The 88242-nt window shown below is 60.7% G+C and carries 78 protein-coding genes and 3 tRNA genes (1 of these 81 running past the window's edge); 48 read left to right on the top strand and 33 right to left on the bottom strand.

Annotated elements, in window-relative coordinates; all coding sequences use genetic code 11:
- From FHK92_RS22955 to FHK92_RS22995, 9 genes are all read left to right on the top strand, one after another.
- Positions 1 to 268: the final stretch of a methyl-accepting chemotaxis protein gene (locus tag FHK92_RS22955; RefSeq protein ID WP_181290125.1), read on the top strand. The gene continues 1367 nt to the left of window position 1, outside the view; the window shows 268 of its 1635 coding nt (coding positions 1368-1635); the start codon falls outside the window, past its left edge; the stop codon is at positions 266 to 268.
- Positions 269 to 512: 244 nt separating this feature from the next.
- A complete protein-coding gene (gene pnuC / locus FHK92_RS22960) occupies positions 513 to 1076 on the top strand; it encodes a nicotinamide riboside transporter PnuC (protein WP_181290126.1) in 564 nt (187 codons plus the stop codon).
- A complete protein-coding gene (locus FHK92_RS22965; RefSeq protein WP_181290197.1) occupies positions 1073 to 1597 on the top strand; it encodes an AAA family ATPase in 525 nt (174 codons plus the stop codon). The genes pnuC and FHK92_RS22965 overlap by 4 nt, the downstream gene beginning before the upstream one ends.
- Before the next feature lie 310 nt (positions 1598 to 1907).
- Complete coding sequence (locus FHK92_RS22970) at positions 1908 to 2354, top strand: hypothetical protein (RefSeq protein WP_181290127.1); 447 nt, start codon at positions 1908 to 1910, stop codon at positions 2352 to 2354.
- Between the two features lies 1 nt (position 2355).
- A complete protein-coding gene (locus FHK92_RS22975; protein ID WP_181290128.1) occupies positions 2356 to 2934 on the top strand; it encodes an adhesin in 579 nt (192 codons plus the stop codon).
- A 60-nt stretch (positions 2935 to 2994) separates the two neighbouring features.
- Complete coding sequence (locus FHK92_RS22980) at positions 2995 to 3954, top strand: heme utilization protein (protein WP_181290129.1); 960 nt, start codon at positions 2995 to 2997, stop codon at positions 3952 to 3954.
- A 236-nt stretch (positions 3955 to 4190) separates the two neighbouring features.
- Positions 4191 to 4871 (top strand): C39 family peptidase, encoded by a 681-nt coding sequence (locus FHK92_RS22985; protein ID WP_181290130.1) that lies wholly within the window; start codon positions 4191 to 4193, stop codon positions 4869 to 4871.
- A 57-nt stretch (positions 4872 to 4928) separates the two neighbouring features.
- Complete coding sequence (locus FHK92_RS22990) at positions 4929 to 5675, top strand: hypothetical protein (RefSeq protein ID WP_181290131.1); 747 nt, start codon at positions 4929 to 4931, stop codon at positions 5673 to 5675.
- A gap of 46 nt (positions 5676 to 5721) precedes the next feature.
- On the top strand, positions 5722 to 7005 hold the full coding sequence (locus FHK92_RS22995) for a hypothetical protein (protein ID WP_181290132.1): 1284 nt from the start codon (positions 5722 to 5724) through the stop codon (positions 7003 to 7005).
- A 120-nt stretch (positions 7006 to 7125) separates the two neighbouring features.
- Here the strand turns inward: FHK92_RS22995 and FHK92_RS23000 are convergent, their stop codons facing one another.
- Positions 7126 to 8451: a sigma-54 dependent transcriptional regulator gene (locus FHK92_RS23000; RefSeq protein ID WP_181290133.1), complete on the bottom strand. Its 1326-nt coding sequence runs from the start codon at positions 8449 to 8451 to the stop codon at positions 7126 to 7128.
- Positions 8452 to 8793: 342 nt separating this feature from the next.
- On the opposite strand from FHK92_RS23000, the gene FHK92_RS23005 reads away from it, so the two are divergent.
- From FHK92_RS23005 to nhaB, 3 genes are all read left to right on the top strand, one after another.
- Complete coding sequence (locus FHK92_RS23005; RefSeq protein ID WP_030142711.1) at positions 8794 to 9060, top strand: hypothetical protein; 267 nt, start codon at positions 8794 to 8796, stop codon at positions 9058 to 9060.
- 187 nt (positions 9061 to 9247) lie between these two features.
- A complete protein-coding gene (locus FHK92_RS23010) occupies positions 9248 to 10537 on the top strand; it encodes a hypothetical protein (protein ID WP_181290134.1) in 1290 nt (429 codons plus the stop codon).
- A gap of 95 nt (positions 10538 to 10632) precedes the next feature.
- Positions 10633 to 12135, top strand: coding sequence for a sodium/proton antiporter NhaB (gene nhaB / locus FHK92_RS23015; protein ID WP_181290135.1), 1503 nt, complete (start codon positions 10633 to 10635; stop codon positions 12133 to 12135).
- A gap of 177 nt (positions 12136 to 12312) precedes the next feature.
- On the opposite strand, the gene FHK92_RS23020 is transcribed toward nhaB, so the two are convergent.
- From FHK92_RS23020 to gnd, 3 genes are read right to left on the bottom strand one after another with little or no spacing between them, the layout of a single operon-like run.
- The gene (locus tag FHK92_RS23020) at positions 12313 to 13134 is read right to left on the bottom strand and encodes an HAD family hydrolase (RefSeq protein ID WP_181290136.1); all 822 of its coding nucleotides are present in this window, start codon (positions 13132 to 13134) and stop codon (positions 12313 to 12315) included.
- The gene (zwf, locus tag FHK92_RS23025) at positions 13131 to 14651 is read right to left on the bottom strand and encodes a glucose-6-phosphate dehydrogenase (RefSeq protein ID WP_181290137.1); all 1521 of its coding nucleotides are present in this window, start codon (positions 14649 to 14651) and stop codon (positions 13131 to 13133) included. The genes FHK92_RS23020 and zwf overlap by 4 nt, the downstream gene beginning before the upstream one ends.
- On the bottom strand, positions 14648 to 15652 hold the full coding sequence (gene gnd / locus FHK92_RS23030; protein WP_309109618.1) for a phosphogluconate dehydrogenase (NAD(+)-dependent, decarboxylating): 1005 nt from the start codon (positions 15650 to 15652) through the stop codon (positions 14648 to 14650). Before gnd ends, zwf begins: the two co-directional genes overlap by 4 nt.
- Before the next feature lie 251 nt (positions 15653 to 15903).
- Here gnd and FHK92_RS23035 point away from each other — a divergent pair, with 251 nt between their 5' ends.
- Together FHK92_RS23035 and FHK92_RS23040 are read left to right on the top strand one after the other, a co-directional pair.
- Positions 15904 to 16077, top strand: coding sequence for a DUF6026 family protein (locus FHK92_RS23035; protein ID WP_181290139.1), 174 nt, complete (start codon positions 15904 to 15906; stop codon positions 16075 to 16077).
- Positions 16078 to 16287: 210 nt separating this feature from the next.
- Complete coding sequence (locus FHK92_RS23040) at positions 16288 to 18027, top strand: phosphoethanolamine transferase CptA (protein ID WP_181290140.1); 1740 nt, start codon at positions 16288 to 16290, stop codon at positions 18025 to 18027.
- Positions 18028 to 18050: 23 nt separating this feature from the next.
- On the opposite strand, the gene FHK92_RS23045 is transcribed toward FHK92_RS23040, so the two are convergent.
- From FHK92_RS23045 to FHK92_RS23060, 4 genes are all read right to left on the bottom strand, one after another.
- Positions 18051 to 18545, bottom strand: a complete 495-nt coding sequence (locus FHK92_RS23045) for a GNAT family N-acetyltransferase (protein WP_181290141.1) — start codon at positions 18543 to 18545, stop codon at positions 18051 to 18053.
- 56 nt (positions 18546 to 18601) lie between these two features.
- The gene (zapE, locus tag FHK92_RS23050; protein ID WP_181290142.1) at positions 18602 to 19723 is read right to left on the bottom strand and encodes a cell division protein ZapE; all 1122 of its coding nucleotides are present in this window, start codon (positions 19721 to 19723) and stop codon (positions 18602 to 18604) included.
- Between the two features lie 270 nt (positions 19724 to 19993).
- The gene (locus FHK92_RS23055; RefSeq protein ID WP_181290143.1) at positions 19994 to 20335 is read right to left on the bottom strand and encodes a nuclear transport factor 2 family protein; all 342 of its coding nucleotides are present in this window, start codon (positions 20333 to 20335) and stop codon (positions 19994 to 19996) included.
- Positions 20336 to 20386: 51 nt separating this feature from the next.
- Positions 20387 to 21103 carry a helix-turn-helix transcriptional regulator gene (locus FHK92_RS23060; protein WP_181290144.1) on the bottom strand — a complete coding sequence of 239 codons (717 nt, stop codon included), beginning with the start codon at positions 21101 to 21103 and terminating at the stop codon, positions 20387 to 20389.
- A 142-nt stretch (positions 21104 to 21245) separates the two neighbouring features.
- On the opposite strand from FHK92_RS23060, the gene FHK92_RS23065 reads away from it, so the two are divergent.
- Positions 21246 to 21716, top strand: coding sequence for an LEA type 2 family protein (locus FHK92_RS23065; RefSeq protein ID WP_181290145.1), 471 nt, complete (start codon positions 21246 to 21248; stop codon positions 21714 to 21716).
- On the opposite strand, the gene FHK92_RS23070 is transcribed toward FHK92_RS23065, so the two are convergent.
- Positions 21717 to 22640 carry a carbon-nitrogen hydrolase family protein gene (locus FHK92_RS23070; protein WP_181290146.1) on the bottom strand — a complete coding sequence of 308 codons (924 nt, stop codon included), beginning with the start codon at positions 22638 to 22640 and terminating at the stop codon, positions 21717 to 21719.
- Positions 22641 to 22724: 84 nt separating this feature from the next.
- Between FHK92_RS23070 and FHK92_RS23075 the strand changes: the two genes are divergently transcribed.
- Entirely contained in the window at positions 22725 to 23633 is a 909-nt protein-coding gene (locus tag FHK92_RS23075; RefSeq protein WP_181290147.1) for a LysR substrate-binding domain-containing protein, read from the top strand.
- Between the two features lie 4 nt (positions 23634 to 23637).
- Here FHK92_RS23075 and FHK92_RS23080 read toward each other — a convergent pair whose 3' ends face one another.
- Positions 23638 to 23892, bottom strand: coding sequence for a hypothetical protein (locus FHK92_RS23080; protein ID WP_039591001.1), 255 nt, complete (start codon positions 23890 to 23892; stop codon positions 23638 to 23640).
- Between the two features lie 161 nt (positions 23893 to 24053).
- Here FHK92_RS23080 and FHK92_RS23085 point away from each other — a divergent pair, with 161 nt between their 5' ends.
- On the top strand, positions 24054 to 24371 hold the full coding sequence (locus FHK92_RS23085; protein ID WP_030142726.1) for a DUF883 family protein: 318 nt from the start codon (positions 24054 to 24056) through the stop codon (positions 24369 to 24371).
- A gap of 54 nt (positions 24372 to 24425) precedes the next feature.
- Here FHK92_RS23085 and FHK92_RS23090 read toward each other — a convergent pair whose 3' ends face one another.
- Positions 24426 to 25457, bottom strand: a complete 1032-nt coding sequence (locus FHK92_RS23090; RefSeq protein WP_181290148.1) for an Ldh family oxidoreductase — start codon at positions 25455 to 25457, stop codon at positions 24426 to 24428.
- Positions 25458 to 25689: 232 nt separating this feature from the next.
- On the opposite strand from FHK92_RS23090, the gene FHK92_RS23095 reads away from it, so the two are divergent.
- Together FHK92_RS23095 and FHK92_RS23100 are read left to right on the top strand one after the other, a co-directional pair.
- Entirely contained in the window at positions 25690 to 30501 is a 4812-nt protein-coding gene (locus FHK92_RS23095) for a dermonecrotic toxin domain-containing protein (protein WP_181290149.1), read from the top strand.
- 159 nt (positions 30502 to 30660) lie between these two features.
- Positions 30661 to 31662, top strand: a complete 1002-nt coding sequence (locus FHK92_RS23100; RefSeq protein ID WP_181290150.1) for a FecR family protein — start codon at positions 30661 to 30663, stop codon at positions 31660 to 31662.
- Between the two features lie 44 nt (positions 31663 to 31706).
- Here the strand turns inward: FHK92_RS23100 and pvdQ are convergent, their stop codons facing one another.
- Complete coding sequence (pvdQ, locus tag FHK92_RS23105) at positions 31707 to 34055, bottom strand: bifunctional acylase PvdQ (RefSeq protein ID WP_181290151.1); 2349 nt, start codon at positions 34053 to 34055, stop codon at positions 31707 to 31709.
- Positions 34056 to 34338: 283 nt separating this feature from the next.
- Here pvdQ and FHK92_RS23110 point away from each other — a divergent pair, with 283 nt between their 5' ends.
- Positions 34339 to 34716, top strand: coding sequence for a fe2+ zn2+ uptake regulation protein (locus FHK92_RS23110; RefSeq protein ID WP_181290152.1), 378 nt, complete (start codon positions 34339 to 34341; stop codon positions 34714 to 34716).
- A gap of 7 nt (positions 34717 to 34723) precedes the next feature.
- Here the strand turns inward: FHK92_RS23110 and FHK92_RS23115 are convergent, their stop codons facing one another.
- Positions 34724 to 34912 carry a hypothetical protein gene (locus FHK92_RS23115; RefSeq protein WP_181290153.1) on the bottom strand — a complete coding sequence of 63 codons (189 nt, stop codon included), beginning with the start codon at positions 34910 to 34912 and terminating at the stop codon, positions 34724 to 34726.
- A 33-nt stretch (positions 34913 to 34945) separates the two neighbouring features.
- Positions 34946 to 35191: a hypothetical protein gene (locus FHK92_RS23120; protein WP_181290154.1), complete on the bottom strand. Its 246-nt coding sequence runs from the start codon at positions 35189 to 35191 to the stop codon at positions 34946 to 34948.
- A gap of 148 nt (positions 35192 to 35339) precedes the next feature.
- Between FHK92_RS23120 and FHK92_RS28260 the strand changes: the two genes are divergently transcribed.
- The 15 genes from FHK92_RS28260 (at position 35340) to FHK92_RS23195 (ending at position 57116) form a co-directional block, all read left to right on the top strand.
- Positions 35340 to 37331: a methyl-accepting chemotaxis protein gene (locus FHK92_RS28260; protein WP_181290155.1), complete on the top strand. Its 1992-nt coding sequence runs from the start codon at positions 35340 to 35342 to the stop codon at positions 37329 to 37331.
- Between the two features lie 265 nt (positions 37332 to 37596).
- Positions 37597 to 38043 (top strand): DUF411 domain-containing protein, encoded by a 447-nt coding sequence (locus FHK92_RS23130; protein ID WP_181290156.1) that lies wholly within the window; start codon positions 37597 to 37599, stop codon positions 38041 to 38043.
- On the top strand, positions 38043 to 38477 hold the full coding sequence (locus FHK92_RS23135) for a YqaA family protein (protein ID WP_181290157.1): 435 nt from the start codon (positions 38043 to 38045) through the stop codon (positions 38475 to 38477). The genes FHK92_RS23130 and FHK92_RS23135 overlap by 1 nt, the downstream gene beginning before the upstream one ends.
- Positions 38478 to 38562: 85 nt before the next feature.
- Positions 38563 to 39594, top strand: coding sequence for an alpha/beta fold hydrolase (locus tag FHK92_RS23140; protein WP_181290158.1), 1032 nt, complete (start codon positions 38563 to 38565; stop codon positions 39592 to 39594).
- A gap of 11 nt (positions 39595 to 39605) precedes the next feature.
- A complete protein-coding gene (locus FHK92_RS23145; protein ID WP_181290159.1) occupies positions 39606 to 40568 on the top strand; it encodes a D-2-hydroxyacid dehydrogenase family protein in 963 nt (320 codons plus the stop codon).
- Positions 40569 to 41182: 614 nt separating this feature from the next.
- Positions 41183 to 42754, top strand: a complete 1572-nt coding sequence (glgA, locus tag FHK92_RS23150; RefSeq protein WP_181290160.1) for a glycogen synthase GlgA — start codon at positions 41183 to 41185, stop codon at positions 42752 to 42754.
- An 8-nt stretch (positions 42755 to 42762) separates the two neighbouring features.
- Positions 42763 to 44565, top strand: a complete 1803-nt coding sequence (gene treZ, locus FHK92_RS23155) for a malto-oligosyltrehalose trehalohydrolase (RefSeq protein WP_181290161.1) — start codon at positions 42763 to 42765, stop codon at positions 44563 to 44565.
- Positions 44562 to 46640, top strand: a complete 2079-nt coding sequence (malQ, locus tag FHK92_RS23160; RefSeq protein ID WP_181290162.1) for a 4-alpha-glucanotransferase — start codon at positions 44562 to 44564, stop codon at positions 46638 to 46640. The genes treZ and malQ overlap by 4 nt, the downstream gene beginning before the upstream one ends.
- Positions 46637 to 49423: a malto-oligosyltrehalose synthase gene (locus tag FHK92_RS23165; RefSeq protein WP_181290163.1), complete on the top strand. Its 2787-nt coding sequence runs from the start codon at positions 46637 to 46639 to the stop codon at positions 49421 to 49423. The genes malQ and FHK92_RS23165 overlap by 4 nt, the downstream gene beginning before the upstream one ends.
- A gap of 20 nt (positions 49424 to 49443) precedes the next feature.
- On the top strand, positions 49444 to 49797 hold the full coding sequence (locus FHK92_RS23170) for a DUF2934 domain-containing protein (protein WP_181290164.1): 354 nt from the start codon (positions 49444 to 49446) through the stop codon (positions 49795 to 49797).
- Positions 49798 to 49946: 149 nt separating this feature from the next.
- Complete coding sequence (glgX, locus tag FHK92_RS23175) at positions 49947 to 52106, top strand: glycogen debranching protein GlgX (protein ID WP_181290165.1); 2160 nt, start codon at positions 49947 to 49949, stop codon at positions 52104 to 52106.
- A 260-nt stretch (positions 52107 to 52366) separates the two neighbouring features.
- Positions 52367 to 53131: a PIG-L deacetylase family protein gene (locus FHK92_RS23180; protein WP_181290166.1), complete on the top strand. Its 765-nt coding sequence runs from the start codon at positions 52367 to 52369 to the stop codon at positions 53129 to 53131.
- Between the two features lie 212 nt (positions 53132 to 53343).
- On the top strand, positions 53344 to 54144 hold the full coding sequence (locus FHK92_RS23185) for an endonuclease/exonuclease/phosphatase family protein (RefSeq protein WP_181290167.1): 801 nt from the start codon (positions 53344 to 53346) through the stop codon (positions 54142 to 54144).
- 300 nt (positions 54145 to 54444) lie between these two features.
- Complete coding sequence (locus tag FHK92_RS23190) at positions 54445 to 55347, top strand: autotransporter domain-containing protein (RefSeq protein WP_181290168.1); 903 nt, start codon at positions 54445 to 54447, stop codon at positions 55345 to 55347.
- A gap of 143 nt (positions 55348 to 55490) precedes the next feature.
- Entirely contained in the window at positions 55491 to 57116 is a 1626-nt protein-coding gene (locus FHK92_RS23195; RefSeq protein WP_181290169.1) for an NADP-dependent glyceraldehyde-3-phosphate dehydrogenase, read from the top strand.
- A gap of 14 nt (positions 57117 to 57130) precedes the next feature.
- On the opposite strand, the gene FHK92_RS23200 is transcribed toward FHK92_RS23195, so the two are convergent.
- Positions 57131 to 58024, bottom strand: a complete 894-nt coding sequence (locus tag FHK92_RS23200; protein ID WP_181290170.1) for a DMT family transporter — start codon at positions 58022 to 58024, stop codon at positions 57131 to 57133.
- A 133-nt stretch (positions 58025 to 58157) separates the two neighbouring features.
- Here FHK92_RS23200 and FHK92_RS23205 point away from each other — a divergent pair, with 133 nt between their 5' ends.
- Positions 58158 to 58595 (top strand): Lrp/AsnC family transcriptional regulator, encoded by a 438-nt coding sequence (locus FHK92_RS23205; RefSeq protein ID WP_181290171.1) that lies wholly within the window; start codon positions 58158 to 58160, stop codon positions 58593 to 58595.
- Between the two features lie 625 nt (positions 58596 to 59220).
- Here the strand turns inward: FHK92_RS23205 and FHK92_RS23210 are convergent.
- Complete coding sequence (locus FHK92_RS23210) at positions 59221 to 59892, bottom strand: Bax inhibitor-1/YccA family protein (RefSeq protein WP_181290172.1); 672 nt, start codon at positions 59890 to 59892, stop codon at positions 59221 to 59223.
- A gap of 124 nt (positions 59893 to 60016) precedes the next feature.
- Here FHK92_RS23210 and FHK92_RS23215 point away from each other — a divergent pair.
- From FHK92_RS23215 to FHK92_RS23225, 3 genes are all read left to right on the top strand, one after another.
- Positions 60017 to 60104: transfer RNA gene (locus FHK92_RS23215), tRNA-Ser, on the top strand.
- A gap of 122 nt (positions 60105 to 60226) precedes the next feature.
- Positions 60227 to 61081: a prohibitin family protein gene (locus FHK92_RS23220; protein WP_181290198.1), complete on the top strand. Its 855-nt coding sequence runs from the start codon at positions 60227 to 60229 to the stop codon at positions 61079 to 61081.
- Between the two features lie 269 nt (positions 61082 to 61350).
- Complete coding sequence (locus FHK92_RS23225; protein WP_181290173.1) at positions 61351 to 63144, top strand: DAHL domain-containing protein; 1794 nt, start codon at positions 61351 to 61353, stop codon at positions 63142 to 63144.
- A 54-nt stretch (positions 63145 to 63198) separates the two neighbouring features.
- On the opposite strand, the gene FHK92_RS23230 is transcribed toward FHK92_RS23225, so the two are convergent.
- Both FHK92_RS23230 and FHK92_RS23235 read right to left on the bottom strand, forming a co-directional pair.
- On the bottom strand, positions 63199 to 63390 hold the full coding sequence (locus tag FHK92_RS23230) for a DUF2188 domain-containing protein (RefSeq protein WP_181290174.1): 192 nt from the start codon (positions 63388 to 63390) through the stop codon (positions 63199 to 63201).
- 113 nt (positions 63391 to 63503) lie between these two features.
- Positions 63504 to 64403, bottom strand: coding sequence for a polysaccharide deacetylase family protein (locus FHK92_RS23235; RefSeq protein WP_181290175.1), 900 nt, complete (start codon positions 64401 to 64403; stop codon positions 63504 to 63506).
- A 227-nt stretch (positions 64404 to 64630) separates the two neighbouring features.
- Between FHK92_RS23235 and FHK92_RS23240 the strand changes: the two genes are divergently transcribed.
- From FHK92_RS23240 to FHK92_RS23250, 3 genes are all read left to right on the top strand, one after another.
- Positions 64631 to 64885 (top strand): DUF6555 family protein, encoded by a 255-nt coding sequence (locus FHK92_RS23240; RefSeq protein ID WP_039588765.1) that lies wholly within the window; start codon positions 64631 to 64633, stop codon positions 64883 to 64885.
- A gap of 153 nt (positions 64886 to 65038) precedes the next feature.
- Positions 65039 to 65269 (top strand): hypothetical protein, encoded by a 231-nt coding sequence (locus tag FHK92_RS23245; RefSeq protein ID WP_181290176.1) that lies wholly within the window; start codon positions 65039 to 65041, stop codon positions 65267 to 65269.
- A 118-nt stretch (positions 65270 to 65387) separates the two neighbouring features.
- Positions 65388 to 65813: a hypothetical protein gene (locus FHK92_RS23250; protein ID WP_181290177.1), complete on the top strand. Its 426-nt coding sequence runs from the start codon at positions 65388 to 65390 to the stop codon at positions 65811 to 65813.
- A gap of 23 nt (positions 65814 to 65836) precedes the next feature.
- On the opposite strand, the gene FHK92_RS23255 is transcribed toward FHK92_RS23250, so the two are convergent.
- Complete coding sequence (locus tag FHK92_RS23255; protein ID WP_181290178.1) at positions 65837 to 66064, bottom strand: PLD nuclease N-terminal domain-containing protein; 228 nt, start codon at positions 66062 to 66064, stop codon at positions 65837 to 65839.
- Between the two features lie 34 nt (positions 66065 to 66098).
- Here FHK92_RS23255 and FHK92_RS28055 point away from each other — a divergent pair, with 34 nt between their 5' ends.
- Both FHK92_RS28055 and FHK92_RS23265 read left to right on the top strand, forming a co-directional pair.
- Positions 66099 to 66392: a hypothetical protein gene (locus FHK92_RS28055; protein WP_181290179.1), complete on the top strand. Its 294-nt coding sequence runs from the start codon at positions 66099 to 66101 to the stop codon at positions 66390 to 66392.
- Positions 66393 to 66613: 221 nt separating this feature from the next.
- The gene (locus tag FHK92_RS23265) at positions 66614 to 66976 is read left to right on the top strand and encodes an NUDIX hydrolase (protein ID WP_181290180.1); all 363 of its coding nucleotides are present in this window, start codon (positions 66614 to 66616) and stop codon (positions 66974 to 66976) included.
- A 102-nt stretch (positions 66977 to 67078) separates the two neighbouring features.
- On the opposite strand, the gene FHK92_RS23270 is transcribed toward FHK92_RS23265, so the two are convergent.
- Positions 67079 to 67165: transfer RNA gene (locus FHK92_RS23270), tRNA-Leu, on the bottom strand.
- 194 nt (positions 67166 to 67359) lie between these two features.
- A tRNA-Cys gene (locus tag FHK92_RS23275) sits at positions 67360 to 67433 on the bottom strand.
- Positions 67434 to 67771: 338 nt separating this feature from the next.
- Between FHK92_RS23275 and FHK92_RS23280 the strand changes: the two genes are divergently transcribed.
- The 3 genes from FHK92_RS23280 (at position 67772) to FHK92_RS23290 (ending at position 70695) form a co-directional block, all read left to right on the top strand.
- A complete protein-coding gene (locus tag FHK92_RS23280) occupies positions 67772 to 68611 on the top strand; it encodes an SRPBCC family protein (RefSeq protein ID WP_181290181.1) in 840 nt (279 codons plus the stop codon).
- The gene (locus FHK92_RS23285) at positions 68611 to 69783 is read left to right on the top strand and encodes a zinc-dependent alcohol dehydrogenase (protein ID WP_181290182.1); all 1173 of its coding nucleotides are present in this window, start codon (positions 68611 to 68613) and stop codon (positions 69781 to 69783) included. Before FHK92_RS23280 ends, FHK92_RS23285 begins: the two co-directional genes overlap by 1 nt.
- Before the next feature lie 132 nt (positions 69784 to 69915).
- Positions 69916 to 70695: a TSUP family transporter gene (locus FHK92_RS23290; RefSeq protein WP_181290183.1), complete on the top strand. Its 780-nt coding sequence runs from the start codon at positions 69916 to 69918 to the stop codon at positions 70693 to 70695.
- Here FHK92_RS23290 and nudC read toward each other — a convergent pair.
- The 12 genes from nudC to FHK92_RS23350 all read right to left on the bottom strand — a co-directional run bounded on the left by nudC (position 70663) and on the right by FHK92_RS23350 (position 87125).
- On the bottom strand, positions 70663 to 71493 hold the full coding sequence (gene nudC / locus FHK92_RS23295) for an NAD(+) diphosphatase (protein WP_181290184.1): 831 nt from the start codon (positions 71491 to 71493) through the stop codon (positions 70663 to 70665). The genes FHK92_RS23290 and nudC overlap by 33 nt on opposite strands.
- Before the next feature lie 6 nt (positions 71494 to 71499).
- Positions 71500 to 72312, bottom strand: coding sequence for a crotonase/enoyl-CoA hydratase family protein (locus tag FHK92_RS23300; protein WP_181290185.1), 813 nt, complete (start codon positions 72310 to 72312; stop codon positions 71500 to 71502).
- A 262-nt stretch (positions 72313 to 72574) separates the two neighbouring features.
- Positions 72575 to 74056 (bottom strand): efflux transporter outer membrane subunit, encoded by a 1482-nt coding sequence (locus FHK92_RS23305; protein ID WP_181290186.1) that lies wholly within the window; start codon positions 74054 to 74056, stop codon positions 72575 to 72577.
- Positions 74053 to 77157 (bottom strand): efflux RND transporter permease subunit, encoded by a 3105-nt coding sequence (locus FHK92_RS23310; RefSeq protein WP_181290187.1) that lies wholly within the window; start codon positions 77155 to 77157, stop codon positions 74053 to 74055. The genes FHK92_RS23305 and FHK92_RS23310 overlap by 4 nt, the downstream gene beginning before the upstream one ends.
- A 172-nt stretch (positions 77158 to 77329) precedes the next feature.
- Entirely contained in the window at positions 77330 to 80425 is a 3096-nt protein-coding gene (locus FHK92_RS23315) for an MdtB/MuxB family multidrug efflux RND transporter permease subunit (RefSeq protein WP_181290188.1), read from the bottom strand.
- A complete protein-coding gene (locus FHK92_RS23320) occupies positions 80422 to 81738 on the bottom strand; it encodes an MdtA/MuxA family multidrug efflux RND transporter periplasmic adaptor subunit (protein WP_181290189.1) in 1317 nt (438 codons plus the stop codon). The genes FHK92_RS23315 and FHK92_RS23320 overlap by 4 nt, the downstream gene beginning before the upstream one ends.
- A 190-nt stretch (positions 81739 to 81928) precedes the next feature.
- Positions 81929 to 82429, bottom strand: a complete 501-nt coding sequence (tpx, locus tag FHK92_RS23325; RefSeq protein WP_181290190.1) for a thiol peroxidase — start codon at positions 82427 to 82429, stop codon at positions 81929 to 81931.
- A 107-nt stretch (positions 82430 to 82536) separates the two neighbouring features.
- Positions 82537 to 83208 (bottom strand): DUF3313 domain-containing protein, encoded by a 672-nt coding sequence (locus tag FHK92_RS23330; protein WP_181290191.1) that lies wholly within the window; start codon positions 83206 to 83208, stop codon positions 82537 to 82539.
- Between the two features lie 73 nt (positions 83209 to 83281).
- Positions 83282 to 83779: a GNAT family N-acetyltransferase gene (locus tag FHK92_RS23335; RefSeq protein WP_181290192.1), complete on the bottom strand. Its 498-nt coding sequence runs from the start codon at positions 83777 to 83779 to the stop codon at positions 83282 to 83284.
- A gap of 188 nt (positions 83780 to 83967) precedes the next feature.
- Positions 83968 to 84765, bottom strand: coding sequence for a transglutaminase family protein (locus FHK92_RS23340; protein ID WP_181290193.1), 798 nt, complete (start codon positions 84763 to 84765; stop codon positions 83968 to 83970).
- Positions 84762 to 85712: an alpha-E domain-containing protein gene (locus FHK92_RS23345; protein ID WP_030142556.1), complete on the bottom strand. Its 951-nt coding sequence runs from the start codon at positions 85710 to 85712 to the stop codon at positions 84762 to 84764. The genes FHK92_RS23340 and FHK92_RS23345 overlap by 4 nt, the downstream gene beginning before the upstream one ends.
- A 3-nt stretch (positions 85713 to 85715) precedes the next feature.
- Positions 85716 to 87125: a circularly permuted type 2 ATP-grasp protein gene (locus tag FHK92_RS23350; RefSeq protein ID WP_181290194.1), complete on the bottom strand. Its 1410-nt coding sequence runs from the start codon at positions 87123 to 87125 to the stop codon at positions 85716 to 85718.
- A 611-nt stretch (positions 87126 to 87736) separates the two neighbouring features.
- Here FHK92_RS23350 and FHK92_RS23355 point away from each other — a divergent pair.
- Positions 87737 to 88242: amino acid synthesis family protein (locus FHK92_RS23355; protein ID WP_181290195.1), on the top strand; the 506-nt coding region annotated here is incomplete at its 3' end.

Here is an 88242-nt window from a genome sequence, read left to right on the forward strand (position 1 = left end):
ACTAACGATCGAGCAGGCCGGCCTTGCCGGCGCCAGCCTCAACGCCATCGGCCAGGCCCTGCGCAATCTCAACAGCCTGAACGCCTCCATCGCCAGCGCCACCCTGCAACAGGCCCACGTGGTGGAAGACATCAACCAGAACGTCACCCAGGCCGCCGGCCTCTCCCACAGCACCGCCGTGGCTGCCGAGCAATCGAGCCTGGCGAGCGCGCGCCTGAAGGACCTGAGCGAACAGCTGAACGGGTTGCTCAAGCAATTCCGGGTCTGAGAAACACCCTGTGGGAGCGAGCCTGCTCGCGAAGACGGTGGAATATTCAGCATGGATTCAAGCTGAGGTTCCGCTTTCGCGAGCAGGCTCGCTCCCACATTGATTCGGTGCTGACCTCAGGTTCGTTGTCCACTTTCATCTCCCTTTCTCGCAATAGCACCAGTGCGTTCAGCGCAGAGATTGGAGCTCTACGCCCCATAGCGTTTACAATCCCCGCCCTTCTCGACTTCCCCAAGGAACCGCCATGTCCGGGCTTGAACTGTTTGCCGCAGCCCTCGGCGTGATCGCGGTCTGGCTGACCGTCAAGCAGAACCCCTGGTGCTGGCCGATCGGCCTGGTCATGGTGTTGCTGTACACCTGGATATTCTTCGACGTGAAGTTGTATTCCGACATGTTGCTTCAGGTCATCTACGCCGTCCTGCAACTGTACGGCTGGTGGCAGTGGACCCGTGCCGGGCGCAACCACGACGGACGACAGGTGACGCGTCTTGAAGGCCCGTCAGTGGCCCTCGGCCTGGCCATCGGTGCGACAGGCAGCCTGGCGTTGGGGGCGGCGATGGCCCATTGGACCGACGCCGCGCAACCCTGGCTCGACGCCGCGCTCACCGGGTTCAGCCTGGTAGCCCAGTGGTGGATGGCACAGAAACGCGTGCAATGCTGGCCGCTGTGGATCGTCCTGGATGTGATTTTCGTGGGCCTGTTCATTTACAAAGGCCTGTACCTGACCGCCGCGCTCTATGCCCTGTTCACGCTACTGGCGGTGCAAGGCTGGCGGGAATGGCGCGCCGACCCGGCGCTGCGCGCATGAAGGTGGTGGTGCTGACCGGCCCGGAATCCAGTGGCAAGAGCTGGCTGGCGGCGCAATTGCAGGCCCATTTTGGCGGCTTGCGAGTGGATGAGTACGTGCGCGATTTCATGGAACAGACCCAGCGTGACACCTGCCTGGGCGATATCACCGACATCGCCTCCGGGCAATTGGCCCGGGAAGACGCGGCTCGCACCCAGCAGCCGCCACTACTGATTCTCGACACGCACCTGCTGAGCAATATCCTCTGGAGCCAGACCCTGTTCGGCGACTGCCCGAGCTGGCTCGAACCGGCCTTGCTGGCGCGTCATTACGACTTGCACCTACTGCTTAGTCCGGAGCAGGTCGAATGGGTCGGTGACGGCTTGCGTTGTCAGCCAGCGCTAGTCGAACGCGTGGCTTTTTTCGAAGCCATCGAAGGCTGGCTGATTCGCCACCGGCAAACTTTCGTCAAGATCGATGGTGATTGGGCTCAACGTCGCGAGCGCGTATTTGAGGCCGTTTCTCGGCTACTCCAGGCTTGAGTTGTTACATGGCTGAAACAGCGAGCGCCTGCCAAAGGCGGATCCAAAGCCGCTTCACGTCATTGCCGGCCTGACTGTCAAGTCACTGAAACACCCTCCTCCCAAGCCTGGATCCAGAGCCATACGACGGCGGGCGACCCGTCGTGACTCGCAAGGGTCGTCTCAGGATTGAAACAGGTTGCGCGCCAGATATTTGCCATATCTTTCAAGTCATTGAATCAAAAGACTTTTCAAAACACGGCACAACACCTGCTTTTCCCCTTCGCAACGCTGACTAGGGCCAGCGTCCAGTGAAGAAGGAATCGATGTCATGGGGACATTCAACGGAAGGTTGATCTGTCTGTTGTTGATTGGCTGCGCCGCCAGCGCGACGTTCAGTGTGGCTGCGCAGGCCGAGGGCAACGGCGTCATCGTACTCAACCGTGACGTGCAACCCGTTCATATCGGTCGAAATGGCGGCAAAGACCCCTACCCGACCACCGTCAATGCCAATCCGTCCGATCGGATCAACCAAGCAATCGCCAGCACCGAGCTGAGCGACGGCGAATTCGCCAGCGTGGCCAGCGGCTCGACGATCCGTAACACGGTCAACCCGACCACTGGCGTACAAGGCCTCAACGTCGTGACCAACCCCAACGGCATGCCCGGCATGGGTGCCGGCCACGGCGGCGGTAGCGGCGGCGCAATCTCCGGCACCATCAACCGCTCGCTGAGTTCCGGCCTGGCCCCATTGGGTCGGCTGGCGGGAGGCCAGTGAGATGAACTCGACCTGGCTCATGATCGCCTTGCTCGGCTCATCCGCCGCGCTCGCCGATCCAGGCGTGGCAGTGAACAGCCATGCCGATCTGCAGAACTCCGGCAGTCGCTACTCCGGCAACTTCAACCTCAACCAGGCGGCTGGCGACCAGACCCAGCAGACCAACACCCGCGCGATCGCCATCGGCACCAACGCCCAGGTGACCACCGTCGTGCGCCAACGCCTCGACACGTCTGCCAGCCCGGCGGTGAACGCCAGCGCGCGCATCGGCGGCAGCTCATTCATCAACGGCAACGGTGTGCTGGGCGTCAACCAGTCCGCCGGCGCCAATAACCAGATGGCCAATGTCATGCGCGTAGGCATCAGTGCCCGCCCGCAGAGCATGGATGACAGCGCCCTTTCCCAACAGAACGTGGCGCTGGTACCGAACTCCGGAGCAACTGACACCCCAACCGGCAGTCGCCAGGTCGCTACCAGCGACCAGGCCTTCACCGGCAGCCGAGGGGTGATCCAGGTGAACCAGAGTGCCGGGGTGGGGAACCGCATGGCTAACACCCTGAGCATCCGGGTCGCTGACTGACTCGGCGCAGCACATAAGAAAGAACCAACACTTAACCAACGACACGCAAGGAGAAACACCATGAAACCTACAATGGCGCTCAAACCATTGGTTTTCGCTCTCGCCGCTGTCATGGCAATGGCTGCACAGGCTGGAGGAAACGACAACAACGGTCATGGCAACGGCCATGGCAACCATGGTCATCAAGGGCCGACGCTGGATCAATTGCTCTCTATCAGTGCCGGCGCTGGGGCCACGGTGCTGGATGAGCAGAACAGCGACGGCAACGTAGTGACCAACCAGGCGACCCGCAACACCGCCGAGGCCACTGACTCGCTCAATGGCAGCAACGGCAACATGGGCGCCAACATCGCGGCCGGCGATGGCAACCAGCAGGACAACGCCGCCGCACTGGCCACCGCCGACGAGAGCTTCATCTTCGGTTCGGCTGTCGCCGCTTCCAGCGCCACGCAAGTCAATAACAACAACTATGTGAAAAACAACTCCACGCAAAACAACGCCTCGCTGACCAATGCGGGCAACAACGGCTCCGGCAACATCGGCATCAACGTAACCGCCGGCAACTTCAACCAACAGAAAAACAACCTGGCCATCGCCGTGTCGGGTGGCCGTGTCGCCCAGGCCTCGGCCTCGGCCGACCAGTCCTCCACCGGTCTCGTCGTGGATAACAAAGGCGTCAAGAACTACAAGACCGACACCCTTACCAACACCTATGAAGCGTCCGGTAGCTTCAAGGCCAAAGGCACGATCAAGGATGAGGGAGGCTGGGACAACAAGGGCGGTTACGGCGGTCATGACGGCGATAAGATCTCCGTCGCAGGCACGTTCGAACTGGCCGGTAGCAACACCCAGCAAGTGTTGACTCGCGACGGTTGGAAAAACCCTGTCTACAACAACGCCACCATGACCAACTCCATGAACGGCTTCTCCGGCAACGGCGGCGCCAACGTGTCGGCGGGCGTGGGCAACCAGCAAAGCAACTCGCTGTCGATTGCGGCTGGCTGCAAGGCTTGCATGTAAACGCGCATGAAACGAAGCCCCCGGCAACAGTAATGCTGTTCCCCTAGGGTTTGGATGAATCTTGTGGCGAGGAAGCTAGCTCCCGCTCGGTTGCGCAGCAACCGCAAAAACTTGGAGCCGCTCCGCAGCCCAGCGGGAGCAAGCTCCCCCGCCACGGACTCATTTCAATGCTTTAGATGAAGGGCGCTGCTGGGAAAAGGGGCTTTTTTCCCGGATGTCCATCAGGCGTATTGATCATGCGTGCGACTGCCCTTTGCCTGTTCATTTGCTTTGCCTGTGCGACCGAAGCTGCGCAGATGCCCGTCGCCGCCCTGCCTGGCGGCATGCTGGTCTACAAACCCGTGCAAAGCGTGCGCGAGCGCAAGTTCAGCGACATCGTCGAACAGAAAACCGATTTCAGTTGCGGCGCCGCCGCGCTGGCCACTGTGTTGCGCCAGGCCTATTGGCTTGATGTCGATGAAGAACACGTCATCAAGGGCATGTTGGTCAATGCCGACGAGGACCTGGTTCGTACCCAGGGGTTTTCCATGCTGGACATGAAGCGCTACGTGGAAACCATCGGCATGCGCGCCCGTGGCTATCGGATACCGCCGGAAAAGCTCGAAGCGGTGACGATCCCGGTTGTGGTCCTGATGGAAATCCGCGGCTACAAGCACTTTGTGGTGTTGCAGCGGGCCGACAAGCAATGGGTCTACATCGCCGACCCGGTGCTGGGGCACAAGCGCTACGCCCATGATGAGTTCGCCAAAGGCTGGAACGGCATCGTCTTCGCCATCGTCGGTCCCGGTTACGACAAGACCAACGCCTTGCGCAGCCCGCCGCAACCGCTGACGGCGCGTAACAAACTGGACGGATTCAACCCGGTCAAGGATGCGGAATTGATGGATTTCGGCTTCATCCAGAGCGACTTTTTCTAAGCGCCGTACAACTGCCAATAAAAATACAAAAGGAGCAGGATGCTCCGGGAGCAACACATGAAACGCTCATACTGGCTCATGCTGGCCTGCCTGGCCGCAACGACGTCGGGTCTTGCCCACGCCGGTTTCAAACCCATCGAAGTCAAGGACCAGGAGCTCGCCGAGCTGCGCGGTCGCTACGTCATGCCCGGAAGGGTCATCAGCTTTGGCATCGTCATGAGCAGCACCTGGCGCAACGCCAGTGGCGACGTGATCGGCGCGTCCAGCTCCATGCAGATCCAAGCCTCAACGGTCAAACCGCAATTCTACGTCTCGACCATCAAGCAAACCGGTAACGGCAGCACCCCGGAACAGGGCAGCGGCACGATTACCGGTGGCGCCGGCCTTGGCTCAGGCCAGGGCGTGACCCAGAGCGTGCGTGCCGCGGGCGATGGCAACAGCGCCTACAACAACGTCAGCATCAACGTGAAGGAAAGCAACCAGGCACCTGCGCTGGCGCCATCCCAAGGCCAACTGCTGACCAAGGGCCAGACCATCAGCGGCAGCAACGCCGCCGGCAGCGTCGCGGTCACCGCGACCGGCAGCGGCGTGCAAATGGCGATCCAGGCCAACCACAACCAGGGCAGCACCCTGCAACAGGTGGCCCAGGGTGGTTTGTTGCAGAACACCCGCCTGCTGGGCAACAGCAACCTGGTCAACAACATGACCCAGCTCAACGTGGTGCTGAACAATAACGGCCCCAGCGCCGGGGCCTTGGACTGCAATTTGACGCAGCTTCGTGGTCTCCGAAATCTCGGATATTGATCTACGCTGATTTCCGATCATTGGCACACTAGGGACGGCATATTTCATGTATCGATCCGTATCGTTGCGCGCTGTGATGTGTTTAAGCACGTTGTTCCCGGCCACTTTGCTGCAAGCAGCCCCCGATGCCGACATCGAGGCACTGAAACAAGAACTTCTCGAACTCAAGCAACGCTACGAGGTCCAGCAAAAAGCCCTGGCGGTACTCGAACAACGAGTCCGCCAGGTAGAGGATCAACCCGCCGCCCCACAGCCCAAGCGCCTGGCCAAATCGCCAGCCGACATGAAAGGCAACCAGGGTGTCGCCGGCAGTGGTTCGGCAACGGCGGGAGGCAGCGGCTACGGGCAATCCCTGGCTGACGATTCACAACCGGCACAAAGCGTTTCCAACCTGTATGACGAGGCCAGCGGCTTTTTCGGCGGCGGCAAATTCAGCTTCGAAACCGGCGTGACCTATTCGCGCTACGACACGCGGCAACTGATCCTCAACGGTTTCCTGGCCCTGGATTCGATTTTCCTCGGCAACATCAACCTGGACCGGATCAAGGCCGACACCTGGACCTTGGATCTCACCGGTCGCTACAACTTCGACAATCGCTGGCAGTTCGACCTCAACGTGCCGGTGGTCTATCGCGAATCCACCTATCAGTCCGGCGGCGCCAACCAAGGCGCGGCCGGGGTCACCAGCGAAGAAACCGTGACCCGCGACCCGACCATCGGCGACGTCAATTTCGGCATCGCCTATAAGTTCATGGACGAATCGGTCAACAGCCCGGACGCGGTCGTGACCCTGCGCGTCAAGGCGCCCACCGGCAAGGACCCGTTCGGCATCAAGCTGCGCCAATCCCAGGCCAACACCAACCTGTTCGTGCCGGAAGACCTGCCGACCGGCAACGGCGTCTGGTCGATCACGCCCGGTATTTCGCTGGTCAAGACCTACGATCCGGCGGTGCTGTTCGGCAGCCTGTCCTACACCCACAACTTCGAAGAGTCGTTTGACGACATCAGTTCCACGGTCAATCAGGAAGTACCGGGCAAAGTGCGGATCGGCGACAGCTTCCAGATTGGCGGAGGTATCGCCTTTGCCTTGAATGAAAAGATGAGCATGGCGTTCTCGGTGTCCGATCTGGTCCAGAAGAAAAGCAAGCTCAAGCAGGACGGCGGGGACTGGGAATCGGTAGTCTCGAGCGACGCCAATGCCGGCTACTTCAATATCGGCATGACGCTGGCGGCCAGCGACAACCTGACCATCGTTCCCAACCTGTCCATCGGGCTGACGGACGATGCGCCGGACTTCACGTTTAGCCTGAAATTCCCGTATTACTTCTGATGCCCCTCCCTTGTGGGAGCGAGCTTGCTCGCGATGAGGTCCTCTCAGCCAACATTGATGTTGACTGGCAGGCCGCCATCGCGAGCAAGCTCGCTCCCACAGGTTTTGCGCAGCTTTGAATCAGCGAATCTGATGCTTGTGCAACAACCGATAGAACGTCGGCCGCGATACGCCCAACACCCGGGCCGCGACACTCAGGTTGTCGCTGTGGCGGTTGAGTACATCGCTCAGCGCCTGCCGCTCGGCGCGGGTCTTGTAGTCTTCCAGGGTGCCCATCGGTGCGGTGACGCCTTGATGGCTCGCCAGGCCGAGGTCCCGGGCTTCGATCTGCCGCCCCTCCGCCAGCACCAGGCCGCGACGAACACGGTTGGCCAGTTCGCGGACATTACCGGGCCAGTCGTGCATCCCCATCGCCACCAAGGCGTCTTCACTGAAGCTGCGTGGTCGCCGGCCGGTTTCGTGGCTATAGAAATGCGCGAAGTGACTGGCCAGCATCGACAAGTCCCCGTGACGCTCTCGCAACGGTGCCATCACTACCTGCAAAACGTTCAAGCGGTAGTAAAGGTCTTCGCGAAAACGCTTGTGTTCGATCGCCGCTTCCAGGTCCACATGGGTGGCCGCGAGCACCCGCACATCAACCGCAATCGGCTGGCTGCCCCCCACGCGCTCGATGTGTTTTTCCTGGAGAAACCGCAGCAGGTTGGCCTGCAGCTCCAGCGGCAGGTCGCCGATTTCGTCGAGGAACAACGTGCCGCCGTGGGCCGCTTCGATCCGTCCGATCTTGCGTTGATGGGCGCCGGTAAAGGCTCCCTTCTCATGGCCGAACAGCTCGGACTGGATCAGATGTTCGGGGATTGCGCCGCAATTGATGGCGATAAACGGTTTATTGCGCCGGTGCGATTGGTAATGCAGGGTGCGCGCCACCAATTCCTTGCCGGTACCGCTTTCGCCACGGATCAGCACCGGTGACTCGGCGGGCGCCAGTTTGCTCAATAATTTGCGCAGCTCGCGAATCGGTTTGCTGTCACCCAGCAATTCATGTTCCGGCTGGTCGATATGAACCGAGCCCTGGCCCCTCAGCCGCGCCATGCCAAAGGCACGGCCTAGCGTCACCTGGACCCGGGAAACATCGAAGGGCAACGTGTGGAAGTCAAAAAACCATTCGCAGACAAAATCACCGACATTTTTCAGGCGCAGCACTTCCTGGTTGAGCACAGCGATCCATTCCGCGCCGCTGCGGCTGATCAATTCTTTAACCGCTTCGGGGCGCTCCAGATGAAAAGGCTGCAACCGCAAGAGGCCAACGTCGCAGCTTCGGTCGCTTGCGTGCTCCAGGGAACAACTGTCGACATTCCAGCCGATGGCACGCAGCCCCGGCATCAGGCGATGACAATCATCGCAAGGATCGACCACGAGCAGACGACGCAACGCACTGGCTTCGATCATGACTGATCCTTGGCGCCAAAAATAAGGAAATATGATTAGAAACAGGCGTTTGGCGAACCTGCATGTAACAGTAGCAAGAAGTTGACACTTGCTTGTATCGATTAGTTATCAGGGCGACCAAGAAGCGGTTATAAGCGAGCGTTTCGTTAGTTCGTGGCACTTGGAATCTTTCACCACCCTTTCAAACAAAAGGCCAAAAGCCGGGTCTGAAAGAAAATCGAAATTTATTCATCAATTGTGTGACCTGCTCCCGGGTTCGGGACATCAGTACAAGTAACCCGCCGCACGGTAAGCCCAACCGACGGCATATCATTTGATTGGGCACCCTTGAGAGATAACGCCATGAACGCCCCGCTCCGTATCAACGAAGCTCTTTTGATTGCCGACCGCGCATTCCGTCCTTTCCAATGCGTGGCCTGGGCCCCACAAGACGGTAACGGCGAACTGAGCCTGACCGTCATCGACCGCACCAATACGCATATTGGCCGGACTCAGATTCCAAGCAGCGCTTATACCGATCCCGCCCAACTCGCCGACCTGTTGAAACAGGCCCGTGCCGAATTGAGCCAGGAAGGCTACAAACTGCAATCCTGGTCCATGCCTGAATAATGCCCTGACAAGCCGGTTGTTTATTGGCCGGCTTGGCATTGGATTGCAAAGCCATTGTTTAGGCACGAATAGTCTTCGTGCTTTTAGGTACTCACAGTTGTGCACTGTCTGTTTCAAGGATTGAATATCGCTCTCATGCAAACACCGCCTCTTTACCAGGCCGGTCAATGCGCAAGGAGAGCCACGCATGCCCGTTCAATCCGCATTTGCACTCCCGATACGCCGGGCTCAGGCCGGGTACCTCGATACAGGCTTTGCCGACGGCGGTAAGGCCTGGGTCGGCTTTCCAGGGAACACCTCGACGCTCACCACCGGATTGGCCGTTGATCATGCCGGCCGAATTCTATTGGCGGCGCGGGTCATGACAGCCCAAGGCAGTCGCTTCGGTCTGGCCCGGCTTACCCCGAACGGCATGATCGACAGGGACTTTGGCATCAACGGCTACGTGGTCGATGCGTTTGCACCGGGTTGCGAAGCCACCGCGGGCAAGATCACCGAGCTGCCCGACGGCAATATCCTGTTATCCGGCCTGCATTACGAAAGCGCCGACAATACCCTCCCTGCCCTGGCGCTGTTCGATCCCCACGGTCATGCCGTGCATGGCTTTGGCGATGCCGGGCGACAAGTCGTGCGACTTTGCGGCAACCTTTCCCAGGGCATGCGCGATCCTTGGCTACCGCCCGGCGTGCCTGGGGTCGAAGCCTGCGACATGCGCGTACAGGCCGATGGCAGGATATTCATCCTGGCCAACCATCATTTCCAGACGTCCGATCACGTTGGCGTGTTGATTCGATTATTGCCGGACGGCTCACTGGATGACTCCTTCAACCATCGTGGTTTCGTGATGGTTCGTCGGCTGCTGAAAAACAGCTGGCTGAGCTGCCTGGCCCTGCAGGCCGACGGCAACATCGTCGTAGGCGGCGCCATCGATTGGCCCCAGCGCGGTTTGATGGCTCGCTATGACGCCTGCGGCCAACTCGACGAACGCTTCGGCGACGGCGGTTTCCTGTCCTTCACGGCACAGGGACGCAGCGTGATGGTCAGCCAGATCGTGGAAAGCACCCACGGCGATCTGCATGCTTTTGGCGGCAGTCGCGACCCTATGCATTGTCTGTCGGCGTGCATTCCCAGGGACGGGCAGCCGACGCCGGACAACCACGAAGGCCAATGCCGCCTCCTGGCAATCGGCAACCATGCCAGCCAGTGGACGGCCGCGCAGATGCAAGCAGATGGGAAAGTCGTGACGGCCGGCGCAACCATCGGCGGCATAGAGGCCGATTTCATCCTGGCTCGACATCTGCCGGACGGCAATCTTGATCCGGCGTTCGGCCAGGGCCAGGGTTTGCTGCGCACTCGACTGGGCTACAGCCTCGATACCGCGACAGCCGTGGCCGTGCAGGCCGACGGAAAAATACTGGTGGGTGGGCATTCGTTACAGGGCACCTCCAGAGCCGTATTGACGCGGTACAACGCCTGACTTCCGATCCTTTCGGCTAGCGGTAACAAGTCCTACGCTTGATATTCCTCATGGCTTACGGCAAGTTGCGCGCTTCTAATTAAAAGGAGCAGCCAATGTCCGGTCAAATGGCTCAAGCTTTTGCGCACAACTTCCTGGGGCATTCTCCACGCTGGTACAAAGCGTGCGTCATCGTTTTCCTGATTCTCAATGCGTTGGCGTTCTTTACGCTGGGTCCGGTCGTCGCCGGCTGGATGCTGGTCCTGGAGTTCATTTTCACGCTGGCCATGGCCTTGAAATGCTACCCGCTGATGCCTGGCGGTCTGTTGGTCCTGCAAGCCGTGGCGCTGGGCATGACCACGCCAAAGGCGCTGTACGACGAACTGGTCCACAACTTCCCGGTCATCCTGTTGTTGATGTTCATGGTGGCCGGTATCTACTTCATGAAGGACCTGCTGCTGTTCCTGTTCTCGCGCCTGCTGTTGGGCGTGCGTTCCAAGGCAGTATTGGCCTTGATGTTCTGCTTCCTCTCGGCGTTCCTGTCGGCATTCCTCGATGCGCTGACCGTGACAGCGGTGATAATCAGTGCCGCGGTGGGTTTCTATGCGGTGTACCACCGCGTGGCCTCGGGCAATGACCCGCGCCAGGACAGCAGCGTCGATGAAGACCATGACCTGCCGTCATTGCACCATCAGGACCTGGAACAGTTCCGGGCCTTCCTGCGCAGCCTGCTGATGCATGGCGCCGTGGGCACCGCGTTGGGCGGCGTATGCACCTTGGTGGGCGAGCCGCAGAACCTGCTGATCGGCCATGAAATGGGCTGGCATTTCGTCGACTTCTTCATCAAGGTCGCGCCAGTGTCGCTACCCGTGCTCGTGGCCGGGCTGGTGACTTGCGTGGCGCTGGAGAAGCTGCGCTGGTTCGGCTACGGCACGCTGCTGCCGGATAACGTCCGGGCGGTATTGGCCGATTATGCCGAGGAGGACAATCGTGAGCGCACCGCACGCCAGCGTGCTGCCCTCATCGTCCAGGGTATCGCCGCGCTGATCCTGATCGTGGCCCTGGCCCTGCACCTGGCCGAAGTCGGGCTGATCGGTCTGACAGTCATCGTGCTGATCACGGCATTCACCGGTATCACCGACGAGCACAGGCTCGGTAGCGCGTTCAAGGACGCCATGCCCTTTACCGCGCTGCTGGTGGTGTTCTTCGCCGTGGTCGCGGTCATTCATGACCAACACCTGTTCTCGCCATTGATCCAATGGGTGTTGGCGCTGCCGGCCGACCAGCAGCCTGGCATGCTGTTCATCGCCAACGGCCTGTTGTCGGCCATCAGCGATAACGTCTTCGTCGCGACGATCTATATCACCGAAGTGAAGCAAGCCTTTGTCGCTGGCAACATGAGCCAGGAACACTTCGAGACCCTGGCGGTCGCCATCAACACCGGCACCAACTTGCCCAGCGTCGCCACGCCCAACGGCCAGGCGGCTTTCCTGTTCCTGCTGACGTCGGCCATTGCCCCGCTGGTTCGCCTGTCCTATGGCCGCATGGTCTGGATGGCGCTGCCTTATACGGTGGTGATGGGTGGCCTGGGCTGGTATGCGGTGACTTACTGGCTGTAACGCCATTACTGAAGAGGCATGACTCTCTGTGGCGAGGGGATTTATCCCCGTTGGGCTGCGTAGCAGCCCCTAAAACAGTGAACTCAATCTTTTGGATATACCGAGTTGGCTGGTTTGGGGGCCGCTACGCAGCCCAGCGGGGATAAATCCCCTCGCCACAAGTATGTAGGGGATTATCTAGCGCGGCAGGATGTACCGTTCGATCGCCAATGCCGCACCGTCTTCGGTGTTGGCTGCGGTAACGACATCCGCCTGGCGCTTGATCGCCTCTTCCGCCTGGCCCATTGCAATCGACAGCCCCGCGCGATGGAACATCGCCGGATCGTTGCCACCGTCGCCCATGGCGGCGGTTTGCTCCAGTGGTACACCCAGGAACTCCGCCAGGGTCGACAGCGCCTCACCCTTGTTCGCCTTCATCGCCGTTACGTCCAGATAGATCGGTTGTGAACGCGACACCTGGGCCTGGCCTTTGAGCAGCGGATGCAAGCGCGCCTCCAGCTCTACCAGCAGGTCCGTGTTGGCGCTGGTCGCGACGATCTTGTCGATGCGTTCCAGATACGGTTCGAAACTCTCCACTTCCACCGGTGGATAGCCCAGGCCACGGGTTTCAACCGGCACCATCGGACCGTTGGCGTCGCGCACCAGCCAGTCGCCATCGGCAAACACCCAGACCTCGATGCCGGGCTGATCGGCGTACAGCGCCAACGTGGTCAGCGCCGCCTCGGGCGGCAAGTAGTGAACAGCCAGGAAGCTGCCGTCCGGATGCACCAGCGTCCCGCCGTTGAACGCCGCCGTGGGCAAGTCGACGCCCAAGGCTTCGATCTGCTGCAACATGGCCCGCGGAGGACGCCCGGTGGCAAGACTGAACAGCACGCCGGCCTCGCGCAATGAACGAACGGCTTGAATCGTGCGCTGGTTGAGACTGTGATCGGGCAGCAACAACGTGCCGTCCATGTCGCTGAGCAAGAAGCGGATGGGGCCTTTCACCTGATCACTCATCCGAGACCATGCCAGACGCGACCATCGCGAGTCAGCAATTCATCGGCGGCTGCAGGGCCATCTTCACCGGCCTGATACGTCTGGACCGTTGCATCTTCCCGCCAGGCATCGAGGAATGGCTGCACCGCGCGCCAACCGTTTTCGATGTTGTCGGCACGCTGGAATAATGTCTGGTCGCCCGTCAGGCAATCGTAGATCAGGGTTTCGTAACCCGTTGACGGCTGCATTTCGAAGAAATCCTTATAGGCAAAACCCAATTCGATATTCGCCATGTCGAGGGCTGGCCCGGGCCGCTTGGCCAATAGGTCGAACCACATGCCTTCGTTGGGCTGGATCTGGATTCTCAGGTACGTAGGTTGCAATTCATCGACTTCGGTGTCGCGAAACTGCGCGTAAGGCGCCGGCTTGAAACAGATGACGATTTCCGTGTCGCGCACGCTCATGCGCTTGCCGGTGCGCAGGTAGAACGGCACGCCGACCCAACGCCAGTTGTCGATCATCACCTTGAGGGCGACGTAGGTTTCGGTGCTGCTGTCGGCCGCGACATTGGCTTCCTCGCGGTAGCCTTTGACCGCGTTGCCGCCGACTTCCCCGGCGGTGTATTGGCCACGTACCGAATTGGCGCGGGCCTGCTCCACCGACCAGGGCCGGATCGCCCCGACCACCTTGGCCTTCTCGCCACGCACCGCGTCAGCGCCGAACGCCGCGGGTGGCTCCATCGCAACCATCGCCAGCAACTGGAACAAGTGGTTGGGCACCATGTCCCGCAGAGCCCCAGTGTGCTCATAAAAACTGCCGCGGGTTTCCACGCCGACGGTTTCGGCGGCGGTAATCTGCACGTGATCGATGTAATGATTGTTCCAGAACGCCTCGAAGAGGCTGTTGGAGAAACGGCTGACCAGAATGTTCTGCACCGTTTCCTTGCCCAGGTAATGGTCGATCCGATAGATCTGTTTCTCGCCCATGACCTTGAGCAGGCAAGCGTTGAGCGCCTCGGCGGTTTGCAGGTCGGAGCCGAACGGCTTCTCGATCACCACGCGCCGGAAGGCGCCATCCTGTTCCTCAAGCAGCCCGGCCGCGCCAAGGCGGCGAACCACTTCACTGAAAAAGCGTGGCGCGGTCGCCAGGTAGAAGACCGCGTTGCCGGTACCGCTGGCGGCGATTTTCGCCGCCAGCGCCTGGTAGGTACTGTCATCGAGGAAATCACCCTGGACGTAACCGATGCCCTGGGCCAACTTGGCCCACAGCGCCGGATCGAGCGCCCGATCAGGATCGACGCCCTTGCCCTGCGCCTCGTTACGGATGAAATCCTCGAGTTTTTTCGCAAAATCCACATCGCTGATGGCGTTGTGGTCGACACCGATGATTTGCAGGCCATCGCCGAGCAGCCCGTCACGGCTGAGGTGGTAAAGCGCCGGCATGAGCAAGCGCTTGACCAGATCCCCATGGGCACCGAACAGGAACAGCGTGGTCGGTGGCGCGGGTTCTGCCTTGGATTTCCTGCCGATCGAAGTCATTTTTTCGGCGTCTCCACGTGGCCACCGAAGCCGAAGCGCATCGCCGACAACATTTTGTCGCCATATGTGGCCTGCTGACGGGAGCGGAAACGCGCGAACAGCGAACTGGACAGCACTGGCACCGGCACCGCTTGTTCGATGGCCGCCTCAATGGTCCAGCGCCCTTCCCCGCTGTCGGCGACTTCGCCGGAGAAACCATCCAGTTTCGGATCGCTGGCCAGCGCATCTGCGGTCAGGTCCAGCAGCCAGGACGAAACCACGCTGCCACGTCGCCAGACTTCGGCGATATCGGCGACGTTCAGGTCGAACCGCTGCTCGGGCGGCAGGCTTTCGCTGGACTTGGTCTTGAGGATGTCGAAGCCTTCGGCGAAGGCCTGCATCATTCCGTATTCGATGCCGTTATGGATCATCTTCACAAAATGCCCGGCACCGGCCGGACCGGCATGGATGTAGCCGCGCTCGGCACGATCGTCGTCGGACTTGCGGTCTCGGGTGCGTGGGATATCGCCCATGCCCGGCGCCAGGCTGGCAAACAACGGGTCCAGGCGCCGGACGACATCGGCATCCCCGCCGATCATCATGCAGTAGCCGCGCTCAAGCCCCCAGACGCCGCCGGAGGTGCCGACGTCGATGTAGCTCAGGCCTTTTTCCGACAGGGCCTGGGCACGACGGATGTCGTCCTTGTAATACGTGTTTCCGCCATCGATGATCACGTCGCCCGGCTCGAGCAGCGCGCTCAACGCGTTGATGGTGTCTTCCGTAGGCGCGCCGGCCGGCAGCATGACCCAGACGGCCCGTGGCTTCTCCAGCCCGGCGACCAACGCCGGCAGGTCCGCGACGCCCGTTGCGCCTTCCTGGCTCAGGTTTTCGACGAAAGCGGCATTGCGGTCATACACGACGGTGGTGTGCCCTTTGAGCATCAGGCGCCGTGCAATATTGCCGCCCATGCGGCCCAGTCCAATGATCCCGAGTTGCATGTGCTGATGCTCCCTACTACAAATAAAGGTGTGTCAAAGGTTTAGCTCAAATGACTTGTGGAGGTTAGTCCAGAGCATTGCGGCATAGTTTCCGGGTAAATCGCCCGATCACAAAGGATAACGTTCAAAAACCGGCCGAAGACACGGCGACCATGAAAAATAAAAAAGTTCCATTCACGAGCAAAAGTATTCAGAATCGGCGCCGATAAAGAGGTGTCGACCAAAAAAACTGGCGACATCTCTCTAGTTGATGTACGCCATTTGCGAGGTGAGCAATGGGCCCAGTCGTTACCGCACGTCCTCCCCAAACCCTTTACGTGACCATTCGTCGCGACGAATTACGCCTGCTGAAAGAAGAGCGTGATCTGCTGCTTGATGAAGTGACGCAGTTGCGCTTGCAGTTGAAACACGCACAGCTTCCTTGCCAGGGCCAGGCTTTGGCTCGCTGAACCCACCTGTCCCAGAGGCAAGGCAGTTGAAGTGACACCGGGCAAGCCGGTGTCGCTTCAAAAAGCTCCTGCCACAAGCAATTCGTAACCAAAAAACTCACGAAGTTTTCACATCCTTCCCTTAATACTCCCGCGCACTGAATTTTTCGTCGAATGCCATGAGCACCAATCCGGTGCCAACAGCTTCGTCGATGGGGGCTGGAGCGCTTGATGAGTGTGTTCAAACGCAGCAAAACGACTGCGAAAGGTTTTGACTGGGCCGGGCTCGGCTGGCTGTTTCTATTCTTCTGGTACTTTTCCGGCATCACCCAATTACTCATCCTGCTGAGCGACACCTCCGGCTTCACCGGCTTTCGCCAGGCCTTCGTGATGAGCGCCCTGTGGCTGGCGCCGATGCTGCTCTTTCCTGCCCGCACTCGCCTACTCGCCGCATTGATCGGCGTGGTGCTGTGGGCGTGTTCCATGGCAAGCCTGGGCTATTTCTTCATCTACCAGCAGGAATTTTCCCAAAGCGTCATCTTCATCATGTTCGAATCGAACGTGGCCGAAGCGGGCGAATACATGACCCAGTATTTTGCCTGGTGGATGGTCCCAGCGTTCCTCGCCCACACGTTGGTGGGCTATTTCCTCTGGACCCGGCTGCGCCCGGTTTATCTTCCGCGAGGCCAGGCAGTGGTTGCCGCCGCCGTGATCATGGTCGCCGTGGTGGGTTATCCCTTGATCAAGCAGACCCAGCGCACCGGCACCCTCGCCGGCGGCCTGGAGAAATTCGAGGATCGCATCGAGCCGGCCGTGCCGTGGCAGATGGTGGTGGCGTACCGTCGCTACACCGAACAGCTGGAGAACATGCAAGGCATGCTTCACAGCGCCAGCACCATCGCGCCCTTGAGCAACCTCAAGGACACCATGGCCAACCAGCCCGCAACGCTGGTCCTGGTCATCGGCGAATCGACCAACCGCCAGCGCATGAGCCTCTACGGCTACCCCAGGGAAACCACGCCGGAACTGGACAAGCTCAAGGACCAGCTCGCGGTGTTCGACAATGTCATCACCCCGCGCCCCTACACCATCGAAGCGCTGCAACAGGTGTTGACGTTCGCCGACGAGGAAAACCCGGACCTCTACCTGAGCACGCCGTCGTTGGTGAGCATGATGAAACAGGCCGGCTACAAGACCTTCTGGATCACCAACCAGCAGACCATGACCAAGCGCAACACCATGCTCACGACCTTCTCCCAGCAGGCCGACGAGCAGGTGTACCTGAACAACAACCGCAACCAGAATGCCGCCCAGTACGATGGCGACGTGATCGAACCGTTCAACAAGGCATTGGCCGATACCGCGCCGCGCAAGCTGATCGTGGTGCACCTGCTCGGCACGCACATGAGCTATCAGTACCGTTATCCGCCAACCTTCGACAAGTTCACTGACCGCCAAGGCGTACCGGCGGGCGTACGTGACGACCAGGTCCCGACCTACAACAGCTACGATAACGCGGTGCTGTACAACGACTTCGTGGTGTCCAGCCTGATCAAGGACTACGCCAAGACCGACCCCAACGGTTTCCTGCTGTACCTGTCGGATCACGGTGAAGACGTATTCGATTCGCCGGGGCATGAGACCCTGGGGCGCAACGAGGGCAAACCGACCGCGCCGATGTATACCATTCCATTCATGGCCTGGGCCTCGCCGAAATGGCGCGAAACCCATGATTGGAACCTCGCCGGCGACCTGGAACGCCCTTACAGCAGTTCGCACCTGATCCATACCTGGGCGGACATGGCCGGCTTGAGCTTCGACGAACTGGACCGCAGCAAAAGCCTGGTCAGCGATGCGTTCACGGCCAGGCCACTGTTGATCGGCAATCCGTACGAGAGCCAGCACAAGGCATTGATCGACTTCAGCCTCATGAAACCCAGGGGGCCAGCGGGACAGGTCGTACAGAAATAGTCGGAACCGGTTGAAGCCCGCTGTTACAGGGGCTTGATCCAGAACTGCATGAGGCCGTGGGCCGGATCGAACATGCCGGGGGCAAAACCGAACTTGGCGTAACTGGCCTGAGCCGCGGCATTGCCTTCCAGCACCTCCAGAGTGATCTTGCAGCACCCCCGTTGGCGAGCGATGTCTTCGACTTTGCGCAGCATCTTCTGACTCAGGCCCATCCCGCGAAACTCCGGCATCACGGCAACGTCATGGACGTTCGCCAAAGGCCGGCAGGCAAACGTGGAAAAGCCCTCGAAGCAGTTGACCAATCCCGCCGGTTCGCCATTGACGAACGCCAGTACGCTGAAGGCATGGGCGCGCTTGGCCAGTTCTTCAGGCAAATGCGCAAGCACCTCGGCCGGCAACGAATGGCCTCCTCCCATCGGGTCCTCGGCATAGCCGTTGAGCACATGACAGATCGCTTGCGCGTGGACCGGATTGGTGTAGCTGGCTTGGAGTACAAGGATGTCCTTGGCTTCTTCCATGATTGTTCCATCTCGTTTCGATAAGGCCGGCGGCGTGGTCGCCGGCAGGGTTCAGGTCAGGCGAACTGACCGAAACGTTGCAATTGCATTTCCTGGAGGCGACTGAGGGTACGGCGAAACGGGAATTGCAGATAGCCCTCGGTGTACAACTGGTCCATCGGCACCTCGGCCGACAGGTACAACGGCACCTTGCGGTCATAACATTCGTCGACCAGGGCGATGAATCGCCGCACGCCATCGTCGTGAACCGACAACTGCGGCAGTTCACGATCACCGGCCTCGACCCGCTCGATCCCATCTTCAGTGCCACGGGCAATGCGCCCTTCGCGCTGCTCGGCGCTCAAATTAGGCACGTCGCTGAGCAGGATCGCCTTGAAGCGGTCGCACAGCGCCATGAAATCCACCGCCGAAAACGGTTGCTCGCACAGGTCCGGGTAACGACTCCAAAGCACCGTGTCGCTGGCCTGCACCGGAACGACCAGGCGATGGCCCACCTCAACCGGCGCGCTGCTCGACGCCTGCCCCGCGCTCAACCGGGCAAACACATCCGCCAATGGATCGACCAGGCCGGGATCGCGCAGCCAATAGCGCTGTTGCAGCATGCCCGGATGCTGGCGATGGTCCTGCCAGCCATTCACGGGAACGACCTGCATGTGCTGCTTGATCGCGGTAATGGTCGGCAGGAACCGCTCGCGGTTGTGGCCATTGGCGTAGAGCTCGTCGGGCGGCAGGTTGGAGGTGCTGACCACCACCATGCCCAGCTCGAACATCACCTGGAAGAGGCGACCAAGGATGATGGCGTCGCCGATGTCCGTGACGAACAACTCGTCGAAACACAACACTCGCACCTCGCGACTCAACTCTCGGGCCAAGGCCTGCAACGGGTCAGGCGTGCCGGTGAGCTGGAATGAGCGTTGGTGCACCCAGGCCATGAAATGGTGGAAGTGTTGGCGACGGGCCGGCACCTCGAGGCTTTCGTAGAAGCGATCCATGAGCCAAGTCTTGCCGCGCCCAACCGGGCCCCAGAGATACACACCCTTGATCGAATTGCGGCCTTCGTGCAACGCCTTATGGCATTGTTCCAAGGCCATGATGGCCAGCTCCTGGGCTTCATCCTGGACGAAACCGTGATGTTCGATGGCATGCTGCCAAGCGCTCAAGGGGGATTTGAAAATCATGCGACCCGGGTCCGGAAGGCGAAGGTGGCGAGTATGCCATGCAGCGCAACCCGGAGAGTGTTTCGCTGCCTATGGTTCACCCCAAACCTGCTCCCGCTGGGCTGCGCTGTAGGAGCTGCCGAGCGAAGCGAGGCTGCGATCTTTCCAAAGCCAGTTGAGTCTAAAGCGAAAGATCTAGATCAAAAGATCGCAGCCTTCGGCAGCTCCTACAGCAGCCCAGCGGGAGCAAGCGCCCTCGCCACAGCTTCGCTCCTACCTCTCACGCAAAAACTACACGGAAATATCCAACCGACTGATCTTCCCCTGCTCATCGAGCCGGAACGTATAGCGCAACTCCAGCGGGCTGCCGGGGAAGGTTCCCGAAATCAGGTTGTGGACCAGTACCTTTCCGGTACGTTGCTGTACGTTGAGCACTTCGACCCGTGGCTCATAACGTCGCGCGGTGTCTTCCATCCATTGGGCGATGGCCTGGGTACCGACCCGGTGATGACCCTCATCGAAGACGTTGGCATTCTCGGCAAAGAAACGCGTCGCCGCCGAGCTGTCGCGGGCGTTGGCCGCGGCGATGTAACCGGCAATCGCCGGAGCAAGGGAAGAGACGGGGTTGGACATGTCAGGGCTCCTTGTTGTATCGATCCGCAGCCATGCTAAAACAGCGTCATGTCAGTTTTTGTCAGGAGTGAAACGCCCGGCTTCATCCAGGTTCATCAGTGCAAACCAGGCCCGCAACAAATCGCTGCGCCGGCCCGGATAACGCTCACCCTGGGCAGTCGCGGCGGCGATCCGATCGGTGCGAAAGGTTCGATAGGCGCCGCGCAATTCACACCAGGCCACCACCACCCGGGCCTCGTTGAAAAAACCCAGGGCCAGGGGCCAGATCAAGCGCTGGCTCGGGTTCTTGTTCACGTCGGCGTAATCGATGTGCAGCTTGGCCTGAGTGCGAATGGCCTGGCGATAGACGTTCAGGTCAACGATGTTCTGTGGGTAGCCATAACCCGGGGGGCCCGGCAGTACCGTCGGATTATGCAAGGCGTCCCGTAAACCCGGTGCCAGCACGGCATCGACCTTCGCCAAGGCGTCGGCCGCAGCTTTGCCCAGCACCTCATCGCCGCGCTGGTCGACGTAGCGCAAGCCCAGCACGATGGCTTCGATCTCATCGGCGGTGAACATCAAGGGGGGCAGGAACAGCCCGCTGCGCAACACATAGCCGATGCCCGCCTCGCCCTGGATCGGCGCGCCCATCGCCGTAAGTTCGGCGATATCGCGATACAGCGTGCGCTCGGACACCTTCAACTCGCTCGCCAATGTCGCGGCGGTGGCCGGGCATCGCTTGCCCCGCAAGACTTGCAGCAACGTGAGCAGCCGAGTGGTTCGCGACACGATAGAAAAGATCCGAAGGAAATTCGCAGCAGATTAGCAGAGGCTGGTGTCAGAAACTGTCAGGAGGACCATACCTTCGCCACGGATACTGGCTTCATCCAGTGTTATCGTTGTGCCCACCCGTCTCGATGAGAAGATTTCCATGCGCAAAATCCTCGGCTTGTCGCTCGTCCTGGCGGTACTCAGCCTGAACGCCTGCACCCTCTTCCAGCACCGAGACCCGCTGAACATCAATGTGGTCGGCATCGAACCTTTGCCCAGCCAGGGCCTGGAGATGCGCTTTGCGGTGAAACTGCGTTTGCAGAACCCCAACGAAACCACCATCGACTACAACGGCGTAGCGCTGGACCTGGAGGTCAACGGCCATACACTGGCGACCGGGGTCAGCGACCAGACCGGCTCGATCCCTCGTTTTTCCGAAGGCATCCTGAGCATACCGGTGAGCATTTCGGCTTTCTCGGTATTGCGCCAGACTCTGGGCCTGAGCCAGACCCAAAGCCTCGACAACCTGCCTTATGTGCTCAAGGGCAAACTCGCTGGCGGATTGTTCGGCACGATGCGCTTCGTCGACCGCGGCACCCTCGACTTGCCGGGATCCACGGCCACTTGGTGATTAGTTGGTAAAACGCACGCCCGGCTTGGCGCGCTCATCCACCACCAATTCGAACACATCCGGCCGGGCATAGTGACCCACCACGTCATAGTCATAGCGCGCCCGCACCAGCTCGTCTGTGTCGATTTCAGCGGTCAATAACCCGGCAGTGCCTTTCAACGGTCCGGCCAGCACATCCCCCATCGGCCCGACAATCACGCTGCCGCCCGCGATCAAGGGCCGCTCCGCCGGCCAGTTCGCCACGTCGATGCCCAGCGCCTGCGGTGACGCCTGGACTTGACAGGCACTCACTACGAAACACCGTCCTTCGTGGGCGATATGACGCATGCTCACCTGCCACATTTCCCGCTCGTCCACGGTTGGCGCACACCAGACGTCCACGCCTTTGGCGTACATGGCCGTGCGCAGCAGCGGCATCATGTTCTCCCAACACACCGCTGCGCCCACGCGCCCCACCTGGCTGTCGATCACCGGCAACGTCGAGCCATCGCCCTTGCCCCAGATCAGTCGCTCCGTGCCGGTGGGCATCAGCTTGCGGTGCTTGGCGACCAAGCCTGCGTCCGGCTCGAAATACAACGCGGTGCAGTACAAGGTATTGCCAACACGCTCGATGACACCCAGCACCAGGCTGGCTCCAGTACGCGCCGATAAACCGGCCAACGCCTCCGTCTCGACGCCCGGCACGTCGATTGCGTTGGCGAAGTAACGCGCAAAGGCCTCGCGCCCTTCCGGCAACCGATAACCCAACTGGGTTCCGAAACCCTCGCCCTTGGGATAGCCGCCTAGCAACGCCTCGGGCATCACCACCAAACGAGCGCCAGCTTCACGAATGGCCTCTTCGTAGGAAAGAATCTGCGCCAGGGTTTCGGCTTTGCCCCCCGGCAACGAACCGATCTGCAAGGCAGCGACAATGGACTTGGGCATGGTCTTGAACTCCGTGATTTCAGGTATTGCCGATTCTCCGGTGCCGATGGATCATGAATAAAGCCCAGCACGCTGCTAAAAGATATGAACCAAATGAATATCGCCGACGTAGACCTGAACCTGCTGAAAACCTTCGAAGCCTTGCACGATGAATCCAGCGCCAGCCGCGCGGCCCTGCGCCTGGGCGTGACTCAGTCGGCTATCAGCGCCGCGTTGCGCAGGCTTCGAGGGCTGTATGACGATCAACTGTTCGTGCGCACCGGGCGCGGCCTCGCTCCGACGCTGCGGGCCAATCAGTTGAAGCCGGTGATCAGCGATGCGCTGGACAAATGCCGGCAAAGCCTGGCGATGGTCGATCCGGGCGCGAGCCACTATGAGGGCCGCTCGGTCATCGTCGGATTATCCGATGATTTCGAGATCGGCCATGGGCGGCGACTGATCGAGGAGGTGGCACGGCGAGCGCCGGGCCTGCGCTTGATTTTCCGCCAGACCCACAGCCAGATCGTCGGCCGCGCCTTGATGGAACGCAGTCTCGACTTGGCGATCACTGCGGGAGGGTTTACCGAACGGCTGCTCAGTCGCCAGGTCTTGGGTGAAGGTGACTACGCCTGCCTGGTGGATCGGGCCAGCCTTGAGGAAGGTGAGCAGAGCCTGAGCCTGGAAGCCTTCGTGGCCCGTGAGCACCTGCTGGTGTCGTCGGGCGGTTTCATCGGCATCACCGACGAAGGGCTGGCCGGGCTCGGCTTGCGCCGGCGAGTGTGTGCCTCGACCACTCACTTCGCGGCGCTGCCGTTCCTGCTCAAGGGCAGCCAGGCTGTGGCGACTATCCCGGGCCATGCCGCCAAGGCCATTGCGGCACTCAGCGGCCTGGCATTGCTGCCCTGCCCGCTCGCCTTGCCCCGCTATCCCATCGAACTCGGATGGCGAACCCACACGCCAATGGATCCGGCGGCCAGCAAAGTGCGCGAAGCGATCGTCGCCACCTTCGCTTGAATGTTTATTTATTGGCGGCCATCAGGCGGTTGACCTCGCTGCGCACCATGTTGGCGTACTCCGGAGGCGACATGCCGTCCAATTCCGCACGCACCCATTCAGCCCATTTGCCCTTGCGCTTGGAGCGCTCGCCGAACAATCGGGCGGCGTCGCCCTTGGCCTTGCCCAGGTTGTTTTGCCACAGCTCGAAGAGCCGGGATTTTTCATCTTCCAGCGCGGCGCGCTCGGCCAGGGGCCTGTCAGCCAGATTGAAACTCATGGGGAATTTCCTGTTGCGTAAATAGGCGCCATCTTACACCTTGAGCGGAAACGTCTTAACCACGATTTTTACTGCGCCAGCGTGACGCACGCCGGTGCTGCAACTTTCAAGCAAGCGCAACACTCCACTGTTCACTGCCATCATCCTCAAGGAGTACCTCAATGGCTCGTAGAAGCGTCGCGCAACCGAACGGAGAGCAAATCAAGGATCAGGCCTTCAGCGAACTGAAAGCGTTGATCGAGGAGTCGGAGAAGTTGCTCAAGAGCAGCGCCGCCCTGGTGGGTGAAGATGCCGAGGACCTGCGCGGCCAGATCGCCCAGAAGCTGCAACAGGCCCTGGACGCAGTCGCCAGCGCGCGGGAGCGTACACGCCCGATGGTGGACGCTACGGAAGTCTATATCGGCGGCCATCCATGGCAGACCGTCGCGATTTCCGCAGGCTTCGGCCTGGTGGTGGGGTTGTTGCTCGGGCGTCGCTAAGAAGGTGATGGCGAGGGAGCTTGCTCTCTCGCCACAAAACCCATTGTTTGCGGTTTACAGCCCCGCCAGTTCGCGCAACTGCGCCAACGTCTGCTCGTCCAGTGTGATCCCCTGCTCATTGGACTTGCTGCGCTCACGGTGCCGACGATCACCCGGCAACCGGCGCAATCCCACCCCATGCATCTGCCTGACCAGTTCCTGGCTACGCTCGGCGAAACCTTGCCCGGCGGCCTTGCTTGGATCGATCACGATCAGCAATTGCCCGGTCCACGGCGTCTTGGCGCCCGGGTGATTGTGCCAATCGAATTCGAAAGAGAAATTCCCGCCGGTCAACGCCGCCGCCAGTAACTCGACCATCATCGACAGCGCCGAACCCTTGTGCCCGCCAAACGGCAAAAGCGCGCCACCTTCCAGGATCGCCTTCGGGTCACAGGTCGGCTGGCCAAGGCTGTCGACGCCCATGCCGGGTGGCAACCGCTCGCCTTTGCGCGCGGCGATCTGTACATCACCGTGGGCAATGGCGCTGGTGGCCAGGTCGAAGACGATCGGCTCGCCCCCGGCGCGTGGCGCGGCGAAGGCGATGGGGTTGGTGCCGAACAGCGGGCGGTCCGCGCCATGGGGCACCACGCAGGTCATGCTGTTGACCACGCTCAGCGCCACCAGTCCCTCATAGGCAAACGGCTCGACATCCGGCCAAAGCGCCGCGAAATGGTGGGAGTTGCGTATCGCCAGCACCGCAATCCCGGCGCTGCGGGCTTTTTCCACCAGCAGTGGCCGGGCAGCTTCCAGGGCGGGCTGGGCAAAACCGTTGCAGGCGTCCACCCGGACGAACCCGGAGGCGACGTCTTCGACCACCGGCACCGCTTGACCATCGACCCAGCCGCTGTTCAGCGTCGAGACATAGCCGGGTATGCGGAACACGCCATGGCTGTGGGCACCGTCACGCTCGGCGGCGGCACAGTTCAGGGCCAGCGTGCGGGCGACATCGGCCGAGGTGTCATGGCGGAGGAAAATCTGCTCGAGCAGGTTCACCAAGGCGTCGAAAGACAGGGTGCAGGAAGCGGCATGATCGGATGGCGCGGACATCTGAAGCTCCAGGATGATTGTTGGAGGTAGCAACAGCGTGAGGGACCCACGGGGTGATTAAACACCGCTTCGCACGCGCCCTGTCAATCATTGCCCGGCACCTGTCACAAGCCTGACAGCTCAGGCAACTGCACGTGCGGTAACTATGTACCGCCATTGCCTGTCCGCCACTGCCTAACCTGCCGTTTCTCACCTTCGCACCGTCAAGCGGTGCCTTCAACGAGATACGACAATGACGACTAGACCCGCCCCCCTGCTGTTCCCGGAAATATTAGCTGCCGAGCGCCTGGATCAACTCACCACGCCCAACGAGTTGACACAGGAAGACCTCGACTGGCTGCGCCATGTCTCGCTACCCAGCCACACGCAGCGCGCCGCGAAGACGCCGCCGATGTTTGCCGAAAGGATCCTGCTGCAAGCCGAGAAAAAAACGCCCATCGCGCTGGCCGGCTGCTTTGCCCTCAGCACCTCGTCCGGCGGCAACAGCGCCGATACCGGGCCAGCGTTTCTCTATACGCCGATGGAAGGCATCAGGAAATTCCACAGCCCTGTATCGCTCGGAACAGCAATTGATCAGATGCGCCTAGACGCCGCACGGCGCAACGACCTTTACAGCCTCCTGTCCGTTTCCCAGCGCAGTGAATTGCTCGGCACCTCCGAGATTACCCAGACCAGACACGTTATCGAGGGAGACATTTTCAAGGATCAACTCGCATCCATTGAAAGTGCCCAGCACCTGAATGCTTCCTCAATGGTAAGTGAACTGGTCAAGTTGCCTTCGCTAACGTCGATGCTTGATCAGATCCTCAACGAGATGCTGCCGAAGCTCGACTACCGACAGGCCCGCCTTGCCCTCGGCAAAGGCGTTCGCCCGGGAGGTGCCGAGGATATCGGGGTGACAGAAAGCATGCCGCTTACAGACGCGGTCCTGATCTATTTCCATCATCAGGGTTGGCCGCCGGGGCATTACGGCTATATCACCTTTCCCGGCACAGCCAGTTCGCCCTATACCGCGGCGCAATGGCTGGACCTGATCACGCGCGCCGCCACCCAACTGATTCCAGCGCTCGCACGTTGCATCGAAGGCTTTTGGAAAAAGATGAGCAGTTCTTTTTACCTGTCACGCCGAAAGCTTCTGGAGCAGGTCATTCACGACGGGCTATGGGCAAGCATCCTGGCCGAACGGGAAAAAGGACAACTCACGCAAGCACAAAGCCATGAACTCATTCGCATGTTCAGACCTTCTTCCCAGGACAAGACACCCCTGTTTATCGAAACGATTCGACTGGGCGAACGTGCGTCCGACTACGTGGAGCTCGCGGGTTCCCTGATGATCAGCGGCAAAGACCATTACCTTTACACGCCCATCCAGGGGATTCGAAAGGTCGACAACTATTCCGCTTTCAGAGATGCCTTGTTGACTGAACCCAACGCGGCGATGGCAAAGGAAGCCATCTATAGCCTCCTGGACCTGGAAGGATGCAATCGTTTCCTGCGCTTTGATGAACCGCAGATTTCGGGAAAACCGGCGGACTTGCCGATTGCCGAATACCTGGCCGATTCAATGCTTGAAAAACAGCAGAAAAACCTTCATTACGCGCTGGAAATGTCTCGCCAGGACGATGTTGATGCCCAAGCACTCGTCGACAAGGCATTGGATATACGCGCGTTCGTTAACAAAAACCTGTTGAGTCAGCCCACCGCCGGGCATTGGGGCACTCATCCCGCCTTTTACGGCAACCTGCGCTCCTCCAATCTGCGGGCCGATCAGCTGGAAAGAAACATCAAGAGTTACACCGATATCGCGCAGACCTTCGACGAGCTGTTCACCCGGTTACCGAACTCAGGCGGCGCTTCGCTCTATACCCGGCCAAGAGACCTGCTGTCACAACTAACTAATGTTTTTTCCCTCGGCATACGCGCGGAGGCCGAGCTGAGAGCGCGTAATGAAACGCTTCCGTCGATTGCCCATGAGTTGATCAACACGGTTTTCACCTTTGACGCGGATTACCCGGACCGCTCACTGCGCACCGGTGTCAGAGGTTTTCGACCTGACGTCTACTCATTGACGCTCAAACGCAGCGATAAAGACCAAACGGTTCAGCTCCCCCTCGCCAACTGTTTTTTATTGACTGAACGCGGCGGACTGGACACACCGTATTCCGGCATGGGCATTCTTTGGACACCCTCCGAAGGTTTGCAGGCCTTTTCATCCGTAGAGGCTGTTACCCGGCGACTGAATCACTGCCTGCTCGATTCTCGAAAGCGCTTTGCTTATCTCGCGAACCTGCCTTCCGCGCAACGCAGGCCTCATGCCCAGTATCAACTCGAGTCCTACGAGCTTATCCAAGAGAACGTGCTGCTGAACCGGATGAAATCGTTCATCACGTATTTCGAGGCGGAGCATGCTTACCTCAGTACCTTGAAAGCCGGTGATTGGCATCTGACGGGGGCGACGCTTCAGAGAAGCCTCCAGGCACTGCTCGGCAAAGGCGCGCCCAACAACCTCGAACGTGCCACGCGCATCGCCCGGGCCGACAAACTGCGACACACACTTCCCGCCTGGCTCGGCACGGCCGCTCTTGATGAGCAGCGTTTTCATGTCGAACTCCTGGAGCAATATAAAAACAGCGCGAGTGAGGGCAAGGATTATCTGCACGGAATCGAGCCGGTGCGCACCTATGTGCAAAGAAAACTGCAAATGATTCTAGCGGCGCGCTTTCCGCATAAAAAACTGAACCCCGAGACGGTTCAGATCACGCCAACCCTTGCGGTAGTGGGTGCAGCCAGCTCATTGACCGATTTTGCCTTGTGTCATGTCGATGTAACCGAGAAAAGCTTCCAGGTCTCGTCAACCTCCACCCAACCTTTACCAGACGGTTTGAACGAGACGGCTGTCAGGCAGATATTATCGTCCCTGGATGTGCAAACCACCTTCAAGCAAGCCTTGACTCAAGGACTGTCTGGCGTCGCCGCGGACGTCCTTCCAAGAAGACAACGTTTTTGCCGACAACTGCCCTGGCAGCTGTTGCAATACGCCCATGCACTTCATCTGCAACAGCATCTTAGCGCCACAGCATTCGACCTGATCCACCAGATAATGGACATGCCGGACGCGATCGCCCGGGAAGCCGTGCAGAACGCTCACGCGATCTTTCGTCCACTGGAACTGATCAAAACCGGCGGCGCTGCTGCGGTCAAAGCCGCGGGGCTTTACGTCATCAGTTCGAGCGCCGATACCGCAAGCCCGCACATCCTGTACGCGCCCTACCACGACGGCCATCAACTCACCGAGTTCAAGGATGAAGCGAGCATCATCGCCGCCTTCAATGCACCCGGCGCGCTTCAGGACTTGCTGATTCGCCGGCTTCCCGAGGACCAGCAAGCCACGTTCAAGCATCTGCTGGCTTCCACCCTCGGAAAAGTGTCGGAAATCACTCTGGCGGCCAACCCCATCAGCGCAAACCTGCTCGACACGCTGTACGACGATAACGCGAAAATGCTGACAGACATGGCGAGCACCCGAACCCGGAAAGGACGTGAGATTGATTGGTCAACCGTGCTCCACGTACTCAGTGCCGGGGCTCGGTTCGTTGGCAGGCATCTGCCGGGCAAACTGTCGATCATCGGGACCCTCTGGGACAGCTACGATGACTTCAAGACCTCGTCGCAAGCCTTTCAACAGGGTGACTGGAAAGCTGGGTTGCACAACTTCATCGGCGGCGCTGCGGAGATGGTCTCATTGGGCTTTTTGAATCGCGACGATACCTTCGGACTTCTCGAGCCCATCGAGCCTGCATCGTCCAGCACCCTGTCCAGGTCCGACTGGACAAACATCACCAGCACCGCGGCACCTCGTACCGACCTGCAGCCCTTCGAAGCCGTGGGCATCAGCCTCTCGAGACTGAAAGAGCTGGTCGACGGAACGTACGAGGCAGTGGAAAACGGCAGGCTTTATATCCCCCTCGCCGGGAAAGTCTTTCAAGTCGCAAGATACAACCAGGCCTGGCGCATCATCCACGATGACGGCGAGGGGCCTTTAGTGACGCGCTCGCCTGGGGACACCTGGGAGATCGATCCTCAGCGACAGACGATTCGCTTTGGCCAGGCGGGGTCGACGATAGCCCTGGGCTGTAGCGATTACTTCGCCAAAGAAACATTGAATATCGAGGCGCGGGGCATGATGGAGATACGCAGGAAATATCCCCACCGCGCCGCTGCAATCGTCCAGGCCTTGGAAACGGCGAGGTTCTATTCCCGCAACGCCCTGCACAATTTCGCTCAACTTAAACGAAACGTGGTGCAGGGCTCTCGGCTGGATACCTTCCTCAAGTCGTTCTTTGGCGTCGTACGCGTTGACAGCCAACTGATTGACAAGATCGAGGCGGCCATTTCACCGATGTGCACGGCATTGGCCGATCCCTACTGGGAACAGCTCAACTCAAACCGTATCGTTGTTGGCCATCTTCGATTCCTCGACGACAGCGCCTCCGCTTTCGTGATGGAACCTTCGCCCGCTGGGAGAATTTATCTCACCCAACGCTTCTTCGAACCGGAACTGGATTGGTACAAATCTGCCGTGCCGGATTTTTTCGATGTCGAGGCCCATGCTCAAGCATCGATCTTGATCCATGAAACGTCCCACCAGTTCTTCGATACTTTCGACTTCACTTACCTTGATGCAGCATGTCCTTTTCTGGACCTGATACCGACCACGACGCATTACGGCCGCGAACGGTACGAAACGCAGAAAGACCTGCAACTCAACGGATTTTCACTCACCACGCCCAAATCGAAACTGTTCACCCGATGGGACAGTGCCGATAACACGCAGAAAGGTTTCGAGCTGCTGCCCAAAATGAAAAGTGCTGCCAAGGAAATATTGAAAATCAGCAGAGCCCGGAACCTGGACGAAGCACGTGATGCCTTTCTCAATCCGATTGTGCCGGACCAGCGCATCGATCTGATCCTTCGCAACGCCGACTCTTTGACCTTGCTCATCTGTGAAATGGGGCGCCAGCTCGATCCGCCCCCTTCTCGTTGATCTTTTTTTCACGACGCGTATGAGACAGTCCGGTCCAGGAGCGAATGCGCATACCTTTCAAACATGAGAAAAAACCGGGCAGTTACTGCGCAAACGCCATCATCGCTGTTCTCGACGGTGGCTCCCGAGGGTTAGAATGCGGCAAACCAGGAAGAGTCAATGACCGAACGTACACTCTCGGAAGCCGAATACGACGCCATCACCGATGCGGCCGCGCATTGGTGCATGCGTTTGCATGCTGACGACTGCACGGATGCCGAACGGCTGGCGTTCAAGCATTGGCATGACGCCGATCCGCTGCACGCTTTCGAGTACGAAGCCATGCTGGACATCTGGGGCACGGCTGAACACCTGCCGCGCGTCGAGCCCGTGCCTGCTGCTTCGAACCGTCGCCCCAGGGCGCGTTGGAGCCAACTGGCCGTCGCCGCCACGGTGCTCGCGCTGGGCGTGCCCTTGGCGGCTTTCACCGGTTGGAACCTGGGCTGGGTGCCGAACGCCTATCAACGATTCGAGGCGGGCGCGACCGGACGGCAAGTTACGCTGGACGATGGCAGCCAGGTGGAACTCAACCTGGGCAGTGAACTGGTGTTTGCCAACTACAAGCATGAACGTCGCGTGACGCTGAAAAAGGGCGAAGCTTTTTTTGACGTGAGCCACGACAAACAGCATCCGTTTATCGTTCGGGCAGGCCAAGGCCAAGTACGCGTGACCGGCACCCGTTTCAACGTATGGTTGTATCAGGATCAGGTCAAGGTCACGCTGCTGGAAGGTTCGGTGTGGGTGAGCAGCAACAAGGCCTCCAATGCCAACGGGGCGCAACTGTCGCCTGGCATGCAGGCAAGTTACAAGGTTGGCGACTACCAGCCGCAGGTCCGAGAGGTTCCCGCCGACGATAACTCGCTGGCGTGGCGCAATGGCAAACTGGTCCTCGACAACCTGGCCTTGTCCGACGCGTTGCCGCTGATCAACCGCTACCTCGATCACCCGGTCATGCTGGCCGACAACACCACCGGCACCCTGCGCATCGGCGGGATCTACAACCTCAACGAGGTGAAGAACCTCGTGCCATCGCTGCCCAAGGTGTTGCCGGTCTATCTGACCCAGAACAAGGACGGCAACCTGGTGCTGAACGCTATCGGCCCCCGCCCGAGCAAAAACTGAAAAGCCGCGGCCCTTCGGGTCGCGGCTTTTGTTCATGGCCGCAATTAGTGCGTCACGACCCTGCTCACTAGCTCATCCTCTCGAATGGTCATTGCCTGATAATGCGGATCTGCCTTGATCTGCTGCTCGGTAAACGGCAACGCACTCAACTGTCGCTTTGAAAATGCCTGGGTCTGATCCACCGAATAAGGCGATGAAGGATCGCTGGAAAGCGAGAATGCCAGCAATCCCTGGGCCTTGGGACCGTTGCCATCAAACGTCACCACTTGCAGATAACTGGTGCCGCTGACCACCTCCCGCTTACCGTTCGCACCCGGCACGCTCTGGATCGCATTGTAGATGCCCAACTCGCCAGGTCCGCCATGAATGGGTATGCGCCGGTCAGCACGGCTGGCGACCTGAACATCCTGCCATCGGCTGTCAGCCGGAAGTCCGGCTTTTTTCACCGATTCCAGCGATGCGCGCATGGCCTGACGCAACGCCTCGGCAACGGAGGGCCGCTCGACTGCCAGGCCACGCGGGGTATGTTGTGGATCCTTCGGGTCGAACGCCACGCGCCAAAGGCCAGGCACCGGCTGCAACGCCTGCATGATCTGTTGGAAATGAACGAAACCCACGCCGGTGTCCAGGCTCGCGGTGCGATCCCAGCGTTTCAGGCGAGTGCACACCTCGGTCAAAGGCTGCGCGTCGGGCCCCAGGTCGGCGGCGCAAAAAGCCAGCAGGTCTGGCATGACCTGATCGGCCAGGTATACCTGATCGTCCATGACCAGACGCTGCAGGTCACTCGCTGTGACCGGTCCCGCCTTGGCCAATTGCGCCAGGCTGTCCAGGGCGAAACGCGCCCGCAGCCCCAGCGGCAGGTCTTGCTGGCTGACGACTGGCGAATAGCCGGACAAGGGCTGCGCGGGGTTGACCAGCCACGCCGAATCGTTGGAATTTTGCACATAGTCGCGACGCAGCAATTGCGGAAGTTTATCCGCTGCGAAGATGCCCTTCTGGGCAGCGCCGGCGTCCACGTCCCAGGCACATTCGCTGCGCGAGCCATCCAATACGATCAGTTTCTGCCCGGCCCTGGGGTCGCTGCAGCGGGCGAGTTTATTGGCGTCGACGTTCGGCACCACGGACACGTTCATGTACAGACTTTGTCCCTGATCGTCCACCGCCAGGGTGTTGACCCAGGGGATGCCCTGGATCCGCTGGACCGAATCCTGCAGGTCCTTGAGCGTGACGGCGCGGTTCATCGCGTACCACTGCGCCAGCACCCGGTCGTTTTCCAGGTTGGCATCGCGCAGGCTGTAGGCGAACCGGTTGTCCCAATCCAACTTCCCGGGCCATTGCACGATCGGCCCGAACTGCGAACCGTAGACCACCCGGGAAACCGGCTTGACCTGTCCATCGGCTTGCCTGGCGTCCACCGTGACCGTCTGTTGGCTCATCGGCACGGACTTGCCGTCCAGCAGATAGTGGGTTGGATCCTTGGGATCCAGTTGCAGGCGGTACAGCGTGAAATGCTTGGACGTGTCGACGGTATGGGTCCAGGCCAGGTGCTGGCTGAACCCGATGTTGATCATCGGCAGGCCCGGCAACGCTGCACCCATGACGTCCAGCTTGCCCGGTATCGTCAGGTGCATCTGATAGAACCGCATGCCTCCCACCCAAGGGAAGTGCGGGTTCGCCAACAACATGCCACGCCCGTTGAATGACCGTTCGCTGCCGATCGCCAGAGCGTTACTGCCGCGCTCCAGGGCAAAGCGCTGTTGGTGGGCCGCCGCAACCGCGAAGCCGGACGTCGAAACGGCCGCCTGCGCGGTGGCCTTGGGCGGCTGCGCGCCGGCCAAGGCCTCGGCGAACTGGCCGACGCCGCCCTCCACCAGCAGGCGCCGGGTCAGCTTGACGAGATCCAGCGCGGTGATCGGCCGAACCCACTCGCTTGCACACTGTTCCGGCAGGCCTTTCGCCTTGCGTTCGGCCAGCGCACGGTTGTAGCCGGCGGCATAGCCTTCTACCAGTTGCTGGACCTCGGGTGTCTGGGCCTGCCAGAAACCGGATACCGCTTGCGGCGTATTGAGCCACGAAAAGAACACATCGCTGGCACGGTTTTCCCGCTGCTCGACAGTCACCTGCTCCGGGCCGAAATAGCGCGAGCGCTGCCCATTGACCGTCACGATCTCGTTGGCCAGCAGGCACAGGTTGTCCTGCGCATACGCATACCCGATGCCATACCCCAACCCCCGCTCATCCTGGGCACGAATGTGCGGCACGCCAAAACTGGTGCGACGAATTTCGGCAGTGACCTGCCCGGCCTCGCCTCGCGCGCTGACGACGGTACTCAAGCCCAGGGTCATCCCCAGCAAGGCACCGGCGAGACAAAACCTCGATAACTGCCCGGACATTCCCACATTCACTCCTGATCAAAAGCGCTCAAGGACCAGGGCCGTAGAAACCGGCGACCTGGTCTGAAATACAACGGCGACGTGCTTGAACGCAAAAAGCGCCTTCCTTGAGGACGAACCGGATGAAAAAAAATTAATGGCCCAGCGACCCGCTTTTACGGGGAGTTGAACGTGTCCAGGCAAATTTTTCACATCACTCCCCTCATGATTGGCCGCTCTGGTTCGTCCTATTACAGGAGAGCACTTGTGATCTTTTCTGTCTGGCTGGTAAGGAGTTTTCTACATGCATAACGCGCAACTACCCATGGAGGGTAAGCCAGGTTCGTCCCGTGGCACGCTGACCGCGCCCAACAGTGTCTTCGGTTCGCCGGAGCGAACCAGCAACGAGCAGATCAAACGCCTGCTCAAGAGCTATGGGCTCAGGACAAGCCTGATTCGCCTGAAGGTGATCGACGCCTTGCTGAAGGCCGCCGAGGAAAATCGCCAATTGGGCGTGAGAGGCGTTCATAACCAGTTGCTGGGGCTGGACATTCCGTTGTCCTTCCTGAGCGTGCGCGAAGTCCTGAAGCGCTTGTGCAGCGAAGGCGTGGTCACGCTCAATCCCGATAAAAGCTACAGCTTGCATCACCAGGCCGTGGCCCGGCTCAGTGCGGCGGAATAAGCGGCGCTCAGGGCTTGACCTTGCGCCGCATCACACCGTTGATCACCACGACGATGACCGCCACGGCAATGGCGATGTATTGAAACAGCTGCTCGCTGATCATGCCCTTGCCTTGCATCCAGGACAGTCCGAGCATGATCGCCAGGACCACGACAACCACCAGAATCGAGTATTTCAAACGTTGCGAATGAGTCATTTGCCAGCTTCCTGAAGTGATTCGTTCTGCCTGTCATCCGTTTTCCAGACACCGTCTTGCCAGTGCCACGGCGCGATGCAGGCAGCGGCCTATGGTACAGCCGCCCGTACATTGTGCGCGACTGAGTTGCGGGTAACCGCCGAGGTCTTCTTCACCGGGATAATGCCCACCGACACAGCGCGAGGTTGGCAGGCGCTGTTCCACCGCGTTGCAGAGCCACGCCAGCTCGATCTGCAATCCGCCTCCATGCAACGCCTCCACGATGAATGGCAGGCTCACGCCCAAGCCTGGAAAACCACGCAGGCCAGCTCGGCCGCCCGACATAACGCCCCCCGCTACATTCAAGCTATCGGCGGGGAAGCCGATACAAGCTGGTACGTCCATACCAATTGCTTCTGAAAGACGCCTTCGTGCAAGGAACACCCACATGCCCTCATTGCGCACCATTCAGGCCCGCTACACGCTGTTCCTGATTCTGTTCATCCTGGTGTTATCCATCCTCACCGTCGTCGGCATCAGTTACCTGGTCGCGCCCAAGCTGCGCCATACCGAGGAGCAAGTGGTGTTGAACCGTATTGCCGAGGTCGCCGAACAGATCAAGGGCGAACTCAACAAGGTACAAGCCCAGCAACGTAGCATCACCCAGACCATTCCATTGCTCGACAGCGACGCCATCGACAAGGTGTTGCCGGGCCTGGTGGATCAGTACGGCGAGCTGAAAGTCTTCGGTGGCGGGATCTGGCCATTGCCCAACCAACGGGCGGAAGGCCGTAGCAAATTCAGCACCTTCTGGCATCGCGATGCCTCGGGCAAGCTGATCGTCAACACGTTCTGGAACAGCGACGCCGCGCCAAACTATTACGAGCAACCCTGGCACAAGGGCGGCATGGCCACGCCCCCTGGCAAATGCGCCTGGGCCGCCGCCTATAAGGACGACGCCAGTGCCGAACCACGCACCAACTGTGCGATGGCGATCCAGAAGAACGGCGCGCCTTATGGCGTCTCCACCATTGACGTGACCTTGGGTTTCTTCAACGACCTGATTGCACGCAAGGAAGCCGAACTCAGCGCCGAGATGCTGATCGTTGAAGGCGACGGCAAGATCATCAGCAACAGCTCGCGGATCAGCGGCCCGATTGTGCTCAAGAACATCAGCGATCTGGCGTCGACATCACCGTTTGCGGCCCAGGTCAAGGCGGGCCTGGCCAACCGTGACCAACTGCAGCGCGTCGAATTCGATAACAAGGGCGAAGCCAGCACGTTCTTCATGCGGCCCATCGAAGGCTCGCCCTGGTTCCTCGCCACCGCGTTGCCGACCCGCCTGATCACCGCCCAACGTGATGACGTTTTGAACACGCTGAGCCTGTTGCAGGTTCCCATGGTGATCCTGTTGGTGCTGATGCAACTGTATGCGATCCGCCAACTGACCCACCGCATGAAGATTCTCAAGGGCAACATCGATGCGCTGTCCACCGGCGACGCCGACCTGACCCGACGCATTACCATTCGCGCTGAAGACGAACTGGGCGCCATCGGTCACTCGGTCAACAAGTTCATCGCCTACCTGCAAGACATGATCGGCGAAGTCACCCAAGCCACCGGCGCAATGGCTTCGAGCCTGGACAAACTGCAGCAGACATCGGCCCACACCAGCGAAATCCTCATGCGTCACGCCTCGGAAACCGATCAGACGGTGACGGCCATCACCGAGATGAGCTCCACGGCTGAGAGCGTCGCGCAAAACGCGGCGGAGACGGCCGCGTTCACCCAGCGGGCCAACGAGCATGCCGATCGTTCTCGCGTAGTCGTCGGTGAAGCCTCCAACAGCGTCGTAGCGTTGATCGATGAAGTCGCCAGCGCCACGCGCAAAGTGGAAGACATGCAGCAGGACGCGCAACGCATCACCGAGATCCTTGGCGTCATCGGCGCCATCGCCGGGCAGACCAACCTGCTGGCCCTCAACGCCGCCATCGAAGCCGCCCGGGCCGGCGAACAGGGCCGTGGCTTCGCGGTCGTCGCCGACGAAGTCCGCGCCCTCGCCGCCCGCACCCAGGCCAGCACCTCGGAAATCAACGAAATGCTGACCCGCCTGACCCAAGGCGTGAGCTCGTCGGTGGCGGCCATGGAAAACACCCAGGCCAGTTGCCAGTCCGCTGCCGACGCCACCTCACGGGTGAACTCGGGCCTGGACGAAATGGCCGGTTCGGTCAGCCAGATCAACAGCCTGAGCACGCAGATCGCCACCGCCGCCGAGCAACAGAGCGCGGTGACCGAGGAGATCAACCGGAGCATGGTGCAGATTCGTCACATGGTCGAAGAACTGGTGGAAAGTGGCTTGGCCAGCGCAACCAACACCAAGCAACTGCTGGAAGCCAACACGCGGGTGAATGCGATCATGGGCCGGTTCAAGGTTCGCTAGAGCGTCCCCACACTCCAGGGGTTGAACAGACATCCCGCGTTCACCCCGACCTTTCTGTGGGAGCGAGCTTGCTCGCGATAGCATTGGATCCGCCGACATCAATGTTGGATGTTCGATCGCTATCGCGAGCAAGCTCGCTCCCACAGGGTTCTGTTCCGTCCCCAATCTGACAATTCTGTAATCCGCCCCTCAGCCTCCCGTCAGGCCCCCGCCGCTACTCTGGTATCCTCCCTCTCAAACTCCGTTCGCCAAGAGACCGATTCCGATGGCCAATCCCCTGCACCTGCTCGCCCTGAGCGCCCTGTTCATGTCCACCCTGGCCCAGGCCGCCGAACCCGTCAGCATCGACGTGCACCGCGACGCCAATTGCGGTTGCTGCAAGAAATGGATCTCCCATCTGCAGGCCAACGGTTTCAAGGTCAATGACCATGTCGAAGCCGACATGAGTTCGGTCAAGCAGCGCCTGGGCGTGGCGCCGAACCTGCGCTCCTGCCACACCGCCGAGATCAACGGCAAATTCGTCGAGGGCCACGTGCTAGCTGATCAAGTGCTGGCGTTGAGCAAGCGCGATGACTTGCTCGGCGTCGCCGCACCGGGCATGCCGATGGGCTCGCCGGGTATGGAAATGGATGGCATGAGCGATGCCTATCAAGTGATCGGCCAGAAAAAGGACGGCACGCAAACCGTCGTGGCGGATTATCCAGCTCACTGATGGCGGGTGCTTATGTCGGGCTTTTCCTGACGGCGTTTGGCGCAGCGACTCTGCTGCCGCTGCAATCGGAAGCGCTGTTGGTCGCCCTGTTGCTCAGCGAGCGTCAAGCAGCCTGGCTGCTGATGGGCGTCGCGACCTTGGGCAATGTCTTGGGTTCGCTGGTGAACTGGTGGCTGGGCACCCGCCTCGAACAGTTCAAGGATCGCCGCTGGTTTCCTGTCAGCCCGTCCCATCTGGACAAGGCTCGCCGGCATTATCAACGCTACGGGTATTGGTCTCTGTTGCTCAGTTGGCTGCCGATCATTGGCGACCCCCTGACGCTGGTGGCCGGCGTGATGGGTGAGCCGTGGCGACGCTTCCTGTTGATCGTCACCCTCGCCAAGGGCCTGCGTTATGGCGTGCTCGTGCTGGCGACCCTGGGCTGGATGGGTTGAACATTCCAACGGTTCGGTTGCCTGTGATTAATGTCGCCATAATCGGACCGTTCCAGGATCGGCCGGTTGCTCAAGGAGATTGATCATGCCGTGTTTGACCACCCGCTGGCTGCCCAGCCTGTTCTTGCTCGCTGCCCTGCCGATGTTCGCCCGGGCCGAGACGCCGCCCGAAGGCCCCGCCTATGGACCGCAGCTCGAAGGTTTCGAGTACCCCTATACGCTCAAGCACTTTTCCCTCCAGTCCCACGGCAAACCGTTGCAGATGGGCTATATGGACGTGCCCGCCCAAGGCAAGGCCAACGGGCGCAGCGTCGTGCTGATGCATGGCAAGAACTTCTGCGGCGCCACCTGGGGCGACTCGATCAAGGCCCTCAGCGACGCCGGGTATCGGGTCATCGCGCCAGACCAGATCGGCTTCTGCAGCTCCAGCAAACCGGACCATTATCAGTACAGCTTCCAGCAGTTGGCGACCAACACCAACGCCCTACTCAAGGCGCTTGGCGTGCAGAAAGCCATCGTCGTAGGCCACTCCACCGGCGGCATGCTCGCCACCCGTTACGCCTTGCAGTTCCCCGACCAGGTCGAGCGCCTGGCGATGGTCAATCCGATCGGCCTCGAAGACTGGAAAGCCTTGGGCGTGCCCTACCGCACCGTGGACCAATGGTACGAACGCGAGTTGAAACTCAACGCCGAGGGCATTCGCAACTATGAGCGCAACACCTATTACGGCGGACGCTGGAAGCCGGAGTTCGACCGCTGGGTGGACATGCTCGCCGGTTTGAACAAAGGGCCGGGCCATACGCAAGTCGCCTGGAACTCGGCGCTGATCTACGACATGATCTTCACCCAGCCGGTCTATTACGAGTTCAAAAATCTCAAGGCGCCAACGCTGTTGCTGATCGGTACGTCCGATACCACGGCCATCGGCAGCGACATTGCTCCGCCCGCCGTGAAAGCCAAGCTGGGTAAATATGACGTGCTGGGTAAGCAGGTCGCGCAATTGATCCCGCGGTCAACGCTGGTGGAGTTCCCCAACTTGGGGCACGCGCCCCAGATGGAAGAGCCGGATCGGTTCCACAAGGCCCTGTTGGGCTGGCTGGACAAACCCATTCCCTGACGAGGTGTTCCATGGCGGTGCAAATAGCGGTGATCGATGATTGGCAGGGCGTGGCGCAAGACGTAGTGGATTGGTCGTCGCTGGACAGCATCGGCCAGGTGTCCTTTCTCCACGATTACCCCGCCGATCACGACACCCTCGTCTCGCGCCTGCAAGGTTTCGATGTCATCTGCGTGATGCGCGAACGGACCCGTTTCGATGAAGCACTGCTGCGTCGCCTGCCCAACCTCAAGCTGTTGCTGACCGGCGGCATGCGCAACGCTGCGCTCGATCTCAAGGCCGCCGCCGCGCTGGGTATCCAGGTCTGCGGCACCGACAGCTACAAGCACGCCGCGCCTGAACTGACCTGGGCGCTGATCATGGCCCTGACGCGCAACCTGGTCCCGGAAGCCAACGCATTGCGTGCCGGGCTGTGGCAGCAGGGCCTGGGCGGGGACTTGCATGGCAAGACCCTGGCGATCCTCGGCCTTGGCAGCATCGGCACGCGCGTGGCGCAATTCGGCCAGGTATTCGGCATGCGGGTGATCGCCTGGAGCGAGAACCTGACGGCCGAGCGGGCAGCCGCAGCCGGCGTGACCTATGTCGATAAACAGGCGCTGTTCGAACAGGCCGACATTCTCTCGATTCACCTGGTGCTCAGCGACCGCACCCGCGGTCTGGTGGATGCCCAGGCGCTGGGCTGGATGAAGCCTGAGGCGCTGCTGGTCAATACCGCTCGCGGGCCGATCGTCGATGAAGCTGCGCTGGTCGAGGCACTTGAGCACAAGCGTCTGGCCGGTGCGGCCCTGGATGTCTTCGCCGAGGAACCGCTGCCATCCGGTCACCCGTTCCGTACGTTGGACAACGTCCTGGCGACGCCTCATGTGGGTTATGTCAGCCGACAGAACTACCAGCAGTTCTATGGCCAGATGATCGAGGATTTGCAGGCCTGGGCGGCTGGCAAGCCGATTCGGGTGTTGACCTCAATAGTTTGAAAATCCCCCATCCCTGTGGGAGCGAGCTTGCTCGCGATAGCGGTGTGTCAGTCACGATGATGTGACTGGATGACCGCTATCGCGAGCAAGCTCGCTCCCACACGGGGCATGCAAAGCCCGTCCTGAAAGCCATCAAAACGCCTCCATCCCGCCCGCCTCTTAATGGTGCGACGCGCCGCTGAACCGCGCACGCGATTGAACCGTCGCCCCTCCCATACACCCCGCATATTTCAAACAAGCTGCATTTCGTCGGCTCGTATTCCCCCACGCTGTGTAAGACATTGCCGACAGTTTGCGTGATTGTCCGACAATTCGACGAAGCGAACCGCACCGCTCTAGCTTCTGACCTAGACTGCCGAACCGGGGGGAAAACCGACCGGTCATCAGGAGGAAAAAAAGTCGAAACTTTTCGCAACGGCGACAGGTCAGGTTAGAGGAAGGGCAACAACGGCTGGAGCATTCCTTGCAACGGCCCCCTCACCTGATTCGCTTCGCCGCATTGGGCAGCGCTTTGCTCTCCTTGCGTAGCGCTTGTGCGCCTGGCCGCAGGATTCGGCCAATGAAACAACAGCTCTGGCGCTTGCCGGAAACAGATCGAGAAATAGGAGTTATTTATGATCAGTGCTGCCTTGGAACCACAGCAAGTCCGTTCTCAACTACCGCCGGCGGCCGAATCGCCGACGGCACCGGTGTTGGCCACCGGAGGCAAGGCACTGTTACCTGTCGTTCGACAGAATCCCAATCGCAAGAAAATCCTGTTCGTGACGTCGGAAATCGCCGACCTGGTCAAGACCGGCGGCCTCGGCGACGTGTCCTCCGCCCTGCCCCGCGCCATGGCCGGTTTGCATGACGTCCGGATATTGATCCCCGGCTACCCGCAAGTCATGAACAGCGGCAATCCTATCCATATCATCGGCGAACTGGGTGGCCACGCAGCGCTTCCTCCTTGCAAGATCGGTCGCATGGACATGGCCGACGGCTTGGTGATCTACGTACTGATCTGTCCCGAACTCTACGCTCGCGAAGGTTCTCCTTACGGCGCCAACAACGGTCGCGACTGGCCTGACAACCACATCCGCTTTGCCCGCCTGGGCCTGGCCGCCGCCGACATCGCCGCCAACCTGGCGCAGATCCACTGGTGCCCCGACCTGGTCCACGCCCACGACTGGCCCGCCGGGCTCGCGCCGGCCTATATGCACTGGCGCGGCCAACGCACGCCGACCCTGTTCACCATCCACAACCTGGCGTACCAGGGCGTGGTCAGCCTGGCGTCCTGCCCTGAATTGGGTATTCCGGAACATGCGCTGCAACAGGAAGGCATGGAGTTCTACGGCAAGCTGTCGTTCCTCAAGGCAGGCATGGCCTATTCCAGCCACATCACCACCGTCAGCGCCACCTACGCCCAGGAAATCACTACTCCGGCGTTCGGCTGCGGGCTCGATGGGTTTCTCGCCTCCAAGACTCAACAAGGCTTGCTCAGCGGCATTCCCAACGGCATCGACGAAAGCTGGGACGCGGCCACCGACTCTCACCTGTTCCGTCAATTCGCCATCGGCGACTGGGAAGGCAAGGCCGTCAACGCCGCCCATGTCCGCGAGCTGTTCGGCCTGGAAGATTCCACCGGCCCCCTGTTTGCCGTGGTGTCGCGCCTGGTCTACCAGAAGGGCCTGGACCTGACCGAAGCGGTCGCCGAGTTCATCGTCGAGTCCGGCGGGCAGATCGCGATCATCGGTCGCGGCGAGCCTGAAGAAGAACAAGCCATGCGCGAACTGGCGCTGCGCTTCCCGGGCCGTATCGGCGTGCGTATCGGCTTCAACGAAACCGACGCACGGCGGATGTTCGCCGGCAGCGATTTCCTGTTGATGCCTTCACGCTACGAGCCCTGCGGCTTGAGCCAGATGTACGCCCAACGCTTCGGCTCGCTGCCGGTTGCGCGCAACACTGGCGGGCTGGCGGACACCATCGAGGATGGCGTCACCGGATTCCTGTTCGATGAGTCGACCGTCGACAGCTACAAAGAGGCCTTGAGCCGCGCGTTCAAGGTTTTCGAATTCCCCGAACTGCTCAATGCCATGCGCTGCCGCGCGATGTCGGCCCCCTTCAACTGGAGCAAGGCGGTGGAACCCTACGCCGAACTCTATGAACAACTGGTCGCTAAATCATTGGGAAAATCGGCTAGACAATGAGGTAACCGATGCCGTCAAGGATGCCTGAAACCCGGACCCACGGCGCGGTCTTGCTTGATCCAGAGCACACCCGTTTCGCCCTGTGGGCCCCTGATGCGTTTTACGTCAGTGTCGAACTCGACACTGGAGAATCCATACCGATGCTGCCCCAGGCCAATGGCTGGTTCATGATCCAGGCCCGTTGTCCCGCCGGCACTCGCTACCGCTACAACATCGACGGTGAACTGGAAGTGCCTGACCCGGCGTCCCGGTCCCAGGACGGGGACATCGACCGCCACAGCGTGGTGGTCGACCCCCACGCTTATCAATGGCGCCACACCGGTTGGTGCGGTCGCCCCTGGTACGATGCCGTCATCTACGAACTGCACGTCGGCGCCCTCGGCGGTTTCGAAGGCGTCGAGCAACAACTGGCGCGCCTGGCCGGGCTAGGCGTGACCGCCATCGAACTGATGCCGCTGGCGCAGTTTCCCGGCGATCGCAATTGGGGCTACGACGGCGTACTGCCCTACGCCCCGCAAGCCTCCTACGGCACGCCGGACCAGCTCAAGCACCTGATCGACAGCGCCCACGGCCATGGGCTGGCAGTTATCCTCGACGTGGTCTACAACCACTTCGGCCCCGACGGCAATTATCTGCACCGCTACGCCAAGGGGTTCTTTCGCGAAGACAAGCACACGCCCTGGGGCGCGGCGATCGATTTCCGGCGCCGCGAGGTCCGTGATTTCTTCATCGACAACGCGCTGATGTGGCTGCTGGAGTACCGTTTCGACGGTCTGCGCCTGGACGCCGTGCACGCCATCGAGGATCCCGATTTCCTCCAGGAACTGGCCGCCCAGGTGCGACAGCAAGTGGACCCAAGGCGGCATGTCTGGTTGACCGTCGAAAACGAACACAACCAGGCCAGCCTGCTAGAACAGGGTTACGACGCCCAGTGGAACGATGACGGGCACAACGCCCTGCACGTACTGCTGACGGGCGAGACCGATGCCTATTACGCCGACTACGCCGAACAACCCACGGAAAAACTCGCGCGCTGCCTGAGCCAGGGTTTCGTGTTCCAGGGTCATACCAACCGTCATGGTGAATCCCGTGGTGAGCCCAGTGGCCACCTGCCGCCGAGCGCGTTCGTGCTGTTCCTGCAGAACCACGACCAGATCGGCAACCGGGCCCTCGGTGAGCGCCTGCATCAACTGGCCCCGCCGCAGGCCTTGCAAGCGGCGACGGCGTTGTTGCTGCTGTCGCCGATGATTCCGTTGATGTTCATGGGCGATGAAGTCATCGCCGACCAACCCTTCCTGTTCTTCACCAGCCACCACGGCGAGCTGGCAGAGCTGGTACGCGAAGGCCGACGCAACGAATTCAAGGCTTTCAGTGCCTTTGCCGATCCCGAGAAGCGCGAGCGGATCCCTGATCCGAACGCCGCCAATACCTTCGAGGCCTCACGGCCAAACCTCGAAGCGCACCAGCCGGAACAACTGGCCAGCGAAGCGCTTTATCGCCAGTTGCTGAAAATTCGCCGTGAACAAATCGTCCCGCGCCTGCCGGCTGCCCATGCCTTGGGTGCCGAGGTGCTGGGCCATGGCGCGGTGAGCGCGCGCTGGCAACTGGGCGACGGCAGCGTCTTGCGCATCGACCTGAACCTCAGTGACCAAGCCGTTGAACACAGCGCGCCTCACGACGCGCAGATTCTTTTCGAACATCCACCGCAGGCCATGGGTCTGTTGCAACAGGGGGCTCTCATGCCCCATAGCGCGCTGGTCAGTCTGACGCAAGCGGCCACCTTGCCCACAATTACTGGAGAGCGCCTATGAGCGATGCGCAACTGGAAATCCTCGCCGGCCGAGCGGGCCTGGCGGTGGACTGGATCGATGCCAACGGCCGTGCCCAGAAGGTATCGCCGGCCGTATTGCGCTCGGTCTTGACCGGGCTGGGTCATCCCGCTGGCAGCGCCCAGGAAATCGATGCCAGCCTGCTGCAGTTGCAGCAAGATCAACAGAACCATCGCCTGCCCCCGCTGATCACGGCGGATGTCGGGGTCAATGTCGATTTGAGCCGCTACTTCGAGCCCGGCACGCCTTGCGAAATCCAGCTTGAGGACGGCGCGACACTGAATTCGAAACTCGATGCCGCCGCTGCCCTGCCGGGGATCGTGCCGGTGGGTTACCAACATGTCAGCATCCAGGGCCAGCATTTCACCTTGGCCGTGGCGCCTGCCCGCTGCTATAGCGTGGCGGATGCGGTCGATGACCCGACGCCACGGGCCTGGGGCCTGAGTGCCCAGCTGTATTCGCTGCGCCGCCCGGATGATGGTGGCTTCGGCGACACCCAGGCCTTGGAAGAATTGGCGCGGGTGGCCGGCGAACGGGGCGCCGACGCGCTGGCCATCAGTCCGATGCACGCCATGTTCAGCAGCGACACCGGACGCTACAGCCCCTATTCACCGTCCAGCCGGCTGTTTCTCAACAGCCTGTACGCCGCGCCCGGCACCATCCTCGGCGAACGTGCGCTGCGCACGGCCATCGACGCTACGGGCCTGGCCAACCAATTGCAGAATCTTGAACAACAGCCACTGATCGATTGGCCGGTGGCCGCCGAGGCCAAGCAACGAATTCTTCGCGCCCTGTACGACGGTTTCAGCCAGGGTGAGCATCCGTTGCACGAGGATTTCAGCAGCTTTCGCCACAGCAGCGGCGAAGCCCTGGAAAACCACTGCCGCTTCGAAGCCCTGCAAGCCGAGCGCGCCGCCCGGGGCGAAAGCCTCGACTGGCGTCAATGGCCCGAAGAATGGCGCGATCCACGCAGCACCGCGATCGCCCGTTTCGCCGAGGAAAACGCCGACGAAATCGGCTTCTACGCCTTCTGCCAGTGGTTGATCGCCCGCTGCCTGGAACGCGCCCAGAGCGCGGCCAAATCCAGTGGGATGGGTGTCGGGCTGATCGCCGACCTGGCGGTGGGTGCCGACGGCGGCGGCAGCCAGGCCTGGAGCCGGCAAGACGAATTGCTCGCGTCGCTCACCGTCGGCGCACCGCCCGATATTCTCAATCGCTCGGGCCAGGGCTGGGGCATCTCGGCCTTTTCTCCAGAAGGTTTGGTACGCAACGGTTTCCGCGCGTTCATCGAGATGTTGCGGGCCAACTTCGCCCATGCGGGTGGCTTGCGCATCGACCACATCATGGGCCTGCAACGCTTGTGGGTGATCCCTAACGACGCGCCCCCCACCGATGGTGCCTACCTCTATTACCCCATCGATGACCTGCTGCGCCTGTTGGCCCTGGAGTCCCATCGTCACCAGGCCATCGTCCTGGGCGAGGACCTTGGCACCGTGCCCGATGGCCTGCGGGAAAAGCTCATTGCCCGCTCCATCCTGGGTATGCGCGTGCTGCTGTTCGAACAGGACAACACCCATTTCAAGCCCATCCTCGATTGGCCGGACAACGCGCTCGCGACCACCAGCACCCATGACTTGCCCACGCTCAATGGCTGGTGGCACGGCCATGACATCGATTGGAACGCCCGGCTGGACTTGATCGACTCCCACACCGAAATGGATTGGCGCCGGCACCGCGAGCGTGAACGCGACGGGCTGCGCAGCGCGCTGAACCAGGATCCGCAGAACTTTCGCGAGGAACATCGCGAAACCGACCAAGTGCTGGACGCCAGCGTGCGTTTCCTCGGGCATACCCGTGCGCCGCTGGTGCTGCTGCCCCTTGAAGATGCCCTGGGCGTCGAAGAACAGGCCAACCTGCCCGGCACCACCGACACCCACCCTAATTGGCGGCGGCGCCTGGCTTTGGACAGCCGGGCACTGCTGGACGACCCGGACGCCGCGCGGCGTCTGGAAATACTCGCCTGCGCGAGACTTCAGGCGAACGAGCGTGACCGATGAACCAGACATTGATTCAACCGCTGCGGGCGACCTTGCGCCTGCAATTTCACAAAGGCTTCACCCTGGACGATGCCATCGCCCAAGTGCCGTACTTCGCCTCCCTGGGCATCAGCCATATCTATGCTTCGCCGCTGCTCAAGGCGCGAGCCGGGTCCATGCACGGCTACGACGTGGTCGATCCGACCCAGGTCAACCCGGAACTCGGCGGCGAGGCCGCGCTCAGGCGCCTGGTGGCCACCTTGCGCGAACATCGGATGGGCCTGATCCTCGACATCGTGTCCAATCACATGGCCGTTGGCGGCAATGACAATCCCTGGTGGCTCGACCTGCTGGAATGGGGGCGCCTGAGCCCTTATGGCGAATTCTTCGACATCCAGTGGCACTCACCCGACCCGCTGATGGAAGGCCAGTTGCTGTTGCCTTTCCTGGGGAGCGATTACGGCGTGGCCTTGCAGGAAGGCACCTTGAAACTGCGCTTCGACGCCACTCAAGGCAGCTTCTTTGTCGAGCACTATGAGCACCACTTCCCCATTTGCCCGATGCAATACGGTGAATTGCTCAAACCCTCGGACAATCTGCCGTCGGAACAGGTCGATGCGCTCAGGGCACTGGCCGAGCGTTTCACCACGCTGAACTACCAGACCGATGCACATTCCCTGGCCCAGCCACTGCAACAGGAATTGCGGGAGCTCGCTTCCCAGCAGGGCATCCTTGGCGCGATCGAAGACAACCTGCGCAATTATGATTCGCTGGAGCCCGACGGCTTCGAACGCCTGCATGAGTTACTCGAGCGCCAAAGCTACCGCCTCGCAAGTTGGCGGACGGCGGCGGATGACATCAACTGGCGGCGCTTTTTCGATGTCAATGAACTGGGTGGCCTGCGGGTCGAACGCCCGGCGGTGTTCGAGGCGACCCACGCGAAAATCTTCGAGTTGATTGCCGAAGGATTGGTCGACGGCCTGCGGATCGATCACATCGACGGCCTGGCCGACCCTCGCGGTTACTGCCGCAAACTGCGCCGTCGCGTCGACTCGCTTTCGCCCACGCGGCACCTGCCGATTTTCGTCGAGAAGATCCTTGGCGATGACGAGACGCTGCGCCGCGACTGGAACGTCGACGGCAGCACCGGCTATGAGTTCATGAACCAGATTTCGCTGCTGCAGCATGACCCGGCCGGTGCCGAGCGCCTCGCCGAATTCTGGAGCCGACACAGCGAACGGCCCGCGCACTTCATCGAAGAAGCCCGCCTGGCCCGCCAACAGATTCTCAACGGTTCCCTGGCCGGGGATTTCGAGAGCGTCGCCCAGGCCTTGTTGCAAGTCGCCCGGGACGACGTGATGACCCGCGACCTGACCCTCGGCGCGATTCGCCGGGCACTGCAGGAATTGATCGTGCATTTCCCGGTGTATCGCACCTACATCAGCCCCTTGGGTCGCTCCGCCGAGGACGAGGTATTTTTCCAAAAGGCCCTCGAAGGCGCCCGGCAAACCCTCAGCGAGGCCGACTGGCCCGTGCTCGATTGCCTGGCCAACTGGCTCGGCGGCATGCCTTGGCGCCAACGCCCGAGAGGGAGCCAGCGTAAACGCTTGCGCCACGCCTGCGTGCGCTTCCAGCAACTGACTTCGCCCGCCGCCGCCAAGGCGGTCGAGGACACCGCGCTTTATCGCTCGGCGGTCCTGCTGTCACGCAACGACGTCGGCTACAACACCGAACGATTCAGCGCGCCGGTGCAGGAATTCCACGACGCCTGCGTCGAGCGGCTCAAGCATTTCCCCGACAACCTGATCACCACCGCCACCCATGACCACAAGCGCGGCGAAGACACCCGTGCCCGGCTGGCGGTGGTCAGCGAACGTCCGGATTGGTACACCACATGCGTAGAGCAGTGGCGCATCCTCTCGCCGTCGTTGCACAGCGACCCCGCGGCGCCGTCGGCCGGTGATGAACTGATTCTCTACCAGGCGCTGCTCGGCAGTTGGCCCCTGGACCTCGACCTGCAGGATCAGAAAGCCCTGGGCGACTACGCCGAACGCCTGTGGCAATGGCAACGCAAGGCGCTGCGCGAGGCCAAGTTGCAAAGCAGTTGGGCGGCGGTCAACGATGCCTACGAGCAAGCCACCCAGATGTTCCTCGAACGGCTGTTGCTGTGCGATGAAGGCCTGCCGTTGCGTTGCGCCATCGCCGAAGCCGTCCAGGCCATTGCTCCGGCAGGCGCCCTCAACAGCCTGGCGCAAACTTTGCTGCGCATGACCGTACCCGGCGTGCCGGACCTGTACCAGGGCAACGAGTTCTGGGATTTCAGCCTGGTGGATCCCGACAACCGTCGCCCGGTGGATTTCATGGCCCGCCGAGAGGCGATGCAGGCCGACAGTCCACCCGTGGCGCTGCTGGCGGACTGGCGCGACGGTCGGATCAAGCAAGCGTTGATCGCGCGCACGCTGGCCCTGCGGTCGGAGTACGCGCAACTGTTCCGCCAGGGCAGCTACCAGCCGCTGTCGGTGCAAGGCGAACAAGCCGGGCGAGTATTGGCTTTCATGCGCGAGCATCAGCAGCAACGGGCGATCGTCGTGGTACCGATTCACGCGGCCAGCCTGCTGGAAAACAGTGCCCTGCCCCAGGTCACTGCATCGGACTGGGGCGACACCCGCGTGTCGTTACCGTTTGCCGCCGAGGACGAAAAACTGAAGGGACTTTTTGCAAGCGCAACAGTCACACCCCAAAGGGAGCTGATGGTCAGCGCCGCGCTGGGGGATTTCCCGGTCAATGTCTTTATCCAATCTTGAGTCAAGTCAGGAGCACTACGATGAGTACCGACGATAAACGCATTCGTGAATTTGCCTATCAGATCTGGGAGTCCGAGGGTAAGCCCGCCGGGCAGGAAAAGCGTCACTGGGAGATGGCGCGCAAATTGGCGGAAGCCGAAGCCCTGGCACCGAGCAAACCACCCAAGGCCGCGAGCAAAACCACCGCCAGCAAAGCGGATGGCGCCAAGCCCGCCGCGGCCAAGAGCACCGCTGCCAAGGCCGCCACGAAAAGCACCACGCCCAAGGCCAAGCCTGCTGCGAAAGCTTCCGCGGCGACCGCTGCGGTGGTGCCGCCTGCCGACAAGGCCACCGCTAAAAAGCCACGAGCGGCGCGCAAGCCACCAGCGGTCTGATCCACCGAACTCATCGTCTTCAATCCTGTCCTTCTTTCAGCGAAGGGGCTCGCTTGTGGCCTGGGGATTTATCTCCTCGCCACGAGCACCGGGCACCACCCTGCCCCGCGTACACCGCATTACCGAATCTGTCTTTTGCAGGAGCAACTATGACCCGTCCAAAGAAAACCACGCCGCCGCCCGTTATCGAGGCCTCGCGGATTCGTGAAGGGCTGCCGTTTCCGCTCGGCGCGACCTGGGATGGCCTGGGGGTCAATTTCGCGTTGTTCTCAGCCAATGCCACCAAGGTCGAACTGTGTATTTTCGATGACACCGGAGAGGTCGAAGTCGAACGCATCGAACTGCCGGAATACACCGATGAGATTTACCATGGCTATCTGCCGGATGCTCATCCCGGACTGATCTATGGCTACCGGGTCCATGGTCCCTACGATCCGGAAAATGGCCATCGCTTCAATCCCAACAAGTTATTGATCGATCCCTACGCCAAGCAACTGGTGGGCGAGCTGAAGTGGTCCGAAGCGCTGTTCGGCTACACCATCGGCCACCCCGACGGCGATCTCAGTTTCGACGAGCGAGACAGCGCGCCTTTCGTGCCCAAGTGCAAGGTCATCGACCCGGCTCATACCTGGGGCCACGATCACCGCGTCAGCGTGCCGTGGGACAAGACCATCCTGTATGAAACCCACGTGCGCGGCTTCACCATGCGCCACCCTTCGGTGCCGGAGAATTTGCGTGGCACGTTCGCCGGCCTGATGGTCGATGATGTGCTCGAACATATTCGCAAGCTGGGCGTGTCCTCGGTGGAGTTGTTGCCCATCCACGCCTTCGTCAACGATCAGCACCTGCTGCACAAAGGCATGACCAACTATTGGGGCTACAACAGCATCGCCTTCTTCGCCCCGGACCCGCGCTACCTGGCCAGCGGCAAGATCGCCGAGTTCAAGGAACTGGTCGCGCACATGCACGAGGCCAACCTGGAGGTCATTCTCGACGTGGTCTACAACCACACCGCCGAAGGTAATGAACAGGGTCCGACCCTGTCCATGCGCGGCATCGACAATGCCTCGTACTACCGGCTGATGCCCGACGACAAACGCTATTACATCAACGACTCCGGCACGGGCAACACGCTGGACCTGAGCCACCCCTGCGTGCTGCAGATGGTGACCGACTCCCTGCGCTACTGGGCTTCGGAAATGCATGTCGACGGTTTCCGTTTCGACCTGGCGACCATTCTTGGCCGTTACCATGACGGCTTCGACGAGCGCCACAGCTTCCTCGTCGCCTGCCGCCAGGACCCGGTGCTGCGCCAGGTGAAAATGATCGCCGAACCTTGGGACTGCGGTCCTGGCGGCTATCAGGTAGGACGTTTCCCGCCGGGCTGGGTCGAGTGGAACGACAAGTTCCGCGACACCGTGCGTGCCTTCTGGAAAGGCGACGACGGCCAACTCGCCGACTTCGCCAGCCGCATGACCGCTTCGGGCGAGATGTTCAACCAGCGCGGGCGCCGCCCGTATGCCTCGGTGAACTTCGTCACCGCCCACGACGGCTTCACGCTGCATGATCTGGTGTCCTACAACGATAAACACAACGAAGCCAACGACGAAAACAATCAGGACGGCAGCAACAACAACCTGTCCTGGAACCACGGCGTGGAAGGTCCGACGGACGATCCGCAGATCAACGCCCTGCGCCATCGGCAAATGCGCAATTTCTTCTCGACCTTGCTGCTGGCCCAAGGCACACCGATGATTGTCGCCGGGGACGAATTCGCCCGTACCCAACATGGCAACAACAACGCTTATTGCCAGGACAGCGAGATCGGCTGGGTCAACTGGGACCTGAGCCAGGATGGCGAGGCGCTGCTCAAGTTCGTCAAGCGCTTGATCAAGCTGCGCCTGACTTATCCGATCCTGCGGCGCGGACGCTTTCTCGTGGGCAATTACAACGAGGACATCGGCGTCAAGGACGTCACTTGGCTGGCCCCGGATGGCAGCGAAATGACCATCGAGCAATGGCAGGACGGCCAGGGTCGTTGCCTGGGCATGCTGATGGATGGGCGCGCCCAGGAAACCGGCATCCGCCGCAAAGGGGGCGACGCCACATTGCTGCTGGTGGTCAATGCGCACCATGACATCGTCAATTTCCGTCTGCCGGAGGTGCCCGAAGGCAGTTTCTGGACGTGTATGGTGGACACCAACCAACCCTTGGTGCGCGGCCAGGAACGTTTTGAATTTGATTGCGAATATTCAGTGACTGGACGTTCGCTATTGCTGTTCGAACTGCAACGCGAAGAAGAGGAATAAGCGCAGGCGATAGACGGCGACAAGACGGCGGGGAACCCGCAAGGACGCGATTTCCGTCGCCATGCAGCGCAGTTCGAATGTAAAAATGCGGTTCAGATACACATTCTGACGCGACGAAACCGCCGGCATGGTCAATACTTTCCCTGCGCGAAGCTCCAGGACTCGGATCAGCGCAAATCACAGTCAGGCCCTTACAGGCAACAATGGGCGGCAGGCCCACTGTGTGACTGCAGGATTGAACACGACAAGGACGTATTCCGATGAAACCAGCCTCTCATTCGCAAGGCCGGCAGCACCCGCAGATATGGAACAGCTCGCCGCAACTGGCCGACATTCCCATCATCAGTACCCAGACTTTGATCCCATCGGGCGCCCGCGCGGTCATCCTGGCCCCGCACCCCGGCGATGAGGTCGGTGCCTGCGGCGGCCTGCTCCAATTGCTGAGCAACCTCGGCCAATCCATGCTGTTGATCTCGGTCACCGACGGCCTCCCTAGCCCGCCGGGTTCGCCATTATGGTCCGATGAACGACTGCGCACATTCCGCCCGCATCCCCAGGAAAGCGTGGATGCCCTGCATCGCCTGGGCGTTCCGTCCCACGGGCTGCAATGGGTGCGCGGCGGTTTTCCAGAGAAAGGCCTGACCGAACATGAGGCGCAACTGACCGCATTCATCCGTCATCACCTGCGACCCGGCGACGTGGTATTCAGCACCTGGCGCAAGGATGGCGACAGCGACCACGAGACAGTCGGCCGCGCCGGAGCCCAGGCCGCCGACAATATCGGCGCAGCCTTCAATGAGCTGCCCGTATGGGCCTGGCATTGGCCCGTTCGCGAGCAGAACAAGATCCCCTGGCACCGGGCACGCAAGTTGCGTCTGGACGTCTGGACCACCGCCCGCAAGCGTCACGCCATGCATGCCTACACCAGCCAACTGAACGGCGAGCCCGCCAACGGCATCGCCCCGCTGGTGCCGAGGGTCATTCTTGATCGCATGGGAATGCCCTATGAAATCGTCTTTATCTGACCCTGGGACCTGTGGGAGCGAGCTTGCTCGCGATAGCGGTAAATCAGTCAAAAGAGAGGCTAGCTGGGCACCGCGATCGTCGGAACGCCGCCCGGAGCAAGCTCGCTCCCACACAGTTTTGTTGCCTGCGAGAGTTCTGCCCATCAAGAATTCCGGAACTGCCGCAGCCGCCGTCAGTCGCATGAACAGAGACGTCTGATTCAGGAGTGAACGTGACTCGCGATCCCGATTGGCGGGCTGACGAATCAGTACCGCTGGGAGCACCCGCGGCGATTCATCGACTGCGTGTTCTGACGGTGAATACGCATAAGGGCTTTACTGCCCTGAACCGCCGTTTCATCTTGCCCGAACTGCGCGAAGCGGTACGCAGTACGGGCGCCGACCTGGTGTTTCTGCAGGAAGTGCTGGGCGAACATGATCGTCATGCCACGCGCTATGACAATTGGCCCCAGACCTCCCAATACGAATTCCTGGCGGACAGCATGTGGAGCGACTTCGCCTACGGCCGGAACGCTGTATACCCCGATGGGCATCACGGCAATGCGTTGCTTTCCAAGTACCCGATCCGCCAGTTCCGCAACCTCGACGTGTCGATCACAGGCCCCGAGCGGCGTGGGCTGCTGCATTGTGTGCTGGACGTACCGGGCCACGCCGAAGTCCATGGGATCTGCGTGCACCTGAGCCTGCTGGAGAGTCATCGCCAATTGCAGCTCAAGTTGCTCTGCAAGCTCCTTGACTCCCTGCCGGAGGACGCTCCGGTGATCATTGCCGGCGATTTCAACGACTGGCAATTGCGCGGCAATCTCACCCTCGCCCGCCGCCAGTACCTGCATGAGGCCTTCGAACACCACCACGGGCGCCCCGCCCGGACCTACCCGGCCCGCTTCCCCCTGCTGCGCCTGGATCGGATATATCTGCGCAACGCCACCAGCCATGCCCCGCAAATATTAGGCAACAAACCTTGGACGCACCTGAGCGACCACCTTCCTCTGTCGGTGGAAGTCCATCTGTAGCGGCCAGGCCTGAGCGCATCCACCTGCAAGGTCTGACAGCCGGTAATTTTTATCCTTTAAAAATCAGCCAATTATCGCAACATGATTTCAATCCGCCATTTGTCGGCCAATTTCTTGACGTGACCGCAACGGTCCTCTTGACTACAACGTACTACCCCCCGGAAAACAGTCAGGGGCAGGCCTCTGAAACCCGCCATCGCGGGCCGCCAGAGGTTTGCCTCATCCCATTCGGTCGCCCCTCATTCGGGGTAGGAGAGACGCCCTAAGCGAGAAATGCATGCGATTGCAAGGCAGACCCCCATGAAAACGTGCCCCCGCCCACAGGAATTCAAAACCACCTTCTGCGCCGTCTCGACTTCCTTGTTGCTGTGCTCGTCGATGCAAGTACAGGCCGAACTGGAAGATCCCCTCACAGCTCCCTGGTATGGCCGTACACGCACCGGCAGCCAGGCGAGCAATGACCCCGTCCCTGGCAAAAGCCCCGCTCTGTTCACCTTGCGAAACGTCAGCGGCCACACCCAACGCATGGGTCTGGTCAGTGGCCAGAGCCAGATCACAGCCAATGGCAGCGGGAGGCTCGTGCCCCCTGCACTGGCCGAGCCGGGCCAGGATTCCCTGAGCCTGAAGGGTGAAAACCTTGGCGCTTATTGGAGCCTGACCGGACCCGCCGGCTGGCACGTGGACCTGAGTGCAAGCGGTGGGCGGATCAATGGCTTCAGCCTGAATGAACAGGGCCAGCGCCAAGTCACCGAGGGCAGCGCCGTCACACTGTCCGTCGAAGGTGGCTTTCCCATCGGCATCAGTGACAACTGGGTAGTCGAGCCCCAGGCACAGTTGATCAATCAACGCGTCAGCCTTGATACGCGCTCCAGTGAAAAAAGTGACAGCAATGAACTGAGCACTTGGAGCGGTCGCGTCGGCGCCCGGCTCAAGGGCAACTATCAAGTCAACGGCCTTGGTGTCGAGCCCTACGTGCGCACGAACCTTTGGCACACGGTCCAGAACGCCGACACCCTGACCCTGGACAAGGTCGACAAAATCAGCAGCAGCCGCAAATCTTCTACCGTTGAAGTGGGCTTGGGCCTGGTCGCCCGGATGACGCCCTTGGTAAGCCTGTATGTCAGCGCCGACTACAGCAGTGACGTTGATGACAACGACCTCAACGGCGTCATCGCCAGCCTGGGCGTGCGGATGCGTTGGTAAACGTCCGTCTTTCATCTCGCGAGGGAGCAGGCAGCCTGGCCGCCCGCCCCTTGCCGCTTCGAAAACACCTCCATTAAGGCGTATAACGCTAAAAGCGCTGCAGACTGTCAGCCCATGGCTCATTTCATTGATGGAGTAACGATATGACCACAGCCAACCTCTTGACCCATTTGTTTCCCCGCGCCGCTGACGTTCCCGAGGCCTACCGTCTCGGTGACCCAATCGAACAACGGGAATATCTGGTCGATGGCGTACTGAGAACCTGGCAAGGCCCCCTGGCCACCGTGCGCAGCCCGGTCTACCTGGCGAGCCCCAGTGGCGATGAACAGGTCATCCTCGGCAGCACACCGCTGCTCGATGCCGAGACGGCACTCACCGCGCTCGACGCCGCCGTCCGGGCCTATGATCGCGGCCAGGGCACATGGCCGACGATGCGCGTCGCCGAACGCATCCGTCATGTCGAAACCTTCTTGGCGCGCATGCGTGAGCAACGCGAAGCCGTGGTCAAGCTGCTCATGTGGGAGATCGGCAAGAACCTCAAGGACTCCCAGAAGGAGTTCGACCGCACCTGTGACTACATCGTCGACACCATCAATGCCCTCAAGGAACTGGACCGTCGCTCCAGTCGCTTCGAACTGGAGCAGGACACGCTTGGACAGATCCGACGTGTCCCTCTGGGTGTTGCCCTGTGCATGGGCCCTTACAACTATCCACTGAACGAAACCTTCACCACGCTGATTCCCGCGCTGATCATGGGCAACACCGTGGTATTCAAGCCGGCCAAACTCGGCGTGCTGCTGATCCGTCCGTTGCTTGAAGCTTTTCGCGACAGCTTTCCGGCCGGGGTCATTAACGTGATCTACGGCAGCGGGCGAGAAACCGTCAGCGCGCTGATGGCCAGCGGCAAGATCGACATTTTCGCGTTCATCGGCACCAACAAAGCCGCCAGCGACCTCAAGAAACTCCATCCGCGTCCACATCGCCTGCGTGCCGCCCTGGGACTGGATGCAAAAAATCCCGGCCTGGTGCTGCGCGATGTCGATCTGGATAACGCCGTCAGCGAAGCGCTGACCGGTTCGCTGTCATTCAACGGTCAACGCTGCACGGCGCTGAAGATTCTCTTCGTCCATGAAGACGTCGCCCCGGCATTTATCGAGAAATTCAATGCCAAGCTCGCCGCCTTGAAACCTGGAATGCCCTGGGAAGGTGGCGTGGCGCTGACACCGTTGCCGGAAGCCGGCAAGGTAGATTATTTGCATTCGCTAGTGGCCGATGCCATCGCCAAAGGCGCGGGCGTCATGAACCAGCACGGCGGAGAATCCAGGGCTTCGTTCTTCTTTCCGGCCGTGCTCTATCCGGTAAACACGGCGATGCGGGTCTATCACGAAGAACAGTTCGGCCCGGTCGTACCCATCGTTCCGTATCGCGACCTCAACACGGTGGTCGATTACGTACTGGAGTCGGACTTCGGCCAGCAACTGAGCATCTTCGGTACCAACCCGGCCGAAGTCGGCAAGCTGGTGGACACCTTTGCCAACCAGGTCGGGCGCATCAACATCAACGCCCAATGCCAGCGCGGCCCCGACACCTTCCCGTTCAATGGCCGGAAAAACTCCGCCGAAGGCACGTTGTCAGTGCACGATGCGCTGCGCACCTTTTCGATCCGCACATTGGTGGCCACCAAGTTCCAGGAGAATAACAAGGCATTGATCAGCGACATCATCCGGGAACGGGATTCAAATTTCCTGACCACCGATTACATCTTCTGACCCGCATCCGTTGTTCAGGACAGGGCTGCGCGGCGCCACTTGAGGCCCCAGCCCTGCTGCATGCCGGCAGCCGCCAGCAGGATCGCCGCCACACCCAGCCATTGCAGCGGTTCGAGACGATGGCCGAAGGCGAACCAGTCGACGAAAATCGCCGCGATCGGGTAGATAAAGGACAGCGCACCCGTCACTGCCGTCGGCAACCGTTGGATCGCGCTGTACAACAGCACGTACATCACGCCCGTGTGAATCATGCCCAGGGTCACCAGGCTGGCCCAGGCTTCTGGCTGCTGCGGCAGCGCAGAGAAATTCGCCCATGGCGCCAGCAGCAATACTCCGGTGCTCACTTGGATCAGCGCGATCAGATGCGGTGGTGTGCCCGTCAGGCGCTTGATGATCAGCGCAGCGATGGCGTACAAAAGTGCCGCCCCAAGCGCCAAGGCGATACCCACCAGGTAGTTCCCACCTCCCTGCCCTTGTTCGCCATGGGCACTGACGATCGCCAGCATGCCGAGAAACGAAACCGCCAGCCAGAACAGCTTCTGCGCGGTGATCTTCTCCCCCAGGAACAACGCCGCCAGCCCCACCAACATGAATGGCTGGACGTTGTACACCGCCGTCCCGATAGCAATCGAAGCGCGGGAGTAGGAAGCGAACAACAAGACCCAGTTACCGACGATTGCCACGCCGCTGAGCACCGCCAGCAGGAAAGTGGTGCGCGTCAGAATGTCTCGCCGCAAAAAGCCAAGACCCGCGCAAATCAACAGCAGCGTGCCGGCGCCAAACACGCAACGCCAGAACACTACGTCCAGCACAGGCTGGCCCGAGACCAGCACGAACCAACCTATGGTTCCGGAAATCAGCATGGCGGCGGTCATTTCGAGCGAACCGCGGCGTAAGGTCTTGTCCATCTTCGGGCTCCTTCGTTAAGTGAGCACAGTATGCCCAGCCACCGGGCCGCTTCTCCATGGCTTGGAAAAGGCTAAACTGGCTTTACACCTTTTTTATCAAGGCAGCTTTACGTATTTGCCTAACGGAGCCGAAATGACCGACGACATCGACCAAATCCTCATCAGCGCCTTGATGGAAGACTCCCGGCGCTCGCTCAAGGCCCTGGCGAACCTGAGCGGCCTGTCGTCCCCCAGCGTAGCCGAGCGCCTGCGACGACTCGAAGAACGTGGCGTGCTCCGGGGTTATACGGTTGAAGTCGATCCGAAGTGTTTTGGTTATCAACTACAGGCCATCGTGCGGATTCGTCCGCTGGCGGGGCAGTTGCAAGAGGTGGAGCGGCAGATCCAGGCCATCGGCGAATTTACCGAGTGCGACAAAGTGACGGGCGAAGACTGTTTCATTGCGCGACTGCATGTGCGGTCAATGGAGCAGTTGGATGTGTTGCTGGACAAATTGAATGTGCTTGCAGAGACCAATACGGCGATCGTCAAGAAGACCCCGGTGAAGCGGCGATTGCCGCCAATGGGCTGAGCTTGGTTGATGGTTGGTAATCGGTGTTTCTTTTGTGGGAGCGAGCCTGCTCGCGAAGGCGACGTAACAGCCAATGATGATATTGGATGTGCTGGCCTCTTCGCGAGCAAGCTCGCTCCCACAGGGGTCCGTGGCGCACATGAATTCCGTTTTTACAGCGACCTAACTGTGAGAGCGAGCTTGCTCGCGATTAAAGTGGCGCAGCCACATACAGCATGACAGCTGCTCCGCTTTTGACTTTGATCTTGATCTGGGCGCCCCGTTAACCACGATGGCCGAACGCAGGTCTTGCGCAGTGGGCATCCCGGCATGGATGCCGGGATAGCCGCGCAGGGCCATGGATGGCCCATCGCGGCGGGCCCACGGAGCAAGGCCTTCGTTCGGGCATGCCGAGCCTAGGCGAGGCACCGAGTGGTGGGGCAAAGCCTTTTTGGTTACTTTTTTGGCGTCTGAAAAAAGTGACCCGCTGTAAGAGCGGAACCGCCAGCCGCCGTTACCGAAGAAACGGATATGTACCCCCACCCCCACTCTTGCAGAAATCCCCATCCCAAACCAAAAAACGGCGCCCTCCCTTTCGGAAAAGCGCCGTCTCTCAAATCAACAGCTCACCAGCATCCTGGCAATATCAGTCATCACGCCCCATCAACCCGAACAACTGCAACAAGCTGACAAACAGGTTGTAGATCGATACATACAGGCTGATGGTTGCCATGATGTAGTTACGCTCGCCACCATGAATGATCGCGCTGGTCTGATAAAGGATGCAGACCGACGAGAACAGCACGAAACCGGCGCTGATCGCCAGTTGCAGGCCGCTGATCTGGAAGAAGAAGCTGGCCACTACCGCACCCAGCAACACGAAGAAACCAGCGGTGATGAAACCGCTCAGGAAGCTCATGTCCTTGCGGGAGATCAGTACGTAGGCCGACAGACCGCCGAACACCAGGGCGGTCATGGCGAACGCCGAGCTGACCACTTCGGCGCCGCCCTGCATGCCCAGGTAACGATTGAGGATCGGGCCGAGCAGGTAGCCCATGAAACCGGTCAGGGCGAAAGCCGAAACCAGGCCCCAGGCCGAATCACGGAGCTTGTTGGTGAGGAAGAAAAGGCCGTAGAAACCGATCAGCACAACGAAGATGTTCGGGTAACCGACACGCATCTGTTGTGCGACGTAGGCCATCACACCGCTGAAAGCGAGCGTGAGTGCCAGCAGGCCATAAGTGTTGCGCAGGACGCGGCTAACTTCTAGCTGCTCAGCCTGCACGCTGTTGTTCACTGCGTAATCCTGTTCGCGCATGGCGACACTCCTCCGGTTTTGAAACATTCAGTGGCAAGGATCATAACAGACGCTCTGTAACAAGCTACGTAGAGAGTTTGACAGTGTGTTTCATTCGGGTATTATGGCGCCCGCAACGCAATACGGAGGTGTGGCCGAGTGGTTTAAGGCAACGGTCTTGAAAACCGTCGACTGTAACAGGTCCATGAGTTCGAATCCCATCGCCTCCGCCATATTTGAATGTTAAAGCCCTGACTTGTCAGGGCTTTTTCGTGTCTGGCGTTTGAAAAAACAGTGACGGTCTTCACAAAGGAAACAGTGCATGCCATCTCCTAAACCACTCAAGGAAAGTAAAGTGACCAGTAAAACCATCGGTTCGATCGGCGCAGCCATTATCGGCGTGGCCCTGTTGTGTGTCTTCTTCGGCAGTTGGTACACGGTTGATGAGACCGAACGCGGCGTGCTTCTGCGCAACGGCGCGCTGGTGGGGGTGGTTGAGCCGGGACTGTCGTTCAAGACGCCCTTTATCGAATCGGTCCGCCTGATCAGCACACAGAGCCAAGTCACGTCCTACGACGATCTGCAGGCCTATAGCAAGGATCAGCAATCAGCCGAGCTCAAGGTGTCCGTGTCCTGGCACATCGCGCCTTCCGATGTGGCGAAGGTCTATACCCAGTTCAAGGACCTGGAAGGTATTCGCGACCGGATGATCAGCCGGCAGGTGCCGACACAGGTCGAGAACGTGTTCGGCAAGTTCAACGCCGTCGCCGCCGTGCAGAATCGCGTCCAGTTGGTCAACGATATTTCCGCTGCGATCAAATCGACGATTACCGGCCCGGTGATCATCGACAGCGTCCAGGTTGAAAACATCGACTTCAGCGACGCCTACGAAAAAGCCATCGAAGCGCGCATGGCAGCGGAAGTCCAAGTGAAGACACGCGAGCAACAACTCGCCACCGAGCAGGTCCAGGCGCAGATTCGCGTGACCCAGGCCCAGGCGGAGGCCGATTCGCAAGTCGCCCAGGCCAAGGCGGACGCCCTGGCCACCGAGCTGCGCGGCAAAGCTGAGGCCGAGGCGATCAAGGCGCGTGCCCAGGCGCTGGCCAGCAACCAGAATCTGGTGGAGCTGACCAAGGCCGAACGCTGGAACGGCGAATTGCCGACCACCATGCTGCCAAACAGCGCACTGCCTTTTATCGATCTGAAGTAAGTTGCATCGGCGCGGTCAATTCTGGCCGCGCCTCCGCTACCTGCCTGCGCAACGCAGCCGAACAAACATCGCCCCCTCGTTGGTTGACGCTACACTTTGTTCACCGACGACCAGACGTTTACCGTTAGCAGGGAGCTCAACGTGTACCCAGGCAAAAAACCAACGCAACGCTTGCGCAATACTCCTCCCTCCGCCCCTCGTCCCGATAACCGCTTTTCACTCCCCCACCCGGCACCTGCTTCGGCAGTCGTCCTGGACAGGAGAAACACGTGACCATTCTTATCAGGAAATACAAATGGCCCGCCTTGTTGGCCGCGGCGCTGATTGTTTTCTCGGCGTTGATTTTCTTTTTGATCAAGTCCTATACGTACGATTCATCGACCTATTTCGAATCGCGCGATTTCATCCGCCAGCTTAAACAGGCCGACGCCAACTGGAATGTGAAAATTCTCAGAAAGAAGATCGGCGTCAACAACAACCTGTCCTTGGCCCCACCGCCTGAAGCACAAAGTCGCTGGGAACAATTGGAACGGCTGAACAATTCGGGTCCCTTGGCATCGCTTTGGGCATCACGCCGCCAGGGTTATGTGGATGCGGTCCAGAACAAGCGCCTGCTGGTCGAACAATTCGAACAACACAATGCCAACCTGCGCAGGTCCCTGGATGAACTTCCGACCGTCGAGGATGACATTCAAGCCCTGCTCCAAGGGATGGAATCCAGTGGTGAAACCGCTCGCCTGACCGCGGCCTCCAGCGTGCTCGATCTGGCGTTGACCACCTCGGAATACGCGCTTTATGCGACGTCGGATAAAGCGAGGGAAGTGCAGGATCAGTTAAGCGAACTCGAACGCCGGATTGACGAACTGCCCCCCTCCTACCGGCCCGCTTTTGTCTTACTGATGCACCATGCCAAGACCGTTATCGAGGAACAGCCGCTGGTCAACGACCTGCTGGATCGCATCAGCGTGATCCCCGTGGCCCAGGAGCTGGACAACATCAACGAACTCTTGAACGAAACCCAACGCCGGACAGCCGCGACAGACCGCAAATACCATATGTACCTGGCCGTGTGCGCCAGCCTGATGGCGCTTCTGATGATCTACCTGGCCGTGCGGCTGGTGCGCAGCTATTCAGTCATCAATCAGATCAACCATGAACTTCAAACCGCCAATGATCGGCTGGAAGAGCGCGTGCAGGAGCGAACCCGCGAGCTGAAGGAGGCCGAGCGGGAGCTGGTGGACGCGGCGCGCATGGCAGGCATGGCCGAGATCGCCACCAACGTGTTGCACAACGTCGGCAACGTCCTCAACAGCGTGAATATTTCAGCGGAGCTGGTGACGCGCAAGTTGAAGAACAGTAAGACGCAGGGCTTGGGGAAAGCCGTCAGGATGATGAATGAACATGCCACAGACTTGGGCCAGTTCATCACCGAGGACGAAAAAGGCAAGTTGTTGCCTCGTTATTTCAATGAGCTGGTGGATTCCGTTGCCAACGAGCAAGTGCAACTTATTGAAGAGCTGGCGCAGTTGACCAAGAGCATCGACCACATCAAGGAAATCGTCACGACGCAACAAACCTATGCCGGTGCTGCCCGGCTGGTCGAGCCGCTGAAGGTCAGCGACTTGTTCGAAGATGCGCTACGCATGAACTCGGGCGCGCTGAGTCGACATCATGTCACGGTGATCAAGGATTACCAGGACAGCCCGCTGATCATGGGCGATAAACACCGCTTGCTGCTGATCCTGATCAACCTGATCAGCAATGCCAAGTTCGCCATGTCTCATGTCGATCATCCACGGGAAATGACGCTGGGCATCCGCATCGTCGACCCGACGACATTGCACATCAGCGTCAAGGATCGCGGCGAAGGCATCGCGCCGGAGAACCAGGCCCGGATCTTCAATCATGGCTTCACCACCCGTAAGGACGGTCATGGGTTCGGGTTGCATAGCTGTGCCTTGGCCGCTGTGGAAATGAAGGGTCGCCTCTACGTCCACAGTGATGGGCCAGGGCAAGGCGCCCTGTTTACGCTAGAAGTTCCACTGGAACGGGCGGAGACATGAAGGGACCGGCTGCACGGTGGGCCTTGATGCTCTCCGCGCAGCCGTTGCGCTTGGTTACTCGACGTTTTCGGGGCGCACGCGACGAGGCCTCCTGGCCGGCAATGCGGCGGCGTAGGCCAGCGCTTCTTCGCGCGTAGTAAAGGAACCCAGCCGGTCAGCCTGGGTGCACACCCTCCAGGGCCCGCTGTTTACGCTGAGCACGTCATAGCCATTGATGTGCATTTTCGTCAACATTGCAGTACTCATGGACATAACCTCCTTGGGAAAACGGGGTTGCGTTGCCTACCTTACTACCGGTTGACACCGGTTAGCCGACCGAGCGTCGCAATCCACACCCAGGCAGGAGCCATTCAAACGCCTCAATGGGAATCCGAATCCCACAGCCAGTCCCATAAACCCGGCAGATGCACCGGTTGGGACGTGTCCCTGACCGTACGAGCCATGGCCGCCCGTTCCAGAGCATGCTGGTCGTCATAAAACGGTTTGGCATCGGTCTTCAGGCCGGTGAGCCTGGCGCTGTCGAGCAGAATCTCAAGGTACTCCCGAGCGTGGCGGGCGGTGTACCGATTGAGATCATGAAAGGTCACCACGACCGGGATCACCCCCTCCACCACAGGCAACTGTCCGTCAGCGATACGCTCGCGCACTTCCGAGAGCTGGCGCGTCAGGTTCATCCGCCGTCGCGGGCTCAGAGTGATGCCCCAGACCTTCCCGTCATTGGCGCTCAGGTCTGTCAGCAATACATGCATCCCGTGCCGCTGATAGGCGGCGAAGGTGCGTTTGTCGTAACTCCAGAACGGCGGCCGCACCAGGCTGGGCGGCGCGCCCGTGACCGCAGCGATATCACCTTCGCCGTTATCGAGGGACTGCTCCAACTCGTCAGGATCGAGAAACCGATGATTGGTGTGCCAATGGGTGGCCGTATGAAAGCCAAGGACATGCCCTTCCAGATGCTCACGGCGCATGATCGAACGGCCTGTTTCACTTCCACCGGCTCGTGGCGCTCGAGTCTGGACAAAAAATACCGCCTTGATCCCAGGCTGAACGGTGTTCTGGGCCAAGGCATCCAGCACCTCGTCGCTCGGGTTCCATAAAGATGATGCGCTGGGGCCGTCATCGAATGTCAGCAGGAAACGGATGGGAGGTTGCGCACGCAAGCGTTGTTCGGTTTTCGCGGTCAGTTCGATGGGCGGGCCGATGCAACCCGACAAACCGCTGGCGAGAAGCGCCACGATCAACGCCCAGGCGATGTTTTTCATGTTTTGCCTTTATTCAGTGCCACATTACGTCGCCTTCGATCCCTGGCACCGGTGTTTTCAAGCTCACCTTGGAGAAGGTTACCCGGGTTTGGTTCCACACCGTGAGCACGGTTGTTTGGCAACGCGCGACGCCCCTCTGCCAGCCCCGGCCTTGACCGTCTGGAAATCCGATGGAATTTTCCGAACGCCTCCGTATCCATCCGTATAGGATCAATTAGGGAGGATTTATGGGCGGTCCATCGCTTTACATCATCGACTACATGCTCCATGGCGAGCCCAAGTCTTTCATCATTCGCGCGGAAGTGATGAATAACTCCGAAGCTTGGCATTGGGCCAGTTGCGACGCGGGTGTTGGGCGCATACCCAAATTCGGCAGGGAGAAGGTCAAGCGGGTTTCCAAACCCATGGCAGAGAAATATGGCATTACCGATGTGCGCTGGCGAGCCTCCGTTGCGCCATCCTGGGTCAAGGAGTCTGGCTGAATCAAGTAAGGTTCCCGGCGCACCGACTGTCCAGTCGTGCGCCGGATTCTTCGACAGATCGCAAATAACTCAACTACGCTTAACCTCAGCATGAGCCGTCATCAATGACGGCCTTCGTGCTGCCCTTTTTTCAAACTTGAATGGAGGTGTGACATGTCCGAAAAAGAGTCCATCACCACCCTGCTCACCTTATTGGAATCGCGCCAGGCACGATTGACAGCAGCCTGCAAGGAAATCGCCGACTGGGTCGACCACCAGGGCGGGCACCCCGCCGCAGTGCGCATCCGCGACCGGCTCAATGATATCGAAAAAGATGCTCCTTCGATCCAGAGTGCCTTGTCTTCACTCAAGCCTGCGGAACGCCCACTGCCAAAGTTTCGCTGATGCACCTCACCGGTTCCCCCTGAACTCCACCGTTTGAAATCCGATGGAACAACGGCATTCCTTCGCCCCTCGATATTGATAGGTATCGATGCAAGAGCCGTCAAAAGGGAGAACCACCATGAATGCCAGAGTCCTGCTTTTCATCGCCTGCGCCTGCCCTGCCACCGTCATGGCGCAAGGGTGCGAGGTCATTAGCCGATCCCAAAGCCAGGCAGTGCCGGAAATCGAAACCCGTAGTTGCTACGAGTACAAGGGCGTGCCTTCTCAAGCCATTGGCTGGTCATGCAGCAACGAAAGCAAGGGCACGTTGAGCACTGAAAAGAAACCGGTCGAGCGTTGCGCCCAAGGCTATGTGGCCACCTGCCAAGCCAGATTGACCCAGGAGGCCCTCGCCAACCCCCATTCCACCAGCAAGGACCCAAGCGCAGGCTCGGCGAACATCCCGGACAACGCGCAGGTCACCTGGTATTACTACGACGCGCAAAAGCTCCAGCAGGCCCAAAAGGATTGCGAGACCACCGGCGGCCAATGGAAAAACCGCTGACCGGGTGGCTCGCATCTCTGGCATCAGCCCTTGCTGTGCTCCGGCGATGACGGCGGGTTCTTGACACCTCGCGGCCCGGCCACTCCCCAGACGATCAAGCCCAGTACAGGCAAGATGATCAGAAGCAGCGCCCAGCCTGCCTTGGTGCCAGCCGCCTTGTCGCTCCGAAAGACGCTGACGATTGCCCAAAGATCAACAAGCAACAGCAACACCGCGACGGCGATCCAGAAATAACTGGCTAGTTCAGACATGGCCTTAATCCTCTTGTCAGTCTATGGATTAGGCATGGCCGCCATGGGTCCGTTCAAAGAATCTGCCCTGCTGGCCGCAATGACAATCGTGCTGCTACAAGCGCTCGTTCAGGTAGTCGACCCATTGCTCATAGGCCTCATGTTGACGCCGAACCGCCTCATCCCAAGCGGTCCCGGACATTTGATGGATACAGATCAGCGCCATCATTTCCGACGTCGCTGCATCGAGCTCGACCAAGAGCTCATGGGATTTGACTTTGAAATCTTCAACGGTGGTCATCTCTCCTCGCTCCCCCACGACGGGGCCGGCCAGTCCACCCAACATTGATGCGTTTTTTCGGCGCTGATTCATTTTTGGCGATGATCGGTCGTTGGCGCAGCCTTCCGTCCCTATCCCTCGAACCGTTCGTGAAATATACGCAGCCTTTTTCCGTGGGCCGCGTTCCTACGGTCATGGACAACAAAATCGTTGTTGAACACTTCAATCGAGCAAGGCTCAAATATTGCAGTTATATTGCAATTTCATGACAGTCGAGGCTGGACAAGAATATGAAGATTCGAGCGACCGTCATCTGTGAAGAAGACCGCCACATCCTGCTGGTGCGTAAACCCAAGAGCCGCTGGGCCCTGCCCGGTGGCACCGTCGAGCGCGGCGAGACCCATGCCGATGCCGCGCTCAGGGAACTGTCGGAAGAAACCGGGCTGAGCGCCGAAAACCTGCTTTATCTGATGCAGTTCAGTGAAGGCGGCACCGAACATCACGTGTTCGAAGCGTCAGTCAACAACACAAAGGCGGCCAGGCCACAGAATGAAATCAGCGACTGCGTGTGGCACCCGCTGGAAGCCATCGCCCAGTTGCAGATGAAAAAAGGCATGCGGGAGATACTTGAGGCGTTTCGGCGCAGGCTGTAGTTCGCTGCAAGCGCCTTGGTCATTGCGGACCACATTGAAATTGCGGACCGGAAACGAACAAGGGTTTGCATCAGCTTTCGCTCGCAAACCCTTGATTTTAGATGGTGCCCGAAGCCGGAATCGAACCGGCACGCCCTTACGAGCGGGGGATTTTAAGTCCCATGCGTCTACCAGTTTCGCCATTCGGGCGGTAGCGCGGTGAAGCCGTGTGAAACTGTCAAATAGGTATCTGACAGGCTCGCGGCGGGTACAACAGAGGGGGAAATATATACATCCATCCCCGGTGAAGCAAGGTCGCCATTGCCCTTTTCAAGACAAAACCTTTCATTGCTCCGCAAATAAAAAAGCTCTGTAGATCATGGATCTACAGAGCTTTTTAAAAGTGGAGGCCGAAGTCGGAATCGAACCGGCGTAGGTGGATTTGCAATCCACTGCATAACCATTTTGCTATTCGGCCTCAATACGCCCGATGCAATGAAACACATCAGACGGATAAAAACTTATCCGGATATAGCCGCCAATAGCGAGCTATCTCCTTGAAAACATTGAAGTTTTTTACGCCTCGATGCATTCGATGGGCGCAATTATGTACTCATTTGCCTAGGCTGACAACCCCTTGATTTCAAAAAAAATTTGCCCGGCGAGCAAGCCCGCGGCTCTTTCCCCCCGGTCAACACAACGAGCCGAAACCGGCCCCCACCCGGCTCATCGGCAAACCAGTAATGCCAACGGAACAACCGCCATTGCCTTTGGTTCATCCCTTATGTCGTCCCTGGATCAGTAAGGAGAACCATCATGACTGAACGCCCAAAACTGGTGGCGAGCCGGGCTCCGGTACCCACGCCTTCTCATCCCAACCTCGGCACGCCGGAGCGACTGGTGTCGCTGGCGGCCGGCTCATTGCTGATTGCCAACGGTCTTCGTCAGGGAGGATTCAAGGGCTTGCCGCAACTGCTGCTGGGTGCGTGCGCCGCCTGGCGGGCGTATTCCGGCACCTGCAGGATCAAGCGGGCCATGACCCACAGCCCCTTCGAGCAAACGTTCGAGCAGGATCGCGATTGGGACGGCAGCAAGGTGATTTCTCGCAGTATCACGATTGGCAAGCCCCGCGACGAGGTTTACGCGTTTTGCAGCGACCCGGCCAATCTTGGTGCGCTGATGCCGTGGATCGACGGGATCGAGCAGACCGGCGAACGCACCTATCGCTGGGTCGCTCACGGCCCGATGGACAAGACGCTGCATTGTGACCTCGAACAGTGCGAGCCCAAGGAAGGCCGCAAGCTGCACTGGGTCGCCGGCCCGGACAGACGCTTCAAGCACGACATCCAGATGCATTTCAGCGATGCGCCGGCCGGTCGTGGTACGCAGATCAAAGTCATCGTGGCATGCGAGACGCCCCTCGGCGCCGCCGGCTATGCCCTCGCCGCCGCTATTTCCCGGTTCTCCGACAAAGCCCTGTTGAACGTGTTGCGCAGCATCAAGCAACAACTGGAAACCGGTGAAGTCAGCACCAACAAAATGCGCGATCCGCAGACGAAGGATTTCCTCTTCGTACACCCGGCCTCCAGCGCGAAGCAAGCAGCGGCCAATGACTCACCCACTGACAAACCCGAACTCAATGGAGGTACCGTCTGATGCGCGCACTGACTTGGCAAGGCCCGAACAAACTGCAAGTCGAAACGGTTGACGATCCCTCCATTCTCAACCCCCGCGATGCCATCGTGCGGGTGGTCCTGTCTTCGGTGTGCGGCTCGGATTTGCATTTGTTGGGCGGCTACGTGCCGACCATGCAGGCCGGCGACATCATTGGCCATGAGTTCATGGGCGAAGTGGTTGAGACCGGCTCGGCTGTCACGCAAATCAAGAAAGGTGACCGGGTTGTCACAGTCTCGATCGTCGGCTGCGGCGAATGCGAGCACTGCCAACGCTCGGACTTTTCCTGCTGCGACAACTCCAATCCAAACCCCAGCGCAACGGACATCGCCTACGGCCAGCCGGCATGCGGCATCATCGGCTACAGCCATGCGTTCGGCGGTTATGCCGGCAGCCATGCCACTTATATCCGGGTACCTTTCGCCGACGTGAACCTGTTCACCATTCCGGAGGGCGTCAGCGACGAGCAGGCCGTATTCGTTTCCGACGCGGTGCCCACTGGTTTCTTTGCCGCCGACAACGCCGATATCCAGCCCGGCGATACAGTCGCGGTCTGGGGGTGTGGCGGAGTCGGGTTGATGGCAATGTCCAGCGCCTATCTGTTGGGCGCCGAACGGGTGATCGCCATCGACCGCTTCGCCGATCGCTTGCGCCTGGCCGAGGAAAAGGCCGGTGCCATCGCCCTGAACTACGAGACCACGGATATACACGCCGCCCTGCTGGAACTGACCGGCGGCCGAGGTCCGGATCGCTGCATCGATTGCGTCGGCATGGAAGCCCACGGCACCGAAGTGGATTATTTCTATGACAAGACCAAGCAGATGCTGCGCCTCCACACTGAGCGTGGGACGGTGCTGCGCCAGTCGATCCGCGCCTGCCGCAAAGGCGGGACAGTATCGGTGGTCGGGGTGTACGGCGGCTTGCTGGACAAGTTTCCGATGGGGGCGATCGTCAACAAGTCCCTGACCCTGCGCTCCGGCCAGCAACCGGGGCAGCGTTATGTGAAGCGGCTGTTCGAGCACATCCAGAAAGGCGAACTGGACCCCTCCTATCTCCTGACTCACCCCATGGGCCTGGAACAATCGGTGGAGGGTTATGCGATGTTCAAGGAGAAACGCCAGGATTGTCTGCGGGCGGTGTTTCGACCGGAGTGAAATCAATCCCATGGCGAGGCAGCGTGCTCCCTCGCCATGGATCTCACCGGAGAGTCGCGGCCCAGCGCCATTATCGGTAACATACCGGCCTTTCCCGCAGCCCTTCTGCGCCCTGCCGAATAAGCCCATTCCATGCCTTTTGAACTCAGCGTTGACCTCTCCACCCTCGCTATCCTGGCCGTTGTCGCGTTCATCGCCGGCTTCATCGATGCCATCGCCGGCGGCGGTGGCCTGCTCACCACGCCGGCCCTGCTGACTGCTGGCTTGCCGCCGCACCTGGTGCTGGGCACCAACAAGCTCAGCTCGACTTTTGGTTCGGCCACGGCCAGCTTCACGTTCTACAGGCGCAAGCTGTTTCATCCACGGCAGTGGACCCACGCCCTGGTCGGTACGTTGATCGGTGCCTTGGCCGGCGCCGTCGTCGCCCATTACCTGCCCGCCGAGTGGCTGAACAAGATGCTGCCGGTGATTGTCTTTGCCTGTGGCCTGTACCTGCTGTTCGGCGGCACGCCCAAGGCACCGCTGGACAGCAACGCGCCGATCAAGAAGACCTGGCAGTCGCCGCAAGGCTTCACCCTTGGTTTTTACGACGGCGTGGCCGGCCCGGGCACTGGCGCATTCTGGACCGTCAGCAGCCTGTTGCTCTACCCCATCGACCTGGTCAAGGCCAGCGGCGTGGCCCGCAGCATGAACTTCGTCAGCAACATCGCAGCGCTGTCGGTTTTCATTTTCTCGGGTCAGGTGGACTGGATCATTGGCCTGAGCATGGGCCTGTCGGTGATGGTCGGCGCGTTCTTCGGCGCGCGCACCGCGATCAGCGGCGGCGCGAAGTTCATCCGGCCGGTGTTCATCACCGTGGTGCTGGCCCTGACCGTGCGCCTAGCCTGGCAACACTGGTTCAGCATGGCCTAAGCGCCGCGCTACATAGAGATCGATCAAGTACCGGGCAATCGAGCGCGAGGCAGGAAGCGGTGGCAGATCGTGGACGCTGAACCACTGCGCGTCTTCGATCTCGTCCTCCTGGGGCACGATGTCACCGCTGGCGTATTCGGCGTGGAAACCCAGCATCATCGAGTGCGGGAACGGCCAGCACTGGCTGCCCATGTACTGGATGTTCTTCACTTCGATGCTGACTTCTTCACGGACTTCCCGGACCAGGCAATCCTCGGCTGACTCACCGGGCTCGGCAAAGCCTGCCAGCGTGCTGTAGACCCCTGTGACAAACCGGGGCGAACGGGCCAGCAGGACCTCATCGCCACGGGTAATCAGCACGATCATGCTCGGTGAGATCCGCGGATAATGCCGCAGGTCGCACGCCTGGCAATACATCGCCCGCTCTCGCGGTACCTGGATCATGCGCTGGCCGCAACTGCCGCAGAAACGATGTTCGCGAGCCCAGGTGCCGATCTGCGCCGCGTAACCCAACACCTTGAACAGCGTGTGGTCGTCTTCGAGCATGAAGGCCCGCAGGCCTTTCCAGTTGCAGCCGGGAATGTCCAGGGCGCTGTGCAGTTCCAGCAAGTAGACCGGCTCGCCATCGAGATGGCCGATGCCGTGCTCGGCAAGGATCGACAAGTCCTGGCGCTTGAGCCAGTCGCGAGGAAACAGCGCGCCGTTATCGTCGTACAAGAAGCCTTCCGGGCTGCGGGCCACGGCCCAGCCGCCGGGCTTATCGGTATCGAGTACTGCGGTGGTCCAGCGTGAAATCATGATCGGTCAGTCCAGAAATTCGGGTTTCTGTTTGCTCATATGGGCGGCCATGGCCACGCGCAGGTCATTGGATTGCAACATGGCGGCGTTCCACGTGGCGACGTATTCCAGCCCGTCGTCGATGCGGTGGTCGCGCATGTAGCTGATCATTTCCTTGGTGCCGGTGATGGCGATCGGCGACTTGGCAGCGATTTCCCGGGCAATGCCCATGACGCCGTCGAGCAGGCTGGCGGTATCGCTGTAGACACGATTGACCAGGCCAATGCTGCGCGCTTCGTCGGCACCAAAAGTACGTCCCGTATAAGCGAGTTCACGCAGCATGCCGTCCCCGATGATTCGGGGCAAGCGTTGCAACGTGCCAACATCGGCCGCCATGCCGATGTCGATTTCCTTGATGGAGAACTGCGCGTCCTCGGCGGCGTAGCGCATGTCACAGGCAGAGATCAGGTCGATGGCGCCACCCAGGCAATAGCCCTGCACCGCCGCGAGAACCGGTTTGCGGCAATTGTCCACGGCATTGAACGATGCTTGCAGTTGCAGGATCTTGCGCCGCAACACGCGGGCGTTACGGCCCACATCCTTGCCCAGTTCGTTAGCCACACCGGCCAGCATCATCAGGTCGATGCCTGAAGAAAAGTGCTTGCCCGCGCCGCTCAAGACCACCACCCGCACTTCGTCGGTATCGTCGATCCATTGGAAGATGTCGACGATCTCGCTCCAGAACGCCGCGTTCATGGCGTTGATCTTGTCCGGTCGGTTGATCTGCACATGGGCGATGTTGTCTGCAAGTTCGACGTTGAACGCTTGGTATTGCGACATGGCAGTATCCTTTTACCGGCTGGGAAGAGGCCTGAACTATACCAAGCGATCACGACAGGACGTAGGCAGTGCATCGGCCAAAAGCGGGACTTTGCGCTGGATGTTCGGGAGATCTCTGTGGCGAGGGGATTTATCCCCGCTGGGCTGCGAAGCAGCCCCTGGAAGCTGAGTGCAACCTGGCTGACACACCGAGGTGGCAGGCTTTAGGGCTGCTGCGCAGCCCAGCGGGGATAAATCCCCTCGCCACAAAGGCCTCGCACGATTACTCCCCGTCCTCCGCCTCCAACCGCCCATCCCAACCGCCGCCCAACGCGGCAATCAACTGCACACTGGCAATCAACCGGCTCTGTTGCAGGCTCAGCACGGTGCGCTCGTTGCTCAGGGCGGTGGCCTGGACGCTCACCACGTCGAGGTAGCCGATCAGCCCCGCCCTGTACTGGTTCTGCGTCAGGCGCAGGGACTCGCGGGCGGCGTCGAGGGCTTCCTGGCGCACGCGGGCTTCGTCTTCGAGCACCTTGAGTTGGATCATGTAGTTTTCGACTTCACGGAAGCCGTCGAGCACGGTCTGGCGATAGGTGGCGACGGTCTGGTCATAGGCGGCCACGCTGCGGTCGACCTCCGCCGAGCGCTGGCCGCCGTCGAACAACGTCATCGCCAGCTGCGGGCCGACCGACCAGAAGCGGTTCGGCACGCTCACCCAGTTATCGTAGGTACTGCTGCTGTAGCCTCCGCTCAGGCTCAGGGTCAGGTCCGGGTAGTAAGCGGCCTTCGCCACGCCGATGTTCGCGTTGGCAGCCATGACCGAGCGCTCCGCCGAGGCGATGTCCGGACGGCGTTCGAGCAGCTGGGACGGTATTGCCACCGGGACTTGCGGCAGCGCCGGGATATCCTGCGTCTCGGCCAGGTTGAACTCGGCGGGTGGCAGGCCGACCAGCACGGCAATAGCGTTTTCGAACTGCGCGCGCTGCCAGATCAGGTCGATCAGGTCGCCTTGGGTGGTCTTGAGCTGGTTCTGCGCCTGTGCCACCGCATCCTTGCCGGACACGCCGGCGCGGTACTGGTTTTCGGTCATTTTCAGCGAGCGCTGATAGTTGTCGACGGTGGTCTGCAACAGACGCTTCTGTTCGTCGATCACCCGCAACTGCAGGTAGTTCTGCACCAGTTCCGATTGCTGGCTCAGGCGCATCGCCGCCAGGTCGGCAAAACTGGCCTGGGCGCTGGCTTCGTCGGCTTCCAGGGTGCGGCGCAACTTGCCCCAGACGTCAGCTTCCCAGCTCACGCCGGCCTGGGCGTTGTAAGTGTCGCGAATGCCGCTGGAGGAACTGCTCAGGCTCGAACTGCTGCTGCCGGTGCCCTGGCTGGAGCGGGTCTTGCCGACCGTAAGGTCGACCGTCGGAAAGAATGCCCCGCGAGCACTGCGCGCCAACGCCTGGGCCTGGCGGTACTGGGCTTCGGCCTGGGCCACGGTCTGGTTGGAGGCGTTGAGTTTTTCCACCAGTTCGTTGAGGCGGGTGTCAGCGTACAGCTCCCACCAGGCGCCACGGGCCAAGGCATCGCTGGGATTGGCCTGGCGCCAGCCCTGGGCCTCCTTGTATTGCACCGGCGCGGCGGCCCCGGGACGTTGGTAATCCGGACCGATCGCGCAGGCACTGAGCATTGCCACGCACAGCGTCAGGCTCAATATTCGCGAGCCACGGGCGGTGGCCAGCGAGGCGGCAAGGTTGGAAAGCGAACGGTCGGTCATAGCGGAGTTTCCAGGGCAGCATCAGTGCGCACCCCACGCCAGCGGTTGAAACGATGGCGCAGGTTATCGAGATAGAGGTAGACCACGGGGGTGGTGTAAAGCGTCAGGACCTGGCTGAACACCAGCCCGCCGATGATGGTCAGGCCCAGTGGCTGGCGCATTTCCGAGCCTTCGGCGCCGCCGAGCAACAGCGGCAAGGCGCCGAGGATCGCGGCCAGCGTGGTCATGAGGATCGGCCGCAACCGCAACAGGCACGCGCTGCGGATTGACTCGAGCGGCGTCTGCCCAGCGCGCTCCAATTGCAGCGCGAGGTCGATCATCAGGATGGCGTTTTTCTTCACTACGCCGATCAGCAGGAACAGGCCTAGCAACGAGATCAGGCTGAACTCGCTGCCCAGCACGTAGATCGACAGCAACGCGCCCACCCCGGCCGAGGGCAAGGTGGACAGGATCGTCAGCGGGTGAATGTAGCTTTCATACAGCACGCCCAATACCAGATACACCGCCAGCAACGCGCCGAGGATCATGAACGGCTGGCTTTTCTGGGTGGCGGCGAACGCATCGGCGGTGCCGGCCATTTTCGCGATGACATCCTCGGGCATGCCAAGCTTGGCGATTGCGCGCTCGATGGCGGCCGTGCCCTGCTCCACCGTAACGCCTTCGGCCATGTCGAAGGCGATGCTCTCGGACGCGAACTGGCCTTCGTGGCTGACCCGGTCGTCTTCCAGGCTGTTTTCATAGTGGGCAATCGCCGACAGCGGGACCCGCGCGCCGTCGGCGGTGATGACCTGGACCTGTTCAAGCGTGTTGGGGTCCTGGGCGTACTTCGGGTTGACCTCCATCACCACCTGGTATTGGTTGAGGCTGTCGTAGATCGTCGAGATCTGCCGCTGGCTGTAGGCGTTGTTCAACACCGCCGTGACCATGTTCATGTCGATGCCCAGGCGCTTGGCCTGGTCCCGATCGACGATCAGTGTCACTTGCTGCGCCCCGCCACCGTCACGGGCGTCGATGGCGGTCAGCTCCGGCAAGGCCCTGAAGGCAGCCACGAGCTTGGGGTACCACTCGCGCAGGGACGCCAGGTCGGCGCTCTGCAGGATGTAGGAATATTGCGAGGTGGTCTGCTCGCGGCCGCCGCCGAACTGCAGGTCCTGGTCGGCCATCAGCATCAATTGGGCACCGGGCACCTTGGGCATTTCCTTGCGCAGGCGCTCGATGACCTTCTGCGCGGACATCGCCCGCTCCTTGATCGGCTTGAGGCGCACCAGCATGAAGGCATTGTTGGTGCCGTTGTTGCCGCCGATGAAACCCGCCACGCTCTGCACCGCTTCGTCCTTGAGCACCGCGCGCCGGAAGATTTCCATTTTCGGCTGCATCACGTTGAACGACAGCCCGTCGTCACCGCGCACGAAGCCGATCAACTGGCCCGTGTCCTGCTGCGGCATGAACGTCTTCGGCACGACCACGTACAAGGCAATGTTCACACCGACCGTCACCAGCAGGCTGAGCAAGGTCAGGCGCCGATGGCGCAGCACCCAGTCAAGGCTCCGGGCGTAACCGCGGACCATGCGTTCATTGACGTGCTGACTCCAGCGCTGCAAGCGGTTTTCCTGTCCTGGCACATGGGGCTTGAGCCATCGCGCGCAGAGCATCGGCGTGAGCGTCAGGGACACCACCAGCGAGACGACGATGGCAGCCGCCAGGGTGATGGAAAACTCGCGGAACAGGCTTTCGATGATCCCGCCCATGAACAGGATCGACAGGAACACCGCCACCAGCGAAGCGTTCATCGACAACAGGGTGAAGCCCACTTCCTCGGCGCCGAGGTAGGCGGCTTTCATCGGCGGAACGCCTTCGTCGATGTGCCGGGAAATGTTTTCCAGCACCACGATGGCATCGTCCACCACCAGCCCGGTGGCGAGGATCAGCGCCATCAACGACAGGTTGTTCAGGGAAAAACCGTAGAGGTACATGACCGCGAACGTACCCACCAACGACACGGGCACCGCCAGGGTCGGGATCAGCGATGCACGGAAATTGCCCAGGAACAGGAACACCACCAGCACCACCAGCGCAACGGCGATCAGCAGGGTCATTTCCGCTTCGTGCAGGGTGGCCTTGATCACTGGCGAGCGGTCCATGGCCAGGTTCAGCTTGACGCTGGCGGGCAGCACCGCTTGCAGAGCGGGCAGCTGATTCTTGATCTCGTTGACGGTCTCGATGATGTTCGCGCCGGCCTGGCGGTTGATCACCAGCAGCACGGCGGAGTCGTTGTTGAAGAAGCCGCTGTTATAGCGATCCTCGACACCGTCGCTGACCTTTGCCACGTCCTTGAGCCGCAACACCGAGCCATCCTGGTAACGGATGACCAGCGTTTCGTAGTCCTTGGCCTTTTCGAGTTGGTCGTTGGCCTGGACTTGCCACATGCGCTTGTCGTCTTCGACCGAACCCTTGGGCCGGCGAACATTGCTATTGGCTATCGCCGTACGGACGTCATCCAGCGCCACGCCGTATTGGTTGAGCAATTGCGGTTCCAACTCGATGCGCACCGCCGGCAAGGAACTGCCGCCAATTTGCACCTCTCCGACACCCGCCACCTGGGACAGGCTCTGGGACAGGATCGTCGAGGCCAGGTCATAAAGCTGGCCTTTCTCCAGCACATCGGAGGTCAGCGAAAGCACCATGACGGGCGCCTGGGACGGGTTGACCTTCTTGTAGGTCGGCATGCTGCGCATGCCGCTGGGCAGCAAGTTGCGCGAGGCGTTGATGGCCGCCTGCACCTCCCGGGCCGCGCCGTTGATGTCGCGATCCAAGTCGAATTGCAGGATGACGCGGGTCGAGCCCTGGCTCGAGCGGCTGCTCATGGTGTTGACCCCGGCGATGGCGCCGAACGAGCGCTCCAGCGGCGTCGCCACGGTGGAAGCCATCACCTCGGGGCTGGCGCCTGGCAGGTTGGCCTGGACCACGATCACCGGAAAATCCATCTGCGGCAACGGCGAAACCGGCAGCAAGCCAAAGCACACGCCACCGAGCAGCATGATGGCGAAGCTCAGCAGCATGGTCGCCACCGGGCGGCGGATGAAGGGGCCGGAGAGGTTCATAGGCCGCCACCCCAGGCTTCAAGCCACCGACCACAAGAACTGGCTAGGCTTTTGTGGCGAGGGAGCTTGCTCCCGCTGGGTCGCGCAGCGGCCCCTTTTGTGAGCGCTGCGCACTCAAGCGGGAGCAAGCTCCCTCGCCACGAAAAGCACCCGCAGGGTCCGACCCCCACCGTCATACCCGCACCTCATCCCCATCAGGCCTGGCAAACCGGCGCCCCAGGCGGTCGAAGTACAGGTAGATCACCGGCGTGGTGAACAGCGTCAGCACCTGGCTCACCAGCAGGCCACCCACCATCACCAGGCCCAGCGGTTGGCGCAATTCGGCGCCGGAACCGGTGGCGAGCATCAGCGGCACGGCACCGAACAGGGCCGCGAGCGTCGTCATCAGGATCGGCCGGAAGCGCAACAGCGCGGCCTGGTAGATGGCGGTCTGCGGGTCCATGCCCTGGTTGCGCTCGGCGTCGAGGGCGAAGTCGATCATCATGATCGCGTTTTTCTTGACGATACCGATCAGCAGGATGATGCCGATGATCGCGATCATGCCCAGGTCATTGCCGCTGAGGATCAACGCCAACAAGGCACCGATGGCCGCCGAAGGCAAAGTGGAGAGAATCGTGATCGGATGAATGTAGCTCTCGTAAAGCACGCCCAGCACGATGTACATGGTCACCACCGCCGCCAGGATCAGCAGCAAGGTGCTCGACAGCGACGCCTGGAACGCCTGTGCCGCACCTTGGAATTCGGTCTGCACGCCAACGGGCATGCCGATGTCCTTCTGCACCTTTTCGATGACATCGACGGCGTGCCCGAGGGCCACGCCTGGCGCCAGGTTGAACGACATCATTACCGCCGGGAACTGGCCGAGGTGGGCAATCGCCAGTTGCGCCTGGCGCTCCTCCACCCGCGCCAGGCTCGACAAGCGGACCTGCCCACCGTCCGTGGTCTTGACGTGGATCTGGTCCAGCGCCTGCGGGCCGATCTTCTCCCCGGCCTGGGCTTGGAGCACCACACGGTACTGGCTGGCCTGGGTGTAGATGGTGGAGATCTGCCGCTGGCCGAAGGCGTCGTAGAGCGCATCGGTGATGTTCGACACCGACACGCCCAGCCGCGAGGCAGCATCTCGGTCGATCACCAGATAAACCTGCAAGCCCTTGTCCTGCAAATCGCTGGCGACGTCGGTGAGCTCCGGCTGCTGGGCCAAGGCCTCGACCAGACGACCGCTCCAAAGACTGAGCAACTCGGCATCCGGCGATGACAGGCTGAATTGGTATTGGGTGCGGCTGACCCGGTCTTCGATGGTCAGGTCCTGCACCGGCTGCATGAACAGGCGGATCCCCACCAGCCGATCCAATTGGGGCTGCAAGCGGGCGATGATCTCGCTGGCGCTGTCGTCCCGCTCGCGATGAGGCTTGAGGTTGATCAGCAACCGGCCGCTATTGAGCGTCGCGTTGTCGCCGTCTACGCCAATGTAGGAGGACAGGCTTTCCACCGCCGGGTCGGCGAGAATCACTTTGGCCAACTGCTGCTGGCGCTCGCCCATCGCCGCAAATGAAATCGCTTGCGGCGCCTCGGAAATACCTTGGATCACACCAGTATCCTGCACCGGGAAAAAGCCCTTGGGCACGGCCAGGTACAGCACGACCGTCAACACCAGGCTGCCAACTGCCACCAACAGCGTCAGCGGTTGATGCTTGAGGACCCACTGCAACTTGCGCCCGTAGCCTGCGATCAACCAGTCGATCCAGGCACCGCTGGCGCGATAGAAACGCCCCTGGTCTTCTTCCTTGGGTTCGCGCTTGAGCAAGCGCGCGCACATCATCGGCGTCAGGGTCAGGGACACCACCAGCGAGATCAGGATCGCCACCGCCAAGGTAATGGCAAATTCGCGGAACAAGCGCCCGACCACGTCCGCCATGAACAGCAGCGGGATCAGCACCGCGATCAGCGACAGCGTCAGGGAAATCAAGGTGAAGCCAATCTGTTTCGCGCCCTTGAGCGCCGCCTGCATCGGGCTGTCGCCCTCCTCAATGTAGCGGGCGATGTTTTCCAGCATGACGATGGCATCGTCCACCACAAAACCGGTGGCAATGGTCAGGGCCATCAGGGTCAGGTTGTTGATCGAGAAACCGGCCAGGTACATCACGCCGAACGTACCGATCAGCGACAACGGCACGGCCACCGACGGGATGATCGTGGCGCTGACCCGGCGCAGGAACAGGAACGTCACCATGACCACCAGGGCGATGGCGATCAGCAGCTCATGCTGGACGTCGGTTACGGAAGCACGGATGGTCTGGGTGCGGTCGGTCAGCACGGTCACGTCGAGGCCGGCCGGCAGGTTGTCGGTGATGCTGGGCAAAAGCGCCTTGATCCGGTCCACCACCTCGATGACGTTGGCGCCGGGCTGGCGCTGGATGTTCAGCAAGACGGCCTGGTTCTCGTTGGCCCAGGCGGCGAGGCGTTCGTTTTCGGCGCCGTCGACAATCTCTGCCACGTCCTTGAGCCGCAGCGGCGCGCCATTGGCGTAGGCCAGGATCAGTTCGGCGTAGTCCTTGGGCGAGGTCAACTGGTCGTTGGCATCGAGCATCGAGACCCGGGTCGGGCCGTCGAAATTGCCCTTGGGCTGGTTGACGTTGGAGGCGCTGATCAAGGTGCGCACATCCGCCAGGTTCAGGCCCGCGGATGCCAGGGCTTCCGGGTTGACCTTGATCCGCACCGCCTGGCGCTGGCCACCGGCAATCGTCACCATGCCGACGCCGCTGATCTGGGCGATTTTCTGCGCCATGCGCGTGTCCACCAAGTCATTGAGCTTGGGCAGCAGCATGGTCTTGGAGGTAATCGCCAGGGTCAGCACCGGGGTGTCGGCCGGGTTGACCTTGTTGTACACCGGGGGCGCCGGCAAATCGTCGGGCAACAGATTGGTCGCCGCGTTGATCGCGGCTTGCACCTGCTGCTCGGCGACATCCATGTTGATGTCCAGGTTGAAACGCAGGGTAATCACCGATGCGCCACCGGAACTGGTGGAGGCCATCTGCGTCAGGCCCGGCATCTGCCCGAACTGGCGCTCCAGCGGCGCGGTCACGGCGCTGGTCATCACGTCGGGGCTGGCGCCCGGGTACAGGGTCATGACGCGGATGGTCGGGTAGTCGACCTGGGGCAATGCCGACACCGGCAGCAACCGATAGGCGATCAGACCGGCCAGGACAATGGCCAGCATGCTCAGCGTGGTAGCGACCGGGCGAAGGATGAACAGCCGCGAGAAATTCATGCGCCGCCCTTTTTCGCCTTGTCGGCCGCGGCTGGCTCAGTCGGGGCCGCGGCGCTCTTGCCTTGCAGGTGCTCGGTCGGCGTGGTCGGCACTTCCTGGCTGTCGTTGACCACTTCCACTTCGCTGCCTTCCTTCAAGCGGTCGGTGCCTTCGAGCACCACCCGGTCGCCGGCGGCCAGCCCTTCGGTGACCACCGTATTCTCGCCATCGCTGGCGCCGATCTTGAGCTGTTTGATCGTGACCTTCTTGTCACCGTCCAAGGCATAGACAAACGTGCCGTTGGTGCCGAATTGAATGGCGGCCGTCGGCGCGAGCACCACGCCTTTCAGGGTGTCGGCCAGCAGGCGCACGTTGACGAATTGATTGGGGAACAGCGATTGGTCGCGGTTCTCGTAGCGGGCCTTGAACTTCAAGGTGCCGGTGGTGATGTCGATCTGGTTGTCCAGGCTTTGCAGTACGCCGCTGGCCTGGAGCTTCACATCGCCACGGTCCCAGGCTTCGACCGGCAGTTTCGCCCCACTGCGGTAGCGGGCGAGTACGGTTTCGAGGTTGTTCTCCGGCAGCGTGAAGACCACGCTGATGGGCTGGGTCTGGGTGATGACGGCCAGGGCCGTGGTGTCGTTGGCTGCCACCAGGTTGCCAAGGTCGAGTTGCCGCAGGCCCACACGCCCGGAAATCGGCGCGCGGATCTTGGTGAATTCGAGGTTGAGCTTGGCGTCGTTGACCGCCGCCTGGTTGGTCTTGACCGTGCCTTGGTATTGGCCCACCAGCGCAGCGGCGGTATCGAGGGTCTGCTTGGCGATGCTGTCCTCGGCATACAAGCCGCGATAGCGCTCCAGATCGACCTGGGCGTTCTTCAATTGGGCCTGGTTTTGCAACAGTGTGCCTTCGGCCTGGAGCAAGGCGTTCTGGTACGGACGAGGATCGATCTCGGCCAGCAGGTCCCCGGCCTTGACCATCTGCCCTTCCTCGAACGCGATCTTCACCAGCTCACCGCCCACGCGGCTGCGCACGTTGATGGTATTGAGCGCCGTGACCGTGCCCAGCGCCTTGTAATACAGCGGGAAATCGCCCGTGACCGCTGGCGCCACCCGAACCGGGATCGGCCCCGTCGCACCGCCAAAGCCTGGTCGCATGCCACCCGAACGCCCCATGTGTCCGGCTGCGCCCTTCTGCCCCGCCGCATTCTTCGAGTCGCTGCTGGCCGGCCAGAATTTCCAGGCGAGCAACGCGACGACCAATAAGACAAACAGGCCGAACAACCAGCGACGGGATTTGCGGGAAACAGAGGATTGCATTGAATGGTCAACCATTGGGCGCGTGGGCTTCTTTTACGGGAGGCTGAACGATAAGCACTGTCGAGGTTTTAGCAAAGCGCCTTTACCGGCAATTTACCTTGGGCTTACCTTTCGCGTATCTGGCTAAGACGTTGATACACAAATGAAAACGGCCTGGGCAAGCCAGGCCGTTAACAATTGTAATAATTACTTTATTTCAGACCAATTATTTCAGCGCTGCGAGTGCCGCCTCGTAGTTCGGCTCTTCAGCGATTTCCTTGACCAGCTCGCTGTGCAGCACATTGTCGTTTTCGTCCAGCACCACCACGGCGCGAGCGGTCAGGCCTTTGAGCGGGCCGTCGGCAATGGCAACACCGTAGTTCTCGATGAACTCGGCACCGCGCAGGGTGGACAGGTTCTGTACGTTTTCCAGGCCTTCGGCGCCGCAGAAACGGGCCTGGGCGAACGGCAGGTCGGCGGAAATGCACAGCACCACGGTGTTATTCAGGTCGTTGGCCTGGGCATTGAACTTGCGCACGGAGGTGGCGCAGGTCGGCGTGTCGACGCTTGGGAAAATGTTCAGTACTTTGCGCTTGCCGGCGAAGTCCTTCAGGGAAACGTCCGACAGATTGCCGGCAACCAGGGAAAAGGCTGGCGCCTTGGAACCGGCTTGTGGCAACTGGCCGTTGACTTGGACCGGGTTGCCTTTAAGGGTGACTTGAGCCATGAACGGATTCCTTCTGACAGGTTTGAAAAATGGTGAGGCCGGAGTTAACCATGAAATGGTGCTCCGACCTATGGCTGCGCGTAAAAAGTAATGATTCCTACAACGGACTATTTCGCCTTGAGACGCAGATAGGACTGATGCAGGTCCGACGCCCAACCATCGATCACGTTTTTGACGTCGTCGGGCTTCATCACCTGGGACTCGTTCGACAACGGCTTGCCCGTACCCTTGCGCACCACCTGGGCGATCACGGCGTTGCTGCCGCCGTCAAGAAACACCGCTTCGGTGCCCAGCGTGGTCTCCTGGTCGCGAATGCCGCTGGCCGTGCTCACCGCGGCGGCCACCAGGGCAATCGGGATGACTTCATACGGTTTCAGGCCTTCGGTCTTGCTGCTGACGGCGGTAATAGCCGCGCGCACCACCAATACGCCGGGCCCGGGACTGGTCGCCAAGGGCAAGGACTTGCCCGCCTCCCGCTTGAGCGCCTGATCGTAATAACTGGTAATGCCGGCCAACGTGGCCGCAGGGATCTTCACCGTCGGTTGCGGCTTGGGATAAAGCTGCGTCGGCTCGATATACACACTTGAGTACCTGGCCAGATCGATCTTCGGATCGACCCACCGCATCACCTCTGCCCCCGACGGTGATTTTTCTTCCTTGAGCCGGCTGTAGTCTCCCAGGAAGCCGGAATATTCGTTCGGCTGGGTGACTTTGCTCGCGCAGCCCATCAATGCGAGCGAAGCGATGCAAACGGTGCCGATCATCGACGCGAACTTCATGCTGTTACTCCTGTAGGCCACACCTGACGGGGGCGGAACTACAGGTATAGCCAATGTGCGGACTTTTGCCTGTTCAGCGCAGCCGCGCCATCGCCAGCGTGTCGACCCAGCGCCCATCACGCACGGCGTAGTCACGCAACAGGCCTTCAGTTTCGAAGCCGAATTTGCGGTACAAGCCGATGGCCGCTTCGTTGTCGGCATACACCGTCAGCTCGACCCGTCGCAGGTTCATCCAGTTGTCCGCCACCTCCAGCGCCGCGGCCAGCAGCATCGAACCCACACCCTTGCCCTGCCAGGCCACCGCGACACCCATGCCCAGGTTGGCGCAGTGAGCGCGACGAACGCGAGAAAACTGTTCCAGGCCCAGGTTGCCGATGACGTCGCCCTGATGCAGGGCCACCAGTTTCAGCTGGCGCTCATCGTTTGTTGCCAGACGCTGGCGCCAGACTTCGGTGGACTGAAAAGGCATCTGCAGTACCTGGCGGGTAACGGCGGGATTGTTGTAGAGCGCGGTGACGCCGGGGATATGGGCCTCAGTAAAACGCGCAAGGGTGATCGAGGATTCGGACATTTTGGCTCCTTCCTGGAGACGCGACATGGCCAGCCACTATAAGCCGGTGGTCCTTGCACAGGCGAGCTTGTGGTAGCGGTATTGCGTCGACCTCTTCGCGAGCAAGCTCGCTCCCACAATGAATGAGGAGTACCCAAACCTCTGTGGGAGCGAGCTTGCTCGCGATGAGGGCCTTCAAGACAAATCAACTACTGATGCTGCACCTGCACCATCGAACTCACCTGCACCCGCGCCTGCATCTGCTCCGCCCCGCCCCCTCGGCGCATGCCACGTACCGGGCAGGCGTCGAGGTAGTCCAGGCCAACCGCCAACTTCAAATGGCGGTCGGGACGAACCAAGCGGTTGGTCACGTCGAAGCTATACCAACCGTCATCCAGCCAAGCCTCGGCCCAGGCGTGGCTTGCCAGGTGGTTCTCGTCCTCGGTGCACAGGTAGCCGGACACATACCGCGCCGGCACGCCGAGGCTGCGGGCGCAGGCCACGAACGCATGGGCATGGTCCTGGCAGACCCCGGCACCACCGGCAAACGCCTCGGCGGCCGTGCTGCTGACGGCCGTCGCGCCGGGGCTGTAGGGCATGCGGTCGGCCAAGCCGTTCATCAAGTTGCCCAGCGCCGATCGATCTCGCCGGTCTCCACATTGTTCCATGGCGAAGGCGCTGAGACTGTCATCCGCCAGGGAGAGTCGGCTGGTGCGCAGGAATGGCAGCGGTGACTGGTCATCGGGCTCCATCTCCACCGCCTGGTTGATCTGCACCTCGCCATAGGCGGTCAATATCAGCGCGCCGTGGGGCTCGTCCATGGTCATCACGTGGAGGATGTTGCCATAGGGGTCAAGCTGGCTACGCACCAGGCGCGGCAGTTCCAGGTGCCATTGCAGGATGCGCTGGCGTGGGGTGTCCCGGGGCGTCAGGCGCAGGAACTGGATGCTGGTGCAGACTTCATCGGCGTAGCTGTAGGTGGTGTCGTGGCGTATGGACAGTTTCATACCACCTCCAGATAGGACTCGTGGACGGTCTGGCCCAAATGACGGATCTGGCCAATGAGTTCGGTCAACCACTGGTGCAGGCCCGACGCAAGGATCTCGTCGATTCCGGAATACCGCAGCCGTGCATTCAACTCCGCGGCCAGGCGCTGGGCCGGTCGGCCGTTGTTGCCCGGCAGGCTGGCGAGGATATGGTCAAGCTCCTCGATGCAGGCGTGCAGCGAGCGCGGCACGTCGGCCCGCAGCAGCAACATCTCGGACACCTGCTCGGCATTCGGCGCGTTGCGGTAGATCTCGTTGAACGCTTCGAACGAAGACAATGCCCGCAGCAAGGCACTCCACTGGTAATAACCACGCGCGGAGTTGTCGCTGACCTCCTCCGATTCCTCGCCGAACATTTCGTAGCGTGCGTCCAGCAGGCGCAAGGTGTTGTCGGCGCGTTCGATGAACGTCCCCAGGCGAATGAAACAGTAGGCATCGTTGCGCATGATCGTGCCCGACGTCGCGCCACGGAACAGGTGCGAGCGCTCCTTCACCCACTCGCAGAAATGACTGATGCCGTAGCGGCCGAGGCCGTTGCTGGCAATGTTGCGCATTTCCAGCCAAGTGGCGTTGATGTTTTCCCACATGTCGGCGGTGATGCGCCCGCGCACGGCATGGGCGTTGGTCCGCGCCGCCCGCAGGCAGCTATAGATGCTGCCGGGGTTGGTTTCATCCAAGGCGAAAAAATGCAGCATGCGTTCAGTGTTGAGCGCGTCATAGCGGGCGTTGTAATCGTCCAGCGTACCGGCCGCCAACAGCGACATCGCCAGTTCAGCCTGGCCGTCGCCACGCCCGGCCTGGGGCATCAGCGACAGCGAATAGCTGACTTCGAGCATACGCGCCAGGTTCTCGGCGCGCTCCAGGTAGCGGGACATCCAATAGAGGTCCGAAGCGGTTCTTGAAAGCATGTCTTAGTCCTCCACTACCCAAGTGTCCTTGGTGCCGCCGCCCTGGGACGAGTTCACCACCAGCGAGCCTTCGCGCAGCGCCACGCGGGTCAAGCCGCCGGGCACCAGGCGGGTTTCCTTGCCGGACAGCACGAAGGGACGCAAGTCGATGTGACGCGGGGCGATGCCGCTTTCGACAAAGGTCGGGCACGTGGACAGGCTCAGGGTCGGCTGGGCGATGTAGGCCTCCGGCCGAGCCTTGAGGCGGGCGCGGAAATCTTCGATCTCCGCCGCGGTGGCAGCCGGCCCGACCAGCATGCCGTAGCCGCCGGAGCCTTGGGTTTCCTTGACCACCAGGTCCGGCAGGTTCGCCAGCACGTGGGACAGATCCTGCGGCTTGCGGCACTGCCAGGTCGGTACGTTTTTCAGGATCGGCTCTTCGGTGAGGTAGAAACGGATCATTTCATCGACGTAGGGGTAGATCGACTTGTCATCCGCCACGCCCGTACCAACGGCGTTTGCCAGCACCACATTGCCTGCACGGTAGACCGCGATCAGCCCGGGCACGCCGAGCATGGAGTCGGGGTTGAACGACAGCGGATCAAGGTAGGCATCGTCCAGGCGTCGGTAGATCACATCCACCTGCTTGGGCCCGGCGGTGGTGCGCATATAGACGTGGTCGTCACGCACGAACAGGTCCGCGCCCTCCACCAGTTCCACGCCCATTTCCCGCGCCAGGAACGCATGCTCGAAATAGGCGCTGTTGAAACGCCCCGGAGTCAGGACCACGGCGGTCGGGTTGTCCAGCGGGCTGGAGCTCTTGAGGGTATCGAGCAGCAGGTTTGGGTAGTGATCGATGGGCGCCACGCGCTGGGCAGCGAAGAGCTCGGGGAACAGGCGCATCATCATCTTGCGGTCTTCGAGCATGTAGCTCACACCACTGGGCGTGCGCAGGTTGTCTTCGAGCACGTAGTAGCTGCCATCGCCGTCACGAACCAAATCAACGCCAGCGATGTGGGCGTAGATACCTCGGTGCAGGTCCAGGCCCTGCATCGCAATCTGATAACCCTCGTTGGCGAGCACCTGCTCGGCGGGAATGATGCCTTCCTTGAGAATCCGCTGGCCATGGTAGATGTCGGCCAGGAACATGTTCAGGGCCTGGACCCGCTGGATGCAGCCACGTTCGACGATTTGCCATTCGCTGGCCTTGATGCTGCGGGGGATGATGTCGAATGGGATCAAGCGTTCGGTGCCCTGCTCGTCCCCATAAAGCGTGAAGGTGATCCCGGCCCGATGGAACAGCAGGTCGGCTTCGCGGCGGCGTTGGTCCAGCAGCTCCAGCGGCGTGTCCGCCAGCCAGCGCGAGAAGGCTTGGTAATGCGGGCGGCAGTCACCCTGGGCGTCATACATTTCATTGAAAAAAGCGTGGGGCATAGCCAACTCCAAGCCGTGTCGTACACGGCATTTCTTATTACGTCGTCATTCCACCAATGCAGCCTTGCCTTGTTTATGAGCCCTGGTTCTTCGAATACCTCGTCAGGCATGGGTCTCTGATTCAGGCCTTTGCGTCCGGATGACGTGCGCCCCCCTTTTATATTGGCGTACCGAAACTCCTGTCTGCTGGGTTGTCATGGAGCCGTAGCAAGGGCTGTGCCTAAGTGCGACGGATCGAGGTGATGCTGGAAAAACCGGCGCGAAACGGCGCAAAAGCGAAATTTATTTTCGATTTAGCGACGAAAAAGAATTTGCGGGCTGAAACGCTTACCCCGATTTCAGGCGTCGACAGTGCAAACGGGTCGAATCGGTGCAGGCAAACGGGAAGTTGAGGCCGAATGCCCCGAAAAGGGGAAATTAATACCCATTCACTGTAGCTGCGAATTTCCTGTGGCGAGGGGATTTATCCCCTCGCCACAAGAGCCCTATCTCCTCGAACCCCCGCCTTCCGTCGCCTCCCTTCGAACAAATTCAAAGCCGACGCTTGCACGAACAGTATTATGGTATACCATCATACGCACAGACACTTCTCACCTCCCACGGAGCAGCTCATGAGTTTCGAAATTCGCAAGATCGTCAGCTATGTCGAAGAAACCTTCATCGAAGGCGGCAAGGCCACCGACAAGCCGGTGACCATGGTCGGGCTGGCGGTGGTCATGAAGAACCCTTGGCTGGGCCGCGGTTTCGTCGAAGACCTGAAACCGGAAATCCGCGCCAATTGCTCCGACCTCGGTGCACTGATGGTCGAGCGCCTGGTGGGCATCATTGGCGGTGCGGAAAAAATCGAAGCCTATGGCAAGGCTGCGGTAGTCGGCGCCGACGGTGAAATCGAACACGCCTCGGCGGTGATCCACACCTTGCGCTTCGGCAATCACTACCGCGAAGCGGTCAAGGCCAGGAGCTACCTGAGCTTCACCAACAAGCGCGGCGGCCCCGGCACTTCGATCCAGATCCCGATGATGCACAAGGACGACGAAGGCCTGCGCTCGCACTACATCACCCTGGAAATGCAGATCGAAGACGCCCCGCGCGCCGACGAAATCGTCGTGGTGCTGGG

It is taken from the genome of Pseudomonas brassicacearum subsp. neoaurantiaca, from assembly GCF_013608025.1.
Lineage (GTDB): Bacteria > Pseudomonadota > Gammaproteobacteria > Pseudomonadales > Pseudomonadaceae > Aquipseudomonas.

What these genes read in the sequence shown, in the direction of transcription:
- FHK92_RS23345 (WP_030142556.1), bottom strand. Translation starts at nt 85,712, where the DNA reads ATGCTTTCAAGAACCGCTTCGGACCTCTATTGGATGTCCCGCTACCTG.
- FHK92_RS22970 (WP_181290127.1), top strand. Translation starts at nt 1,908, where the DNA reads ATGGGGACATTCAACGGAAGGTTGATCTGTCTGTTGTTGATTGGCTGC.
- FHK92_RS23280 (WP_181290181.1), top strand. Translation starts at nt 67,772, where the DNA reads ATGACTGAACGCCCAAAACTGGTGGCGAGCCGGGCTCCGGTACCCACG.
- FHK92_RS23230 (WP_181290174.1), bottom strand. Translation starts at nt 63,390, where the DNA reads ATGAGTACTGCAATGTTGACGAAAATGCACATCAATGGCTATGACGTG.
- FHK92_RS23095 (WP_181290149.1), top strand. Translation starts at nt 25,690, where the DNA reads ATGACGACTAGACCCGCCCCCCTGCTGTTCCCGGAAATATTAGCTGCC.
- FHK92_RS23305 (WP_181290186.1), bottom strand. Translation starts at nt 74,056, where the DNA reads ATGACCGACCGTTCGCTTTCCAACCTTGCCGCCTCGCTGGCCACCGCC.
- FHK92_RS23200 (WP_181290170.1), bottom strand. Translation starts at nt 58,024, where the DNA reads ATGGACAAGACCTTACGCCGCGGTTCGCTCGAAATGACCGCCGCCATG.
- FHK92_RS23165 (WP_181290163.1), top strand. Translation starts at nt 46,637, where the DNA reads ATGAACCAGACATTGATTCAACCGCTGCGGGCGACCTTGCGCCTGCAA.
- FHK92_RS23315 (WP_181290188.1), bottom strand. Translation starts at nt 80,425, where the DNA reads ATGAATTTCTCGCGGCTGTTCATCCTTCGCCCGGTCGCTACCACGCTG.
- FHK92_RS23000 (WP_181290133.1), bottom strand. Translation starts at nt 8,451, where the DNA reads ATGATCGAAGCCAGTGCGTTGCGTCGTCTGCTCGTGGTCGATCCTTGC.
- FHK92_RS22965 (WP_181290197.1), top strand. Translation starts at nt 1,073, where the DNA reads ATGAAGGTGGTGGTGCTGACCGGCCCGGAATCCAGTGGCAAGAGCTGG.
- FHK92_RS23090 (WP_181290148.1), bottom strand. Translation starts at nt 25,457, where the DNA reads ATGTCCGCGCCATCCGATCATGCCGCTTCCTGCACCCTGTCTTTCGAC.
- FHK92_RS23035 (WP_181290139.1), top strand. Translation starts at nt 15,904, where the DNA reads ATGGGCCCAGTCGTTACCGCACGTCCTCCCCAAACCCTTTACGTGACC.
- FHK92_RS23190 (WP_181290168.1), top strand. Translation starts at nt 54,445, where the DNA reads ATGAAAACGTGCCCCCGCCCACAGGAATTCAAAACCACCTTCTGCGCC.
- FHK92_RS23195 (WP_181290169.1), top strand. Translation starts at nt 55,491, where the DNA reads ATGACCACAGCCAACCTCTTGACCCATTTGTTTCCCCGCGCCGCTGAC.
- FHK92_RS23265 (WP_181290180.1), top strand. Translation starts at nt 66,614, where the DNA reads ATGAAGATTCGAGCGACCGTCATCTGTGAAGAAGACCGCCACATCCTG.
- FHK92_RS22995 (WP_181290132.1), top strand. Translation starts at nt 5,722, where the DNA reads ATGTATCGATCCGTATCGTTGCGCGCTGTGATGTGTTTAAGCACGTTG.
- FHK92_RS23285 (WP_181290182.1), top strand. Translation starts at nt 68,611, where the DNA reads ATGCGCGCACTGACTTGGCAAGGCCCGAACAAACTGCAAGTCGAAACG.
- FHK92_RS22990 (WP_181290131.1), top strand. Translation starts at nt 4,929, where the DNA reads ATGAAACGCTCATACTGGCTCATGCTGGCCTGCCTGGCCGCAACGACG.
- FHK92_RS22980 (WP_181290129.1), top strand. Translation starts at nt 2,995, where the DNA reads ATGAAACCTACAATGGCGCTCAAACCATTGGTTTTCGCTCTCGCCGCT.
- FHK92_RS23040 (WP_181290140.1), top strand. Translation starts at nt 16,288, where the DNA reads ATGAGTGTGTTCAAACGCAGCAAAACGACTGCGAAAGGTTTTGACTGG.
- FHK92_RS28260 (WP_181290155.1), top strand. Translation starts at nt 35,340, where the DNA reads ATGCCCTCATTGCGCACCATTCAGGCCCGCTACACGCTGTTCCTGATT.
- FHK92_RS23140 (WP_181290158.1), top strand. Translation starts at nt 38,563, where the DNA reads ATGCCGTGTTTGACCACCCGCTGGCTGCCCAGCCTGTTCTTGCTCGCT.
- malQ (WP_181290162.1), top strand. Translation starts at nt 44,562, where the DNA reads ATGAGCGATGCGCAACTGGAAATCCTCGCCGGCCGAGCGGGCCTGGCG.
- FHK92_RS23235 (WP_181290175.1), bottom strand. Translation starts at nt 64,403, where the DNA reads ATGAAAAACATCGCCTGGGCGTTGATCGTGGCGCTTCTCGCCAGCGGT.
- FHK92_RS23330 (WP_181290191.1), bottom strand. Translation starts at nt 83,208, where the DNA reads ATGAAGTTCGCGTCGATGATCGGCACCGTTTGCATCGCTTCGCTCGCA.
- FHK92_RS23240 (WP_039588765.1), top strand. Translation starts at nt 64,631, where the DNA reads ATGGGCGGTCCATCGCTTTACATCATCGACTACATGCTCCATGGCGAG.
- pvdQ (WP_181290151.1), bottom strand. Translation starts at nt 34,055, where the DNA reads ATGTCCGGGCAGTTATCGAGGTTTTGTCTCGCCGGTGCCTTGCTGGGG.
- FHK92_RS23245 (WP_181290176.1), top strand. Translation starts at nt 65,039, where the DNA reads ATGTCCGAAAAAGAGTCCATCACCACCCTGCTCACCTTATTGGAATCG.
- FHK92_RS22975 (WP_181290128.1), top strand. Translation starts at nt 2,356, where the DNA reads ATGAACTCGACCTGGCTCATGATCGCCTTGCTCGGCTCATCCGCCGCG.
- tpx (WP_181290190.1), bottom strand. Translation starts at nt 82,429, where the DNA reads ATGGCTCAAGTCACCCTTAAAGGCAACCCGGTCCAAGTCAACGGCCAG.
- nhaB (WP_181290135.1), top strand. Translation starts at nt 10,633, where the DNA reads ATGTCCGGTCAAATGGCTCAAGCTTTTGCGCACAACTTCCTGGGGCAT.
- treZ (WP_181290161.1), top strand. Translation starts at nt 42,763, where the DNA reads ATGCCGTCAAGGATGCCTGAAACCCGGACCCACGGCGCGGTCTTGCTT.
- FHK92_RS23075 (WP_181290147.1), top strand. Translation starts at nt 22,725, where the DNA reads ATGAACCAAATGAATATCGCCGACGTAGACCTGAACCTGCTGAAAACC.
- glgA (WP_181290160.1), top strand. Translation starts at nt 41,183, where the DNA reads ATGATCAGTGCTGCCTTGGAACCACAGCAAGTCCGTTCTCAACTACCG.
- FHK92_RS23020 (WP_181290136.1), bottom strand. Translation starts at nt 13,134, where the DNA reads ATGAGTGATCAGGTGAAAGGCCCCATCCGCTTCTTGCTCAGCGACATG.
- FHK92_RS22985 (WP_181290130.1), top strand. Translation starts at nt 4,191, where the DNA reads ATGCGTGCGACTGCCCTTTGCCTGTTCATTTGCTTTGCCTGTGCGACC.
- glgX (WP_181290165.1), top strand. Translation starts at nt 49,947, where the DNA reads ATGACCCGTCCAAAGAAAACCACGCCGCCGCCCGTTATCGAGGCCTCG.
- FHK92_RS23045 (WP_181290141.1), bottom strand. Translation starts at nt 18,545, where the DNA reads ATGGAAGAAGCCAAGGACATCCTTGTACTCCAAGCCAGCTACACCAAT.
- FHK92_RS23005 (WP_030142711.1), top strand. Translation starts at nt 8,794, where the DNA reads ATGAACGCCCCGCTCCGTATCAACGAAGCTCTTTTGATTGCCGACCGC.
- FHK92_RS23100 (WP_181290150.1), top strand. Translation starts at nt 30,661, where the DNA reads ATGACCGAACGTACACTCTCGGAAGCCGAATACGACGCCATCACCGAT.
- FHK92_RS23055 (WP_181290143.1), bottom strand. Translation starts at nt 20,335, where the DNA reads ATGTCCAACCCCGTCTCTTCCCTTGCTCCGGCGATTGCCGGTTACATC.
- nudC (WP_181290184.1), bottom strand. Translation starts at nt 71,493, where the DNA reads ATGATTTCACGCTGGACCACCGCAGTACTCGATACCGATAAGCCCGGC.
- FHK92_RS23110 (WP_181290152.1), top strand. Translation starts at nt 34,339, where the DNA reads ATGCATAACGCGCAACTACCCATGGAGGGTAAGCCAGGTTCGTCCCGT.
- FHK92_RS23085 (WP_030142726.1), top strand. Translation starts at nt 24,054, where the DNA reads ATGGCTCGTAGAAGCGTCGCGCAACCGAACGGAGAGCAAATCAAGGAT.
- FHK92_RS23300 (WP_181290185.1), bottom strand. Translation starts at nt 72,312, where the DNA reads ATGTCGCAATACCAAGCGTTCAACGTCGAACTTGCAGACAACATCGCC.
- FHK92_RS23115 (WP_181290153.1), bottom strand. Translation starts at nt 34,912, where the DNA reads ATGACTCATTCGCAACGTTTGAAATACTCGATTCTGGTGGTTGTCGTG.
- FHK92_RS23335 (WP_181290192.1), bottom strand. Translation starts at nt 83,779, where the DNA reads ATGTCCGAATCCTCGATCACCCTTGCGCGTTTTACTGAGGCCCATATC.
- zwf (WP_181290137.1), bottom strand. Translation starts at nt 14,651, where the DNA reads ATGACTTCGATCGGCAGGAAATCCAAGGCAGAACCCGCGCCACCGACC.
- FHK92_RS23340 (WP_181290193.1), bottom strand. Translation starts at nt 84,765, where the DNA reads ATGAAACTGTCCATACGCCACGACACCACCTACAGCTACGCCGATGAA.
- FHK92_RS23320 (WP_181290189.1), bottom strand. Translation starts at nt 81,738, where the DNA reads ATGGTTGACCATTCAATGCAATCCTCTGTTTCCCGCAAATCCCGTCGC.
- pnuC (WP_181290126.1), top strand. Translation starts at nt 513, where the DNA reads ATGTCCGGGCTTGAACTGTTTGCCGCAGCCCTCGGCGTGATCGCGGTC.
- FHK92_RS23290 (WP_181290183.1), top strand. Translation starts at nt 69,916, where the DNA reads ATGCCTTTTGAACTCAGCGTTGACCTCTCCACCCTCGCTATCCTGGCC.
- FHK92_RS23255 (WP_181290178.1), bottom strand. Translation starts at nt 66,064, where the DNA reads ATGTCTGAACTAGCCAGTTATTTCTGGATCGCCGTCGCGGTGTTGCTG.
- FHK92_RS23250 (WP_181290177.1), top strand. Translation starts at nt 65,388, where the DNA reads ATGAATGCCAGAGTCCTGCTTTTCATCGCCTGCGCCTGCCCTGCCACC.
- FHK92_RS23130 (WP_181290156.1), top strand. Translation starts at nt 37,597, where the DNA reads ATGGCCAATCCCCTGCACCTGCTCGCCCTGAGCGCCCTGTTCATGTCC.
- zapE (WP_181290142.1), bottom strand. Translation starts at nt 19,723, where the DNA reads ATGATTTTCAAATCCCCCTTGAGCGCTTGGCAGCATGCCATCGAACAT.
- FHK92_RS28055 (WP_181290179.1), top strand. Translation starts at nt 66,099, where the DNA reads ATGGCCGCCATGGGTCCGTTCAAAGAATCTGCCCTGCTGGCCGCAATG.
- FHK92_RS23210 (WP_181290172.1), bottom strand. Translation starts at nt 59,892, where the DNA reads ATGCGCGAACAGGATTACGCAGTGAACAACAGCGTGCAGGCTGAGCAG.
- FHK92_RS23010 (WP_181290134.1), top strand. Translation starts at nt 9,248, where the DNA reads ATGCCCGTTCAATCCGCATTTGCACTCCCGATACGCCGGGCTCAGGCC.
- FHK92_RS23070 (WP_181290146.1), bottom strand. Translation starts at nt 22,640, where the DNA reads ATGCCCAAGTCCATTGTCGCTGCCTTGCAGATCGGTTCGTTGCCGGGG.
- FHK92_RS23065 (WP_181290145.1), top strand. Translation starts at nt 21,246, where the DNA reads ATGCGCAAAATCCTCGGCTTGTCGCTCGTCCTGGCGGTACTCAGCCTG.
- FHK92_RS23080 (WP_039591001.1), bottom strand. Translation starts at nt 23,892, where the DNA reads ATGAGTTTCAATCTGGCTGACAGGCCCCTGGCCGAGCGCGCCGCGCTG.
- FHK92_RS23205 (WP_181290171.1), top strand. Translation starts at nt 58,158, where the DNA reads ATGACCGACGACATCGACCAAATCCTCATCAGCGCCTTGATGGAAGAC.
- FHK92_RS23145 (WP_181290159.1), top strand. Translation starts at nt 39,606, where the DNA reads ATGGCGGTGCAAATAGCGGTGATCGATGATTGGCAGGGCGTGGCGCAA.
- FHK92_RS23350 (WP_181290194.1), bottom strand. Translation starts at nt 87,125, where the DNA reads ATGCCCCACGCTTTTTTCAATGAAATGTATGACGCCCAGGGTGACTGC.
- FHK92_RS23170 (WP_181290164.1), top strand. Translation starts at nt 49,444, where the DNA reads ATGAGTACCGACGATAAACGCATTCGTGAATTTGCCTATCAGATCTGG.
- FHK92_RS23310 (WP_181290187.1), bottom strand. Translation starts at nt 77,157, where the DNA reads ATGAACCTCTCCGGCCCCTTCATCCGCCGCCCGGTGGCGACCATGCTG.
- FHK92_RS23135 (WP_181290157.1), top strand. Translation starts at nt 38,043, where the DNA reads ATGGCGGGTGCTTATGTCGGGCTTTTCCTGACGGCGTTTGGCGCAGCG.
- FHK92_RS23180 (WP_181290166.1), top strand. Translation starts at nt 52,367, where the DNA reads ATGAAACCAGCCTCTCATTCGCAAGGCCGGCAGCACCCGCAGATATGG.